This is a genomic window from Moraxella cuniculi DSM 21768 (genome assembly GCF_900156515.1).
Lineage (GTDB): Bacteria > Pseudomonadota > Gammaproteobacteria > Pseudomonadales > Moraxellaceae > Moraxella > Moraxella cuniculi.
Window position 1 is genome coordinate 57672 of the sequence record NZ_FTNU01000003.1, and the last position, 110978, is coordinate 168649.

Sequence of the window (110978 nt, forward strand, 5' to 3'; positions counted from 1 at the left end):
TCAACGATTTCGCCACCATCAATCACAGGTGCCATACGCTGACCTGCTTGTGTATGACAATCATCTTGGGTGATGACCAAGTCTTGTGCCACATCAACCAAACGACGGGTCAGATAACCTGAGTTTGCAGTTTTTAGGGCGGTATCAGCCAAGCCTTTACGCGCACCGTGTGTTGAGATAAAGTACTGCAAAACGGTCAAACCTTCACGGAAGTTTGCCTTAATTGGCGTTTCGATAATCGAGCCATCTGGCTTTGCCATCAAGCCACGCATACCAGCCAACTGACGAATCTGCGTTGCACTACCACGAGCACCAGAATCCGCCATCATGTAGATTGAGTTAAATGATTTTTGTTGCTCGGCTTGACCATCAGCATTGACAACTTCATCTGTTGATAGGTTTTCCATCATTGCATTGGCAATCTTGTCCGATGTTCTTGCCCAGATATCAACAACCTTATTGTATCGCTCACCTGCGGTTACAAAGCCTTGCTCAAACTGATGTTCAATATCACGCACTTCGGCATCAGCAGCGTCAACGATTTGTTTTTTGGTTGGCGGAATTACCATGTCTTCCATACCAATTGAAATACCAGACAAGGTTGCTTGAGCAAAACCTAGATACATCAAATGGTCGGCAAACAATACCGATTCTTTTACGCCAAGTTTGCGATAGCAAGAGTTTAAAAGTTTTGAGATGTTCTTTTTGGTCATCTCAGTGTTGCACTCATCAAACGCCATGCCTTCAGGCATGATATTCCAAATCAACAAACGACCCGCAACAGTGTCGTAAATGGTTGAACGGCTGACCTTTTCGCCAGTTTTTTCGTCCAAGATGGTCTCGGCAACACGCACTTTGATTTTTGCATTGACGCTCAAATCTTCTGAACCGATGGCACGCAATGCCTCATTGACTGTGCTAAAAATCATGCCCTCACCGCGAGCTGCCACATGGCTACGGCTGATATAATACAAGCCCAATACCACATCTTGTGATGGTACGATAATCGGCTCGCCGTTCGCTGGAGACAAGATGTTATTGGTAGACATCATCAATGCACGAGCTTCTAGCTGTGCTTCTAGTGTCAATGGCACATGTACCGCCATTTGGTCGCCGTCAAAGTCAGCGTTAAATGCCGCACAGACCAAGGGGTGCAGCTGGATTGCTTTACCTTCAATCAGCACAGGCTCAAACGCCTGTAAGCCCAAACGGTGCAGGGTTGGTGCACGGTTTAGCAGGACTGGATGCTCACGAATGACCATCGCCAACATATCCCAAACTGCTGGCTCTTCACGCTCAACCATTTTTTTGGCAGCCTTGATGGTGCTGGCAATGCCATTTTGTAATAACTTAGCATAGGTAAATGGTTTAAATAGCTCAAGTGCCATTTTCTTTGGCAAACCACACTGATGCAGACGCAATGTCGGACCGACCACAATCACCGAACGACCCGAATAATCCACTCGTTTACCCAGCAAGTTTTGGCGGAAACGACCTTGCTTACCTTTAATCATGTCTGCCAATGATTTTAGCGGACGCTTGTTTGAGCCTGTAATAGCACGACCACGGCGACCATTGTCAAGCAAAGCATCTACCGCCTCTTGTAGCATACGCTTCTCATTTCGCACGATAATATCAGGTGCGTTCAATTCAAGCAAACGCTTCAAGCGGTTGTTACGGTTGATAACACGGCGGTATAAATCGTTCAAATCTGAAGTGGCAAAACGACCACCTTCAAGCGGTACCAATGGACGCAAATCAGGTGGCAATACAGGCAATACTGTCATCACCATCCATTCAGGCTTGTTGTTTGAATCACGGAATGACTCAAGCAATTGCAAGCGTTTTGACATTTTCTTTAGCTTGGTTTCAGAGCCTGTTTGCGGAATGGCGGCACGCAGCTCATCAATCTCACCATCAACATCAATGTCTTTTAGCAAGTCTTGAATGGCTTCTGCACCCATCTTGGCAACAAATTCATCGCCATATTGCTCAAGGGCAGTAAAATACTCTTCGTCATCAAGCAATTGATACTTATCAAGGCTAGTCATGCCCGGATCGGTTACGATATAGCTCTCAAAATATAGCACGCGTTCAATATCACGCAGAGTAATATCAAGCAACAAACCAATACGGCTTGGTAAAGATTTCAAGAACCAAATATGAGCCACAGGGCTAGCAAGCTCAATATGACCCATGCGATCACGACGCACTTTGGCAGCAGTTACCTCAACGCCACATTTTTCACAAATAATGCCTTGGAATTTGCGGCGTTTGTATTTGCCACACAAGCATTCAAAATCTTTCACAGGTCCAAAGATTTTGGCACAGAACAAACCATCACGCTCAGGCTTAAAGGTGCGGTAATTGATGGTTTCAGGCTTTTTTACCTCGCCATGCGACCAAGATTTGATGGCCTCAGGTGATGCCAAAGAAATTTGAATGCTGTCAAACTCTTTCACACCGCCATCAGCAGGGCCTTTCATGATATCTAATAAATCTTTCAAAAGGTTTCTCCGTTAATTTTCTAATCTTTAGTCCCAAACCATCGCACAGGACAGTTTGGGCAAATGCGGTCTTGGCTAATTTACTTTTTTTCTTTCAGATCAATGTTGATGCCCAGCGAGCGAATCTCTTTGGTCAATACATTGAACGACTCTGGCATACCCGGGGTCATGTATTGCTCGCCATCAACGATGTTTTTGTACATTCTGGTACGACCTTCAACATCGTCTGATTTGACTGTCAGCATCTCTTGCAAGGTATAAGTTGCACCGTATGCCTCCAATGCCCAGACTTCCATCTCACCGAAACGCTGACCACCAAACTGAGCCTTACCGCCCAATGGCTGCTGCGTTACCAGCGAATATGAACCTGTTGAACGAGCGTGCATCTTGTCATCAACCAAGTGGTTAAGTTTTAGCATATACATATAACCAACGGTTACAGGGCGATCAAACTTCTTGCCCGTGCGACCATCGTACAGCGTTTGCTGACCTGTGGTAGACAAGCCTGCCAACTCAAGCAATTGCTTGATTTGCGTTTCTTTTGCACCATCAAAGACCGCAGTACCCATCGGCACACCGCCTTTTAGGTTTTGGCAAAGTGCCAACAAATCTTCATCAGACAAGCTATCAAGATCCACTTGTTCCCCACCAACTTGGTTATAAATCTTGTCCAAGAACTCACGCAACTCGGCAATACTTGCTTGTGAACGGAGCATATCATTAATGCGATCGCCCAAACCACGAGCCGCCATGCCCAAGTGCGTCTCAAGCACCTGACCAATGTTCATACGAGAAGGTACACCAAGTGGATTTAGCACGATGTCCACAGGATTGCCGTTTTCATCATAAGGCATATCCTCAACTGGCATAATGCGTGATACAACCCCTTTGTTACCATGGCGACCTGCCATTTTATCACCGGGTTGGATGCGGCGTTTGACCGCCAGATACACTTTGACGATTTTTTGCACGCCATGTGCCAAATCATCGCCCTGTGTCAATTTGCGTTTTTTCTCGGCAAATTTATTATCAATGTCTTTTTGTTTATCGCTCAAAAACTCAGCGATTTGTTGCAGGCGTTCTGACACTTCTTCTTCGGCAGGTTGAATGTCAAGCAAGCTCTCCAGCGGTAGATTTTCAAGATCTGCCAAAGTCAGCACCGTACCTGATTTAAAGCCAGCACCGCCTGAGACTTTCTTGCCATCAAGCAAACTTAAGATACGACCTCGTGCCGCCGCCTCAAAGATAACCAGCTCTTCTTTTAAATCTTTACGATAATTATCAAGCATCGCCTTTTCAATGGCTTTGGCTCGACTGTCTTTTTCCAAGCCATCACGGGTAAACACCTGCACATCAATCACCGTACCTTTGGTCGATGATGGCACACGCAATGAAGTATCTTTAACATCGGCAGCTTTTTCACCAAAAATTGCACGCAGCAGTTTTTCTTCTGGAGTTAGCTGACTTTCGCCTTTTGGTGTAACTTTACCCACCAAAATATCACCAGCGTCCACTTCAGCACCAATATAAACAATGCCCGCCTCGTCCAAATTGGCAAGAGCAGCTTCACCGACATTTGGAATATCGCCAGTAATCTCTTCAGGGCCAAGTTTGGTATCACGAGCCACACAGGTCAGCTCTTGGATATGAATGGTGGTAAAGCGATCTTCTTGCACCACTCGCTCAGACAACAAAATTGAGTCTTCGAAGTTATAACCATTCCACGGCATGAATGCCACACGCATATTTTGACCCAATGCCAACTCGCCCAAATCGGTAGACGGACCATCTGCCAAAATATCGCCACGAGCAATCGCATCGCCTTCATTGACAATAACGCGTTGGTTGATACAGGTATTTTGGTTTGAGCGAGTGTATTTAATCAGGTTATAAATATCAATACCTGCCTCACCTGCGGTCATTTCGTCTTCATTGACACGCACAATGATACGGCTGGCATCAACCTCCTCAATAACTCCGCCACGCTTGGCAACCACGCATACGCCGCTGTCTCGTGCAACATGGCGTTCCATGCCCGTACCGACAAGCGGTTTGTCGCTACGCAAAGTTGGTACTGCTTGGCGTTGCATGTTCGAGCCCATCAAGGCACGGTTAGCATCATCATGCTCCAAAAATGGAATAAGGCTTGCAGCAACAGACACAACCTGACGAGGCGAAACATCCATATGGGTAACTTTATCAGCACTCATGCGGACAAATTCACCATCATAACGCACACTGACCATCTCTTCGGTCAGCTCACCATTTTCGTTCATTGGCGAGTCAGCCTGTGCAATCACCATGCCAACTTCTTCAATGGCAGAGACATACTCAATCTCATCGGTAACACGACCATCAACCACACGGCGATATGGCGTTTCCAAAAAGCCAAAATTATTCGTCTTGGCAAATACCGCCAACGAGTTAATCAAACCAATGTTTGGACCTTCGGGCGTTTCGATTGGACATACACGACCATAATGCGTGGTATGCACATCTCGCACCTCAAAGCCTGCACGCTCACGAGTCAGGCCGCCTGGGCCAAGTGCCGAAACACGGCGTTTGTGGGTGATTTCAGACAGCGGGTTGTTTTGATCCATAAATTGCGACAACTGGCTTGAACCAAAAAACTCCTTAATCGATGCGGCAACAGGTTTTGAGTTAATCAAATCTTGTGGCGACAAATTGTCCGAATCCGCTGTGGTCAAACGCTCTTTTACCGCACGCTCCACACGAGCCAAACCGATACGGAATTGGTTTTCGGTCATTTCACCAACCGAGCGAATACGGCGGTTGCCCAAGTGGTCAATGTCATCAACCTCGCCACGACCATTGCGAATCTCAATCAGTTCTTTTAGCACATCAACGATATCTTGATTTGACAGCACGCCTTGATCACGCTGCACATCAATATCATCGGTTTCGACAAATTCGCGACCCAAGCGGCGATTAAACTTCATACGACCAACATTGGATAGGTCATAACGCTCTTGGCTAAAGAACATTGATTCAAATAATTTTTCGGCAGTTTCTAGCGTTGGTGGCTCACCGGGACGCATGACTTTATAAATCTCAATCAATGCCTCTTCACGCGTCAATACTGTATCGGCACGCAAAGTATCAGCGATGAATGAGCCATGATCAATGTCATTGGTGAACAAAATCTTAAATGATTTTACATTTTTTTCAGCCAGTTTTACCAATACTTCATGATCGATCAAGGTGTTGGCACGCACGATAACTTCGTCCGCCACGATAACATCTTCGCCAATGATGCGTTCATAAAGGTACTCATCAGGCACTGCCAATTTGGTCAAGCCAGCATCAATGATTTGCTTGATTCGGCGAGCATTGATACGCTGACCTTGCTCAACGATAACCTTACCTTCTGCATCAACAATATCAAACTGTGCCATTTCGCCCTTTAAGCGATCAGCAATCAGCTCAATCTCAAAAGACTCTTCGCCCTTGAATACTTCCACTTTGTCAAAAAAGGTATCCAAAATTTGTGCGGTATCCATGCCGATGGCACGCAAAATAATGGTGGCAAGCAACTTGCGGCGACGGTCAATACGAGCATAGACCAAGTCTTTGACATCAAACTCAAAATCAAGCCATGAACCACGATAAGGAATGATACGAGCATTATAAAGCACCTTACCGCTTGAGTGCGATTTTCCCTTGTCATGATCAAAAAATACGCCAGGTGAACGGTGCAATTGTGAAACAATCACACGCTCTGTGCCATTGATGATAAAAGTACCATTATCCGTCATAAGCGGAATTTCGCCCATGTAGACGCTTTGTTCACGGACATCTTTAATGGCAGTTTTGTTGTCTTTGTCTTTGATAACCAAGCGAATTTTTACACGCAATGGTGCAGCAAAAGTCGAGCCACGCATGATGCATTCACGCTCATCAAACTCAGGCTCACCCAGATAATATTCCACAAACTGCAACTGAGCATTGCCAGAGTGGCTCTCTATTGGGAAAATTGACGAAAATGCTGCCTGCAAACCCACATTGGCACGGGCTTTGGGTTTTTTGTGCTCTTGTAGAAATTGCTCATAAGAATCCACTTGAATGGCGAGCAGATACGGCACATCCATGACATCTGGAAGCTTTGAAAAACTTTTGCGAATACGTTTCTTTTCGGTATAAGAATATGCCATTAAGATTCCTTAGATTAACTAAATTTATGTTGCCAACAGGCAAACACTGCCAAACATTCCCAAATCATTGGGCGATTTCAAACTTTTGCAAATCGTTGCAATTTGCTCATGATGCACCGATTTTGAACTTTTATGGGCAAACGCAAGAACAGCAGACACAACAAAACACCAAATACCTTCTGGTACCTAGTTTAGTCATGATATGCCAAAAACTGTCTGAACTTGCATCGGTGCGTTTGTCCTTTTTGGGCGTGCCAACCATTTTGTTGTCAAAATGCTTACACAAAAGGTCAAATAACAAATTATAATAAAAAAAGGCATATAAAGCAAGTCAGCTGATGAAATTTTTCTTGTGATATTGCGTGTGGTCAATCCACAAGCCAGAGTTTATTAACAAAACTATATTTTACCTTGAGTATCCACAACTAAATACACTGTAAAATAGCCAGAGTATCCAAATCCAATCAACTTAATTCAAAAATCAACAGCTTTAATACACGGTGCTGTTTTACTTTATTAATCTGATTATCAACAAAGAAATTTGCCAAATCAAATCAGCTGTCCCAAACCATCAATATTTTACAATAAAAAACGACAATGCAATCACATTGTCGTTTTTGTGCGATAATTTTTTGATTGATGACAAATCTGCCACCTTCTCAAAACAATTATTTAAGCTCGACGCTTGCACCAGCTTCTTCAAGCTTCTTCTTAAGCTCTTCAGCTTCTGCTTTAGAAGCACCTTCTTTAACAGTTTGTGGTGCACCTTCAACCAAATCTTTGGCTTCTTTTAGACCCAAACCAGTTACTTCACGAACAACTTTAATCACAGCTACTTTCTTATCGCCGCCGTTGGTTAGAACAACATTGAAGTCGTCTTTTTCTTCAGCTGCTGCACCAGCGTCGCCACCAGCTGCTGGAGCTGCTGCCAAAGCTGCTGCTGATACGCCGAATTTTTCTTCCATCGCAGAGATAAGCTCAACGATTTCCATAACTGATTTTGCCGCGATTGCGTCTAGGATTTGTTCATTAGTTAGTGACATAGCAATTATTCCTAAATAAAGGTATAAAAATAAAAAGTAAAATTAAACGGTAAATTAAGCCGCTTCTGCTTCCATCTTGTCGCGAAGTGCTGCCAATGTGCGAGCCAATTTGCCTGCTGCAGCTTCTTTCATCGTACCCATCAAGCGAGCAATAGCTTCGTCGTAGGTCGGTAGTGTTGCTAAGCGATCGATAGATTTTGCGTCAATAAATTCACCTTCAAAAGCTGCGCCTTTGATTTCGAACTTGTCATTGGTCTTGGCAAATTCTTTGAACAAGCGTGCTGCTGCACCTGGGTGTTCGTTCGAAAATGCAATCAAAGTAGGACCAACGAATACATCGTTCATGCACTCAAAAGCAGTGTCTGACAAGGCACGACGCAACAAAGTGTTACGCACGATACGCATATCAACACCTGCTTCACGAGCAGCTTTACGAAGTTCGGTCATCTGTGCTACTGCAACGCCGCGCGAGTCGGCAACTACAGCAGAGAGCGCACCTTTGGCAGCTTCATTTACTTCAGCAACAATTGCTTGTTTGTCTTGAAGATTTAGTGCCATGGGTTGTCTCCAGTTTTATTGCTCAATCTAAGCAATAAGCCAATTTCACAAGCATCACTGCTTGCACCAATACGGCTGACAATAGTCTCACCGTCTGCGTAGGTGTTGGACATTAAACTGCAATGCAGTGCCTACGGTCTTAGACAGCACAACCCGTTGTGCTGAACTAATAATAAAATCTATTATAAGTGGCATAATACTAACTTATGCCACCATTGTTATATCAAATCAATTTCAAATTATATTACAAATCTGATCACTTGTTTACACGATGCGGCACTGGATCGATAGCAATACCCGGACCCATTGTGCTAGAAAGTGTGATTTTTTTGATATAAATACCTTTTGAGGTTGCAGGCTTAGCACGCTTTAGATCGTTAAGCAGTGCTGTTGCGTTTTGCTCAATTTGCTCACCAGTAAAGCCAACTTGACCGATTGAAGCATGGATAATACCAGCTTTATCAACACGATACTGTGCCTGACCTGCTTTGGTGTTTTTTACCGCAGTTGCAACATCAGCAGTTACTGTGCCAACTTTTGGGTTTGGCATCAAGCCACGAGGACCTAGAATTGTACCCAATTGACCAACAATACGCATCGCATCTGGTGAGGCGATAACAACATCAAAGTCCATATTGCCAGCTTTGATGCTTTCTGCCAAATCTTCAAAACCAACAACATCTGCACCTGCTTCTTTTGCAGCTTCAGCAGCAGCACCTTGTGCAAATACAGCAACGCGTTTGGTTTTACCAGTTCCTGCAGGTAGGTTGGTTGCACCACGAACCACTTGGTCTGATTTACGAGGATCAACACCTAGGTTGATGGCAATATCAATCGATTCTTTGAATTTAGCCGCTGGCAAATCATTCAAAATTGCAACCGCTTCTTCGATGGTGTATAGCTTGTTGCTATCTACACGCTCTTTGATTAGTTGCTGACGCTTAGTTAGCTTAGCCATTATACACCCTCCACAGTGATGCCCATTGAGCGCGCTGTACCAGCAATGGTACGAACAGCTGCATCAAGGTCAGCAGCAGTTAGGTCTGCTTGCTTGGTTTTAACAATCTCTTCAAGTTGTGCACGATTAACCGTACCAACTTTAGCACTGTGTGGCGTGCTTGAACCTTTAGCAATACCCGCCGCCTTACGCAATAGTACAGCTGCAGGTGGTGATTTCATCACAAAAGTGAATGATTTGTCATTAAATACTGTGATAACAACAGGAATTGGCAAACCCGGCTCAATGTTTGCTGATGCAGCATTGAACTCTTTACAGAAAGCCATGATATTCACACCTTTTTGACCCAAAGCTGGACCAATTGGTGGTGATGGATTTGCTTTGCCAGCAGGCACTTGTAGCTTGATGTAGCCATCAATCTTCTTTGCCATAATACTCTCTCCGATATGGGTAAACGCTTATTCAGCTCCCCAGTGAAAATTCAGTCTCGGACGAATCCTAAGACCCAAACCATATATTATACAGCAGTTAGTTAATTTTTTCAACTTTTGTGAATTCAAGCTCCACTTCAGTTGGGCGATTAAACACACTTACTGTCAAATGCAGTTTTGATTTATCATAATCGACTTTTTTGACCAAGCCTTTAAAGTCAGTAAATGGTCCATCAATGACCAACACTTCCTCGCCCGGCTCAAACATTGTTTTTGGACGCGGTGCATCACCTGTCTTGTTGATGCGATTTAAAATACGATCCGCCTCAACTTTGGTGATTGGTGCTGGATTTTCGGGCGTGCCACCAACGAAACCTGTAATATTTGGACATGATTTTACAATATGCCAAGTATCTTCGTTCATTTCCATATTAATCAGCACATAGCCAGGGAACAGCTTTTGTTGCACGGTGCGTTTTTTGCCCTCACGCATCTCAATCACTTCTTCGGTTGGTACCAGCACCTCACCGAATTTATCCGCAAATTCGCTGCGTTTGATTCGCTCAATAAGCGAACGCTGAACTTGATTTTCGTAGCCAGAAAATGCTTGAATAATATACCAACGCATCAATCCAATCCTTAACAATAATTAATATTTTAAATAATAAAGCCAATAATATAGTTAAAAAATAAATCAAGCAACCAAATGATGACCCCGATGATAATCATCACAACGATGACCTGCCATGTATAACGCGTGGTCTCATCTTTGCTCGGCCAAGTAATGCGTCTTAATTCAATTCCTGCATCTTTTAGCAATGTTTTGAATGCACTACCCTGATTGGTGAACGCCAAGCAAACAAAGCCAAATACAACCAGCGCCACCGTGATACCGATTTGTACCCAGATATCGTTTGCCGCCGCCCAATATCTTGGCAAATACTGCGATACCAATGTTGCCAAAATCATTGCAACAATAGCAAGCAGCCACAAGATCATGTCTTTGGCTGAATGTTTTTTGGCAACCTCTACCACGCTTTCTTTTGAGACGGTGATTGGTTGTTTTTGCTCATTAATATCAGAGCGTACGGATTTTTGGATGTCCAAATTGTCTTTATTATCACTCATGCAGGAACTTGCCTTGGAATGACCAATTTTTATGAAATTAAAAGAATGGTGTGAGAAATAAGATGGCAGGCGATGAGGGACTCGAACCCCCAACCCTCGGATTTGGAGTCCGATGCTCTACCAATTGAGCCAATCGCCTAGGGTGTTAAGGCTTACTATTATAGCAGAGATTTTATTTTTTGCAAGCATTTTTATAAAAAATTTCCAAAAAAAACAAGCCCCAAAAGGAGCTTGCTTTATAAGGTGTTGTGATTAGTCTTTAACAGTAGCAACAACACCAGCACCTACGGTACGGCCACCTTCACGGATAGCGAAGCGTAGACCTTTGTCCATAGCGATTGGGTGGATTAGCTCAACGCTCATCTCAACATTATCGCCTGGCATAACCATTTCTGTGCCTTCTTGTAGAGTGATGGCACCAGTTACGTCAGTGGTACGGAAGTAGAATTGTGGGCGATAGCCATTTAGGAATGGCGTGTGGCGACCACCTTCTTCTTTTGATAGTACATACACTTCTGCATCAAACTTGGTGTGTGGTGTGATTGAACCTGGCTTAGCAAGTACTTGACCACGCTGAACTTCTTCACGCTTAGTACCACGAAGTAGGATACCACAGTTCTCACCTGCACGACCTTCGTCTAGCAATTTGCGGAACATTTCAACACCAGTACAGGTAGTTTTTGCAGTTGGTTTGATACCGATGATTTCGATTTCGTCACCAACTTTGATGATGCCTGATTCTACACGGCCAGTTACTACAGTACCACGACCTGAGATTGAGAATACATCTTCGATTGGCATTAGGAATGACTTATCGATATCACGCTCAGGCTCTGGGATATAGCTGTCTAGAGTGTCTAGCAGTTCCAAAACTGCAGGCTCACCGTATTTGCTGTCAGCACCGTTTAGGGCTTCTAGGGCAGAACCTTTGATGATTGGGGTGTCATCACCTGGGAAGTCGTAGTCTGATAGTAGCTCACGCACTTCCATTTCAACCAACTCTAGTAGCTCTTCGTCATCTACCATGTCGCACTTGTTCATGAATACCATGATGTATGGTACACCAACCTGACGAGATAGTAGGATGTGCTCACGAGTTTGTGGCATTGGGCCGTCAGTTGCTGATACAACCAAGATAGCACCGTCCATCTGAGCTGCACCAGTGATCATGTTTTTAACATAGTCAGCATGGCCTGGGCAGTCTACGTGTGCGTAGTGGCGGTTTGCAGTGTCGTACTCAATGTGAGAAGTGTTAATGGTAATACCACGCGCTTTTTCTTCAGGAGCTGAGTCAATAGCAGCGTAGTCTTTTGCTTCACCACCGTGATGCTTAGCAGCAACGGTTGCGATAGCAGCGGTTAGAGTGGTTTTACCATGGTCAACGTGACCGATGGTACCAACGTTTACGTGTGGTTTTACACGCTCAAACTTGGCCTTTGCCATGATGGTTTCCTCGTTTTGTTAATAAAACTTCTATGACAATGCTTTGGTCCAATCAGACAAAACGGTTGTCATATCAACAGTCATTATATCACACTAGATTGCCCTTGAAAACACCCAATCAAGATTTTATGACTTTTCTCTTTGCTCTGCCTGTATTAGTTTTTGACTAATCAATGAGCCAATCACTCCTGCCCTGTCGCAGTTGCAGCTTGATTGATTTTCGCTGACGGCGATGAGTGGCTCGAGGTTTTTCACTGGCAAATTTGCCACCTTTTTTCATTAGGGGTGATAAACTTGCCAAGTTTCTTCCCTTGCCTGATTTGGGCAAGATAATCGTTATTTTTTCCATAATTGTCCTTAAAAATTGTTAGCAGATTAACCTTTGATGCACAGCACTTGACGCAAAGTATGCACCACCTCAATCAAATCCTGCTGATTTGCCATGACGCTATCAATATCCTTGTAGGCAGCTGGTATCTCATCGAGCACACCTTTGTCTTTGCGACACTCGACACCTTGAGTTTGCTCAATCAAATCCTGCTGATTAAACAGCAATTTTGCTTTTGCCCTGCTCATACGGCGACCCGCTCCATGTGAGCATGAACAAAAAGAGTCTGCATTGCCTCGCCCTTTGACAATGTAGGATTTTGCCCCCATTGAACCCGGTATGATGCCGTACTCATCTTGTTGTGCCGAAATCGCCCCTTTGCGAGTAACAAAAACCATCTCGCCAAAATGCAACTCTCGTTGCACATAATTATGATGACAATTGATTGCTTCTTTGGTTGCAAAAAATTTCGGCAACAATGGACGCATTGCCTCCAAAATCACTCTCATCATTTCACGGCGATTATGAAAAGCATATTCTTGAGCCCACTCAACCGCCTGCATATAATCATCAAAACTTGACGAACCTTCGACAAAATAAGACAAATCACTATCTGGTGCCCGTCCAAAACGGTCTTGTGCTTCTTTTTTGGCGCGCTCAATAAAATAGCTGCCAATCACATTGCCTATGCCACGCGATCCTGAGTGTAACATCACCCAAACATCATCACTTTCGTCAAGGCATATCTCAATAAAATGATTGCCACCACCCAAAGTTCCCAGCTGTTTTTGCCATGTGGCATCAAATTGTCGCAACATACGACGCAGTGCTGGATGTTTATCAGTAATCAGCCGCAATCGCTTGTCAAGCGGTGCCAGCGTTGATGCTTTTGCCAAAACTTGCCTATGCTGAGCAAAGCCAACAGGAACCATGCGTTCGATGGCGTTGCGTAATGTCGATAAATTATCAGGCAGCTGATGAGCCTTTAGGCTTAGGCGTATGGCATTCATGCCACAACCAATATCAACGCCAACAGCCGCTGGAATGATGGCATTTTTGGTTGCAATAACGCTACCCACAGTCGCCCCCTTGCCCATGTGTGCATCTGGCATGACTGCAATGTGTGAATGGATAAAGCCCAGCTTTGACATTTTGTGCAATTGTGCCAAAGTCTCGCTATCAATGTCTGTGGTGTGGATTTTTACAGGCACGCCCTTGCCTGCAGTTTGTGTTTGTTGATTTAAAATAAGTTGGACAGCCATTGTTAATACTCTTATTTATGACAAATAAAAGCGTCCAAGAAATATCCCCAAAACCCTGTGGCTGATTTTAGACATTAAAAAAGCCCGACCACAGCCAGACTTTGATGGGCTTGGACGCATGATAAATGGATATTTAGCACACGCCCATAGGCATCATGCTATATAATTACCCCAAATGACTTATTAAAATACCGCATGATACCTCCTTTATGATAAGCAACACATCGTTACCAAAACCGAACCCCTTGAAACCATTGAGTTTCAAGGGGTTGTATATGGAGCTCTTGACGAGAATTGAACTCGTGACCTCTCCCTTACCAAGGGAGTGCTCTACCCCTGAGCTACAAGAGCAAATATGGAGCGGGTGGCGGGAATCGAACCCGCACCATCAGCTTGGAAGGCTGAGGTTCTACCACTAAACTACACCCGCAGGGTAGTAAACTTAGGTAGTGAATAATGGTGGTGGGGGAAGGATTCGAACCTTCGAAGCTTTCGCGACAGAGTTACAGTCTGTTGGGTTTGACCGCTCCCCAACCCCACCAAATTGAAAAGGTTTGCTTTTACTGGTCTTGGTAAAAGATAAGCCCACAAAATGTCGATGGGCTTGACCTGATAATACTTGGAAAATGGTGCCGGCTGCCGGAATCGAACTGGCGACCTACTGATTACAAGTCAGTTGCTCTACCAACTGAGCTAAGCCGGCGGTGTATTTCCTAAGTGGTGCATATAATAGCAAATTTTTCAGATTGTGCAAGCGTTTTTTTTATTTTTTCATAAAAAATCTGAGATATTTTTATAAATCATTGATTTTATTTGGATTATTTTTTTCAGAAAACGCCCCAAAATACCGCCCATCAACTGCCATGCTGACAACTTGATGCACAGCTGCCAGATTTTTTCGCCCATTAAGACTCTGGCAGCTTAGCCAATCTGTCAATGCCATGCGATCTGACTTGCTTACAATCGGTGCAAATTCTCAAATCGTCATAAGCAACAAAAGGTCAATCAGCAAAGCAATTATTAGATATTTAATCCATCACAAGCCAGCTCCACCGCCTTCACCAAAGCCAAGGCTTTTTTGTTGGTTTCTTCCCATTCGGCAACAGGATCTGAATCCGCCACCACGCCTGCACCTGCTTGCACATGAACCTTGCCATCTTTCATGACTGCTGTACGAATGGCGATGGCGGTATCCATATTGCCGTGCCAGCCCACATAGCCCACCGCCCCGCCAAACACTGTGCGGCGTACTGGTTCAACTTCATCAATAATCTGCATAGCACGAATTTTTGGTGCACCAGAGAGCGTCCCTGCTGGAAAAGTAGCACAAAACACATCAAGTGCATCAACATCATCTCGCACAACGCCCTCAACATTACTGGCAATATGCATCACTTGCGAATATCGCTCAATAAACATCTTATCAGTAACTTGCACTGAACCCACTTGGCAGACACGCCCAATATCATTACGAGCCAAGTCAATCAACATCAAATGTTCGGCGATTTCTTTTTGGTCAGCCAACAGCTCCTGCTCCAGTGCCAAATCCTCTGCTGCATCTTGACCACGCCTGCGTGTCCCAGCCAATGGTCTGACCGTAACCATGCCATCTTCGATACGGGATAAAATTTCAGGCGATGCACCAATAATATCAAAAGGCGACTTATCTGTACCAAAAGTCTCGCCATGCACGATGAACAAATACGGTGAAGGGTTCAGATAGCGAAGTGCACGATACACCGACAACGCATCGCCATCAAAATCAGCACTCAGTCTTTGGGCTGGTACAACCTGCATCACATCACCAGCTAAGATATATTCTTTGATTTTTTTGACATCTTCGCAGTACTTCTCTTTGCCCGTTTGTGAAACAAATTCTGGCTTGGCTCTGGTTGCGGTGCTCAAATCCGCTTTTTGTGCAACCGCTTGCTCAATTGCTTGCAGACGCTGTAATGCATCTTCATAGCCATTTTCTACATCACAATTGGCATACACCACAATGGACAAAGTATGCTCAAGATTATCAAAAACCACAACCTCGGTTGATAGCATAAGCCACAAATCTGGCAAATTCAAAGGGTTGGGTGCATCTGATTGCCCGACACTTGGCTCAATGGTGCGAATCAAATCATGGCCAAAATAACCCACCAAGCCACCGCTAAATACTGGCAAATCTACAATTTCAGTCGCTGACGGCATACGAAATTGCTGCATAAAGCGGCGAATTTCATCAAAGGGCTTGTCTGTTTTTTGGCTCGATACCGTACCAACAAGTTCAGAACCAACACGCATGGTGCCGTCTTGATACTCAAAATACACGCCCTTGCCCAGCCCAATCATCGAATAGCGTGCAAAGCGTTCGCCGCCCACCACAGATTCAAACAAATACGCCTTTGGATTGAGTTTGCGAATATTGGCAAAAACTGCCACTGGCGTAGCATCGTCCATCAAGCGTTTTTTGATAAGCGGTACATGACTGTACCCTTGTTGCTTGAGTTGCAAAAATTCATCTTTGGTCATCGGTTGCGACATGGTGTCAATTCCCTTAATTATCCGTCCAAGAAATTGCTAAATTGAATTATCATAGCACAAAAAACATCACATAAAAAGAGCAAATATAATAAGTTTAATTAACAAATTTTATTATTTATATTAAATTTTTATCTTTTCAGATGGATAGTGCTAATTTGTGTGATTGGCAAAAAAGCGTTTGTTTTGCCAATGCTTAATCCTGTTATGCTTGGGTGATGGCAAATCCGATTCATGAGCAACCATCTCGTAGGCAAATAAAAACCTTCAAATTTTACTTTGAAGGTTGATAATGCTGGCTTAATAATCCTCAACATCGACAGTCTGATATACTTCGTAGGCTGGTACTTCATAGGGGTGTGCTTGCTTGTAGGCGGCAACAACATCGCACAGCTTATTCTCCGCCACGATCATTTCAACTTTCCATTCGGACACTTGGGTGATTTCGCCAACTGTCCCTATGGTTGGGTTCGCTCCAGCCAAAGGTCGAAACTGTCCAACGCCCAAAGTTTGCCAGCTGCAACATTCATAATTACCAAAATGCCCTGCACCTGCCTCAAACATTGCATTTTTTACACTCTCGAGTGCATTTTCTGGAATATAGGCAACAATCTTATACATCTGAAAATACATGACGATAATCCAATATCAATATCAGTTGCAATCATCAAACACCACAAGCTGTTTGACTTGTGGTGTAGATTTTATATTTATAGCGGCACACCGATACGGCGAGCGACTTCTTCGTAGCCCTCAACCACATCGCCCAAGCCTTGACGGAAGCGGTCTTTGTCTAGCTTTTTCTTGGTTTGCTTATCCCACAAACGGCAACCATCTGGCGAAAACTCATCGCCCAGCACCACTCGCCCATGGAACAGACCAAATTCCAGCTTAAAATCAACCAACATCAAGCCTGCATCATCAAACAGTTTAGATAGTACTTCATTGACTTTCATGGTCAATGTCTGCATTTGTGCCAGCTCATCAGCAGTGGCATAACCAAGAGCGATAGCGGTTGATTCGGACAACATCGGATCACCCAGTCCGTCATCTTTATAAAACAGTTCATAAGTTGGTGGTAGCAGTGGCAAGCCCTCGGCCAATCCCAAACGCTTCATCAAGCCACCAGCAGCATAATTACGCACAACTGCCTCAACAGGAATCATTTTCAGGCGTTTTACCAACACTTCCTCATCAGACAGTTGTTTTTCAAAATGTGTCTCAATACCTGCTTCGGCAAGTTTTTGCATAATAAAGGCATTAAAGCGGTTGTTTACCATGCCTTTGCGATCAAGGCTTGCCAATTTTTCGCCATTAAACGCACTGGCATCATTGCGAAAATGCAAAACCAATAAATCAGGATCGTCAGTTTCATAAACAGATTTGGCTTTGCCAGTGTACAATAAAGCTTTTTTTTCCATGATACTCTCAATAATATAAAAGGTAATGCTTGGTAAGTAAATAATGCCAACTAATTAGCGAACCGAAGGCGGTCTGGGCAACTGGTATTGCTTGCCAGATTCATTAACAAAATTTGGCAAAGCACCGTTTGCTTTTGGCGTTTGGTATAAGGGGATAAATTCAGCTGCTGGCTGATTGACAGGTAGCTTGATGGGGTCAAGTGTCTTGGCAGTGCGATAATCCAAGCTGCCATTGTCTCTTTTTGCCAACACACTTTTGGTGGCTGCACAGCCTGTCAATGTAGCAACCGCCACCGTCAATGCAATCATGTGTAAAATTTTCATAAAATCCCCAATTATTATCAATTTTGTCATTATGCCGACAACAGCCCTGCTTTTAGCAATGCTTCATCAATTGCAGCATGATACTCTTGCGATAACCACACCATAGGCAAACGAATGCCTGTATCAATTCTGCCCATTTTGTGCAAAGCATATTTGACAGGTTGCGGACTGGTTTCAATAAATAAATCATGGTGCAGATGGGCAATTTGCTGGTGAATGGCTTCAGCTTCGGTGAATTTGCCAGCCAATGCCAGTTCAAACACTTGACTCATTGCCTTAGGAGCAATATTTGAGCTGACAGAAATATCCCCCACTGCACCATGATGCATTAAAGTTAGGGCAGTTGGATCATCGCCAGAAAATACTAAGATACGATCGCCAACTCGCTCAATCAACCGCTTGCCACGCTCAATATCGCCTGTGGCATCTTTAATGGCAATGATATTCGGCAAATCCGCCAAGCGATTAACCGTGTCTTCGGACATATCGACCACGGTACGCCCCGGTACATTATAGAGCATCTGCGGCATATCCACCACTGTTGCAACTGCCTTAAAATGCTGATACATACCCTCTTGGGTTGGCTTGTTATAATAAGGCACAACCAATAAAGCACAGTCCGCTCCTGCCTCTTTGGCATGGGCGGTCAGTTCAATCGCCTCATGCGTAGAATTTGCCCCTGTGCCTGCAATTACAGGGACGCGAGAGGCTACTTGCTCAACAAAAAAACGCAACACTTTGATATGCTCTTGCATTGGCAAAGTTGCCGCCTCGCCTGTTGTGCCAACAGCAACCAAGCCATGAATACCCTCGGCAATCTGCCAGTCAATCAGCTTGGCAAGTGCGTCATAATCCACGGAACCATCAGGTTTCATTGGAGTAACCAAAGCGGTAATTGCACCTTTTAACTTGGATTTGATATTTTGATGTACATCTGCCATAACAAGCCCTGATGAATCAGTGGTAAATATTGAAAAATCTGCGTGATAAATGATGGTCTTGGCAGCATTCGCTCAAAAACCGAATAATCTTTTGCTAGTTTACCACATTAGCGGAGATTGTTGATAGTTATTTTTGATTTTTCTGCCATCTGCGGCTTTGATATTTGTTGCGATAAAGCGGTCTTGGCAAAAAACTGTGGCAACACAATCCAAAGAACTCAAAGACCCAGTGCCGCATCAATTCTTGTGGCCACTTCATCAGCACTGCCGCTGGCATCAATACGATAAATTCGCTCTGGATATTTTTGCTGCTGATATGCCAAGCCCTGATATACTCGTTCAAAAAATGCCAAATCATTTGCCTCAAGCCTGTCTGCAGCGGCACGCTTGCCTGCACGCTGCATACCTGTTGCAATATCCAAATCCAGCCATAAAGTTACATCAGGTACCACAGGGACAAATTGCTCAATCAATGACTCAATCTTTGCCAATGCCGATCTGTCGCCCTTATAACGCCCAAAACCCTGATACGCCACTGTGCTGTCAAAAAACCTATCGCACACCACCCAATGACCCAGTTTCAAGGCAGGCAAAATGGTTTGGTGCAGATGATCGGCTCGTGCCGCAAACATCAGCAAAATCTCCGTGTTGGCATCAATGTGGTTATCGGGGTTTAAAAACAGCTCACGCACCCGCTCGGCAAGCTCGCTACCACCCGGTTCTCTGGTGCGCACCACCTGAATGCCTTGGCTTGTTAGCCTGTGGCATAAGCCCTCTATGGCAGTGGTCTTGCCCACACCTTCTGTTCCCTCAAAGCTGATAAATCGCCCCATGCCCATCGTTATCTCGCCTGTATTGATTGGTTTTATTTGTCAGTTTGGTTTTTTTGCAATGGTTGCTCGATACTGTGCCACTGCTTGTTGATGCTCTTGATAAGTGCGACTGAATTTATGCCCACCCTTGCCTGTGGCAACAAAAAACAACGCATCGCTGTCCTTAGGGTGCATGGTTGCCAAAATTGCTTCGGCTGACGGCAGAGCAATTGGTGTCGGTGGCAGCCCATCAATTTGATAAGTATTGTACTCGGTTTTTTCGGCAATATTACTGCGATAAATCTTGCCATCATATCGATCAAATAACCCATAAATGATGGTTGGGTCTGTCTGCAATCTCATGCCTTGACGCAAGCGATTGACGAACACAGCCGCAACCAGATTGCGTTCGGATTTTATTCCTGTTTCTTTTTCGATAATGCTTGCCATAATCAGTGCTTCATAAGGCGTTTTGTAAGGCAGATTATCCGCTCGCTGTGCCCATGCCTGCTCCAAGATTTTTTGCTGGCTTTGATACAGTCGCTCCAAGATTGCAATATCGGTTGTGCCTTTGGCAAATTGATAAGTATTGGGAGCAAACCACCCCTCCAAATTACCATTGGGCGTTTGGATATTTAACGCTTTGGCAACTGCTTCGTTATCACGCATGACATCTGTCCACGCATAACCATCAGCAGGCGGTGTCAGCACGGTCAATACCACACCATCGGTATTTTTGAGCAATTGATATAAATCTTTTACCGTCTTGCCCTCGATGATACGCAGGCTAAATTGGCTCACCTTTGCCCCCTCGTCAAAAATACGCACCACCTGTGCCAAACTTGCCTGACTGGGTATTTGATAGCCGCCTGCTTGCAATGGCTTGTTTGCCATCAATGCCACATAAGCTCTAGCAATCCAGCGACTCGCCAGTGGCTGATCTGACCACAAACGCGTAACCAAAAGACCGTGATAAGAATCACCTTTATCCACTGTTATCGTCTGTGCAGGTCGGCTTGATTTGGCATAAATCGTCTGATAACAAGCCGCCGCCACGACCAATAAGATAACTGTTATGATTGACACAGCCACTGCCAGCGATGATCGTCCAGATCGCTGACGCTTGTTGTTTCGTTTGGATTTTGTTGCTTGGGTTTTGTTGCGTTTTGTCATAGTCTAATAAAAATCAAATTTTGCCCATTTTAGCAAAGTTTGATGACAAAAAGCCAATCAATGTCGCAATAATGCGTTAAAAAATTGTAAACCGCCAACCGATTCATCAATACCAATAATCAAAACTTTGCATCTGATTGCGCCAAAAACCATGGTGATTTTTTAACTCATCAAATAAAAACAAGCCTTGTTTTTGGCGGATATTTTGCGTTTACAATATAGCCGAACCAGTTTGTCATTTTGATAAGCCATCACTTCAGGCAATGATTTACAAAGCATATTTTCTCACCCTCATATGAACAACAACAGCGGTCAATAAAAGCAATATGCCCAAAACAGATATTGTGATACCCAGCGGTGCATAGCCGCCAGTATAAGAAAATACCCTGCCAGAGATGTGTGTAGTAAAAGGAAGCGTCATGTAAACAAAAGCAGGGGTAAATAGATACAAACCAAGCGTTCTGATGGCAACCATTCTGCCTTGTAGGCGAAGTGGTGTGTGCTTTTGCCAAACAGTTTGGTTGGTTGCCGCCATGACACCAATGCCCACCCCCACCAAAAAAGCCAAGAAGATTAAAGAAATTTCCCCAATATGCCGACAAGCAGCATGGATATGCCTGTAGCTATAATAGAACCTTGATATAAAAAATTTTCACAAAAATTTGCCAATCTATCCAAAATCAGACCAACTGCCAGTAAACCCAAACCCTGAAAAACACTGCTTAGCACCAATGTTTTTTATCAAAAGCTTCCAGTATATACGGTGTGATTATTGACATATACGACACACAGATGACGTTGATGACACAAAAAGAAAATAAATAAACTTTTAATAACTTGCTGGATCTTAGCCAGTAAAAAGCCTCGTAATAACCCTGCTGATTTTGCTCAGTTTTGGCGGCAGTTGTGGTGTTTGATGGAATCTTTAATAAAATCAATAATGAAGTCAATTGGATAAACATGGATAAAAATAATGAACAACCAATATTGATCATCTCATAAGAAACCGCCCCTAAAATTGGACCTGCGATCACTAAAATGCCACGAAAAATTTGCTGTAGTCCATTGTATCTTATCAGCTGATCTGAACTGGCAAGCTCTGGGATAAAAGCGGTGGTTGCTGTATAGCGAAACTCATTAGCGATCGCAATGATGACAAGCATACAGACATACAAGAAAAAATTAAAATATTGCGATGCGGTGATAATAACCAGTAAGACAAGCGATAGTATGGTGATGACATCTGTCGCCAATAAAATGATTTTTTTGGGAATTTTATCAGCCAACACGCCCGATGGGATACAAAATAACAGACGATATGCCCTTGCTGATGATAAGGCTAAAAGTATTCTTGCTTGGAATTATACACACCTTGATGATAAACCACAATCAAAAATTGATTGCCGTAAGTTTAAGCCTGATTTATACAGCTAATTTTAACACTGATCAAAACAATCGCGTGTAAAAATAGGTTCTAATAACCGCTGCTTGTCATCACCAAAGTCAGCGATATTAAATTCTGCCACTGGCGTAATGCCTCGCACCGCATTGGTGATAAAAAGTCGTGTGATTTTTAACAAATCATCATCAGTCAGCACCCGTTCACGCACTACGCCACAAATACCGCTTGCCATGATTTTGGCACGCATAACCCCTGCCACGCCTGACTTATCCACAGGTGGCGTGTACCAAATATCATCTGGCAGCTGATAAAAAATATTACCCATCGTAGCACAAATCCACTCGCCATGCACATTGGCAACCAGCCCATCATCAATACTGGCATCGAACGCCTGCTTTGCCAAAAGTTCTGCGTGTGCCAGCACTTGCTCAGTGCAACCGATGAGCTTTAATCCTGCTAAGCGACTGGGACGATGGGCGAGCTGACTGCCCAGCGTGATGACGCGAATCGGTGCTTGCACTGGTATATCTTGGATAAATTCTGTGGCAAAACTTGTGTTGATGGGCGAAGTTTTTAGATAAACTTGTGCCTTATTGTTGCCATCATCAACAAAGCCATAGCCACGCAGAGTTTGTTTTTGGCGGGTGATGATGATTTTTATGATGCCCTGCTGCACTTTGGTTGCCAAATGGCGAAGCTTAGCAAACAACAACGCAACATCCAATTGCAAAGCAAAAGCCGCCAAGCCCTGATTGATACGCTGATGATGAAAATCCAAGGCGATAATCTGCCCAGCAAACACGCCCATTGTGCTAAAAAAACCATCGCCAAAGGCAAATGCTCGCTCGTCCATGCGGTCATCACACTTATCCAAAGTGGCATGATTCCATTGATAAAATTGTATTTTGTCCATAATTAATCAACAAAAATCAAATCACGCATGGGCACAGCTTTGCCCTTATCTTGCATGATTATTTATTTTGAAAATTTGACCCATCAACAACTCAGCGTTGTCTTAAGACAATCTGGCAACGATAATCTTGGCACTGGGCATTTAGTAGTTCAAACGCACCAACAGTCTGCTCTGCCATTGGCACTCCTTGCAGTATCTGATGAACGATATTCGTCCCCTTTTTGGCATCGGCGGCACTCATCATTAAATAAGCTCGCTTGGCAAAATTAAGCGAAGATGACTTAGTTGGCTCATTATCACTGGCGGCGGCATAGTACCAAACCAGCTCTAGCAAACCATCGGATTCAACCACATACAAAGGTGGCTCATGGGCGGCACTGTAGCGAAAACTTGAGGCAGGTTTGCCATAAAAATCCAGCGTTTCTTCTTGGGTTGCGGTACTGCCAATGTATGACTTTAGACTTGTGATATCTGTGGCTGTTGCTCCTGCCACTTGCCAATTCTTGGTGTCATAAACCACCGCTTTGTAGATTTTTTTCTCGCCATCGTCCTGAACCAGTTGCTCATTGCCCACAGGACGAAATGTCAAAAACAACACCAAAACCACCGCCAACAACAACGCTGCAAGCAGCCAAAACTGACGGCGATATAACCATGATTTATGAGAGGAGTTTTTGGTGAGATTTGTCATAGCGAATCAGTAAGATATTTTTTGATGATTGTAGCATAAAATAACAACAATCAGCACCCATTTGCTTGATTTTTTGCTAAAATTAGCACACTGCTTTATTTTTAAAAGCATTCGCCACGCTGGTGATGCTTGGTTATCTGGAACTCTCATGCAACATTTTATCGTCATTGGCAACCCCATCAATCACTCAAAAAGCCCAGAAATTCATCACGCCTTCGCTGCCAGTGTTGGGCTGCCCATCTGCTATCAAAGACAGCTTTGTCCTGATAATTTTGACAGTTTTGTCGCTGTTGTTTTAGCATTTTTTGCAGGGGGTGGTAAGGGGGCAAATGTTACTTTACCATTTAAACAAATGGCACATCAGCTGGTACAATCACAAGGCGAAATCAGCGATGATGCACGCCATGCTGGAGCGGTCAATACCCTGATGATAAAAAACGGCAAATTGTATGGCGATAATACTGACGGTCGTGGCTTGGTTGCCGATTTGCAAGCACATGGAATCACTTTGGCAAATAAAAAAGTCGCCATCATTGGGGCAGGTGGAGCGACTCGTGGGGCGATTTTGCCACTATTATCCACAGGTTGCTCGCTGGATATTTATAATCGCACCATTGATAAGGCTCGGCAGCTGCTTGAGCAATTCAATCACCCCGCCTTATCAGCACGCCCATTGTCAGACTTGACAACGGCACGCTATGACCTTATTATCAATGCCACATCAGCCACCACAACAGGTCAGACATTGACATTGGGCAATTGCCAAGCCAGTGCTGCCTATGATATGATGTATGGCAAGCCATCAGAATTTTTGGCACATTTTCAGCATCAAGGGGCGGCAACTTTTGATGGATTTGGTATGTTGATTCAGCAAGCCAAGCTGTCTTTTGAACTGTGGACAGGCAAGATGCTTGATTTGGATAAAATCACCTTGCCCTAAAAATCCCTTGGCTAAGATACGATATCATGGCAAAAAACCAATAGCATGAGTATACACCATGAAGCGATGCTTGCCCATTTTTTCATTGGTATCAATACAATTTTTATTTCAAAATAAAATACAGTTGTAAGCAGAAATGAACAAAGACTGATTTTAAGTTTGAAAATTAATTATGTTTTTTGCAAAATTCAATGAGTTTTTGGCAGATTTAGAGCAAAACCCCATTGTTGATGAGTGGTATATGTCTAATTTTGCTGAAAAAAATATCAAAACATTAGAGCCTTATGAAGCATTTGATAATTTAAAATTACTTGTTTCATAATTGCTCGCCTTTTAACACCGCTGTATGGGCATCATACAACCTTTTTATTTTACAAGCAAATCCCATTAGGAGACATCATGAGCGACACCACACTGGCAGCCGATGGGCTGGATTTTGACAATTTGGATGATTTATTTAATGACTTTGACGGCATGGCAGTCGAAGGTGGCGTAGATAGCAGCAATGACGATGGCTGCGAAGGCGGTGCTTGTAAATTATAACCAAGCCAAACACACAAACAGCAATACCTGCGTCTGCTTCGGCGGACGCTTTTTTATAACCAAAAATTATCACAAAACATGATTTGTATGAAAATAAGTTATTAATAATCCGCAACCCTTTCCCAAAAGCAAAAATCTCTGTATAGTAAGGACAAGTTTTGGCAAATTGGCAAACTTTTATATCAACAAACAGCAAAGGAAAAAATCATGCTAACCTACAAAGCACCGCTACGCGACATGAAGTTTTTGATGAATGAAATGTTTGATTATCAAAGTCATTATCAAACCTTAAACAACGGCTCAGCTGCCGATGCCGAAACGGTTGAAATGATTTTGCAGGGTTTTGCCGACTTTGCCGAAAATGTACTATCACCACTGTACCAACCTGCCGATGCTGAGGGTTGTTATTTTCAAGATGGCAAAGTAACCACACCAACAGGGTTTAAAGAGGCTTATCAGCAATTTGTCGAAGGCGGCTGGCAAGGCATCAGCTACCCTGAAAACTATGGCGGCATGAACCTGCCAATGTCGCTTAATCTCATCAAATCCGAAATGATGGGAACAGCAAACTGGCCATGGGCAATGTACCCTGGTCTGACCATCGGCTCGGTCAATACCATCATGCAATATGGTGATGAACAGCAAAAAAACACCTACCTACCCAAACTTGTCTCTGGCGAATGGTCTGGCACAATGTGCCTAACTGAAGCACAATGTGGCACAGATTTGAACCAAATGAAAACCCGTGCCGTACCAAATGACGATGGCAGCTACGCCATCACGGGCAGCAAAATCTTCATCTCGGCAGGCGAGCATGACCTAACTGAGAACATTGTGCATGTTGTCTTGGCACGATTGCCTGATGCACCTGCTGGCACCAAGGGCATTTCGCTATTTATTGTGCCAAAATTCTTACCAACTGCCACAGGCGAAGTCGGAGAACGCAACCAAGTTGCTTGTGGCTCTATTGAGCATAAAATGGGCATCAGCTCATCAGCCACTTGCGTGATTAACTTTGACGGTGCTACAGGATTTTTGCTTGGTGAACCAAACAAAGGGCTAAAAGCCATGTTTACTTATATGAACACGGCTCGTATTGGTACGGGTATCCAGGGCTTGGCTCATATGGAACTTGCTTTTCAAAATGCCCTGCCCTATGCCAAAGAACGCCGCTCAATGCGTGCCTTAAGTGGCACAAAAGAACCAGACCAACCTGCTGATGCCATCATTCATCATGCTGATGTTCGCCGTATGCTGCTTACCCAAAAGGCATTTGCCGAAGGTGCTCGTTCAATGATTTATCACACCGCCCGCTATGCAGATAAACTTGCCGAAGCCGTAGCACAAGGCGATGAAGCAGAAATCAAAAAATGGGACGACAAAATCGGTTTCTTTACCCCGATCTTAAAGGGCTTTTTGACCGAATTGGGCATTGAGTCCGCCAAGCACGGTCAGCAAATCTATGGTGGGCATGGATACATCAAAGAATCAGGCATGGAACTGATTGCCCGCGATGCTCGCATTGCAACCTTATACGAAGGCACCACAGGCGTACAGGCGTTGGATTTATTGGGTCGCAAAGTGCTGCTGCAAGGTGGTGGCAAAGCAATCCGTGATTATACCGCTGGCATCATGAAGTGGTGCGGTGAATACGCCCTTGACAAAGATATGCGTAAATTTGTCTGGAGCTTGACCAAACTGTGTGCCGAATGGAACATGCTCACCGCCCGCCTATTGCTAACCGCACGCAAAGATCGTGATATTGTCTCGGCTGCCTGTGATGACTTTTTGATGTACTCAGGTTATGTGATGATGGCATATCACTGGGCTCGTATGGCAGCGGTGTCTTTTGATAAGCTTAAAAATGGTGGCGAACAGCCCAAAGAATTTTATCTTGCCAAAACACAAACTGCCGAATTTTATTTTGAAAAAATCCTACCAAGAAGTTCGGCTCATGCCGAAAGCATGACTGCACCAAGCGAGGTGATGATGCAAATGCAAATTGACCACTTCGCCTTTTTGGATTAATACAGCCAAGCTGCCCAAGTCTGTGATTTGGGCAGTTTTTCATTCGTCATACAAATCCACCTTTGCCAAACCCTGCCATCGTGAATTATTCATCAAAGAACCAAGCCAACACAAAAACAACCCTCCCATCTTTGCCTTGTCAAAAGTAAGTTTAAGGGCAACGCTTCTTGTCTTTATGTTTTTGCTCCAAAGAATAAAGATGCCATAGTTGCAACCAACAAGCCAAAAACCAAACTAATAGTTATTGAAGCAATCTACCACAACAGATTGTTTGCAATAGGCTTATCAATGCAGTATCAACAGCCAGCTTTTTCGTAGGCAGGCTAAGTTTATGAATAGAATCTTTCAAACAGTGTCATTGTCATGATATTGCGACTTGACTGTATTGATGGCTTGTTATTTTTAGTGAGTTTGTGATAACTTATCGGTTTGGTTGGTGTGGCACTTGCAATTTACCAATCACACCTTATATATGCCTTATATTTTTATCCAAGGAATTGCTATGTCAGCCCATCATCAACTCATCATCTTAGGCTCAGGTCCTGCAGGCTATTCTGCCGCCGTCTATGCCGCTCGTGCCAATCTAAAACCTGTCATCATCACAGGTCTGCAAGTCGGTGGGCAGCTCACCACCACCACCGAAGTGGACAACTGGCCTGGTGATGCCCATGGTCTGACTGGCAATGGACTGATGGATCGCATGAAAGAACACGCCGAACGCTTTGGCACAACGCTCATCTACGACAACATCACTCATGCCGATTTACAGACTCGCCCTTTTGTGCTAACAGGCGATAGCGGCACCTATACCTGCGACGCTCTCATCATTGCCACAGGTGCCACTGCCCAATATCTAGGTCTGGATTCTGAACAAAAATTCATGGGTCAAGGTGTCTCAGCCTGTGCGACTTGTGATGGATTTTTTTATAAAAATCAAAAAGTTGCTGTCATCGGTGGTGGTAATACTGCTGTCGAAGAAGCCCTGTATCTCTCCAATATTGCAAGTCATGTAACTTTGGTGCATCGCCGTGATGGTCTGCGTGCCGAAAAAATCCTACAAGATCAACTGTTCGAAAAAGTAAAACAGGGCAATATCAGCATAGAGTGGAACCATGAAGTCAAAGAAGTGCTTGGCGATGAAATGGGTGTAACTGGCATAAAAATCACCTCAACAATCGACAACAGTGAAAAGACCCTTGATGTGATGGGTATGTTTGTTGCTATTGGGCACAAGCCAAATACTGCATTATTTGATGGCCAGCTCACCATGAAAGATGGCTATATCGTTGTTAATAGCGGACTTGATGGCAATGCAACCGCCACCAATATCGCAGGTGTGTTCGCCGCTGGCGATGTAGCCGACCATGTCTATCGCCAAGCCATCACCTCAGCTGGCACAGGCTGTATGGCTGCCCTAGATGCCGAAAAATACCTAGATGCCTTGAGTTAACAAACAGCAAAGCAAATGCCACTGTCTGATATCAGTGGCATTGTTATTTTGGCAGCTGATGATTTTGATAATACATTGTCCAGATTTATAATCGTGCAAATCACCCCAACAAACTTAAGAAGTTTTGATAATTAGCCCAAAAAGCAATTACAAGACTCTTGAGTCTTGAAAGTAAAATTTATCAACAGTTGCAATTAATAATATTTCATTATATTTTATAAAAAATAATTATATATAATATTAATTATTACTCCAAGCCAAAAAAACAAGCCCCAAAAGGAGCTTGCTTTATAAGGTGTTGTGATTAGTCTTTAACAGTAGCAACAACACCAGCACCTACGGTACGGCCGCCTTCACGGATAGCGAAGCGTAGACCTTTGTCCATAGCGATTGGGTGGATTAGCTCAACGCTCATCTCAACATTATCGCCTGGCATAACCATTTCTGTGCCTTCTTGTAGAGTGATGGCACCAGTTACGTCAGTGGTACGGAAGTAGAATTGTGGGCGATAGCCATTTAGGAATGGCGTGTGGCGACCACCTTCTTCTTTTGATAGTACATACACTTCTGCATCAAACTTGGTGTGTGGTGTGATTGAACCTGGCTTAGCAAGTACTTGACCACGCTGAACTTCTTCACGCTTAGTACCACGAAGTAGGATACCACAGTTCTCACCTGCACGACCTTCGTCTAGCAATTTGCGGAACATTTCAACACCAGTACAGGTAGTTTTTGCAGTTGGTTTGATACCGATGATTTCGATTTCGTCACCAACTTTGATGATGCCTGATTCTACACGGCCAGTTACTACAGTACCACGACCTGAGATTGAGAATACATCTTCGATTGGCATTAGGAATGACTTATCGATATCACGCTCAGGCTCTGGGATATAGCTGTCTAGAGTGTCTAGCAGTTCCAAAACTGCAGGCTCACCGTATTTGCTGTCAGCACCGTTTAGGGCTTCTAGGGCAGAACCTTTGATGATTGGGGTGTCATCACCTGGGAAGTCGTAGTCTGATAGTAGCTCACGCACTTCCATTTCAACCAACTCTAGTAGCTCTTCGTCATCTACCATGTCGCACTTGTTCATGAATACCATGATGTATGGTACACCAACCTGACGAGATAGTAGGATGTGCTCACGAGTTTGTGGCATTGGGCCGTCAGTTGCTGATACAACCAAGATAGCACCGTCCATCTGAGCTGCACCAGTGATCATGTTTTTAACATAGTCAGCATGGCCTGGGCAGTCTACGTGTGCGTAGTGGCGGTTTGCAGTGTCGTACTCAATGTGAGAAGTGTTAATGGTAATACCACGCGCTTTTTCTTCAGGAGCTGAGTCAATAGCAGCGTAGTCTTTTGCTTCACCACCGTGATGCTTAGCAGCAACGGTTGCGATAGCAGCGGTTAGAGTGGTTTTACCATGGTCAACGTGACCGATGGTACCAACGTTTACGTGTGGTTTTACACGCTCAAACTTGGCCTTTGCCATGATGGTTTCCTCGTTTTGTGATGCAAATGGGAATACTCCCATGCATAGGATAATAAATCTATGACAATGCTACCCATCTGTTCATCTATTACAACAACAAAAAAGTAGCATTGTTGTCAATCAACCGATTGATAATGACTTATTCGTCATCATCTTTGGCGGTGAATTTCTTAATAATCTCGTCAGCAACATTCTTAGGTGTTTCTTGATATTTCAAGAATTCCATTGAGTAAGTTGCACGACCTTGCGACATAGAACGCATTTGGGTTGCATAACCAAACATCTCTGCCAGCGGTACTTCGGCACGGATTGACTTAGTACCACCAGGTAGATCGTCCATACCTTGAACCATACCACGACGACGGTTCAAGTCGCCCATGATATCACCCATGTAGTCTTCTGGAGTTTCTACTTCAACTTTCATGATAGGCTCAAGCAGAGCTGGACTTGCTTGCAAGAAACCTTTTTTGAATGCCATAGAACCTGCCATCTTAAATGACAATTCGTCAGAGTCAACATCGTGGTATGAACCATCGTACAGGGTTGCCTTTACGCCAACAACTGGATAGCCTGCGATAACGCCATTTTTCATGCGTTCTTGGATACCTTTATCAACAGCGGCATGGTATTCTTTTGGTACAACACCACCAACGATTTCTTCGGCAAATTCGTACTCAACATCACCTGTTGGGTCAAGTGGCTCTAGGCGTAGCCATACATGACCGAACTTACCACGGCCACCAGTTTGGCGAACGAATTTACCTTCAACCTCAACTGATGAACGAATAGTTTCACGATAAGCAACTTGAGGTGCACCAATATTCGCCTCAACATTGAACTCACGCTTCATACGATCAACGATAATGTCAAGGTGCAATTCACCCATACCTGAAATGATGGTTTGTCCTGACTCTTCATCAGTGCGAACACGGAATGATGGGTCTTCTTTTGCCAAACGACCCAAAGCGATAGACATTTTTTCTTGGTCTGCTTTGGTCTTTGGCTCAACTGCCAATGAAATCACAGGCTCTGGGAATTCCATACGCTCAAGCGTGATGACATGATCGTTATCACACAGGGTATCACCTGTGGTTACATCTTTCATACCCACCAAGGCAGCAATATCACCCGCACGGATTTCTTCAACTTCTTTTTGTTCGTTGGCGTGCATCTGTACGATACGACCGATACGCTCACGCTTCATTTTTACAGGGTTATAAACGCTGTCGCCTTGTTTTACCACACCTGAATATACACGAACGAAAGTCAAGTTACCAACATATTTGTCGTTCATAATCTTGAACGCAAGTGCAGAGAATGGTGCTTCATCAGACGCTTCACGAGAATCTTCGGTCTCGTCTTTGTCGTCCAAAATACCTTTGATTGCCTCAACATCGTTTGGTGCTGGCAAGAACTCAATAACAGCATCTAGCATACGCTGTACGCCTTTGTTCTTAAAGGCAGAACCACATAGCATTGGCTGAATTTCACTTGCCAGAGTACGGATACGCAAGCCCTTGACGATGTCTTCTTTTGACAAATCGCCATCTTCTAGGTACTTGTCCATCAATTCTTCTGAGGCTTCGGCAGCAGCTTCAACCATGTTGGTACGCCATTCATTAGCTGTATCAACCAGTTCAGCAGGGATTTCACCATATTCAAACTTCATGCCTTGTGATGGCTCGTCCCAGATGATTGATTTCATTTCGATCAAATCAACCACGCCAGTGAAGGTCTCTTCGGCACCTACTGGGATTACGATAGGTACAGGGTTGCCGCCAAGTCGAGTTTTCATTTGCTCAACAACGCGGAAGAAGTTTGCACCTGTACGGTCCATTTTGTTTACAAAGGCAAGGCGTGGCACTTTATATTTGTTCGCCTGACGCCATACGGTTTCAGATTGTGGCTGTACGCCACCAACCGCACAATAAACCATGCACGCACCATCAAGTACACGCATAGAACGCTCAACCTCAACGGTAAAGTCTACGTGGCCTGGGGTGTCGATAACATTGATACGATGCTCTTGGAACTGATTGCCCATGCCAGACCAAAACGCTGTGGTCGCAGCAGAAGTAATGGTAATACCACGCTCTTGCTCTTGCTCCATCCAGTCCATGGTAGCAGCACCATCATGCACCTCACCGATTTTGTGCGATACACCTGTGTAGAACAAAATACGCTCAGAAGTAGTAGTCTTACCAGCGTCAATATGTGCCGAGATACCAATATTGCGGTAACGGCTAATAGGGGTTGAACGAGCCATAATTTTTCCTAGAAAAATTCTGTTTAATTGGGTAAATCTGCCGACCGTCATTGCTGCAGTCAGGCAGATTTTTGAGTATTGTTTGGGAATATCCCAAAAACAATCGCAATATTTGACAGTGGATTAACCAATCCTTGTTCTGCCAATTAGAAGCGATAGTGCGAGAATGCTTTGTTGGCATCAGCCATACGATGCACATCATCACGCTTCTTGATTGCCGCACCTTTGCCTTCTGAAGCATCATTTAGCTCGCCTGCTAGGCGTAGTGCCATTGATTTTTCAGAACGCTTAGAAGCAGCATCGGCCAACCAACGCATTGCCAAAGCGGTACGACGGGATGGGCGTACTTCCATTGGCACTTGGTAGGTTGCACCACCAACACGGCGAGCTTTTACTTCAACGGTTGGGCGTACATTTTCTAGCACTGCTTCAAAGAAAGCCACAGGATCTTCGATGTTTTTCTTGGTGGCTACTGCTTCTAATGCACCATAAACAATTTTTTCTGCGACTGATTTTTTGCCATCAACCATCACATGGTTAATGAATTTAGCGATTGTTTGGCTGCCGAATTTTGGATCTGGTAGGATTTCACGGGCAGCGACGACACGACGTCTTGGCATAATAAATTTCCTTGTTCTTCAGGATTGTCTGGTATAGGTAAGGTTAGTTGCCTAACCAGCCTTACTGCACGACTTGGGTTTGACACACCAAACCCTTTCATGCAAATGATGTCTTAGGCTTATGCCTTAGGACGCTTAGCACCGTATTTAGAACGGCCTTGTTTGCGGTCTTTCACGCCTGCACAGTCAAGTGCACCACGCACAGTGTGGTAACGCACACCTGGTAGGTCTTTTACACGACCGCCACGGATAAGCACAACGCTATGCTCTTGAAGGTTATGACCTTCACCGCCGATGTAGCTTGATACTTCATAACCTGAAGTTAGACGCACACGGCATACTTTACGCATGGCTGAGTTTGGTTTTTTTGGCGTGGTGGTGTAAACACGAGTACACACGCCACGACGCTGTGGGCATGCTTGCAACGCAGGAACTTTTGACTTTTCCTTAATCGTTGTGCGACCCTTGCGGATTAGCTGGTTTGTAGTTGCCATAGGGCAATTCTCTCCCGTTGTTGTTAAAAATTCGCCATTGGGTAACTATACCCAATAACGCAAATCCCCTTTTTGGGGCAATATATTATAGAGCCAAATCAACAAAACTGCAAGATATTTGCACAAAATTCATTGATTTTCCCTATCAAAACAGCATACTGTCATGCAAATCCTTCTTGGCTTTAAGCTATTATGATTGGGACAGCAACAAATAAACCGCCCCAATTCTTAAACAGCTTAATCCTGCTATTCTTGGGTTTTTTCTGTCATACTTGCTTCAAGCAAGGCAATCTCGCCACTACCATCGGTAAAAGTTGCCAGTGCCGTGCCAATTACCTCATCAATCAATTGATTGTTATAATACGCACCGACTGCCACCGAGCCGATGGGCAGTAATTTATGCAGCCAACTTGGGTTTAGCTTGTCCAAATCAACAAATTGTTTGGCATAGGGCTGGCTTTCGCGATAACGATTTGCCAAAGCAGTCAATTGCTGCTTGACACCTGTTTGTTGGGCATTGGCCAACATGGTGCTACCCAGTGCCAAAGCGGTCAAAATCACTTGCTTTTCTTGCAATTTTTCTAAATTTGCCCCCGCCAAGATACCATAGACCTGCTTAATACCCTGTTTGCCTTGCAAAGGCTTGCCATAAATTGCCGCCACTTGGTATACCGTTTTTAGTGATACCATAAGTAGCCATGCCATATCTGCCAGCACGCCCTTTAAACCTGCCAGCCCTGCAACGCCACCAAGAACTGCCAAAGCACGATTTTGATGGGCAATATCCTGCACAAAACGCTCTTTTTCGTCATCACTTAGCGTTTCAACGATGGCAAATCGTGCATCTTGTTGCAAATCTTTCATTGCCCATGCATCCGCCCACTGGGCAACTTTCTGATAAACCGCCTCGCTTAGCGTCTCAAGCCGACCTGCTGGGATAAATTTATTGGCGAAATTCTGTGCGGTCGCTGCTTTGGCACCGAACAAATAATTCGCCACTTGTGAGCTTTGTTCATGAAACGCATCTTTGGCAAAGCTGTCCTGCTGTAGATTAACCGCTTGATATTGCTTATTTTTTGCCTGATTGGCACCATAGGCAGCCGCCAAATACGCACCCAATTTACCCAGTTTTGTTGCCATGCCTGTCTGCTTGTGCGTCTTATCATACGCCTCGCCTGCTTGCTTGGCAGCTTGTAGCGACTGTTCGGCAGAAGTCTGCCACGCTTGTGCTTCTTGCTTAACCGATTCGCTGGCAAGCGTAACCGACTCACCAAGCTCGGCAAGTTTTTCGCTGGCACCATATTTTTCGTCAAGTGCCTGCACTTTTAGCTCCAAAGTTGATTTGCCCTGCTCAAGCAAGGTTTGTAATTTGTCTTTGGTTGCTGCCACTTTGTCATGCACTGCCACCGACCCTGTCAAAACGGCCGCTTCTGTCTCGGTGCGAGCCGTGTCTATCGTTTCGCTGACTTGTTGTTTTAGCTCATCGCCAGCGTGCAACAAATCCGCCTTGGTCTGCTGTAGCTGTGTTTTTAGCTGCTTGGCTTGATTTTCTGCCTGTTCTGTCAATTGCTGTACCTTATTTGCAACCGTTTCTTGTGCACGCTCGGCATTTTGTTTTAGCTCATCAATCCCCTCTTTGGCGGTCTTTAAAAGCTCATCTGCCCCATCAGCCACTGCCTGCTTATGCGACTGGGCAAGGCTGGTTGCTTGTTCGGTTAAGTCTTGTGCTTGTTGCTTGATGGCTTCAAGTGGCTCTTCAGCTGCTGGCTGCTCATCTGCATTTTGCGATGACAGCTTGGCTTGCTGTGTTGAATTATCCGTCTCATTGCCCTCACTATCACGGATAATCAGCACATCAGAGACGATTTTGTTATCAATATTCACCTCGGCGACAATTTGTACATCATCATGCTCGGCAACCTCTTGTGCCAAAGCCTGCATTTGCTCATCGTGCTGATTTTTTGTGTGTGGTGCTTGTGATTTGTTATTTTTTGACATCGCTTGCTCCTTGTTGTGTCTTTGTCTGCTGATAAAATAGCCATGCAAATCATGCCTACTCAAATACCACTAAGAGTATCACAAAAATACAGCCACGCCCAGTAAAAATATATAAGATAAATGTTAATTTATGATACAAAAAATCCCCATCTGACATATGCTGTTGGTAATTTTTTGTGCTTTTTTTGGATTTATGAGAAAAAAGTGCCATTTTCTGTCAAATAATTTGTTACAATACCACCATTACAACTGTAAACTTTTATGGATTGAATTATGAAACGAGTGGTTATCACAGGTGCAGGCATTGTCTCTTGCTTGGGTAATGAATTACAAACCGTCAAAGAAGCCCTGCAAAATGGTCAATCAGGCATTCGCTTTCAGCCTGAATATGCCGAACGAGGCTTTAAATCACAAGTTGCTGGCAGCATTGACCACGACAGCTTGGACACAACAGGCATTGATCGCAAGCTCAAACGCTTTATGAGCGATGCCAGCTTATATGCCTATGTCAGTGCCTTGTCCGCCATAAAACACGCAGGGCTTGAGATGGCACAAATCGCCGACAATCCCCGAGTGGCAGTGGTTGCAGCCTCAGGCGGTGCCTCAACGCATGATGTCGTAACCGCTGTTGATGCCATGCGTGATAAGGGCTTGCGTGGTGTCGGTGCAATGGCTGTGCCAAAAATCATGGCAAGCTCCGTATCAGCAACTCTTGCCACGGGACTAAAAATCAAAGGGGTTTCTTATTCGCTATCCTCTGCCTGTGCCACTTCCAGCCACTGCATAGGTCATGCCATGGAGCTGATTCAGCTTGGCAAGGCAGACATTGTGCTTGCTGGCGGTGGCGAAAGCGAGCATTGGACACAGTCATGTATGTTTGACGCCATGGGAGCGATGAGCACCCAGTATAACGACACGCCACAAACCGCAAGCCGCCCTTATGACACCACTCGAGATGGCTTTGTGATCGCAGGCGGTGGCGGCATGGTGGTGGTTGAGAGCCTAGAATCTGCCCAAGCTCGTGGTGCAACCATTTTGGCCGAAATTACAGGCTACGGTGCGACTTCTGATGGTGCTGAGATGGTCGCTCCCAGTGGCGAAGGTGCGGTACGCTGTATGCAGCTGGCACTTGCCCAAGCAGGGCTGGATAAGGTTGATTATGTCAATAGCCATGGCACAAGCACACCGCTTGGCGATATCACCGAACTAAACGCCATTGCGACTGCCTTTGGTGGCGTGGACAAAACCCCTGCCATCAGCTCAACCAAATCCATGACAGGTCATAGCTTGGGTGCTGTTGGCGTACAAGAGCTGATTTATTGCCTTTTGATGATGACGCATGATTTTATCGCCCCAACCATCAATGTCAATACACTTGATGATGGTGCCAAAGGCTTTGATATTGTTACCAGCACTCGCCAAACCGCCATCAATTCGGCAATGAGTAATAGCTTTGGCTTCGGTGGCACCAATGCCGCTTTGATTATTGAAAAATTCCAACCATAAGGCAAATGGCAAAACTGGGCAAAACTGGATATAATTATCGCAATATCCACAGTCTGAGGCTGAGTTTGCTCAGTTGGCTCGCTTAAGCTGGTGCAGTCTGTTATGTATAAAGCGTTTTTTTTAAGCCCATTAACCATCGCTGAACTGACAGCGTGCATCAGCCATCATTATCCAACATGGCAAGTGTGCTTTTTGAACAATCAGCACGCACCTGTGATTGGTATTTTGCCAAAAATCAGCTGGCGATTACAGGCACAAGATACAGCACAAGACTTTGTGCTAACTACCGCAAAACGCCATATCTCTGATGATATTGGCTATCAACATGAGCGTACAAATAGCGATTATGCACACTTTTTGACAGTTATTGAAAACTACAGCCAGCAAAATTATCAAGCAACGCCTGCCAGCCCAAATGATGCGATTGTTTATCATGAAGGGCTGATGGGTTTTGTTGGTTATGACATCGCAGCTCATGCACTAAGTCATGACATTGTTGTGGACAATCGCCAACCTGCTGCTTTTTTTGGGCATTATGATATTTATATATCGCCGTGCGTTGGCGGCTTTGAGCTGATTGGTAATGACGCAGATTTGGGTATTTTGCCACAAATTGCCTCGCAGCTTTGTAAGTTGACACGCCAAGACCTGCCTACTGTCACTGCATTAAAACTGACTGCACTGTGGTCCAAGCAAGACTATCTTAATGCCTTTGAGCAAGTCCAACGCTATCTGCACGCAGGTGATGGCTATCAGATAAACCTTACCCAAGTTTGGCAATCAAATACCCCTCATCAGCGTGTGCTTGCCGCACATCTTCCTTATCTGATGGGTATCAGCAATGCCCCTTTTGCTGGGTTTGTTGATTGTGGTGATTTTGAGCTTTTGTCCATCTCTCCTGAATTATTTTTTAGCTTTTATCAACAAGATGATGGCATTCATATCATCACCAAGCCCATCAAAGGTACTCGGCCGCGTGCAACCAACATTCAGCACGACAATCAGCTCAAAACCGAGCTTGCCACCAGCGACAAAGACATTGCCGAAAATTTAATGATTGTTGACTTATTGCGTAACGATCTTGGCAAATATGCCTTCACAGGCAGCGTCAAAACTCCGCACCGCTTCGCCATCGAAAGTTTTCACAATGTTCACCACATGGTCAGCACCATCACCGCCCATCTGCACCCTGACAATCACCCCTTGAGCGTCCTATTTGGCTCTTTGCCTGCTGGTTCCATCACAGGCACTCCCAAAAAACGAGCCTGCCAAATCATCGCCGAGTTAGAGACACTGCCCAGAGGGGCGTATTGTGGTACGCTTGGCTTTATCAATTTTGATGGCACGGGTCGATTTAATGTGCTTATTCGCACCCTGCAAGCCAATGCCAGCTCTGTCAGCGTCTGGGCAGGTGGCGGCATCACGGTGCGTTCTGATGCCTTGAGCGAATATCAAGAATGCTGGGATAAAATCAGCACAATTCTTGACGCCCTCCAGTCTCCCCAAAGTTCATCATAAGACTGCCTGATATAAACTTGCATTGCAAGCATTGGCTTATTTGCCCTAAAATCCATAACCCAAACCTGATGGCTGTGCAGGTGCCAAACAGGCAATAAAAAACACCTTCTTGTCCACAAGAAGGTGTCAATCCAAACCATCACACAGGTTTTGTGCGTTCAATCAGCCACTGCTTGGCATCACCGTCCACACGATCAATCAGCTCATCATGGACACGCTGGTGATACGCATTGAGCCAGTGTTTTTCTGCCTCTGTTAATAGCTCTGGCAAAATCAGACGAGTATCAAATGGGCACAAAGTCAAATCATCAAACTTCAAAAACACCCCAAACTCATTTTCGTACGCCACAGTATGCACCACGCAATTTTCTAAGCGAATGCCCCATTTGCCTTCACGATACAGCCCCGGCTCGTTGGTTGTTACCATGCCACGCTTGAGTACACGCTCGGGCGTTTGTTGGGCAAGTACCGATATCACTTGTGGGTCTTCATGCACATTCATAAAATACCCCACCCCATGCCCTGTGCCATGGCGATAATCCAGACCACGACTCCATAAATGTATGCGTGCCAATGCATCAATATGTGCCGATGGCAAATTTTCTGGGAAATACGCCTGTGCCAAGCCAATATGTGCCTTTAGCACATAGGTTACATCTTGTTTTTGTTCATGGCTGACCTGCCCCACACCTGCCACACGGGTAATGTCGGTTGTGCCGTTGTAATACTGCCCACCCGAATCAATCAGCAGCAAGCCATCACCCTCAATGACACTGTGATTATCCACTGTGGCACTATAATGGACGATGGCACCGTTGGCATTAAACCCTGCGATGGTATTAAAACTTGCTGACACATGGTCTGGCTGACGGCTGCGTGCTTGGTTTAGCATTGTATCAATATCAAGCTCAGTTATCGTCTCGCCTGCTGCAAGTTTTTTCTCAAACTCAGCAAAAAACTCGCACAACGCCGCCCCATCTTGTCGCATTGCCTCGCGAATATGAGCAATGTCCGCCTCGGATTTGATGGATTTTAATAGCGTTGAAGGATTAATACCATGGACAAGCTGTGCTGAATTTAATGTCAGTGTGCCAACCGCCACACGGCTCGGATCTATCAGCAGCACACCCGAAACCTCTGCCAAAGCTGCAGCAGCCGCATCATAATCCGCCACACCAACACCAGCTTGCGTAAGTGTATCAATGATGACATCGGACAGTTTGTCTTGATGCACAAACAAAGTCGCCTTTTGCTCATCAATCAACAAATGCGACAAAAATACAGGGTTAAACTCAACATCCGACCCTCGCAAATTCAATATCCACGCAATATCATCTAGGCTACAAACCAGATGATGGCTCACTCCCTTTTCTGCCATCACCTGACGCACTTTGGCAAGTTTGTCCGTGATACTGGTATCAACAAATTTGTCAGGGTGCTGATAAATCGGCTGCATTGGTAGGCTTGGACGGTCATGCCAAATTTGTGCCAAAATATCAATATCTGTTACCAAAGTGATATTTTTGTCAGCAAAAGCTGCCTGTAACTCTTTGGCGGCACTCACCGACAATACATTGCCATCGATGGCAACTTTTGCACCTTGGGGCAAATGCTCTGCCAAAAATACAGCATAAGTCGGATCAACTTGTATTTTTTTTAGTTCAATGCCTGTGCCAGCAAGCTGCATGGGAGCCTGCACCCAATAACGGCTATCCGTCCACAATCCTGCAAAGTCCTGCAAAACCACCAAAGTCCCCATTGAACCTGTAAAGCCAGACAGCCAGCTACGACCCTGCCAATACTCTGGCAGATATTCTGACATATGCGGATCGGCAGAAGGGATAATCAAAGCATCTACGCCATGCTGTTTCATCAGTTGGCGTGCTTGTTGCAGTCGCTCTAGGCGTACTTGGGCTGAATCAATCATGTCTCGTCCTTAAAATTTACTTGGGTTAAAGCTATCAACTCTTGCTAGTTTAGCACAGAAATCCTAAGCTGATAATAGATATTTTGGTGCCAATGGTATAATTTTCAACCATGATTTGACACCAATTTGGCAACTTTATAAAGTTTCATCATGCAAATAACAATACCATTTGTCAATTATGCCAACCAAGCAAGATATGCCACCAAATTTAACATTAATCACAAACCTTGGTTCTGCGATGACCATCATACCTTGCCACAACTGAATAAATCATAGATACAAAAAAACCAAGCATAGCGGATATGCTTGGTTTTGTAGATATTGCAGATTATTTTTTTGCTTCTGCTGGCTGTGCTGCCGCATCTTCTGCTCCAGCCGCTGCATCAGCCTTTGGCTGTTCGGTTGCTGCCTGTTCTGGCTGGGTGGCTGCTGGCTGCTCGGTCGTGGCTGGCTGTGCCGCTGGGGCTTCGGCTGCTGGCTCGGCAGTCTGTTCTGTAGCTACCTGCTCTTTGGCAGGATGCTCGCCTGCAGGTCGTAACCATGCCGATACCGCAATACCACCAATCATCACAAGCAGTAGTACGATACCAACAAGCGTCATCACCGATTCTTTTACTGGGTTGTTTTCTGAAGCATCATGTGCCATAAATTACCTGCCTAATTTTAACTGGTGTGAAGTTTGAAATAAATTTTCTCTATTATATAACAAATTACTGCTTTTTGTACAATTCCTTCAAAAAATTAAGGGTATTTAGCACAATTAACGATCTGCCACGCCTTTTGCGGTATAAAATTTTTCACGCTTGGCAGTGGTTTTGCTCATCTTGGCAGCAATCATACTAAGCACAATCAGCACAGCCGCCAATACCAAAACAGGATAATATCCCCACAGCATATATGGTGTTTTACCAACAAAACTTGGTACATCGCCACGCAATACGCCCCGCTCAAACTGTGGCAATCTGCTGACAATCCGTCCTTTTTGGTCAATCAGTGCCGTTACTCCATTGTTGGTAGCACGCACAAACCAACGCCCCATCTCAAGAGAACGCATCTGCACCATTTGCAAATGCTGAATCGGCCCTGCCGAAGTGCCAAACCATGCGTCATTGGACACAGTTAATAAAAAATCACTGCCAAGTGCATTGCGGCGAGTGGTATTTGGATAAGCAACTTCATAACAAATCGCCGTGCCAAGTTTCTGCCCATTGGCAACCAATAACGGCTGGGTGGCATCACCACGGCTTAAGCCTGTCATATCCATACCTTCCAAACCTGGCAAAATATTTAATAAGCCACCAAACGGAATATATTCACCAAATGGTACAAGCTGCTGTTTTTGATACACCAGTGGCTGTTTGCCATCAAACAACATGACGCTGTTATACAGCTTTGGCACATCGGCAACATCATCAGGCAGCAAACGGTACACGATACCTGTAATCCATGTGCTGCCAGCAGCATTAGCTTGTGCAGAGATGGTTGCAGTGTCCGCCTCGGCATCATCTTGCAACATAGGGATTGCCGTTTCTGGCCAAATCACCAAATCACGCCCCCATTCAGCCTGCGACAGCCCTGCATAAATCCCCAAGGTCTGCACACCAACGCCCTCACGCCATTTTAAGTCTTGAGGGATATTGCCCTGTACAAGCGAAACGCTGGTGGTTGTGCCTGTTGGCTTGGTCCAAGCAATATCAAGCAGCGAAATAGTCACCGTCAGCAACAACAAAGTCGCCGAAATCACAAAATATCCTGCTTTTTTGCGAATTAACTCAACGCCAGAGGCTGCCAACAGCACCGCCAAAAACGACAGACCAAAGACGCCAAAAATCGGAGCAATGCCATTTAACCAACCAACTTCGGTGAATGCATAACCAACAAACAGCCAAGGAAAACCTGTCAAAAGCCAAGTTTTTAGCCATTCTTGTACGACCCATAATCCTGCAAACGACAGTGGTTGTTTGGCAGTAAAGCGTGCAAAAATCCACGACATCACCGCATGAAACAGTCCCATGATGATTGCCATGATACCAATCAACACAACCGACAGTGTTGGTGAGACATTGCCGTATTGGTTAATGGAAGTGTACAACCAAAATCCACCAACCGCCCAAGTGCCAAAGCCATAAATTTCCCCAAGCCAAAATGCCTGTCTGCTGTTTTTGGCAACGCTCAGCAATGCATACAAAACAGCAGGGGAAAGAACTGCCAAGGGGTATAAATAATACGGTGCCAAAGCAAAGCTAAAAATCGCACCAGCAAATAATGCAATCAAGCACAAAACCACATAAGGAAACTTCGGGCTTGATTGGGTGGATTTTTGGACTGTTTGGAAAATTCGTGTCATGACAATCCGCCATTAAAATATAAGTCTACTACCAATAAATCACATCTAATGATGCACCGATACGCAAGATTATTAATCAAACCAAAACAAATCATTTTAGCATAATTTTTGGCTACTTGCGAAAAACACCGCCTATCGCTAAGCGGTGTTTGGTCAATCTTCATACAATCAAAACAACCATGCAAAGTGTATGTATTTGATGGTATCTGTTAAGGTTTAAATGCCATGCGGTTAAGATTATGGGCCTTCTTGCACTTCTGCATCTTTTGTGGCGGTATCAGCAGTTTCGTCAATTTCTATCACTTCGGCAATTTGCGTCTCTTCGCCTTCTTCTTGTGCCTCAAATGCCTCTGGTACTGCCAGCTCAACCGATTCTGTACTCTCGTCCACCTTTGCCACAATCATCGGCTCGGCAGGTTCGGCAGACATTGGCACTTCTTTTTCTTCGGCAGGTTCGGCGGTGGCTTCTTCGGTTTTTTGGGCACACGCTGTCAGCATCAGCACGCCTGTAAGCATCGCAATTTGCCAAAATGCTTTTTTCATTATTTTGCTCCTTTGTTTTGATAAATATGCAATACGATTATCTGCACATTTATTGGCAAATAAACCGCCTTTAACAAATCAGCCACAAGCCGATGATATAACCAGTATAACACAGTTATTATACACAACTTCAACAAGTTGGTTACAATAACTTACTGCAATCTATACGCTTAGCTTAATTTGCCGTGGCATTGCTTGTATTTTAAGCCAGAACCACAAGGGCATGGTGCATTGCGATTGATATGTTCGGGTATCACCAAGTCATCATCTGCAACCATCGGTTGTGCTTGCTGACTGCCAGCTCCCAAAGATACTGTCATGCGTTGCATGGCTGGTGCTTGTCTTAGCTCAGGGTCTGGTGTCAGACTGCCGTCCAGATTTAGCTCATTATGCTCAAACATCATACGCATCTGCTCAGCCTGCTCGCGGCGTTGTTCCTCAAGTACTGCCAGCTCTTCAGGCGTTGGCACATGAACTCTTGCCAAATCCTGCACCACATCAGATTTTATCGCACCCAGCATGGATTGGAACAGCTCAAACGATTCTCGCTTGTATTCTTGCTCGGGGTTTTTTTGGGCATAGCTACGCAAATGAATGCCCTTGCGTAACTGATCCATCTGGGTCAAATGCTCTTTCCAGTGGCGATCAAGGCTCTGTAGCATAAAATGACGCTCCAGCTGAGCTGCTGCCTCTTCGCCCATTTGCTCACGGCGTGCCTGATAACGGTCAATTGCGGTTTGGATAATTTTTTTACGCAAACCATCTTCGTCCAAACGGCGATCCGCATCAAGCCAATCATTGATCGGCATATAAAAACGAAACGCCTCCTCAATCTCATCTTCCAGCCCATCAATGTTCCATTGATCATCAACCGACCCCGGTGGTACGAATTGATCAATCAAGGCATTGTACACCTCATGGTGCATGGCTTTTAGACTGTCTTGCAAATCAAGATTGGCAAGCAAATCATCACGCTGACTGTAGATAACTTTACGCTGCTCATTGGCAATATCATCATATTTTAATAGGCTTTTGCGAGCGTCAAAATCACGAGCCTCAACCTTGCCCTGTGCCCCTTCAATTGAACGAGATACCATCTTATGTTCAATCGCTTCGTCTTCTTTTAGCCCCATCGCACGGAACATATTGGTAATGCGATCGCCTGCAAAAATACGCATCAAATCATCTTCTAGCGACAAGAAAAAGCGTGATTGACCTGGGTCGCCCTGACGACCTGCGCGCCCGCGTAGCTGGTTATCAATACGGCGAGACTCATGGCGTTCTGAACCAATAATATGCAGACCACCTGCCGCCAAAACCGCCTCGTGTCGCTGTTGCCATGCAGCTTGTGCTTGTGCACGCATCTCATCGCTAACCTCTGGATATTGCTCAAGCTCCGCCTGCCAATTGCCCCCTAGGATAATATCCGTACCACGACCTGCCATGTTGGTGGCAATGGTAACCGCCTTTGGTCTGCCAGCTTGTGCGATAATATCCGCCTCTCGCTCATGCTGTTTGGCATTTAAGACATTGTGCTTGATGCCTTCTTGATTGAGCAAATAAGACAACTCCTCAGAAGCCTCAATGGTTGCAGTACCCACCAGCACAGGTGCACCTTTTTCGGTGATTTGTTTGATTTCACGGATAATACCTTGATATTTACCCAATTTGGTCAAGAAAATCTGATCGTCCATATCAACACGAGCGATTGGACGATGCGTTGGGATAATTACCACATCAAGATTATAGGTGGATTTTAGCTCAGCAGCTTCGGTGTCGGCAGTACCTGTCATGCCAGAGAGCTTGTCATACAGGCGAAAATAATTCTGGAAAGTGGTGGTTGCCATTGTCTGGTTTTCGGCTTGGATTTCCACCCCTTCTTTTGCCTCAACCGCTTGGTGCAAGCCATCAGACCAACGGCGACCCGGCATGGTGCGACCAGTGTTTTCATCAACAATAATCACCTCGCCGTCTTGGACGATATAATGAATGTTTTTGACAAATAAATGATGTGCACGAATCGCCGCTTGTGCATGAGCCAGCAAAGGCAGACGAGCAGGACTGTATAGGCTTTCATTTTCGCCAAGCTCGCCAACTTCTATTAAGAATTTCTCAATCTTCTCATAGCCTTTTTCGCTGATTTCAATGGTGCGGTTTTTTTCGTCAATCCAAAAATCACCTTCGCGGTTTTCTTTGTTCGCCTCTTCGTCCTGCGAACGCACCAGTCGCTCAACAATCTTATCAATCAGTGCATACAGATGGGCAGAATCCTCAGCTTGACCTGAGATAATCAGTGGCGTGCGAGCCTCATCGATTAAAATAGAGTCAATCTCATCAATGATACAGTAGTTCAGTGGTCGTTGCTTTTTTTCAGATAAGCTAAACACCATATTATCACGAAGATAATCAAAACCATACTCATTGTTGGTGCCATAAGTAATGTCAGCACGATAAGCGGCAAATTTTTCTTGGGGCATTTGCTGGCTATAAATCACCCCCACAGTCAAGCCCAAGAACTCAAACAAGGGACGGTTTAGCTCGGCATCACGCCCTGCCAGATAATCATTGACAGTAACGACATGCACGCCCTTGCCACTGATGGCGTTAAGATAAATCGCCAGCGTCGCCATCAAGGTCTTACCCTCGCCTGTTTTCATTTCGGCGATTTTGCCCTCATGCAATGTCATGCCACCGATAAGCTGCACATCATAATGACGCATGCCATTGACACGCTTTGATGCCTCACGACAAACCGCAAAAGCCTCTGGCAAGATGCTATCTAAGTCCTCTCCGCCATTATAACGACTCTTAAACTCTTCGGTTTTTTGACGCAACTGTTCATCAGACAGTGTCTGAATGCTCGGCTCAAAGGCGTTGATTTTATCAACCACCTTACGCATTCGCTTAAGTTCTCGTTCGTTTTTTGTACCGATGATTGTGCTGACAATTTTTGTAAACATACTAAATTTTCCGTAAAATGGAAATTATCCATGATAAAACTAGCAAAATACCGCTTATTGCTGGTGCATTTTTTGTAACTTCTTGAGTTTTTGGTCAGTTTTATATTGACTTAACGCATACACCGACCAAATGGTTGCTGGCAACCAGCCAACCAATGTCATCTGTAAAATCAAACAAATCACACCCGAAATTGGACGACCAATGGTAAAAAACTGCAACCAAGGCAACAAAAATGCCAACAATAAACGCATAAATAATCTCTGTGTTCAATTTAATTTTAATAACAGACCCTTTATCAGTTATAAGGGTCTTTGTAACAAAATCAAGTCGCCGACTGTACAGGCTTATAATTTGGCAAAGGCTCGCGTGGCAGCAGCAATGGTGCGATCCAAATCCTCATAGCTGTGTGCCGATGACATAAATGCCGCCTCAAATGCCGATGGTGCCAAATATACGCCTTCATCAAGCATAGCGTGGAAAAATTTGGCGAATTTTTTGGCATCGCAATTTGCTGCCACTTCATTGAAGTTCTGTGGTAATGACTCGGCAAAGAATAGCCCAAACATACCGCCTACCGAACAAGTCTGCAATGCCACGCCTTGTTTGGCTGCAGCTTTTGTTAGTCCATCTAATAAATATTGGGTTTTTTTGCTTAATTCATCATAAAAACCATCAACAAGCAACTCATCAAACATCGCCTTGCCAGCACGCATTGCCAGCGGATTACCAGACAAAGTTCCTGCCTGATACACACCGCCCGTTGGTGCGATATGCTCCATAATCTCTCGCTTGCCGCCAAACGCCCCAACAGGCAGTCCTGCACCGATAATCTTACCAAATGTCGTCAAATCAGGCGTGATGCCAAAATACGCCTGTGCCCCACCGAGCCCAACACGAAATCCTGTCATCACCTCATCAAAAATCAGCACCACGCCATGCTTGGTGCAAAGCTCTCGCAGCGTTTCGTGGAATTGCTTGCTTGGGATAATCATGTTCATATTGCCAGCAATCGGCTCTAAAATCACACAAGCCAGCGAGTCGCCAAAACGCTCAAAACACGCCTGCAATGCCTCAATATCATTATATGGCAAGGTCAAAGTATGTTTGGCAAAATCCGCTGGCACGCCTTTGGAAGTCGGCTCGCCAATGTCCAGCATGCCTGAACCTGCCTTGACAAGCAGGCTATCGGAATGCCCGTGATAACAGCCCTCAAACTTGACAATCTTATCACGCCCTGTATAACCTCTTGCCAAGCGAATTGCCGACATGGTTGCCTCTGTGCCTGATGACACCATGCGTATCAGCTCAATGCTTGGGATAATTTGAGCAATCAAATCTGCCATCGTGGTTTCGGACGGCGTTGGTGCACCAAATGACAAACCGTCCTCTGCGGCAGCCTTCACCGCATCAATAACCGCATCATGAGCATGACCCAAAATCATCGGCCCCCATGAGCCAACATAATCAATATAGGGCTTGTCTTGGGTATCGTAGATATATGCACCTTTGGCACGAGCAACAAAGACAGGCACACCGCCCACCCCTGCAAAGGCACGCACAGGCGAATTAACACCCCCTGCGATATGGCGTTTGGCTTGTGCAAATAGCTGCTCATTGATTGTATTGGTATGCACAGATTGGCTCATGTTTTGCTCTTTTTAACTAATTGTAATCTTTGACGACCAACCACACAAGATGGATTTGTCGCCGTGTTGCATGAGAATTTAGGCTTTTTTGACAACGCTGGATTTGAGTTTCATTGCCCCAAAGCCGTCAATTTTGCAATCAATATCATGGTCATCTGGTGCATCATAAATCAAGCGAATTGATTTAACCTTTGTGCCAACCTTGATTGGCGTACTTGACCCTTTGACTTTTAAATCCTTAATAACAGTTACCGCATCGCCATCAGCAAGTACATTGCCAACAGCATCTTTAATCACAGGCAACTCATCAGAAACCTCGCCGTCTTGCCACTCATGACTGCACATGGGGCAAATAAATAATGCACCATCAACATAAGTATAATCTTCGCTGCACTTGGGGCAAATTGGCAAACTCATAACACACCTGCTACTGTTGTATTAACTTGGGGAAATTTGTCGCCTATTGTAACCGATTTTGACCAAAAATTGTTGCACGCTTTGGCTTTTCGTACAAAATTTTAACACTTTTTGATAAAATTCCCCTATAATGACCTATCAAAACACGATGGCAGACGCTCCATCTGACAAAATTAAGCAAATTCCAAGAGAAACCGATGAGTGATTTTTGTTATTTTAGCCTGACAGGCAACGATGGCGAAAAATTTTTGCAAGACCAAGTTACCGCCGATGTCCAAAAACTCAGCCCCTTGTTTACACCCACGGCAATTTGTAATTTGGCAGGGCGAGTGCAATTTGGTCTATGGCTACAAAAACTTGATGCTGGCTTTGGTATCGTAATCAGTGCCGATTTGGCAACGCAATTTGCCAATCATATCAAAAAATACGGTGCATTTTCTAGGATTGAACTATCGCAGCCTACACCCATTTATCCTTGTATTTTGCAGGATATGCCAAGTTTTGCCGCTATTGATCATCAGCAACAAAATGACTGGCGAAAGCTAAGCATTGCTCAGGGCAACTATTGGCTAAGCCAAGCCACCAGCGAGATTTTTCAGCCTCAAGAATTGCGACTGCACCAACAAGGCGGTGTGGCGTATGACAAAGGCTGCTATCTGGGGCAAGAAGTGGTTGCACGCTTGTACTTTAAATCCAAGCCAAAGGCCTACTTGCACCGTGTGGCAGGCAAGGGAGCAGTGCCACAAGCGGGTGATAAATTGGACAAAATCACCATCGTCAATGCGATAGCAACCCAGATGGGCTATGAGGCATTGGTTGTGGCACGACCAGAGGATATTTTGGCAAGCTCGCTGGCAGTTTTACCACTGCCCGAAGCACTACAGGCTGATGTTGGACGGGAATAATTAAAATAAAACAGGTTCATGCAGAACCTGTTTTTTTAAGTGTTAATCATCATGCGTTTCGCTTTGTGGCATTAAAACCAGCTCTAGCAGGTGAATAAACCTGCCCTCAACATCAACCACCGTGATTTGCCAGTCGTCAATTTGCACCACTTCGCCCTCAAGTCGCCCAACAGAGCCCAATGCTTGCATGACCAAGCCACCCATCGTATCAACATCAGCATCATCAAAATGACTGCCCAAGATTTCGTTGCAATCACTAATCAAAGTTGAGGCTTGCACCAACCAAACGCCCGCCTTGTCAGGGTGCGGTATGATATTGTTAATGTCGCTATCTTCATCAATATCGTCATGCTCATCGACAATATCGCCAACGATTTCTTCAAGCAAATCCTCCATCGTGACCACACCAGAGACCGAGCCAAATTCATCAACCACGATCGCCATATGCACTTGGGCTTTTTGCAGTGAGCGAAGCAATGTATCAGAGCGAGCCGTTTCACTAATATACAGTGGCTTGCGGACAATGTCTGCAAGTTTTAAGGGTGTATCTTCGCCATCGGCTTTTGATTTTAGCAATGGAATTAAGTCCTTGACAAGCAAAATCCCCACGACGGCATTATCGTCCAAACTGTCAAACACAGGATAACGGGAATGCTCAGTCTTCAGCACCACCGACAAAATATCAGCCAAATCATCATCGCTTGCCACAGCGTGTACTTGAGGGCGTGGTGTCATAATCTCACGCACTTGGGTGGCAGGCAAATCAAGCACCCCCTCCAACATATCCACCGTGTCAGGCTCCAAAAATTGACGCGAATCCTGCACCAATTTTAACAAATCATCTCGGGTCTCTGGTGCTGTTGATAGCCACCTTTTTAACCCACGCATTGACCAACTGCTCGAACCGTCATCAGACATAACAAGTGTAATTTAACCTCGCATTATCAATAAGGCACATTGCCGATTTTGTACAATGTAACGCATTGATGGTAATTATTCAAGAGATTTTATTCATCTGGGTCAAAATTATTGCTTTTCTTGGCATTGCCTCACGGTGATTTGTTTGGCTAAATTTTCACCCATCGCACCACCCTTTCTTCAATCGCGGCTTCATCAAATTCCAACTCGCTGACACAGCGACCAGCGACAGAGTATTTGGCAAACTGTGCTTGATGCTGCGTTGTACCATGCAGCAATCTATGCCAACTGGGCAATTTTTGTCCCAAATACAAGCGCTTATAGGCACAATGGCGGGGCAACCACAGCATCTGTGGCAACATATCTGCCGTCAAGCGGATACAGTCTGGTACGACACTTTGGCGGTTTGGATAATTACTGCACTGCCCTGTCTGACAATCAAGCAACTGGCAAGCAACATCTGTATATTCGGTAAACTGCACTTGCTCATCGTCCAAAAATTTTACCAAACAACACACGCCACAACCATCGCACAACGCTTCCCATTCGTCATCAAAAAGCTCATGCAGTGGGTATTTTTCCCAAAATTTTGGACGCATTTTCATATTGTTAAGCTCGTCTTGGGCATTTTACCAACACCATTGTTCATGATAATCCTGCACAAATCTTGGCACAAACCAACCATCAATGCCCACAATCAAAAACCCCTGATACCGCAGCATCAAGGGTTTGGGTTATTTGCGTTCGCCCAGTTTGGCACTGATTTCACGCAACAGCAGCACTTCTTCTGATGGCTCTTCGGGTGCTGCTGGCTCTTCTGATTTGCGGCGTAGATGATTCATGCCTTTTACCATCATAAAGATAATAAACGCCAAAATGATAAAATTAATCACCACAGTGATAAAACTACCATAGGCAAGCATTGGTGCACCTGCTTCTTTTAGTGCGTCATAAGTGGCTGGTACGCCTGCTGGTGCATCGCCCAACAAAATGTACATATTTTTAAAGTCAAGCTCGCCGCCCATGATAAACGATACGATTGGCATAATTACATCTTCAACCAAAGAAGTTGTGATTTTGCCAAATGCCGCACCAATAATGACACCGACTGCCAAATCCATTACATTGCCTTTTAGGGCAAACTCTTTAAACTCTTGAATCATGCTCATGATAATCACTCGATTTGTTTGATAATAAAAAGACCCAATCCTTGTCAGACTGGGTATGGCGTCCAGACCAGCACGCCATAAATTTTGCGTAATTTTAGCACAGCTTTGTCAATCAACTGTAGCATTTGATAGCAAGTGTGTAAACTATTGTTAATTAATCTTAATCAATTAACGCTACCCACTTGCCATCAGATTGTCTTAGTCTTTTTTACGACCAAAACGCTTGCGTTCATTCTCGGTCAGATAACGCTTGCGAATACGGATTGACTTTGGCGTTACCTCAACCAACTCGTCATCTTCAATAAATTCCAGTGCCTGCTCAAGCGTGTATTCCAACGCAGGTGTCAGGATAATGGCATCATCAGAGCCACTGGCACGGATATTGGTCAGCTGTTTGGCTTTGGTTGGATTGACCACCATGTCATCAGAACGAGAATTAATCCCGATAATCATGCCCTCATAAACCTCAAGCTGTGGCTTGGCAAACAAGCGGCCACGCTCCTGCAAACTAAACAAAGCATAGGCAAGGCAAGTACCTGTTACCATGGATACCAGCACGCCATTTTGTCGCTTGGCAACTGTGCCTTCTTTGGCGGCACCATAATGGCTAAAACTTGAGGTCATGATGCCTGTGCCTGAAGTCATCGTTAAAAATGCTGAACGAAAACCAATCAGCCCACGAGAAGGAACGGTTGCTTCGATGCGGATACGACCCTTGCCATCGACCTCCATATTGGTCAAATCACCCTTGCGGTTGCCCATCTCTTGCATTACCGCCCCTTGGTGCTGCTCTTCAACATCAAAGGTAACATTTTCATAAGGCTCGCACATCACGCCGTCAATCTCTTTCATGATGACCTGAGGACGAGACACGCCCAGCTCAAAGCCTTCTCGACGCATATTCTCAATCAACACTGACAAATGCAGCTCACCACGACCAGAGACTTTGAATTTCTCTGGGCTGTCGGTATCTTCGACACGCAATGCCACATTATGAATCAGCTCACGATCAAGGCGTTCGCGAATGTTGCGTGAGGTAACAAACTTACCTTCTTTGCCCGCAAATGGCGAATCATTGACCTGAAAAGTCATCGATACCGTTGGCTCATCAACCGACAAGGCTGGCAACGCCTCAACATGGGCAGGGTCGCAGATGGTATCTGAAATATTCAGTGCGTCAATTCCAGTAATGCACACGATATCGCCTGCTTGTGCCGAATCAACATCAATCCGCTCCAAGCCATGATAGCCCATGATTTTTAGAATTCTGCCATTACGCTTGTTGCCATCTTTGTCAATCACGGTAACAGGCGTGTTGGTTTTTACCGAGCCTCGCTGAATGCGTCCAACTCCAATAACACCAACAAAGCTGTTATAATCTAGGCTTGAGATTTGCATTTGGAATGGCCCATCAACATCAACCTTAGGCGGTTCAACGATATCAACAATCGTCTCAAATAACGGGGTCATATCATCTGCCAAAGCGTCAGGCTCTAGCCCTGCAATGCCGTTAATTCCTGATGCGTAAACAATCGGAAAATCCAGCTGCTCATCGGTTGCATCTAGGCTGTCAAACAAATCAAATACCTGATCAATCACCCAGTCAGCACGGGCTGCTGGCTTGTCAATTTTGTTAATCACCACAATGGGTTTTAGCCCTCGTGCGAATGCCTTTTGGGTTACAAAGCGAGTTTGTGGCATTGGGCCTTCTTGGCTATCAACCAACAACAAGACACAATCAACCATTGACATCACACGCTCAACTTCACCACCAAAGTCAGCATGGCCCGGTGTATCGACAATGTTAATGCGGTATTCGGTATTACTGCGTTTGTCCGTCCATTTAATGGCTGTGTTTTTTGCCAAAATGGTGATGCCTCGCTCACTTTCTAATGCGTTTGAATCCATCACTCGTTCGATTTCGCCCGAACGGTCGCCCAATGCACCCGATTGTTGTAATAATTTATCCACCAAAGTGGTTTTGCCGTGGTCAACGTGAGCAATGATTGCGATATTACGCAAGTGCTTGATGTCATTTGCCATAAATACTCATTAATTCATAAAGATAGAAAAATAAAAAACCGCCCATTATACCACATTGCCAGCTATTATTAAAGTCAGCTTGCTTAAGTTTATGTACAAAAAAGCCACCCCAGTGGAGTGGCTTTTGAACTAACCAAAGCTAAGTATTATTGTACTACCATGTCTTTGGTTTGGTTCACAGTGGTAGTCTTAGTACCAGTGATAACCGCTTCTACGCGACGGTTCATTGCACGACCTTCAGCAGTGTCGTTTGGAGCGATTGGGCGGTCAAAGCCATAACCAACAGCATTTAGGCGAGTTGGAGCAACGCCAAATTCGTTAGTTAGCATAGACTTCACAGCGTTCGCACGAGCTTCAGATAGACGCTGGTTGTAGCGTGCATTTGAGCGAGCAGATTCGCGAGATGCGTGGCCTTCGATTACAGCAGTTGCGTTCGGGAATTCACGCATTTGTGCAGCAACTTTTGCAACTTCTTCACGATATTGTGGCTTGATTGCTGACTTGTCATAATCAAAGAATACACGCAATTCTTGACGCAATTCTTCTACCAAGTTTACTTGTACTGGGCAGCCACGAGCATCAACAACAGTATTAGCTTCGGTGCCTGGGCAAGCGTCTAGATGATCTGGCACACCATCACGGTCAGTATCAACGATACGATCTTCAACAACAACAGCTGCTGGCTTAACAGGAGCTACTGGCTCTTGTACTGGGGCTACTGGTACTACAGGTGCCAAGCGACCACCTAGAGTTACCTCTAGACCTGCCAAAGCAAGACCTTCCCACCAGTCGTTGTCAAAGTTGTGAATACCACGAACTTCACCACGAAGTGCCAATGCATCATTTACCAAGTAACGAGCACCTAGACCGATGTTACCGATGGTGTCTTTTGACTCATCAAGCTCTTGACCGCTTGCTTTGTCTTCGATTTTGATTTTTGATTGGCCAGCACCAACCAATACATAAGGCTTGAACTTAGTTGCTGGGTTGTAGCCAGTGAACTGCTCTGTGCCGATCAAGAAGTTACCGCTGATGGTTTGTTGCTTAGCATCAGCTTCAGCACCTGAAACCTCTCTGTCATTAACAACAACTGTTGTATCAGTATTTGCTACGCCGTATTCAACTTGGAACTGAGTTGATGGGGTTAGTTCTAGACCAAGAGCTGCACCAGTCCACAGACCGCTGTCTAATGATTCACCATTTTTTTCATCAACACCAAAAAGTTTGCGTTGTGCATCTTCAGCTGAATCAGTGTAATGATAGCCTAGCAATAGTGGGCTAACGGTAACACCTGCTTGAGCAGCAACTGGTGCTGCAACAGCAGCAATCACTGCAAGAGCGATTTTATTAAATTTCATAAATTCCTCCAAGGAGTGGTTGGTTTTTAAAGATTACCATGCGTATTGTAGCATAGCCAGCCAGTTTCTGACAATAATCTGTTACAATTTTTTTATGATTATCAGCATGATTGGTGATAAACCCTACTGGCTGATTGATTTATGGGTGTAGCTTAACTGCAAAACTTAGCAATGGCAACTACTTTTTGTGAAAAACTACATAACCATTACACAAAAATCATATTTGTTTACAATTTTTTGGTTGCTGAACGCTTAAGTTGCCGAAAATGCCGCTTTCATCGCCTGCACTGCCTTCTCCAGACCCATAAAAACAGCGTCAGCAATCAAGGCATGGCCAATATTTAGCTCATGAATTCCCTCAATCTGTGCGATAGCAGCCACATTATCACGAGTCAGCCCATGCCCTGCATTAATAAGCAGGTTGCTGCTACTGCGTGCGTATGCCACCGCCTGTTTAATACGCCAAAGTTCAAAAGCTGTCTTGGCAGTATCATTTGCCAAAGTTGCGTGTGCATAGCTGCCTGTATGCAATTCGATAGCGTCCGCTCCCAGTGCCATCGCTGCATCAATCTGTGGCAGATCAGGGTCAATGAACAACGACACTTGTATGCCTGCTTGTTGCAACTTGGCAACAAAAGCTGGCAAATCGGGCAAATTGACCACATCAAGCCCGCCTTCAGTGGTTAGCTCTTGGCGTTTTTCTGGTACAAGACAAACCCAAGCAGGATGCACTTTTAAGGCTATTGCCAACATTTCATCAGTAACCGCCATCTCAAGGTTCATGCGTGTGGTGAGCTTGTCTGCCATTTGATAAACATCATCATCTCGAATATGGCGACGATCCTCACGCAAATGCAAAGTAATGCCCGCTGCCCCAGCTTGCTCGCAAATCAATGCTGCTTCCACAGGGCAAGGATAATCCACACCTCGTGCATTTCGCAAAGTGGCAACATGGTCAATATTCACGCCTAATAATGGTATGTTCATAAAATTCTCCACTTGCTTATTTTTCAGCCAAATAGCGTATGCTTTGTTGCCATAAGGTTCGGCTGTGCAGTGGTTGATAGTCCAACAAAAAGTCCACCAACTGCTTTTGAATTTGGCTGAATTGATCCAAATACGCCACCGAAGTCTCGTCAGACAAGCTGTCTGCCATTTGTATAATTTCTTTGCCAGCAAATCTTGCACGGCTGATTTTGGCATTTTGGCGAACGCCCTCAAGCACCGATACCTTGTCAGGCACAAAGCCCATCTGAGGGACGAATCGATACCACTGCTCAGCACAGATCGGCTCTGCCAAATAATCATTAATAAAATCAATCGCCACGCCAAGCTCAGCAAATAACACTCGCTCAAAACCACGCAAATATACCCGCATTGCTTGCAATTCTTCGGCAACAGGCAGACCCATGGCATCTAGGGCGTATAATTTGACAGCGGTATTATGGTATGCCTGCCATAACGCTGGACAGGGATTTTCTATCGCCAATAACTTATACAACACTTCATTAAGATAAAGCAGTGCATACTGCACGCGACCTTTGGGTATCTTGGTAAAACTTGGAGCCGTTATTGCATCAAAAGAGGCAGCAAAACCCAGCGTCAATTGCCCAAAACTTTTGAGCGTGCGTGTGCCAGTTGCCATCAGACAGATTGGCACAAACAGCGGCATGGCTCGTACGCCCACGCCATGCACCACCCCATGCTCATAAGAAAAAAACCGATAAATCGCTCGCTTTTCTTGGTAAGCCTTGGCGTGCAGAATATAACCATTAAGCAAAGATTGTTTCATTGTCTAAGGCTTGGAGTTGCTCAAATAAACTGGCATGGCACATAATGTGTACACGCTAAGCCACCACTGACATTATCTAGCTTTGTATTCTTTTGCTAAAAGTGCAGCAATTATCACAAATTATTGCAAGCAGTAAATTGACGACTGGTAATCTAAGCCGCCCTGCTTGCATTAATAACCCAAGCTGTTTAATGCTCGCTCATCATCCGACCAGCCACGCTTGACTTTTACCCACAAGGTCAGCATGATTTTGCGATCAAACAACAGCTCCATATCCTTGCGTGCATCAATGCCAATCTGCTTAATGCGACTGCCTTTATCACCGATGACAATGCTCTTTTGCCCTGCTCGTTCAACAAAAATTGTCGCATCAATAAAAGTAACCGCACGCCGCCATTTGCCTGTTTCTGGGTCTTGGTGGGCAGGCTCGTCTTTAAAGGTATCAATCTGCACGGTCAAATCATACGGCACTTCATCGCCTGATTGTCGCATGATTTTTTCACGAATAATCTCCGATGCCAAAAAACGCTCGGAACGGTCTGTGATTTGCTCGGTGTCAAAAATCGCCTCTCTTGCTGGCAAATATTCGGCAATAACCGTCTGCAATCTATCAAGGTTGTGGCGACGCAACGCTGACACAGGGACAATATCAGCAAAATCAAAACTGTCATTGAAACTATCAATCACTGGTAATAATTCGGACTTGTCTTTGATGGTGTCAGTTTTGTTAATCACCAAAATGACAGGCAGATTGGTCGCTGACAACTTCTCCAAAGTCAGCAAATCATCTTCACGCCACTGCAAGCCATTTACCACAAACAGCACCACATCAACATCGGACAGAGCAGAGATTGCCGCCTTGTTCATGCGTTCATTGATTGCACGCACTTCATTGGCGTGAATGCCGGGCGTATCAACAAAAACGATCTGCATATTTTCATCAGTCAAAATCCCGTGAATGCGATGGCGAGTGGTTTGGGGTTTGCGGCTGGTGATAGAAAGTTTTTGCCCCAATAAATGATTCATCAAGGTTGATTTGCCAACATTTGGACGACCAACAATCGCCACAAAGCCCGCCTTAAACACCGCATTGGTGGCTGGCTTTTTGTCAAAAAACGCCGAGATAACATCATCATTATCGGTTGTATCTGTGCTGTCGGCAGTCATATCAATCATACAATTCCTTGAAAAAAGCGGTTGTGTTACAGTTTTAGGGCAAGTTTATTGAGCTGATTAATCATTAATTCAGCACATTTTTGTTCGGCAATGCGGCGACTGGCACCTGTTTCAACGACAGGTGCTACATTGGTGGTGGCAACACTGCATCTGACCTCAAAAATCTGATTGGGGGCATTGCCATGCGTTTGTAATAGCTCATAAGTCGGCAATGGCAAGCGATTGCCCTGTAGCAGCTCTTGTAGGCGTGATTTGGCATCTTTTAAGACCTGCTCTTGGCCGACTTCGTCAATCAAATCAGCATACCATGCAGTTACCATCTCACCAACCAATTGACAATCATCATTATGAATATTGTCCAAATACACAGCAGCAATCAACGCCTCGACCGCATCTGCCAAAATTGATGCACGATGGCGACCACCGCCCTTTCGCTCACCCACGCCCAAAATCAAATGCCGCGAAAGCTCAAGTTTATCAGCGATACGCACCAATGTCTCTTGTCGTACCAAAGTGGCGCGCATACGAGTCAATTGACCTTCGTCATGATTTGGATAATGCAAAAATAACGCTCGTGCAATGATAAGCCCAAGCAGTGCATCACCCAAAAACTCAAGCCGCTCATAGCTGTTTTTTGGGTCATAGGAGCGGTGCGTTAATGCCTGCCGAAGCAAGGACACATCATTGAATTGATAGCCCAATTTGGCACACAAGGCAGCCACCCCTTGTTCAAATTGGGCAAAATAAGGCTGCTGACTGATTTTACTAGAATTGGTATTCACACAATGCCTTTTAGTCAATTGCACCGTTGCGAGCAAAACTTGGCAGTTTTAGCCCCGGTTCTTTATGCATCCAAATATAAGTCGCCTTGCCTGACAAGTTCTCTTCAGGCACAAAGCCCCAAAAACGACCATCATCACTGCGATCACGATTATCGCCCATCACAAAGTACTGACCCTCTGGCACAGTGATTGACCATGAGCGGCCGCCAGTTTCGGTAAGTTCTGGTGAATTGGCGAGCAAAAATGGGGCTTGGCTGGCGGTATTTTCATCGGCCACATAACGCACCAAATAACTGTGCTTGCCCAAATTCTCACGCTGATAGCGTGCTGCCAGCTCCTCTTGACGACCCAAGGTCGCACGCTGCTCATCATCAATCGGCTGATTGTTAATGGCAGCTGGCAACATCTTATCAACCAACGATTGTGGCATTTGATAATTGGCTGCCATCGTTGACACGGTCTCGCCATTGATGCTTAGCACGCCATCATTGAAACTCACCGTATCGCCCGGCAAGCCAATCACTCGCTTGATAAAATATACCTTGTCATTGAGAGGATAACGAAATACCGCAACATCGCCACGCTCGGGACTGCCCGTATCCAAGATTTTGGTATGTGTCAATGGCAATCTTAAGCCATAGGCTGACTTATTTACCGCAATAAAATCACCCGTGTACAAAGTCGGCACCATTGATGACGAAGGGATATTAAATGGCTCAATGATAAATGACCGCACAATCACAATCACCGCCAACACAGGCAAAAATTCATACGCCCAACGCACCCATGCAGCTTCGCTTGGTGGATTGCCCTTTAGCGAGGCAAGTTTAATGCGTTGTTGCTGAAAATCCTGATAAGCGGTTTGAATTTCGGTAGGGCTGTCAGCACTTGGTACATAAGCATCGGCGTGGCTGGCAATTTGATGGCGAGACAAGCTGGCATCAAGCCTATCTTTGGCTTGTTGTAATTGCACTTCGGCAAGCTTTAGCTCTTTTGAGTAAAACTTAACAGCATGGTGTTGTTTGAGTATGAATTTATCCACCAGCCAAATCAGCAAAAATACCAAAGTTACTGGCACAATAATCAAATTAATGTCAAATTCCACCCAACTTCTCCTAGTATTGTGATAGCACGGTCAAACGCAAACTCTGGCAGCGATTGTGCTATTAATCTCGCCCCAAATGCATTATACCAACTGCGTGTATCACCAATCAATCAATAGGTATAAAATATGTATAAAAACTTAACTATTATCAATCATCAGCTATCGACTTTTAGTACCGCCAAGAAAGCCTCTTGAGGGATTTCTACCGAGCCGACCTGCTTCATACGCTTTTTGCCTGCTTTTTGTTTTTCAAGCAGCTTTTTCTTACGGCTGACATCACCGCCATAGCATTTGGCAAGCACATCTTTTCGCATTGCCTTGACTGTGCTACGAGCGATAATCTGACTGCCAATCGCCGCCTGAATCGCCACATCAAACATCTGGCGAGGAATCAGCTCTTTCATTTTTTCAACAAGCTGATTGCCACGACGGCGTGCGTGTTCTTGATGGCAAATCATGGCAAGTGCATCAACTTTTTCGCCGTTAATCAACACATCAACGCGTGCCAATTTATCAGCAGAATAACGCTCAAAACCATAATCAAGTGAGGCAAATCCACGGCTGGCTGACTTTAATTTGTCAAAAAAGTCCATCACCACCTCACCCATCGGAATGTCAAACACCACCTGCACTTGACGAGCCATAAACTTCATATCCACCTGCACGCCACGCCGTTCGATGGCAAGCGTGATGACATTGCCCAGATATTCTTGCGGCACCAAAATATGACAGCGGGCAATCGGCTCACGAAACTCAGCAATCACGCCTGTATCTGGCAGCTTAGAAGGGTTGTCCACATAGACGATTTCGCCATTTTTTTTGACAATCTCATAAATCACCGATGGGGCAGTGGTAATCAAATCAAGGTCATACTCACGCTCAAGTCGCTCTTGGATAATCTCCATGTGCAACATGCCCAAAAAGCCGCAGCGAAAACCAAAGCCCAATGCTTCTGAAGTATCTGGCTCAAAAAACAATGCCGCATCGTTGATTTGTAATTTTTGTAAAGCCTCACGGAATTTCTCAAAATCGCTTGAATCAATGGGGAACATACCTGCATAAACTTGCGGCGTTACCTTTTGAAATCCTGCAATACTCTCCACATCAGGCGTTTTGGCAAGGGTGATGGTATCGCCCACAGGTGCTCCCTGAATGTCCTTAATCCCTGCAATCACAAAGCCCACCTCGCCTGCACGCAGCACATCGGTTTCTAGCGATTTTGGGGTAAATACACCAATAGAGCTAACAATGTGGCTTTCGCCTGTTGATTTGATAAAAATTTTATCGCCTTTGGCAACCTGACCTTCTCGCACACGCACCAAAGATACCACGCCCAGATAGTTATCAAACCAAGAATCAATAATCAATGCCTGTAGCGGTGCTTCACGATCACCTGTAGGTGCAGGAATGGTATCCACCAAGGTTTGCAACAGCTCCTCAATGCCCACGCCTGTTTTTGCCGAAACTCGCGGTGCGTCTGTCGCCTCAATGCCGATAATGTCCTCAATCTCCTCAATCACCCGCTCAGGCTCAACTTGCGGCAAGTCAATTTTATTCAAAACAGGCAATACCTCAAGCCCCTGCTCGACTGCAGTATAGCAGTTTGCAACCGATTGTGCCTCCACGCCTTGGGCCGCATCCACCACAAGCAACGCCCCTTCGCACGCTGCCAACGAACGAGAAACTTCGTAGCTAAAGTCCACATGACCCGGCGTGTCAATAAAATTCAGTTGATACCGCTCTCCATTTGGGTGATTGTAATACAAAGTTACCGACTGTGCCTTGATAGTGATACCACGCTCACGCTCGATATCCATGCTATCGAGTACCTGTGCCTGCATTTCTCGATCGGACAGACCGCCACAAACCTGAATAAATCTATCAGCAAGCGTACTTTTGCCGTGGTCAATATGGGCAATGATGGAGAAATTTCTAATATTGGTGATGTTCATAAATTTGATCTAGTATCGGCTGGTTGGTAAATGTACACATACCGACTGGATTTGTGCCATTAGGCTGATAACAAATCTATCGGCAATCTGTCATTATAGCGTATTTTTGATAAAGTTACCACAAATCCCCCGCCCAATAAACTGCCCATTTTTCATTGCCAAAGACAAATTTATTGACTGATAAATAGCCTAGGCTTGCCATCAAAATACAACCTGCCTGCATATTGCCAAATCAATAAGCACCAATCAGCCCTGTCCTTACAAACAACGCTTGGATACTGACACAAATGACAACAAAATAAGAAATTATGGCTTTTGCCCTTTTCTTTTGCATTGGCATTGTGTATAATTACGCCCATCAACATGATGATTGCACAACTGCCAAGTACAATACTTGAGCTGTTGATACAATCATGTTTATTATGATAAACACCATCAAATCAGGGCCTATAGCTCAGTTGGTTAGAGCAGAGGACTCATAATCCTTTGGTCGCAGGTTCAAGTCCTGCTGGGCCTACCATCTTCATTAGACTTGCTTATTGCAGGTCTTTTTTATTTAAAAAACAAGCAACAAAAAACCGCCCAATCTAGGCGGCTTTGTCAAAAATTCATCAAATCCTGCTTAGGCAGTCATTGGCAAAACTTGTGGATTGCCCTTGGCAAGTTTTTTTAATACCGCAGCAATCATCTCGGCGGTGATTGGTTGTTCTTTGCCTTTTGATACAATGTTCATTTCGGTCATTTGGTGAGTTGGCTGATTCATGGCGACACCTCTAAAAACTATGACATATTGGCGATTTGCTGAATATATGTCTATATTTATCTTGTTGTGATGTGTGTAGTATAACCCATGCGTACAAATGTAAACAATGCTTTATTGGCGATTTTGCCCACTAAAGTGTAAACACTTGTTTCATCTTTGACACATCTTGTCATACTTTGCCAAAAAACGGTCATCATCTCTGATTTGCTATCATCAATACCTTTTCGCTGCATTCATCAGCGTACAAACCGCAAAAAAAATCCCGCACTTAATCGTACGGGATTTTTTATCAGCCCAGTGCATTTTCCCATCTGGGCACAACCAGCTGCATTAATGGTTTTAACAGTTTAACATTGCACGCAAACACCGAACCTGTCTGCATGGCGTTTGACGCACCTTGATGATCGACCACCACGCCTCGTGCTTCGCTTACAATCAGCTCGCCTGCGGCAATATCCCACGGCTTGATACTCATCTCAAAATAACCATCAAAACGCCCTGCCGCCACATAGCACAAATCCAAAGCCGCCGAGCCAAAACGACGCACCTGACCGCCATTTTCACAAATCGCTTGTAGGCTGGCAAAGTGCTGTTTGGCAAAGCTAACACGCTCGTTGCCCACCATACGCTCATACGGATGACCTGTGGTAAACAGTCCACCTGCGATTGTCTTGCGATCGCTGACTTGCAGACGGCGTTGATTCATGACTGCACCTCGACCACGACTGGCAGAGAACAGCTCATCTCGCACAGGGTCATAGACCACACCATGCTCGGTAATGCCGTTTTTTTGGACAGCGATTGATACACAAAAATGCGGTACGCCATGGACGAAATTTTGTGTGCCATCCAGCGGATCAATCACCCAGCACCACTCGGCATCGGCACCCTTGCCCTCTTGTAGCCCAAACTCTTCGCCCAGATATGAATGGTTCGGATAGCTTTCTTGCAAAGTGGCAATGGTCAGCTGCTCGGCATAACGGTCAATTTGCGTAACCAAGCCATCCAAGCCCTTTGATTCAACTGCCAAATCTAGGCGGTGGCGATTTAGATGTGCCCGCAAAATTTCATGACCTACTTTTTTGGCCGCATTTGCCGCCATCACAACCATCGGTTCCATAGAGTACCTGCTTGTTAATTTGTTAAAAGATTTAAAACAGTTTATTTGCACTCATCATGCAAAAATTTTATTATACGCCAAAAGCCACAAAAAACCAATCCTTTGCCCAATCAATGCTTAATTTGCGATAAGCAAGGACAGTCTACCGACCAACGAACTGGCTTAGAGCATGATAAATACCCGCCTCGTCAAGACCGCAATACGCCAGCTGCTCGGCATGGCTTGCATGATGGATAAATTCATCAGCAATGCCCAAATTAATGATCTTGGGCTGCTGCATCAAGGCAGTTGTGATGATAAATTCATTCACCGCACTGCCTGCACCACCTGCAATCTGATGCTCTTCAATGGTAGCAATATGCGTAACGCCCTGTGCCAACAAATCGCTGATTAATGCCTTATCCAGTGGTTTTACCCATCGCATATCAACCACAACACAAGCAATGTGCTGCGTCTGGTACAGTCTTTTGGCAGCCTTTAGTGCATCAGCAAGTCGCGTACCAAATGCCAACACGGCAAGTTTTGGCTGATTATTAGCCACATTATCAGACTCATCAAATGACTGCCAGACAATATTTGCCTTGCCTATCGGATAATGCTCATCATCAAGCCCAACCGAGCAACCAACCCCCTCTCCTCGTGGATAGCGTACCGCCGCCACCCCTCGATGGCGATAGCAGCTGTTAAGCAGCTGATGGCATTCATGTTCATCGCTTGGCGTGGCAATGATGATATTCGGCACACAACGCAAATATGTCAAATCAAAAACCCCTGCGTGTGTCGCTCCGTCCTCACCGACCAACCCAGCTCTATCAATGGCAAAAGTTACATCAAGATTTTGTAATGCCACATCGTGAATCAGCTGGTCATAGCCACGCTGTAGAAATGTTGAATAAATCGCTACCACAGGCTTGATTTTCTCAGAAGTTGCCATGCCTGCCGCCAGCGTTACAGCGTGCTGCTCGGCAATCGCCACATCAAAAAACCGCTCAGGATAGCAAGCTGCATACTCAACCATGCCAGAACCTTCTGCCATCGCAGGGGTGATGGCAACCAACGCCTTGTCATGCTTGGCAGTGTGCAATAGCCATTCGCCAAAAATTTGCGAGTATTTTTTGGCGGCAGGTCTAGCTGGGGAATCGGTGGCTGGTTGCTTGTCGGTGGTTTTTGGCAATTTACCAATGGCGTGATAGCCGATCGGATCTGCCTCTGCTGGCAAAAACCCCTTGCCCTTGACTGTATGCACATGCACCAGCACCGCCCCTTGTAACTGCTTGGCTCGCTCTAGCACGCTGATAAGTTTTGGCAAATCATGCCCATCAAATGGCCCAAGATAAGTAAAACCAATCGCCTTGAACAAATTATCCGCAAACAGCTTATCACCGATTTTTTCGGCAATTTTGTCAGGCAGTGGTGATAATGGCACGCCATGCAACAGCTCGCTGATTTTTTCGCCAATTTTGCTTGGCAGACGATTCGAGACATTTTCAAACGCACCATTTGCCATCTGTAGATAATGCCGAATGCGGCGATCATCTGCCGAAATATCTCGCTTGACCATCAAGATATTGCCATTTTTATCAATATCCATCGCCAAGCCTCGCTGCCACAGCTTGGCAAGATGGCGAGAAAAACCGCCAATCGCTGCAGAAATAGACATATCATTATCATTTAGCACCACCAACAAATCGGCATTTTGTTGTACAGCATCATTCATCGCCTCAAACGCCATACCGCCTGTCATGGCACCATCACCAATGACCGCTGCCACTTTCCGCTCTTCGCCCAATAATCGTGCCGCCAAGCTCATGCCCAAGGCAGCCGAAATCGAAGTTGATGAATGCCCCACGCCAAAAGTGTCATATTCGCTCTCATGCCGCTCAGGAAATGCCGTCAAGCCATCTTTGGCACGAATGCTAGGCAGGCGTTCGCGGCGACCTGTCAAAACCTTGTGGGCATAGGCCTGATGACCCACATCCCACACCAGCAAATCTTGTGGTGTATTCAGCACAGTATGCAGTGCAATGGTCAGCTCAACCACGCCAAGATTTGCCCCAAAATGCCCACCGCTGACACCTGTTGAATACAGCAAATAAGCTCGCAGCTCATCGGCAAGTTGCACCAGCTCATCAACGCTTAGCGTCTTTAGGACAGCAGGGCTGTCAATGGTATCCAAAATCGGCGTATCGGGACGGGTTGCCAAAATCTGATCAAAAACTTTGGCTTGGCGACTAAGATGAATGGTGGCTGAATCCGACATGGTTAATTTTTTCCGAATTTATGGCTAAATGCAACAACTTCAGCATTGTTATCAATTGGCAGTTCATCATCAAATAAAAATATGGCATAATAGCACTTTTAACCGCCAGTGCGTGTAGCAGCAAGTATGTGCTGTGGCAATATGTAAGCTATTTTACAAGATAGCCTGTGTTTTTGCTAGAAAAAACCGCCATTTCGTGATTTTTTTGACAAATTGCAACAAAGCATAAAAAATCATTGCATTTGCCACACAAAATAAGGGGTAAACTTTGTATCAATTCATCACCAAAGCCAAATTACCGACCATTCATGGTGAGTTTGACATTCATGCCTTTGAGAGTGAATCAGGGCAAGAGCATATCATGCTAACAACAGGTCTACCAACCGACCAAGACATCTTACCGCTGATTCGCATTCATTCAGAATGCCTAACAGGCGATGCCTTTGGTTCGTTAAAATGCGACTGCGGCCCCCAGCTAAATCATGCCATGCAACAAATCATTGCACATGGCTGCGGTGCTATCTTATATTTACGCCAAGAAGGTCGTGGCATCGGACTGGTGAATAAAATCCGTGCCTACGCCCTACAAGACCAAGGTCATGATACGCTTGAGGCAAATCTCATGCTGGGGCTGCCTGCGGACGCTCGCAGCTATGAAATGTGCGAAATCATGCTAAAATCCGTTGGCATCAACAAAGCCAAACTGCTGACCAACAACCCAAATAAAGTGCAAGGCTTGCAAGACCTAGGCATACAAATTGTCGAACGAGTGCCGCTGATTGTTGGGGTAAATCCGCACAACGAATCTTATCTGGGCATTAAAGGCAAAAAAATGGCTCATTTTATTGACAGTGCGGATTTAAACCAAAGCAATATTAAGTAGATATTTTTAATAATTAATGAAAAATATCATATAATTAATCCACTTTTTAATCCACAACCCTTAACCGTTCATCGGTGGCAATCATGCAAAACAACATTCAAGCAGTCAAACAGTTCTTACTTGGCTTACAACAAACCATCATCGACTCACTGGAGCAACAAGAACGCTTGGGAGGTGTTGATGGCTCAAGCGATAGCAAGTTTGTCATTGATGTCTGGCAACGAGATGAAGGCGGTGGCGGTCGTTCGGCAGTTCTGTCAGGCGGTCAGGTTATCGAAAAAGCAGGGGTAATGTTTAGCCACATTCATATCTCGCAACTGCCAGCCTCTGCCACATTACGCCACCCAAAACTGGCAGGCTCGACAGCACAAGCATTGGGCGTATCGCTGGTTGTTCACCCCAAAAACCCCCATGTGCCTACCAGCCATGCCAATGTTCGTCTGTTTGTTGCCACGCCCAATGATGGCAGTGAGGCGATTTGGTGGTTTGGCGGTGGTTTTGATCTTACGCCATTTTACCCAAACCTATCGGATGTTAAACACTGGCACCAAGTCGCCCACGAGCTTTGCCAGCCGTTTGGCGATGATGTCTATCAGCAGTACAAAGCATGGTGCGATGATTATTTTTATCTGCCGCACCGTGGTGAGTGTCGTGGCGTGGGCGGTCTGTTTTATGATGATGTCAATACTGACAGCACAGGCTGGGATTTTGCCAAATGCTTTGCTTTTATGCAGGCAGTAGGTCAAGGTTATCTTGATGGCATCGTGCCGATTTTTGAGCAGAATAAACACAAAAGCTACAACGAGCAACAACGACAATTTCAGCTGTATCGGCGAGGTCGTTATGTTGAGTATAATCTGGTCTATGATCGTGGCACGCTGTTTGGACTCCAGTCAAACGGTCGCACCGAATCAATTCTGGTCTCCATGCCGCCGCTGGCAGCGTGGGAATATTGCTATACGCCAGCAACTGGCACGCCAGAATTTGAACTGACCGATTTTTATCTCAAGCCAAAAGATTGGCTGGCATTATAATCATCTTTTGCCCAGCTGGCATTTTGTTGCAAATCGTTACCAAAATTGTAAAATTTTATGAACAGTTAACAAAATATCAGTATTTTGCGATGATTTTTTGCTAAAATAAAATGGCACCACTGCAATTTGGCGGCGTAATGTTGCCACTGGCATAGCCCTCCGTCCAATTGCCGTGCCAAATTAGCCACCTAACAGGAAGCCATTATGTCAAAATACACTCTATCCGCCTTAGTACTGGCGACTTTATTCGCTGGCAGCCTTGGTTTGACAGCTTGTAGTAGCAATGCCGAAAAAACTGCCAATGCCACAAATTCACAGCTTGATGATCGTGCCAAATTAATGCGTGATTGGCGACAAGCCAACGAAAGCATGAAGGCAATGATTGAAAATCCAGCCAGCTTTGATGCCGCTGCCTTTAAAGAAAGAGCCGATTTTATCGCCAAAACCGCCGATACCATGTGGCCATATTTTGAAGGTGAAGTGAGCAAAGGCGGCGATGCCAAAGATACGGTCTGGACGGATGCTGCTGGATTTAAGGCAAAAGCTGATGAATTTACCGCTGCTGCCGCTGCCCTATCTGCCGCCGCTGCCAACGCCACATCAGCTGCCGATGTTGAGCAATTGTACAAACAAATGGCAAGCAGCTGCGGCTCATGCCACAAAGAATACAAAAACTAATCAGCAACGGTCGTCATAGCTATCGCCATGGCGACTTTTTATATTGGATAATTTTATGATTTACTGCCCAAAATAATAAACAGTTAATTTTAATTATATCTTTATTCTTGCTAATATATTAAATTATCGAAACTGTCGCTTAACAAAAGTTATGCCGTCCTGATACGCCTTGGCGATTGCCAAGCGGCGATTTTTTCCTATTAATAATTTCAGCTGCCAATATTTTTCTTGATACAGTGCTGCATGGTTGATGCAATGAGCAGCATTGACCACGCGTTTGGCAGCCAGTACCGCATCGGGCGAACGAGAGCTGATTTTGGCAATCAAATCATCAGCCATCAGCTCTGGCATATCACTCACATGTGTCATCAACCCAAGCTCACAAGCCTTGACCGATGATAACATCTCGGCGGTCATCGCCAGCTGTTTTAGCACATCGCTACGCACGCCATAAGCTGTGTGGGTAATGCCCATATCCGCCACCAAGCCCCACTTCGCCTCAAGCAGGGCAATCTTGGCTTTGTGATCAACAATGCGAATATCTGCACCCAATGCCAATTGCAAACCGCCACCAAGGCATACGCCTTGAACCACAGCAATTACAGGCATTGGCAGTTGCTGCCAGATCAAGCACACACGCTGGAATTTACTCATGCTGGGCTTTATCAGCTGATATATTGCACTTAAGGTATTTTTTGGATTGTTTAGCTCACCCAAATCCAGCCCAGCACTAAAATCCCCTTTTGCCCCCATGATCTTGACTGCAAAAATATCCCGACTTTTTTGCAGTTGTTTTGCCACATCAAGCAACTCGTCAATCATCAAAAAATTAATGGCATTTTTCTTATCAGGGCGATTTAGGCACAAAGTTGCAATGCCATCTTGCACTTGCAGGGTAATGGTTTGATAGCGTTTCATCATCAACCTCCTTGTTGCAACCATCATCAATGAATATCCACTAGCCCAAGCCATACTGGCGAATTACCGCCAGCACATCTTGGCGAATCATCTGCGTGCTGGGCATTTTTTCGGCATGAAAGCGAATGATGGGAATGCCAGCACTTGCCAATGCCTTGTCTTTTTTAGCATCTTGTTTTTGTCTTGCTTTGCTTTCGTGCGTCCAATCGTCAAGTTCAATGGCAACCAATACTCGCTGCAAATCTTGTGCAACCAGTACAAAATCAACGCTTTGACGACACACACGATTGAACCAAAACTGCCGCTCGCTTGCCACCTCATCGCTTGGCTCAATCATGCGAGACAATTGCACCTGCCCAAAAATCTCATACTCTGGCAAGGCACTGCGTAATTTTTTGAAAAACAACACCTCGCTGTCAGTCATCAATGCCATCGGCACAAAAGGCCAAACGGGCAAATCATCGCCTTTGACCTGCTTTTGTTTTGGTCGAAAAATAACAAACAGCACAACGACAACAATCGCTGCAATCAACAAATAATCATTCATGCTTGCCATGATTTTGCTTTAAATTTTACTCGCCCAATGGCGACTGATTTGTTAATCACAAACCAAGACCGCCAGCAATGCTCGGTTGCTATTGCACCTGATGGACAAATGCTCCTGATGAATTGACGCGTGAATCATTGGCAAGTTTGTTGCGTAATGCTTTGGCACCCTCTTCGGTTTTTTCGTTGCCGACCAACACACGCAGACCACGGCTGGTATTGCTCGTTGTTACACGATAGCCAGCATCACGGTATTGTTTGACAACCTCATCAATCTTTTGTTTATCAGGCGAGATGGCAACTTGCACTGTATAGCGTCCTGATAATTTTGGATTTTGTTTATTTTCGCTCTGCTTTTGTTCAGATTGTGCCTTGTTGTCTGTATTTTTTTCAGCAGTTTTCTCGGTGGGCTTTTCTGCCTTTTTCTGCTGTGTTTGAGCTGCTGGCTTGGTCTGTTCGCTACGCTTGTTATCTTGGGATTTTTGCTGATTTTTGGTAGCAGCAGGGATTTTTATGCTACTGCCTGCACGCAAAATATCGTTTGCCGTCATGCCGTTTGCCTGCACCAATGCCGACACCGACACACCATGACGGTTGGCAATGCCCTGCCAAGTCTCACCTGCTTTTACCTCATAATTACCCACCACTTTGATATTGGCAGGTTTATTGTCGGGCTTTTTTTGTGCTTGTTCGGTTTTTTCGGACTTGACTGCCTTATCCTGCTGTTTGTCTTTGGTTTTGGTGGTTTGGGCTTGTTGCTCAGATTTTTTGGCAGTTTCTGCTGCTTGCTTGGCAGCTTCGGCAGCTTTTTTTGCCTCTTCGGCTTTGCGTGCCGCCTCGATTGCCTCTGGTCTGGTTTGTATTGTCGGTGCTGCAATCAGCTCACTTTTTGCTGCCGAATCAGCAGACAGTTGCTGATTGGTGGTAGGATTACGCCCAGAAAGTTCTGCATTTGCCTTATCTAAGGCTTTTTTGCGAGCATTGTTTTGCTCTTCAAGCAGAGCTGCTGCCTGTTGCTGCATCTGGAGCGTATGAGCCTCTCTGGCACGCTGCTTTTGGCTAAGTAGCTTTTCTTCGGTTGCCACATCAGCGGTCAAAGGCTGCACTGTGGGCTTGGCGACCTTACTTTGAGCCAAAGCATCGCTGGTGGTTTGCGTATCCGTGCTGGTGCTGTCATTTTTTGTCAATGCAAACACAGCCAATCCGCCACCGACAATCAGTGCCATGCCCAACATTACCTGCCTTGATACCATAAATCTACCACCAAAAATTTGTGAAAGTTAAGATAATTTTGCCAACAAGCATGGCAAAATCCACCCAAAAAATTAATTAAAAATATCTGTTTTTTGTCCGCTTGTCAAGATTTTGAATCTGATTTTACAGATAGATTGTAAATAAAAATGTCATCATCAATCATACGGTTTGCCAAGCAAGGCAATCAAAGCCTCGCTGATGGTGTGAAATGAACCAAACACCACAATCAAATCCTCTTCGCGGCTATCAGCAATCACCGCCTGCACCGCCTTATCAAGGCTTGGGTGCTGTTCTACATTGCACTCATCAACATAATCAGTGGTAATCTGCAATAATTGCTCAAGCGACATCGCACGCGGATTATCAATAGCTGCAATATGCCATTTGTCCGCCGCAATACGCCCCTGACGGCTTGCATTCTGGACGCATTCGAGCACCGCCGCCACATCTTTATCGCCAAGCATTGAAAATACGATTTTTTGGCGAGCTTCTGGATAAATCGCCAAATGTGCCTGCCACGCCGCCGCCCACTGCTCAAGAAAAAACGCCATGCCATGTGCATTGTGTGCCACATCAAAAATCCAGTGCCTATCAGCAATGATTCTCTGGTCAAAACGCCCTGCCAACTGCACGATATCAAGACCTGTCTTAACCGCCACCAAATCAATTGCCAGTGGGCTTGCCAGTACGGCTGCCACTGCATTGACCGCATTTAATAATGACAGCTTAGGCTTGGGCAGTGCCATGGTTAATGCCGCATTGGCAAAAATCCACGACTCGCCGCAGTCTTGGTAGTGATAATGCTCGCCCAATTGGTGAATTTCCGCACCTTGCTGCTGTGCTATCTGACTGGCACTGGCTGGCATTGGGTTTGAGCCAAAAATCACAGGAATATTGGGGCGAATAATACCTGCCTTTTCGGCGGCGATTTTTTCAATATCATCACTCAGCCAATCCACATGGTCAATGCCAATATTGGTTATCACTGCCACATCAGGGTCGATAATATTCACCACATCCAATCTGCCGCCCAAGCCAATCTCAAGCACCCACACATCACAACTTGCTTGGGCAAATATCCAAAATGCCGCCAAAGTCGTCATCTCAAAAAACGACAATGACAAGCCTTCTGCCAGCCGTGCCTGCTCGACTTGTTCAAACGCCTCAATCAAGGTTTTGTCATCAACGCATACGCCATCAATACGCACACGCTCGGTAAATGACAGCAGGTGTGGCGACTGATACAGAGCGGTTTTGTATCCAGCAGCCTGACAGATGGCAGCAATTGTTGCTGTGGTTGAGCCTTTGCCGTTTGTGCCTGCAACGCTAAAAATCATTGGTTTATTTGGCAAATCCTGATTTAACACGCCAAGCCGCCTCGCCACAGGCAACACTCGCTCCAGCCCCATATCAATGGCGGACACATGAATGCTTGCCATATACTCAAGCCACCACCCAAGCGATTTTTGCATGACGATTTTTCCTATCTAAAAATTACCAATTATTTTACCGCCCTTTGGCGATTTTGCAACCAAAGCAAACCCACAATCAACAAAAACCACCCAAAACCAAGCAGTTTTGGGTGGCTTATCAAACCAAATTATGCTGCTTTTTTTGACAGTTTTGCCAAAATGCGATGCGTGGTATCAATCAGGTCATGCCGATGCACCACCATATCCACCGTGCCTTTTTCTAACAAAAACTCAGCCCGCTGGAATGGCTCATCAAGCACCTCGCGTACTGTCTGCTCAATCACTCGCTTACCTGCAAAGCCAATCATCGCACGCGGCTCGGCAATATGCACATCGCCAAGCATGGCAAGGCTTGCTGTTACCCCGCCATAGACAGGGTTTGTCAAGATGACCACATAAGGCACGCCCGCCAATCGTAGCCTTTCGATCACTGCCGAAGTGCGTGCCATCTGCATAAGCGACAACAAGCCTTCTTGCATTCTTGCACCGCCAGAGGCAGCAAAACACACCAAAGGCTTGCGTTCTGCCAGTGCTTTTTCGGCAGCTTGGACAAATCTATCACCGACCACCGAACCCATCGAACCGCCCATAAAACGAAAATCAAAAGCACAAGCAATGACATCAAGATTTTTTAGCTTGCCTGCCATCACCACCAAGCCTTCGGACTCGCCTGTCTTGCTCTGGGCTTCTGCCATGCGGTCAGGATAAGGCTTTGAATCCACGAATTTCAAAGGGTTGCCTGCACGAAATTCCTGCCCAAGCTCCTGCTCCACACTGTCAAAAAACCACTGCAATCGCTGGCGAGCAGTCATGGTCATGTGATGGTCGCATTCAGGGCAGACATAGTGATTGAGTGTCAAGACAGTATTGGTCGTCAGCGAATGGCAATTGCCACATTCTGTCGAAGGCTCTGTTTCCACAGCGGTTAAAGTCGGCACGGTTGTGCGTTTGACCTTTGGCACTTCTCGATTCAGCCAGATGGTTGGCTCTGCTGCGGTTTGTGCTTGATTTGACATAAAAAATCCCATTTAGCATCACTATAAATTTAATATAGTTTACACTTGTATTATTTATTTGGCAAACGAAATTTGTGCCTTACCGAGAATTAGTTCGGCATTTGCCCAAAATCAGCTCAATATCACAGCCCCATGCTTGCCACATCAAACCCAAATCAAACTTGGGCAAATGACAGCAAAGCACCTTGATTGCAATTTCACACGGTCAATTTCACCAAAAATCCGCACACTGCCATCGCAAGACAAACCAGCCAGCAAAGCAAGAAAATGTTGATAAATCTAGCCAGTCGATTATATAATATTGACTGGCTTAATTACATAATCAAATTATTTTAGGATTATCAAATGACAAAACTATTGCGTCTTTGTGTTGCAACAGCTTGCCTTTGTGCAACAACAGCGACTTATGCTGCCACAAAAAAGAATGACCCTTTGGCTTATGATGAAAATGGTCCATGGGCAGAATCTTCTGTTCCAGAGGACCTACCAAGACCTTTTAAAAATTTTAAAGTTGGTAAGTATACTTTGAACAGCTGCACAGTAGAACAAGGATACGCATTTGAAGAGGGTCTTTTACTGGACACTAAAAGCGACATTGAAAAGTATTCAACATTATGCGACAAGAAAAAAGCTCTGGCAATTCTTGATGCCGCAGCCAAAAAACCTGCCAATTTCAACAAAGATTATGTTGTAGACTTCATCAAAAAAGAGTGGAAAACTGGTCTTGGTCCTCTTGATGAAGAACCAGAGAACCCAACTGGAATTAGCTATTCATTTTTTGCTTTGAATAAAAAAACAAATGCAGTAACCTTGATGAATATTTATCAATTCCCAAGTGGTAAAAACTACCGCCAAATTAAACCGAAAATGCAAATGCAATTGAGCAGCAATAAATTTTGTATATTACCTCAAAAGAATTTAGAAACTGTCATGATTGGGGATTATATCAATACATTGGCTGACGATTATGACGCAAGAGAATACATTGATGTAACCGATTTGCCCAATGTTAAAAAAAATCAGCCTATGTGTTTTTGGTTGAAACAATCTAAAAAGGGCAGTTATTGGTCTATTTATAAAGAAGATATATAAACCAGCCAAAAATAAAATTTTGTTACTTAAACCTTAATAAACCCTTGATTCTAACGACTTCAAGGGTTTTTATTTTTATACACAAGGATTTTTTCTTTTAGAAAATCACCACAAAGCAATGGAAAAAGATGGGTGGCGGTGCGTTTATGTGGAGATTTTGTAAATTTCCTATTGAGACCAGTGCAAGTCCACTAAAGATCTGCAGGCTATTCTTAAAGAAAACAACCCAAAGGAAAATACGGGTTTGAAATTAGCCCAGCTTGATGATAAGTTATAGATAAAACCATCAAGATATATCCAAGAAGGACGATGGTCTTGCACCCCCTTGGGTTGTTTAGCTTATTTTTGTCCTATTTTTATATAATAAAACTTTACAATGGGCAGATAACAGCTCTGTTAATTTACCGTGGTATGCCGCCTTGCTTGCTTGGTAACAATCTTGCCAAGGACAAAACTTGGGCAAATATCAATCCACCCAAGTTAACATCATGGCAAAATGTCATCAAATGCCATCAATCGCTGTTCTTAGCTCGTCCATTTTTGCCAAAACTTTGGCGACTGCCAGTTGCAGTTTTTCTGGATCTTCACCAGTGTCGGCAAAATTTTTCACCAATTCACTGCCGACAATCACACCATCAGCCACCGCACCCAATGCTTTGGCAGAATCGCCATCACGAATGCCAAAACCTACACAAACAGGTATGCTGGTTTCTTGCTTAATGGTGGCAACTTGCTCACGCACCGCATCAACATCAAGTGCAGATGATCCTGTTACCCCTTTTAGCGATACATAATAAATAAATCCGCTGCAATTTTCGATAACTTTGGCACGGCGTTCGGCGGTAGTGGTGGGCGACAACAAGAAAATCTGATTCATCGGATTGTCCGTGCGAGCGGTTAGCTTGCGTGGGAATTCGCCTGCTTCGTGCGGTGGCAAATCCACCATCAAAATCGCATCAACGCCAGCATCAGCACACATATCAGCAAACGCATCATAGCCGATGATTTCGATGGGGTTTAAATAACCCATCACCAACACAGGGGTGTGAGTGTTGGTTTTGCGAAATTGTGCAACCATCTTGATGGCATCACGCGTACTGGTTTTTGCTGCCAACGCTCGCTCGGCAGCATGAGCGATGACAGAGCCGTCCGCCATCGGATCGCTAAATGGCAAGCCCAGCTCAATGACATCAGCTCCGTGTGCCACAAGCTGGTGCATAAGCTCAACCGTCAGCTGTGGCACAGGATCGCCTGCCATGATATAGGGAATAAGGGCTTTTTTGTTTTGTTGTTTTAATTTGGCAAAAACGCTTTCGATTCGAGTCATGATTTCTCTCTTAATTTATCATAATTTGGCAGCTGCTGTTTATTATATATCCATGCCATCAGCTTGCATCACCGTATGCAAATCCTTATCGCCACGCCCTGACATATTGATAATGATGGATTGCTCAGGCTTCATGGTGGCAGCCAGTTTTAGTCCATACGCCACAGCGTGCGAACTCTCCAAAGCAGGGATAATCCCTTCTTTTTTGGTTACTTCTTTAAATGCTGCCAATGCCTCTTGATCGGTTGCACCGACATATTGCACACGCTTCATGTCTTTTAAGAAACTATGTTCAGGGCCGACACCAGGGTAATCAAGCCCTGCAGAGATAGAATGTGTGCCCAGCACTTGCCCATCATCATCTGCCATCAGATAGGTGCGATTACCATGCAAAACGCCGACACGCCCTGCCTGTAGCGGTGCTGCATGGTGCGGCGTATCAAGACCCAAGCCATTTGCCTCCACGCCATAGATTGCCACTTCTGCATCATTTAAAAAATCATAAAACAGCCCAATGGCATTACTGCCACCGCCAACACAAGCAACCAGTGCATCGGGCAGTTTGCCTGTTTTTTCTAGGTGCTGAATGCGTGCCTCTCTGCCAATAATCGCCTGAAAATCACGCACAAGCAGCGGATAAGGGTGTGGCCCTGCCACCGTGCCGATGATATAATAGGTGCTATCAACATTTGCCACCCAATCACGCATCGCCTCGTTCATTGCGTCTTTTAGTGTGCGTGAGCCTGAACTGACAGGCACGACCTTCGCCCCCAAGAGTCGCATACGATAGACATTCATCTTTTGGCGTTCGACATCGTCCGCCCCCATATATACCACGCATTCTAACCCCAAGCGTGCTGCGATGGTTGCCGTTGCCACCCCGTGCTGTCCTGCACCTGTTTCGGCGATGATGCGTTTTTTGCCAACCATCTTAGCAAGCAATGCCTGACCGATGGTATTATTGACCTTGTGGGCACCTGTGTGGTTCAAATCCTCACGCTTAAAGAAAATCTTCGCACCGCCAATTTCTTCGGTTAAACGCTTGGCAAAATAAAGTGGCGTTGGCCGACCCACATAATCGGTCAAATCCGCCATAAATTCATTCCAAAACTCAGGGCTGGCCTTGGCAGTCTGATAAATCGCCTCAAGCTCTTCTAGGGCTTTCATTAAGGTTTCGGATACAAATCTTCCACCATGCACGCCAAAATGCCCGTCATCATTAGGAAATTTGGTATAATCAACCTGTTTGCCCAAATCTGTGTTACTCATTGTTTGTTCCTTGTTTTGTTAATACTGTCAATGCCGATGTCAAAGTCGCCAATCAGAGTCTTTTGTGGCATAAAATAAAAACGATATGTCCGCACCACGCCGCCTTGTAGTATTGCCATCACTGTCAGTGTGTTTGCAATCTCATTGATACAAAATACCTTGCCAGCACTGATACGCCTAGGTGAGTTGTCCATCTGTGCTGTTTTTAATCAAATTACCACATTTTTCATCAAATAACAAATAATCAAAAATCACCTGATTGCCCACTTGTAATATCTGCAGTGCATTCGTCAATGCAGCGATTATGAAATCTGTCATAGGCTTGCTGGCAGCATTTTTGCCAATTCATTGGCTGATTTGCCTGCGTTTTTCGGCAAAATCAGCATCGATTTGATTTGGCGATACGGTGGTTGCAATCGCTTTTGTGCCGACAGTCATCACAATCATCAGAGATGCCACAAAAGCCGCTTGTGCTGATTTTTGTAATATCTTAACCATCAAGCTAGATGCCGCGTGCCACCGTCAGCCCTGCATAAGTCTGTGCTGTTGGCATCAGCTCCATAGAGTTGATATTGACATGCCATGGCAACGAAGCCACCCACTGCACGGCATTGCTGATGTCTTGGGCGGTCAGATATGCTACCTGCTCATAAACCGCTGCTGCCTTGTCATCATCGCCCTTAAAGCGGACATTGCTAAACTCCGTACCGCCACACAGCCCTGGCTCAATGTTGGTTACTCGCACACGCACGCCCAGCAAATCAGCTCGCAAGTTATTGCTAAACTGCTTAACAAATGCCTTACTTGCACCATAGACATTTGCCCCAAAATAAGGGTGATTGCCAGCGGTTGAGCCGATATTGATAATCGTGCCTGAATTTTTTGCCACCATATGTGGCAAGAGCAAATGCGTTACCGTTACCAAGCCTTTGATATTCACATCAATCATCGTCTGCCAATCTGTACTGTCAGCACGATGGGCAGGCTCAAGCCCCAACGCAAGCCCTGCATTATTTACCAGCACATCTATCGCTGACAAATCAATCTTGGTCAATGCAGCCACAGTCGCCTCACTGTCAGCAACATCAAAACACACAGGCAAAAACCGCTCACCCAGCTCATCTTGCAAGGCAGCAAGCCTGTCTGCCCGCCTGCCTGTACCATACACCGTATGACCTGTCGCCACAAAATCGCGAGCAATCTGCTCACCAAAGCCCGAAGTTGCACCTGTAACCAAAATATTCATATCGCCCTCATCTATATCCCAGCTGCCGCTCATCGCAAGCGGTTAATACCATAGCATTTGTTAGCCCCATTATGCAAGCAGATTTATGACAAATGGGTATTTTTATCACAAATTTCTTTGCCATGCCTTACAAATTACCTCAAGCAACCAAAAACCGATATGCCAAAGTCGCCATCATCAAGCCCACCGTAATCATCAGCACTTTTTTGATAATCACTCCATCTGATTTGATGGCGTGCATACTACCCAAATGATTGCCAAGCAGATTTGCCAAAATCATCGGAATGCCAATCAACAACGCCATCTGCCCTGCCATCGCAAATGCCACAAATGCCCCGATATTTGAAGAAAAGTTAAAAATCTTAGAAGTTGCAGAGGCTTGTAACAAACTTAGGCGATTGATTAAAAATAACGCAATGATAAACAAACTGCCTGTGCCAGGGCCGAAAAATCCATCATAAAAACCAACCAACAAACAGGTTACAAATACCGTAATGGCTGATTTTTTCACCTCGCCCATTTGTGCATTGCCGACCAGTTTGCCTTTGAACAAAGTTGCAAGCAAGCCAATGGGCAAAAAGAGAAAGATAATATACTCAATCACCTCACTTGGGAACAGCAAAATCGCCCTAGCTCCGATAAATGCCCCAACCAATGCCGAGACGATACCGATTGGCAATATCTGATAAATGATTGATTTTGCTTTGATAAAATTCTTGATGGCGGCAATGGTACCGATGGTACTGACGAGCTTTTCTTGACCCAAGGCAAGCTGTGGTGGCATACCGACCAGCATACACGCAGGCACTAAAATCAGTCCAGCCCCACCTGCAATGGCATCTACATAACCTGCAATCAATGATGCAGCAATCAACAAAAACACGCCCAAATAAAAATACTGGGCAATCAAACTGCCATCAACAAACATAGCATTCTCCAAAATAGATTAGATAATTTAGAATAAATTTAAGAAATTTAAGAAATTTAAGAAATTTAAGAAATTTAAGAAATTTAAGAAATTTAAGAAATTTAAGAAATTTTTAGATGATGGCGACAACCATCAGCGAAAAAATGGCGATGGTCTGGAGCTTGGTATAATCCAAAAACACGAACCAGCCATCTGTCTGTGCTGTCAAATTTTGGTGAAAAATCACTGCGTGTATGCAGCACTCGCTGGTTATCAAAACTTAGCACCTGCCCTGCTGTCAGCGTAATTTTTCGCCAGTGTTTTTGTTGCGTACTAAGTGCCTTAAAGCTGTTTAACGCATCGATATGCTCTGGGCTTGTTGTGTGGACATTATGATAATCAAATCGTGAAACAAAATAGCCGTCATGTCTTACAATCAGTGGCAGATTGCGACAGACGGCATGGTTTTGGAATGATGCAGGTCTATGAATATCAAAACAAGGCTCTTGCAAGCGTTGCAGATGCACATTGGATAAATCATCAAGAGCATCATCAAGTCTGATAATACTGGTTGCAACCGCTTCGTGGGTTTTTGGGCAAGATGGCAAGCCTAGGCTGCTATGATAAGGACTGCATTGCAAACCAGAAGTGCTTGGCTGCTGATAAGCAAGCTTCAGCACGGCAAGCCTGCTTATGCTATCAATAAGAGGGAGGGGTTGGCGTGTGTAGTAGCGATACATACCACAAGCCGTGCTTAATGTTTGCACAAAATGCTTGGCTTATTGTCCGATTATGGTTATCGGCTGACTTGGCATTGACAATCACACTGTATCCTTTAATAAAACAAAAATCCATGTAACGCATTATAATCCAAAATATTTATTTTTGTAAATATTTTTTATAATAATTTTACAATTAATGAGCAATCTTTATCAAAGGGCTTGATCATTCCGCCATCAGCTTAGGCTTGTCCATCAAACTGCTGACAATGACGCAAATTGGCAACAAAACGCTGCATCTTATCAGCATCTTTGATGGCTTTGGCGGATTCAATGCCGCCACTGACATCAACAGCATAAATCGCCAACTGTGCCGCCAAAGATACATTCTCAGGGGTCAATCCCCCTGCCAAGATTATCGGCAAACTGGCTTGTTTGGGGATAATTGACCAATCAAACCGCTCGCCTGTACCGCCAAATTTATCTGCATGATACGCATCAAGCAGCACCGCTGATGCCCCTGCGGCAGCCAGCTCATCAATCATCGCCCCAATGCTTTGCTCATCGTGCAAGGCAGCATTAATACGCAATGCTTTTATCCACCGTCTGCCAACCAACGCTGCCTGTCTTTGGCATTGTTCTGGGCTTTCATCGCCATGAAACTGAATCAAATCCAGTGGCAGTGCCTGAAAAATGTGCTGCAATTGCTCATCATCAATATTCACCACCAGTGCCACCGTGCTAACAAATGCTGGCACGGCTTGCACCAACTCGGCAGCCTGTGCCACGCTGACTGCTCTTGGACTTTTTGGATAAAATACCAAGCCTATCGCATCCGCACCAGCTGCCACCGCCGCTTGCACATCAGCCCTGCGAGTCAGTCCACAAAATTTGATTTTTATCATCTTAATTGCCAACCGTATTCTTACTGATAATTTATAGCCACCAACGCCTTTTAGATTATTTACTGGGCAACTGGCACGACCCTGTGCCTTGGGTGATTAGCTCAACCGTTGTGGCAGTGAGCGAAAACAACTTCTGCACCTGCTCGGACGCATTGTTCATCGCCAATGTCAGCACATCGCCTTGGCAGGCTTTTTGTAGCACTTCACGCTTGGCATCGGCTTGCACTTGAGCAAAAAGCTTAGGGTCTACTTTGGTTGCACCAAACAAACCCGTCTGCCAATCATACACCACAATATCGTCCAAAAACACCTCAAAAATCTCAGCAGGCGGTAGCGTAATTTGTAATTTACTCATGCCGTCTTTTGTAGGCTCAAGTTTTACCATGGTTTCATTTAAGTTTGCCAAATCCACCCCTGCCAGCACTCGCCCCTTGACGATAAACAGTCCCTTTTGCCTATCTTGCCACAGTGCCTGCCAAGTGCCATCTTTATTTGCCGTAACAATGGTATCCACCGAAAACGCCACCGTCTGTAGCCGTGAGAGTGATTGAATCTGGCTAACAATGCCCTCTGTGGTCATCACGCTTGCTTTTTTGTTGTCATTTTTTAACATCATGGCGGCAAATGCCAGTGCCAACGCCATCATGATTAGCATGATGATATACACGCCCTTGCCCGTTTGCTGGTGCAAATTCTCTCCAGTCAAATGCTTTGTCATTTCCAAAACCCTGCAATCTGCCCAATAATGCTCTAAAATACCACAAAAGCCAACAATTTTGTGCAAAATTGCCGAAAATTTGTTGCACAACGGCAAAAGTTTGCATAATATAGACATTTTATAACAACAACTTTGTAGCAAGGTTCATTCATGAAAGCCAGTCAATTTTTATTTGCCACCTTAAAAGAAACACCGAACGATGCCGACATCATCTCAAGCCAATTGATGGTGCGTGCTGGACTGATTCGCAAACTGGCTTCGGGGCTGTATGTGTGGCTACCAATGGGGCTAAGAGTGCTAAAACGCGTTGAGCGTATCGTGCGTGAGGAGATGGAACGCATTGACAGTCAAGAGTTGCTCATGCCTGTTACGCAGCCCGGTGAGCTGTGGCATGAATCTGGTCGTTGGGAGGATTATGGAGCAGAGCTGTTGCGGTTCAAGGATCGTCATAGCCGTGATTTTGTCTTGGGTCCAACGCATGAAGAGGTCATCACAGACATCGCTCGCAACGAATTAAAAAGCTACAAACAGTTGCCTGTTAGCTTTTATCAAATCCAAACCAAATTCCGCGATGAGATTCGCCCTCGTTTCGGGGTGATGCGTGCCCGTGAATTCACCATGAAAGACGCGTATTCTTTCCATATTGACACGCACTCTTTGGCACAAACCTACCAAGATATGTACGATGCCTACAGCCGTATTTTTAGCCGACTGGGGCTGGATTTTCGTGCCGTACAGGCAGATACTGGCTCTATCGGTGGTTTTGCCTCGCATGAGTTTCATGTTTTGGCAGACAGTGGCGAAGATGATATTGCATTCTCCAGCGAATCGGATTTTGCTGCCAATGTCGAGCTGGCTGAAGCGATTTGCACCAGCACGCGTCCAGCCGCCACGCAAGCACGAAGCAATGTCGCCACCCCAAATATGCCGACCTGCGAAGCGGTTGCTGAGCATTTGGGCATTGCACTTACACAGACCGTAAAAACGCTAATTGTCAAAGGCAGTCATAGCGAAGACAACCCAGACGCTCCAAAATTTGTCGCACTGGTGCTGCGTGGCGACCACACGCTCAATGAAATCAAAGCCGAAAAAATTGCCGCCGTCCACACGCCTTTGACCATGGCAAGCGAAGATGAGCTAAAGCAATTGGGGCTAATTAAAGGCTATATCAGCGTTGATTTACCCATACCGACTTATGTCGATCGTGCCGCAGCGGCGTTGGCGAATTTTGTATCAGGGGCAAATATTGAACATCAGCACACCACAGGCATGAATTGGGAGCGTGATGCCAAGATTGCCGAAGTAGTTGATATTCGCAATGTGGTTGATGGCGACCCTTCACCTGATGGCAAAGGTGTGATTCAGATCAAACGAGGCATTGAGGTTGGGCATATTTTTCAGCTTGGTGATAAATATTCCAAAGCTTTGGGCTGCTCGGTGCTTGGCAAAGAAGGCAAGCCTGTTACCTTAATGATGGGCTGCTATGGCATTGGTGTCAGTCGCATCATTGCTGCCGCCATTGAGCAAAATCATGACGACAAAGGCATTATCTGGGCAAAAACCGACAATCCTGCGGACAGCATTGCACCGTTTTATGTCGCCATCGTGCCTTTGAAATCGAAAACTGGCGAAGCCGAACAAAAAGCCGAAGAGCTTTATCAAATGCTAAAATCTCGTGGCATCAATGTACTGCTTGATGATCGTGATGAAAGAGCAGGTGTCAAATTTGCCGACCTTGAGTTGATTGGTATTCCGCACCGCATCGTGGTATCAGAACGCAATCTTGCCGAGAATAAGTACGAATACGCCGATCGCACCGCAGAAGACAAGCAGCTGCTTAGCCTTGAAGAAGTGCTGGCAAAATTCTAAGCTCACAAATAACAAAAAGACCAGTCTTGTGATTGGTCTTTTTTTGTAAAATACTGACAACAATCCAGCCAGCAATCATTATCCATGCAACAACCCTGCAAAATTAGCTTATTTGGCAAACAAGATTTAGCAGATGGTGGTTGTTTAAGGACGCATCATCTGCCAAAATTTATTTTTAGAACAAGCAAATGGCCAATTTGCTATATTTGACAATCAAAAAGACCAACTACTGCTGGTCTTTTTAGGCTGTCAGCTACTGCCTGATTTGTCGTCCAATCTTTGGCACAGGGTGGTTTTTTACCCGCACAGGGTTGATATCAATGCCGCCACGCCGTGTATAATTGGCTTGAACCATCAGCGATGTGGGTGCAAACAGTCTCAAAAAATCAGCAAAAATCCGCTCAACGCACTGCTCATGAAAGCCATTATGCTGACGAAATGTCAAAATATACGCCAGCACTTGCTGATAATCCACCACCTTGTCCGTACTAATGGCAACCGATAAAGTCCCCCAATCGGGCTGATTGGTAACAGGGCAATTTGATCTGAGTAGATGACTGTGAAATTGATATTGCATCATCTGACCTGCCTTGGGTTGTAGCAGCGTGCTATCAATATCATCGCTGAGCTCAACTGCCACCCCTGCACGGCTTAGCACATCATCTATGCACTCACCCAGCGGTGCAACCAAATCAAACGCTGTCGTATCCAGTGGCTCTATCTGCACCTGCACCATCGCCCCAATGCACGCCGACACATCACGCTCAATCACCGCCTGCACCGCTGACACCGTGGCAAAACGGGTGAAATTTAGACTGTTTAAATACAGTTTTAAAGATTTTGATTCAACAATATTTGGCGAATCGGCAGGGATAATCAATCGTGCCACAGCCACCTGCGAGATGCCAAATTCATCAAGCCATGACAGCTCAAACGCTTGCCAAATATCAACCCCCACCGCCAAATCATCACCTGCCACCGAAGTGGCTTGATAAATCTCATCACGACCCAGCGTGCGAGTGATGGCGAACAGCACGCTTGCATCATAAGTTTTTGGATAACTTGTTGTCTCGCCCAATACCCCATGGATACTCATCATTCCCCCATCAGCAGTAAGCTACAGTCGCAATCTTGAGCCATCAACCAGCAGGCGGTAACAGATGGCATACAGCAACACACAAAACGCCAAAATCGCCATAAGCGACCACCATACATTCACATCACTATGTCCCAAAATACCATAGCGAAACGCATTTACCATATAAACAATCGGGTTTAGCAAGGATACATTTTGCCAAAATGGCGACAAATTTTCCAATGAATAAAATACACCGCCCAAATAAGTCAGCGGGGTCAGCACAAAACTTGGAATGATAGAAATATCATCAAACGAACGAGCAAATACCGCATTGATAAACCCTGCCAACGAAAATAACACGGCCGTACCAATGATGGTCATCAGCATCACTGTCAGATTTTGTATACCAAGCTGTGTAAAAAACAGTGCCACAATGCTGACAATCAGAGCAATCATCAATCCACGAAACACACCACCTGCCACATAACCAAGCAAAATAGTATGTTTGGACACAGGCGACACCAGCAATTCCTCAATACTGCCTTGAAATTTCATGCTAAAAAAGCTCGACACCACATTGGAATAACTGTTGGTAATCACCGCCATCATAATCAGCCCCGGCACGATAAATTGCATATAAGACACGCCACCCATCTGCCCAACACGACTACCAATCATCTGCCCAAAAATTACAAAATACAGCGTCATGGTAATCACAGGAGGCAATAAAGTCTGCGGCCAAATACGCAAAATACGATGAATTTCTCGGGTTAAGATGGTACAAAATGCCACCCATTGTTGATTTGTGTTCATGATTTTCTCACTCTTGGCTGGGCAGGTTGCCATTTGCCAATTTGGATAACTTGTTGTTTTATTTATCAAAATAAGGCAAATCTTGCCAAATGCCGATAAGCGTCGCTACAGCAAACTTGCAGCTACACTTGGTCATTTAATTTGGTGGTTAGTTTATTTTCAACCAAATTCATAAACAACTCTTCTAGGCGATTGGATTTGTTACGCATACTGGCAATCTGCACGCCCTGATTGGACAATTGAGCAAAAATCCCATTAAGACTGTCGCCTTTTTTGAGAGTAACCTCAAGGCTTAAATTATCAATTTTTTGATGGCGTAATGTATGTTGCAGGGTGATTGGCTCATGATGCTCCTGTGCAAAATCCAGCACAAAACTCTCCACATCAAGGCTTGCCAATAAACTTTTCATGTCAGTATTGATGCGAATCTGCCCCTTATCCAAGATGGCGATATGCTTGCACAATTGCTCCGCCTCTTCCAGATAATGCGTGGTCAAAATAATGGTGGTTTTTTCTTCTTGGTTGATATACTCCATGAATTCCCACATTGAGCGGCGTAGCTCAATATCCACACCTGCTGTCGGCTCGTCCAAGATAAGCAATCTGGGCTTGTGCATCAAGGCACGAGCAATCATCAAGCGACGCTTCATACCTCCAGAGAGCATTCTGGATTTGGTATTTCTTTTGTCCCACAACCCCAAAGCCTTGAGCAGTTTTTCGGCACGAGGTTTTGCTTGGCTTTTTGCAATGCCATAATATCCTGCTTGGTTGATCAAAATATCCTGCACATTCTCAAACTGCATGAAGTTAAATTCTTGTGGCACCACGCCCAAAAATTGCTTGGCTTTGGCAGGCTGACGAATCAAATCAACCCCAAAAATCTCAACCGAGCCAGCCGTCGGCGGAAAAAGCGAACTGATGATGCCGATTGTCGTTGATTTGCCTGCACCATTTGGGCCAAGTAGTGCAAAAAAACCACCCTGAGGCACTGTCAAATCTATGCCTTTTAAGGCATGAAAGCCATTGTCATAGACTTTGCTTAGCCCTTGAATTTTCAGGGCTGGCACATTGGTATTATCATGAGTATTGATGTTCATAGATGATTTTGCTTGCAAGTGTTGGCAGTTTTATGATGGCAATGTTGATTTTTTCAAGGGTCAAAAATTAACAACAAAAAGCCCCAAGCCATTTAATAAAATGACTTGAGACCTTGATGATAATTAGCTTGATTGTTCAATAATGTAATCAACAGCGTTTTGTACTTCTTCATCAGAAATATCAGCACCACCGCGTGCTGGCATGGCATTAAAGCCATTGATGGCACTTTGGTACAATGCCGCTTTGCCTTTGGCGATACGAGGTGCCCAATCAGCCGTGCCAAACTTTGGTGCACCCACCAAGCCTGCATCATGACAAGTTGAACAAATCGCCTTGTACAAATCCTTGCCCTCGCGTGCCTGTCCCTCAACCGCTGGTGCCAGCACAGTGATATTGATATCACACTTATCCTCTTCATCAGCAAAGCAAACTTTACCGTATGGGGCAATGCGAGCAATTAGGTTTGGGTACATTGCCACCAGCTTTTGTACCTGCGGGCTGTCTTGTGGCACTTCTTCTGCTTTTTCGGCAGGGGCAGCTGCATCGGTTGCCGCTGCATCTTCGGCTGGTGCTGCATCACCACCATCGGCTTTAGCAGCACTATCCGCTGCTGTAGTGTCTGCTTTGGCAGCGTCTTCTGTCTTGGCAGTTTCGGCAGGGGCAGTTGTGGTGGCAGTAGCAGCTTGAGCTGGCTCGGTTTGCTTGGTCTGGTTTGCCATAGTTGTTGCCGCAAGCATCGCAGCAACAGAAAACAGAACGGCTTTTTTCATTGTCATCATCTCGTTTTGGCCTTGAGCAATTGCTCTGGGGTGTCAAATCACCTCTGTTGCTGCCTTATCGACAAATTCAAGCAAAGGCGATTCAAACGATATAAAATTTACCTTACTATTATAAGGGAAAAAGCAGGCAAAATGCCATGATTTTTATCAAATCTGTTAAAAATTAGCAAAATTTTTCACAAAATCGCCATTATTTTATCATCATAGGTGGTTTTTTTTGTAAAAACTTGCTAGAATTTGCCCACAAAATATTTTTAGCTACTGCACCTATAGCTCAGTTGGATAGAGTGTCAGCCTCCGAAGCTGAAGGCCGTGGGTTCGATTCCCGCTAGGTGCGCCATTTTATCAACGATTGTTGTTGATCTCGATAATCTCAATCCAGTAACCATCTGGGTCTTTGATAAAGGCGATGTCTTTCATCGTGCCATCTTCTGGGCGTTTTTGAAATTCTACGCCGTTTTTATCAAACCACGCAACCGCCGCCGCCAAATCTGGCACACTAAAGCAAATATGTCCAAAGCCTCGCGGATCGCTGTTGCCGTTATGATAATGAAAATCAGCATCGTCTTGGGTGCCATAATTATGCGTCAGCTCAAGAATCGAACGCTGACGCGAAACAAAATCTTTTAGCTCGTCGCCTGATGGCAAATTTTCTCGCTCTTGTTCGCTTAGTTTTGCTAAAAAATATAAATCAAATTTTGCTTCAGGAAAGCTGCGATGCTTCAGCAAAGTCATGCCCAGCACCCCTGTATAAAATTCCAATGACTTGACTGCATCTTTGACGCGTAGCATGGTATGGTTAAAGACATAACCCTCTGATTGCACAGGAATATCCTGCACGCCTGTTGCTACAGGTGCAGAAACTGGTTGCTTAATTGTCATTACAAACCTCTTTTTTGTTCATCATTTGGATTTTTTGATAAAATCAATTTATTAATATTATCTAAAATATCAATCTTCAAAAAAGTTTACTTTGCCCGTTGCCACATCATACTCTGCACCGACAATCAATAAATCACCTGCATTGACCATATCTTCTAAGATGCGAGAGCCATGCTTGAGCTGACTGACCGACATGCCGACATTGGCACGAATGGAACGGTCAATCAATTCGTCCATGTCCACATCATCGCCTGATGCAGTGGCAATCTCGTGCAAATTCAGCACACTGGGGCGAATGCGATCGACAATTGATTGCAAATTTGGTGAATAATACTGCTCAGGATTCACCAACGCCTCAATGCAAGCAGTTACCGCACCACAATGCGAATGCCCAAGCACCACCACAAGACGAGTGCCGAATTTTTCGGCAGCAAATTCTACCGAGCCGATCTGGCTGGGAGCGACAACATTGCCTGCGACACGAATCACAAACAAATCGCCAAGCCCCTGATCAAACACCAGCTCCACAGGCACCCGTGCATCCGAACAGCCCAAAATGATGGCACTTGGCTTATGCTCATGCACCAAGGCAGGTGGCGGTATGCTGACATGCTCAGTACTGGCAAGACTGGCAACATAGCGTTCATTACCTGCCTTGAGTGCCGCCAAGACTTGTTTTGCGGTGAGTTTATCGGACATATACTACCCTAGTTCATTGTGCCAAGGACGCTTATTGACCTGATTCGGTCTGGTTATCGCCAGTCGTAGCTGGTGCAGGTTTTTTCTCGGCAGCTGGCGGCTGTGCGGTGTGCGGCTCTGGCTGTGCAGTTGGTGCCATTGGTAGCTCCTCATGTGCTGGCGTTGGTGCCGTCTCGCCTGCCTTAGCTGGCGACACAAGCTGCGACTGCTCTTGTGCTTGGGCTGCTTGCTGTGCTTGTTGCTTGGCTTCTTGCTCTTGGGCGCGCTGGCGGCTGATTCGTGCCAGTTCCTCATCGGCGGCAGTTGCCGCTCTGACAGGAATTTCGTTGCCTGTAGCTTGTAGGCGGATACGACGCGGCTGTGTGCTTGCCAAATCGGTAATATCTTGACCTCGCTCGTAATTATCAATCATTGGCAACAAGCTGGAGATTTTTACCGCTGTTGGCTTGATGCTGTCAGGCAAGGCGAAATTCACCGAAGTCAAAGCAGCTTTTGCCTCTTCGGCAGTGGCAAATTTGCCATAAGTCAGCACATATCGCTGTTTTTTATTGCCATCGGTATAACGAAAATAAGCAAAATCTGCACGGTCTTTGCGTCCATTGAGATAATCCACAATTACCTCATTTTCGCCAACATCCATCAGCTGCACCGCATAACGACTGCCAATATCGGTGAAATAATTTTTGTCCTTAAACTCATCAGGATAGCTACGCAAATCTCGTACCAGCACCGCATTGTCCAAAGGTTTCACCAAAGCCTTCAGCTCATTTAGCTCAGTGATGGTGGCAGGCAGTGGCAAATCTGACGACTTAATTTCATTGTCTGCTTTGTTGGCAATCACAGGGGTGGCACTAAGTAGCCACACCACCAGCCAAAGCACCGCCACCACAGCTGCCACAATCAGCCAATACATTGCCTGACGGCGGAAATATTTCTCGTTCATCGCGACAGTTTGCGACATAACCTCACCTTGCTATTTTTCAAATTAATTAATCAAACCATCAAGCCGTCTCTGCCAACACTTCTTCTAGTGCCGACAGTTCAAAATCAGCCGTAACAAAGGCCTTGCCAATGGCTTTTAATAATACCAAACGAATCTTGCCCTGCTGTACTTTTTTGTCATGCCCCATCAGTCCAAGTGCCGTCTGGGTGTCGATGGCAGGGGCAACTGTAGGCAAATTAAACAGGGTTAAAATACGCTTGATACGCACGACATCTGCATGGTCAATCAGCCCCAATTTTGCCGACATCAGTGCTGCCTGCACCATGCCAACCGCCACCGCCTCGCCATGCAACCAATTACCATAGCCTTGATGAGTTTCTATCACATGACCAAAAGTATGCCCAAAGTTTAACAACGCTCGCACGCCAGACTCTCGCTCATCAGCAGCGACAATTTGTGCTTTGTAGGCACAGCAGCGATAGACCATCTGCCCAAGCACCGCCCCGTCTTTGGCACGGATTGCTTCTGCATTGTCCTCAAGCCATGCCAAAAACTCATCATCCATAATCAAGGCATATTTGATGACCTCAGCCATGCCAGCGGCAAACTCTCTGTCAGGCAAAGTCCTAAAAGTTGCCATATCTGCCAGCACACACTGCGGCTGCCAAAAAGCCCCAATCATATTTTTGCCCCGCGGGTGATTAATCCCTGTTTTGCCACCGACACTAGAGTCCACCTGTGCCAACAATGTGGTTGGCACTTGGATAAAATTCACCCCACGCATAAAACTTGCCGCCGCAAAGCCCACCATGTCGCCAATCACACCACCGCCCAAGGCAATCAAGGTACAATCACGAGCAAAATGTCGCTCAAGCAAGGCATCATAAATCGCCGTGATGCTGTGCTGATTTTTAAACTGCTCACCATCTGGCAACACGCAGTCATGCACCATAAAGCCGTGCGATTTTAAGCCTTGTGTCAGCTCAGACAGATACAGTGGTGCAACGGTTTCATTGCTGACAATCAGCACCTGCGTCCCCTTGATAAAAGGCACAAGGCGACTGACCAAATCCACTTTATCAGCACTTGACTGGATAAAGATTGGATAATCATGACTTTGTGTGCTTACGATTAATGTTTGCTCTGACATGAGCTTTCCTTAATTGTATTTTAATAAATATAAAATAATCCCAGTCAATCACGGCATCTGCTGTGGACTGTTGTTGTCTTGTTGTCGCAGATATGCATCAAGTGCCAACAAAATCTCACCAATCATCTGCTTGGGATAAGCCCGACCTGTTGGCACGATGATATCAGCAACCTCACGGTACAATGGGTTTCTTTGCTCATAAAGCGATTCAAGCACGGCTTTGGGATTGTCCGATTGTAACAAAGGGCGATTTTTGTCTTTTTTGGTGCGTGCCAATTGCGTCTCGACACTTGCGTCCAAATAAATCACCAAGCCATTTTTTAGCAATGCACGGTTTTGACTGCGACCAACCGCCCCACCGCCTGTTGCCATGATGATATTTGGCATCGCTGTCAAATCCATCAATGCACGCGTTTCTCGGTCGCGAAATCCTGCCTCGCCTTCTTTTTCAAAAATCCACGGGATATCCGCCCCTGTTTGATTGACGATATACCAATCACAATCAACAAACTGCCTCCCCAAAGATTTGGCGAGCAATTTGCCAATGGTGGTCTTGCCTGCACCCATCGGCCCCACCAAAAAAATCGCAGGCAAGTTCTTGGCTAAATAACTGTTGGCTTTTTCGACAATTATGCTATCAATAATCGCCGAATCCTCTTCGTGCATACACTGTTCCAATGTTTAATAAATAGAGCATAAGCTCAATATAAATCATCTATGATACAATGTTTGGCAGTTTGTTGCCAGTATTTTTGTTGATTGTTTTGCCAAAATTTACAATCAGGATTGTTTTAGCAGGGTTGGCGTGATAAAAATCAGCAATTCCGACTTTTCTTGACTCTTGCTGTCATGACGAAATAACCGCCCAAGCACTGGCACATCGCCCAATTTTGGCACTTTGTTTGTGCCATTTTGTGAGTTTTGGCGATAAATGCCACCAAGCACCACCGTCTGTCCATTTTCGACAATGACATTGGTTTCGATGGCATCTTCTTGGATAGCGACCCTGCCCAATGTTGCCACAGGATTGCCGTTTTTGATGCTAAGCCTTAGGGCAACTTTGCCATCTGGGGTGATGCTTGGGGTAACTTCCAAAATCAGCGATGCTTCCTTAAAGGTGGTGGCAGTCGCTCCAGAATTGGTGGTTTCTTGATAAGGAATCTGCACGCCTGATGAGATGCGTGCGGTTTGCTTGTCGGCGGTGAGCACCTTTGGGGTAGAAATCAGCTCGCCTGCATTTTGTGCCTGCATGGCAGACAACTCCAAATCCAGCACCGCCTGTGGTAGATTTAATAAACCAAAAGCAATCCGCCCCATCGCATCACCAACGCCCAGATTGACATTGGTGCCAGTTGCTGTACTATCGGCTGACCATAGACTCGCCCTTGAGCCAGCATATCGCACATTGCCAAGCTGACCCTTTGCCCCCAGACTTATCCCCAGCTGCCGCCCAAAACTTTCGTTGGCAGAAACAATGCGAGCCTCAATCATCACCTGATCAACAGCAACATCAATGTTGGCAATCAAAGCTTTGATGTTCTCAATGCTGGCAGCAACATCTTGGATAATCAAAGTATTGGTGCGTTTGTCAATCGTTACCGTGCCTCGTTCTGACAGTAGTGTACCTCGTTCTGTGATGGTGGTGGTTTCGTCAATTTCGCTACGCTGCACTCTGCTTGGGTTGATACGCAGCACCTCGCCACGCCGAGCACTATTCAGATTGCTACGCTCAATTTTCTCACCACGAATCAACGCCGCCACTTCTTCTGCCTGTGCATAATGCAGACGAATATATTGCGTCAAAACAGGCTGATTGCTCTTGATGGATTTTGAGCTGATAATCCAGACATTGCCCGTCTTTAGTACGGATAAATTCTGCATCTGCACGATAATATCAAACGCCTGATCCCATGCGATATTTGTCAAGCGAATGCTGATATTGCCTGTTACGCTGTCGTCTGTGATGATATTAATTCCTGTAAAACTTGCCAAAATATCAAATACCGCACGCACAGGAATATCGGCAAACTCAAGGCTGATGGGTTTGCCTTGATAAATCTCCTGTGTCTGCTGGCTGGGATTTTTAGTCTGATCTGCCCATGCTGTCATTGCCAAAATACCAGCCATCAAAATACCGAAACTGCCATATCTCATAAGTCCGTCCTGTTGTTATTTACCCACAAACGCCATGGTTGTCTGGTGCGAATAATACCGCCCATCTGCTGCCATTATCGCCTCATTGATGACAATGGTGCGTGCATCTATCCTGACAACCTGTCCATGATTTTTGCCAATATACTGCCCCACCGTCAGCTGATGAATCAACCCATCGGGGCTTGATATTAATGCCACTTGCCGTGTTTCATCAAAGATATTGCCCTGATAACGCAAACTTGACAAGTCATAACGCTCCAGCGGCTGCCTAACCCTGTCGTTATCCACCATCGCTTGTGGCAAGTTGGGTGGCGGTGGCTTTGGCAGGCTCATTGGCTGTGTTTGCTTGGTTAATGCAGGCACATCAGCAAGGCTATTCTTATTAACCGATGGGTCGCTTGGCTTGTCATCAGTATTCATCGTTTGAGCATTGGCTTTGTCAGGCTTATCATTTGGCTGATGGCTGGCGGCTGTCCTGTTTACATCATAAAAAGGGTCGCCAAAATCCTGATAGCCTCGTGGCATCGCCACAATCTCAGGCAACCCTTCATTGGTGGCTACAATGGGCTGCTCTGTGATGGCGGCAAGTTTGTCATCAACTATTTGCTTGGGATCATCGGCACACGCTGCCAACATGACGCACGCCCAAATCATCACAACTCTAGCAATCATAAGCCCCCATCTGTTTTGTCTGTTGGAGGCACAACAGGCTTTTTGCTCGCCTGATAGGTGATAAATTCTGCATCAAATACCAAGCGATTATCCGCCTGTGCCTGCAAGCTGACATTTTGCACCGTCAGCAAATACTCGCTTTCTGCCAAGGCAAACAACCACCTGCCCAACGCATGATATCTCCCCACTGCACTGACCGCAATCGGTCTTTGGGTATAGTACTCCTGCTCCCTGCCTGCCTGCACCTTGGCACTGATGATTTGCACGCCTGCATCTTCAGCTTTGGCATTTATCATGGCAACAATCTGCGTCATCGGTGCCGAACGGGGCAATTTGGCAAGCTCATTTTCTAGCAACTCGTTTTGTTTTATCAGCTGTTCACGCACCGCTTCGTACTGCTTGCCTGCTTCGTATTTTTCGGCAAACTGCTGTAGCAAAACTTGCTCTTGACTGCGTACTGCCTTAAGCTTGTTTGTGCTGGGTGCAATCAGCCCAATCCATGCAAAAGTACCAACAATCAATAACAAAATCAGCAGCACCGTCCATTGTACAGAGCTGTCAGCCTCGGCAATGTTATGACGATCAACCTGCTTTAATTTTTGCCAAAACCGCCAAATAGAATCAAACTTATTCATCACCACCTTCCTGCGGTGTCGTATCGTCCGCCGCTGGCATGGCATCAAGCGTATCCACCGCCACCATCTCAGCAAATTGTGCTGAATCAAACTGCAATACTGTGGCACTCATCGTAAAGTTTGTGCGTCCATCTTGGGCTTTTTGCATGGCGACAACCAGCACATCGCTATAAAATCCCGACATCTCAACCGCTCGAGCAAAGGCAGCCACTGCTGGCGTGCTGCTTGCCATGCCTGTCCATGTCAGCTCATCACCTGTCTGCACCAAGCTATCCAATGAAACGCCTTGTGGCAACAGACTTGGCAATTTCTGCCAGCGATACAGCAATTGACTATCCATACTCGTACCAGCCATTGCCTGTCTTTGCTGGCGTGTCTGTTGCAACTGCTGTTGCCAAGTTGCCATCTGCTCAATCCGAGCTTGTAGATTGTCAATTCGCTGTGCAATCTCGGCATTGATGGCACTTTGATGGCTGATTTGCCGACCAATCAAAGCATATATCACAATCACAGCCAGCAGAGCAATCGTCAGTAGCGTGATGCACCTTTGCCGAAATGCTGCCTGTTTTTGCACCCGCCTATCATCTCGCCATGGCAACAAGTTGGTGGCAGGCTCGGTGCGTAATGCCAAAGCAATCGCTCCAGCAAATACAGGTAATTTTGCCACATCAAAGCCATTTGCCACCTGTAGCCATGCTGGCTGGAAAAATTGGCAAGGCACATTCAGCCGTTGATTTAGCAAGGTATTAAAGCCAGCATCATCCGCTTGATTAATGCCCACAATCCAAACAGCAGCAATCGGCTCATGGTGATAGCTGCGATAGCCGTCGATCAACTCAGCAATCTTATCGGACAATATCTGCCATCGGTTTTCACAATCCGTATGCACACCACCCAAAGTCGCCGAAGTTGTCTCAATAGCGGCACTGCTTGGTGGTGCCATGGTATCATCAAAGCGAATCTGATATTCTGCCGTAGGGTCATTATTATCCAATGAATCATGCTTGGCAAAAGCATTATCTGCACGCAAATTATCAAGGTGCGTCTGGGCGGTGGCAAAATTGGCAAAAGCAGGTGAATCGGCTTGGGTGGTATCGATATCAGCCACAGGCACATCACCAAGCTGCTGATAGATGATTTCATGATTGTGATAAATCATCAAACGAATCTGTGGTAGGTCTATGTGGATAATTGCTGTGCCATTATGAGCCTTGTCAATGGACAACAGCCGTGCCATGCTATCGCCATGCACATCGACAGCGTCCGCCTTGGCACCCGCCATCGCCAAAATCTCAACACAATCATCAACCGCACTTTGATACGCCACGGTCAATCTGATGGCAACATCCGCCCTGTCGGCATGGATTGCGGTGGGTGTTGGTGTGGGCAGTTGCCAAAAATCAAAACAGACTTCTGCCAAGTTTTGTCCGATATAGCGTTCGGCATCGAGTAGAATTTGAGCCTCAATTTCTTCATCGCTTAGATTCTCTGGCAGCCAAATTATCTGACTCATCACCGACTCATCGGCAATACCACCAACAATCAGCACATCTGTCGTAGCCAGCCTTTCAAAGATTGCAGCAAGCACGCCTGCCAGTTTTGCTTTATCAACAATTTGCCCAAGCGATATCGCCCCATCGTGTGGCGACTGAGCGGCTGACAATAAATGCCACCGCCCCTGATGATGCGTCAAGACAGCGACATTAATCGCCGTATTGGTAAAATGCACGCCCAATATCGGCGACTCATGACGCTTTGGTTTAATCAGCGAGCCGATTTTTGTCAGTTGTTGCCATCGCACCACCCTGTGCCTCCTTGGTATTATTTATATTACACTGCCATGCTGGCGGTCATTGCCCATCTTGCTACTCTGCTTCTTTTATTTTTTTGTTATTTGTCATCTTGTGCCATGACAAAATCAGCCCAACACCTCGACCAATTCCCCTTCGACCAGATGCATACTGATGGCATGATTGACACGCACAAGGACGAATTTGCCAAGCAGCGTATCATCTCCCTGAAAAATCACCGACCGTGTATTATCCGCCGTGCCATGCAAGTACCCCTCACGGCGATTGGCAGGCTCAATCACCAGCACTCGCACAGTCTGCCCGACCATTGCACGGGTTTTGGCAAAGGTTGATTGCTTAATCACCTCTTGAAATTCTGCCAATCGCTGTTTTTTGGTTTGCAAACTGACATCATCGGGCAAATCAGAAGCAGGCGTGCCGGGACGCTTGGAATAAATAAAGCTGTAGGAATGGTCAAAATCAAGCTCCTTGGCAAGATTCAGCGTATCGGCAAAATCCTGATCCGTCTCGCCCGGAAAGCCGATAATAAAATCGCTCGACAAATGCAAATCTGGGCGAATTTGTCGCAACTTATTGATTTGATTGATATAAACATCAACCGTATGGTTGCGTTTCATCGCTGCCAAAATGTTATTTGAGCCACTTTGAATCGGCAAATGCAAATGCGATACCAGCTTATCAATATGCTTATAAGCATCGATAATATCATCGGTAAATTCTAGCGGGTGGCTTGTGGTATAACGAATCCGCTCAATGCCATCAATATGCGATACATAATGCAAAAGCTCACTAAAGCGACAAATCGTGCCATCGTCTTTTTGTCCACGATATCCATTGACATTTTGCCCCAAAAGGTTAATCTCTCTAACGCCCTGCTCCGCTAGGCTATCAATCTCGGCAAGCACATCATCTAATGGGCGTGATAATTCCTCACCACGAGTATAAGGCACCACGCAAAATGAGCAATATTTTGAGCAGCCTTCCATGATAGAAACAAATGCCGTATAGCCCTCCACTCTTGGCTCTGGCAAAAAGTCAAATTTCTCAATACTAGGAAAGGACACATCAACCACGCCGATACGGTTTTTTGGTGCGAGCAAATCGGCATCGTGCTGTCTGGCTTGACTGGTTGTCGCTTCGTATAATTCAGGCAGGCGGTGCAAGGTCTGCGGCCCAAAAACCATATCCACATAAGGGGCTCGTTTTTGGATATTATCCCCTTCTTGTGAGGCGACACAACCGCCAACACCAATCACCAAATTGGGATTTTTTTCTTTTAATTTACGCCATCTGCCCAATTCAGAAAATACCTTTTCTTGTGCTTTTTCGCGAATCGAACAAGTATTCATAATCAGCACATCAGCTTCGCTGATGTCGGTTGTGATGGTCATGCCATGACTGCTGCCCAGCACATCGCCCATTTTTTGGCTATCGTATTCATTCATCTGACAGCCTTGGGTAACGATATAGACTTTTTTGCCTATTTTTGAGCCGTCATCTGCCACTGTGGTATTTGGCAGCATCTGGGTAGTATGCTGATTTTGGCGATCTAAGGCTGGATTAAAAGTGCCAACGGTCATGGTTTTCTCCAAGGGTTTGCAAAAAGATAAATTTCAGCTATTTTAACACATCAGCCATGGGCTGTACATACGACCTAGCCTGACAAATCCACCAAACAGATTGTATCTGCAGGCAGATTTTGTTATTATAATGATAATCATTTTTATCAAAACTTGGAGCATTTGCTTGGTGCAAATAAACAGCCAGCACGCCTCAAGTCAAATAGGATAAAAACAAACAACAGGGTTGTTTTAAGCGGTTGATTGTAATTGAGCCACAAATCGGATAAGTGATATTTGTCATTAGGCTTGTGCTTTTTATAACTTGGTTGGATTGTGCCTAAAGGAGTAGTCATGGCATTTTTTGATGCAGCATTGCTGGTTGGCATTGCCGAGCGTCTCATGTTTGTCATACCAATCTTCATCGTTGCCCACACCATCAAAACCATCTGGCATAATCACAAAGCAAAACAAATGCTCTTTTTACCAAATGCTCAGCTAAAAAATATTGGCTACACAGTACGCTGATGATGTTGATTTGTTTGATTATTTATTTTGCTTTTGGTAAAAATTAGCAATTGTTAGGGTTGGGCGAAACCAAGTTGCTTTATATCGATAATCTTTTGGCGATATTCGGCTTATAGAGCATAAAAATATAAAAACTGTTGATTTTTTATACAATTTATTGCAATATAACAATCAATTATAGTTTTGTTATTTTTTACTTATTCTTATACATAAGGAGAGTGTTATGCGTGAACTGTCATTAAAAGAAATTGAGATGGTTAATGGCGGTATGCGTCAAGATGTGGGAAAGACCACTGGTGGTAGCATGGGTGGTTCACCAATGATTACTTCAATGAAAATAGGGGCAGCCAGTAGTGGTTCAGTCTACATTGGTCAAGTTGCCTCTGGTGATACAAAATTTTCAACGACTGATTTTTTGATATCTACAGGGTCTGGAGCATTAGGCGGAGCGATCAGCTATGGCGGTAGAAGTCCGCTCGTCTCCGCTGTTAAAGGTGGGCTTGGCGGTGGAGCCACATTAGGTTTTTCCAAAATGTTCACCAATAAAACTGGTGATGACTATAACAATACGCAAAAATAAAGCAGACAATATATGGATATAATTACATCTACTTTGGGCATGCCCTTGCCAATACTTATCGGAATTATCGCCCTATCCATCAATCTTGTCTCTGTTTATCTTGGGTTGTATGCTATCTATGGTTTATTAACCAATATTTATCGTCGATGGAGAATCAAAACACTAAATTGGCAAGCAATAATCAAAAGATTTGTTTATGAATTTGGATATGCTCTCTTGCTTTTTGTTGCTACTTATATAATATATATTTTGACAACAGGCGAAACCAAGTTGCTTTATATCGATAATCTTTTGGCGATATTCGGCTTATAGAGCTTAAAAATATAAAAGCTGTTGATTTTTTATACAATTTATTGCAATATAACAATCAATTATAGTTTTGTTATTTTTTACTTATTTTTGTGCACAAGGAGAATGCTATGCGTGAACTGTCATTAAAAGAGATTGAGATGGTTAGTGGTGGTATGCGTCAAGATGTGGGAAAGACTAGCGGTGGGAACGGCAATAATGGTCTTGGAGGGGCTATGGCGGTTGGTGCAATATCCAATGCAGCAGGTTACACGGGTGGCAAACTAGCAACAGGCGAACCTGTTACAGTAGGAGGTATTGTGCTCAGCGGGGCAGTTGGAGCAAGCTACGGCTACGCTGGCGGTCCTCTTCGGAGCAGAATGCAGGCAATGGACACGATTGGTCTGAACTTTAACGGAAGTTTTATTGTTTCAGCATGTGACAACTTTATGAAGAAAAGCTCACAAAGGGCTGGGACAGACTATCAAAATTCATCTCAAGCTGGAACCAATTATCAATAAACTCAGCTCAAGGATAGGTAACTATGATTGAAATCGCACCTTTTAAGCCTAGAGAAGAGTTGGCATATCTGCTGACAAGGATTTTATTTATAATAATAAGCATGTGTATCACAATCTATTTATCAGCAAAACTAAACTTAAGACCAGACTCGATGCGCAAGCCAGTGCTATTTTTCTTTTGTTACTTTATTCTGATTGTATTGTTCAGCAATTCTCTTGATAGCTGGCTATTTTGTGTTTTGGGTTATTTTTTTTGATTGATATAAATTGATATGAATAGAAGAACTTGAAATATCTCTTGTTTAAAACAAAATGGTAAAGGATTAGCATATTATGGTAAATCTTAACAAGCAGACACAGCATGATTTTTTAACCAATTATCAAGATAAAAAGCCCTATTTATTTAAAAATATTGCTGGTATTGATTGGTTTGACTGGTTGCAAATCAATCAAATTATTGAACGAGCAGATATTATCTCGGATGATTTTAAAATCGCTCATCAAGGCATTGTAGAAAAACATCACTATGTAGAAAGCTTTATTGAAGTGGGTATGCTTCGCCATCGTCTAATAAAACCTGCGGTGTATAACCTACTCCAAAACGGTGCTACGGTAATTGCCAATAAAATCATTAACGAACCTGCTGTTGATCATTTTGCTCGTCAGATTGCACAGATGACCAACAGACAAACAGTAAGCAGTATGTATGTGGCTTTTGGCGATAAAGATTCGTATAAGGCACACTGGGATACAAGAGATGTCTTCGCTATTCAAATAAAAGGTCGTAAACGCTGGGTAATTTATCAGCCGACTTTTCCCAATCCCTTATATATGCAGCAAAGTAAGTATTATGAAGACACGCACCCCTGCCCAAAAGAGCCAATCATGGACATTGTCCTAGAAACAGGCGATATGCTATATATATCTTGTGGTTGGTGGCATAACCCATCGCCATTGGGCGAAGAAACGGTACATTTGGCAATTGGGACATTTCCTGCTTTTGGGCTTGATTACACAGAGTGGCTGTCTCAGAAATTACCTGAAATTCTAGCCATCAGAAAGCCTTTATCAAATTGGCAAAACGATCAAGAAAATATCCAATCACTGGCTGAAAATATCGCTACAATGATTGCTGACCAAGCCAACTATGAGCAGTTTATGCAAGAGTTTATCGCCAATCAAAGAGTACAGGGTAATCTAAACATAGAACTTTTGGGTAATAACAAAGTTAATACCCTCCCTCTATCTGCCAGATTAAGAATAAATTCCAATCAATCTTATGATGATAGCAGTGAACATATCATTGCCAATGGCATTAAATTAAATTTAGACTCTGACTTAAAGTCAGTGTTGATCCATATTGCCAAAAACCCAAATATCAGTGTTGATGAAATCTTGACAGTGACTAATGCAATAGATACAGATAAGATTGCAAAAACACTATATACCTTATGTGCTAACGATGTGCTAGAGGTTGTGAAATACTAGATGACAAATCCACTATTTCGTCCAGAAGCCTTATCTGCCCAAAAAGCCAACTGGACAGGCAGTGTTATTCTCACCACGCCCATCAGCTTTACATTTTTAAGCCTGTGTGCATTTGCCACTGCTTTGGTATTGGTTGGTTTTTTGGTATGGGGTGAGTATACCAAACGCAGCACGGTCAAAGGTCAACTTATTCCTGACAAAGGCTTGGACAAGCATACACAACAACCGCTGGCGTAATTACCGAAAAATACATCACAGATGGTCAAGAGGTCAAAGCTGGCGATCTCCTATACAAAATCTCCACCGCTCGCTACAGTGATGATAGCAAAATCAGCACCCAAAAAGCCTAGCCAGCGAGCTTGTGATAAAAAAGCAGCTGACCGAGCATGAAATCACACGCACCAAACAAGCCCAAGCTGCCCAAAGATAAAGTATCGCCAACACCATTGAGCAACTAAATATAGATCTAGAACGAGTGCAAAGGCAGATTAAGCTACAGCAACAGCAAATTGCCATCGCTCAAAGCACACTAGAACGCTACGATCTTGCCAAGCAAAGTGAGGCAGTATCCGCCCAAGAGCTAAGCAATCAGCAAATGGCATACAATGCTCAACTTGAGAATTTAAGTGGTCTAGAACGCGAAAAAGCAAACATTGAGAAACAAGTCCAAGAACAAAAAATCACCCTAAACCGCCTAGATGGCAAGCATCAAGCAGTGCTATTACAATATAACAAAACGCTGTCAGACAACCAAAGCGAAATCATACAAAATCTTGCCAACGATACCGTACTTATCAAAGCCCAAGTTGATGGCGTGGTGAGCGTCAGCTATGCCGAGATAGGTCAGTTTGTAGATAGCTCTCGGACACTGGCAAGTATTTTACTCAAGGACAGCCAGCTGATAGCCCAACTGTATGTCCCTAGTCGTGCCATCGGTTTTGTGAAGGCTGATGATAAAGTACTGTTACGCTATGCAGCCTACCCTTATCAAAAATTTGGACACGCCACAGGTAAGATAGACACCATCGCCAAAACCGCTTCTGCCAGTCAGTCTCTGCCAACCATCGGCACAGTGCTGGATATAGAACAAAGAACCAATGAACCTGTGTATGTCATCAAAGTAAAACTTGACAAACAAAGCATCACCGCCTATGGGGAACAGCTACCTTTGGTCGCAGGCATGACGCTAGACGGCGACATCATGCACGAGACAAGAAAACTGTATGAATGGGTGCTTGAGCCACTATACAGCATTACTGGTAAAGTTGGTTCACGCTCTTTTATCAATACGCCATAATGCTTAAATTTCTGACAATCATCGATAAGCACCGTCATTGTTTTTATGAAACCATCTTACTTGCCACACCTTAATAACCTGAACTTTAGCCTAACACCAAAACTCCCCATCGTCCTACAAACCGAATCGGCTGAATGTGGCTTGGCGTGCCTTGTGATGATTGCTCACTATCATGGATACAAGACGGATTTATTTAGCCTGCGTCAAAAGCACCCCATTTCCCAAAAAGGAGCAACGCTGCACACCATCATTAAAATTGCCAATCAACTAAAACTCAGCACTCGCCCCTTAAGGCTTGAATTAAACGAATTACACCGGCTAAAAACACCCTGCATTCTACATTGGGATATGAATCACTTTGTGGTACTAAAATCAGCCAATAAAAATAAAATCACCATCTTAGACCCCAGCATCGGCAAAAGAATACTGACCACAAAACAAGCCAGTCAGCATTTTACAGGTGTTGCTGTCGAGCTGTGGGCAGATAGTGATTTTCAGCCAAAACAAGACAAAACAAACATTCGTCTTTTTGGCTTAATCGGAAAAATCAGAGGGTTGTATAAATCACTAGGTCAGCTTTTATTGGTGGCACTAGCATTGGAAGTATTTGCTCTTGCCAGCCCATTTTTTATGCAGTGGGTGATTGACCACGCCATCGCTTCTGCCGACACCAGTTTATTGACAACACTGGTGCTTGGCTTTGGGCTGCTCATGCTGATTACACAACTGACAAGTTTGTTACAAGCATGGATTGGCATGTACATCTCCACCACGCTTAATATGCAGTGGAAAGCCAATGTCTTTGGGCATTTGACATACCTACCCAGTCAGTTTTTTCAAAAACGACATTTGGGCGACATCATTTCACGCTTTGGATCGATTGACAGCATTCAGTCGACACTGACCACAACTTTTCTAACCGTTATCCTAGATGGTCTAATGACCATCTTCACTTTAGTACTGATGTTTGTTTACAGTTCGACATTAGCATGGATTGCATTATCAGCGATGATACTCTATGGTCTGCTTCGTTTGGTGTGGTATTCCCCACTAAAACAAGCCACCCATGAGCAGATTATTCACTCTGCCAAACAAAGCACGCACTTTATGGAGACCATGCGTGGTATCAGAGCCATCAAGCGGTTTGCCAAAGAAAAACACAGGCAAAATACTTGGTTGCACTTGTTTGTCAATAGTATCAATGCAGGGCTATACACCCAAAAACTCGGCTTAATGTTTGGTTTTATTAATGGTATCATCTTTGGGTTTGAAAACTTAATTATCATTTATTTGGGTGCAAATTTGGTGATTGATAACACCTTTACCATTGGCATATTGATGGCATTTATTGCCTACAAGAATCAATTTGCCAACAGAGTGAGCAGTCTAATTGACAAATATATTGAAGTAAAAATGCTAAGTCTGCACGGTGAAAGACTTGCTGATATCATTCTAGAAAAACCACAAATCTATACTAGAACAGATAATGCAACATTTGACAACAACCCAAATACTCAATACGACATCAAAATCAGCAATTTAACTTTCAGTTATGCCGATGATGAACCGAATATTATTGATAAGCTTAATCTGTATATACGCCATGGCGAGTCGGTCGCCATCACAGGAGCAACAGGCTGTGGCAAAAGCACGCTTATAAATCTCATGCTTGGTGATCTTACACCAAGCTCTGGTGAGATTCTCATCGCCACCCAGCCTGTCAATACGATACGATCATCTCACCAGCAAATCATTGCTTGTGTCAGTCAAGATGATACGCTTTTTGCAGGGTCATTGCTGGAAAATATCAGCTTTTTTGATGATAAGCCAGACACAGACTGGGTAAAACAATGTGCCATGATGGCAAGCATTCACGATGAAATCATGGCTATGCCCATGGGTTATCAAACACTGGTTGGTGATATGGGCAGTGTACTGTCAGGCGGACAAAAACAAAGGGTGCTAATTGCCAGAGCCTTATACCAAAACCCAAAATCTTATTTTTGGATGAAGCAACTAGCCATTTGGATATTGATACAGAAAAACAAATCAACCAAACCATCAAATCACTTAACATCACCAGAGTAATGATTGCACATCGACCTGAGACGATAAACAGTGCAGATCGTATCATTCGCTTAGACAAACACAACAATTATGTCAATTAAACGGAAATAGCGTAAGTCAAATATCAATATTCCAAAAAATCTGACAAGCCATATTGAGCAGCCATACTTTGGGCTGGGTGTATTTAATTGCGGATATTTAAAACAACCAACCAAACCCAGAAATTACAACTTTTATACACGCAAACAGTAGCAGGCTTATTACTCTAAAAGTGTTAAAGTGTTATAATTTTCTATTTATGTCCAGTGTGCTAAATGGCAATTTAATCAAAGTATTAACCCAGATTGCCAAGCTCAGCTTTTTTATTTGACAGATTATGATGAAACCTACCCCAATTCGCCTTGTACTGACGGCTGCCATGTGTGGCTTAACCTTAACTCAGCTTGCCTGTGCCAATGGCAACGCCAACGATGGCAGCATTTATCAATTTATCGATGCCGAACGCCAAAAATCCAACAATGCCGCCCTTTATCAATACGAACAAAGCATGAAAGGTACATTATTTGCCATGTACCCAACCTATTGGCGGTTAAACAACGAATTATCCAGCCACACACCTGACACCATCAATGGCTTTGTGCGTCAATACCCCAGCAATGTCATGAGCGAAAAACTGGCCGCCGACTACGCCGAAACCAAAGCCCGCCAAGGAGACTATGCTGCCGTGCGTGCTGTTGCAAATAGCATCGAAAACCCAGATGCCTCGGAGAGTTGTGCCATTGCTTTGGGATTCAACCAAAGCTCAGAATCCATGCGTGCGTTATACCAAAAACCCAATGTCTGGCTAAATACCCAAATCAAGCAACCACTGTGCGACAAATTGGCAAGCGAATTAAGCCAAAATAGCCGCATTAGCAACACTGACAAGCACGAACAATTGGTGCGAATGCTGCGAATAGATAAGCGACAATTATCCAGCCGCCAGCCAGCACTTGACAAAACTGGCGATATTTTATCGCTCATGCAGCAGCTCAATCTCTCCGTCAGCTACCAAACCCTGCAAGAGATTCGCAACAACCCAAATGGCTTTTTGACACGCTTTTCCCAAGAAGGCTACAGTCAAACCAACCAATACTTATACATCTACGCCATCAGCCTGCTGGCACATCGCTCTTATCAGGACGCTGCCTTGCAACTTGAGTTTGATATCAACCAAGACAATCGCCGCAGCCCAAGGCTGCTCTCAGACATGGCACGCCGTTATGCATGGCGTAGTATTGCGGTCAAACGCATGAACATGAATACCGATGATGGCTACAGCCGTGATGCCCTAACTTGGTTTAATAATAGCTTGGGCGAGCCGTTTAATTATGAAGAAGCCGAAGATTATGCCCAAGCGGCGATTCATTTTGGGCAATGGACAGACCTTGTCAATGCCATCGGTGCCATGACTGCCGTTGAGCAGCAAGAGCGAATGTGGCAATATTGGCTGGCACGCGGTTATGAACAAACAGGCAAACAAAGCCAAGCACGGCAAATTTATCAAACGCTTGCCACAGGCATTGATTATTATGGCTTGTTGGCAAAGGATCGATTGGGTCAGCGACTTAGCCTAAATGATATCGGTGGCAATACCCTGCCAGCCGTTGATGCCACAACCGCACAGCGTGTGATGGACAATCCTTATTTTGCTCGTGCTTTGTTATTGATGCAAAATAATGCAGGGCTTGAGCATATCAACCGTGAGTGGAACTGGGCGGTCAAAAAAGCAAGAGACGCAGGTGATATGCCACTGCTGCTCGCCGCCGCCAAAAAAGCCCATGACTTGGGTTATTATCATCGCAGTATCCAAGCGATTGAGACCACCGATATGGTGCGTAATGCCGCCTTATCGCACCCAACGCCATATTTGGACAGCATCACTCGCCACAGCCGTTCGGTTGGCATTGACCCTGCTTGGGCGTACGGCATTATCAGACAAGAAAGCCGCTTTCAGCCCACAGCCCAATCAGGTGCAGGTGCAGGCGGCTTGATGCAAATCATTCCCAGCACCGCCAACCAAATTGCTCGTGGCATGGGCGAAAGCACGGGAAGCATGAGCAATCCTGATACCAATATTCGCTATGGCACTTGGTTTTTGAACAATTTGGCAAATCGCACAGCAGGACAAATTGCCGTTGCCACCGCAGGTTATAATGCAGGGCCTGCAGCAGCTGTCAAATGGCTACCAAAGCACGGCTCCATCAGTGCTGACCAATATGTCGAGGCGATACCCTACAGCGAGACACGAGCCTATGTCAAGCATGTGATGGAAAATGCCACCATCTACAGTTTGTTGCTTGGCAACTACACACCCATCAGCCAACGCATGGGGCAGGTCAGACCACAATAATCAATCTTGAGAGATATTTCCATCAACTTAAGATGCAAATGATTTGTCTTTGGGATTATAAAATGATACACTAACTGCGATTTGGCATTTTTACCAATGCCTGTTGCAAAAATGTCCAATCATGCAATTTTTGGATTTCCCTTAATACATCAAGAAGGATTTATTCATGAAACAACCTGTTCGTGTTGCCGTTACTGGTGCTGCTGGTCAAATTGGTTACAGTTTGCTATTTCGTATCGCATCAGGCGAAATGCTTGGCAAGGATCAGCCAGTCATTCTGCAATTGCTAGAAATTCCTGTCGAAAAAGCACAACAAGCCCTAAAAGGCGTTATTATGGAGCTGGACGATTGTGCCTTCCCACTGCTGGTTGATGTTATCGGCACTGACGATCCAAATGTCGCCTTTAAAGATGCCGACTATGCCCTGCTGGTTGGTGCCAGACCTCGTGGACCGGGCATGGAGCGTGCTGATTTGTTGCAAGAAAACGCCAAAATCTTCACCGTGCAAGGCAAAGCTCTAAACGATGTGGCAAGCCGTGATGTGAAAGTTCTGGTGGTGGGCAACCCTGCCAATACCAATGCCTACATCGCCATGAAGTCAGCACCTGATCTGCCAGCGAAAAATTTCACTGCCATGCTACGCCTTGACCACAACCGTGCCTTGACCCAAGTTGCCAAAAAAACTGGCAAAGCAGTCAAAGACATCAAACAACTGACCGTTTGGGGCAACCACAGCCCAACCATGTACGCTGATTATCGTTTTGCCACCATTAATGGCGAAAGCGTCAAAGACATGATCAACGACCAAGATTGGAACGCCAATGTATTCTTGCCAACCGTTGGCAAGCGTGGTGCGGCAATCATCGAAGCTCGCGGTCTGTCTTCAGCTGCTTCAGCCGCCAATGCCGCCATTGATCACATGCGCGATTGGGCATTGGGTACCAATGGCGAATGGGTAACGATGGGCATTCCATCAGATGGCTCATACGGCATTCCAGAAGGCGTGATGTTCGGTTTCCCTGTTACCACCGAAAACGGTGAATACAAAATCGTTCAAGGTCTTGAAATTGATGAATTTAGCCAAGAGCGTATCAATATCACGCTCAACGAGCTTGAAGAAGAACGCGCGGCAATTGACCATCTGTTCGCTTAATCAACAAGCCAAAAGCACCGTCAAAACTGGCGGTGTTTTTTATTGCTTATCAAGTTTAGCTACATAAAGCATACATAAAACCCTTGTTTTAACTCCATCGGACTGCTACAATCAAAATACCTCCGCCACACTTGCAAGGAGGTTATAACAATAAACCCTAAACAAGGAGAGAGCCATGCTTGGTGATATTGACTACACCATGAATGAATTATTTGCCCAGTTGGGGCTAGAAAATAGCAATGCCGACATTGAGGCATTTATCGCAGCCAACCAGCTTGATGAAGACACCACGCTGGCAACAGCTGAATTTTGGAATGACGCACAGCGTGCCTTTATTGTAGAAGAATGGAAAAAAGATGCCGTTTGGGCAATGGTACTTGACGAACTCAATACTCGATTGCATGAGGCCAACTAAGTTATCTTCCCAATGCAACCCTGCTTTTTGGCAGGGTTTTTATCAGCCAATCTTAAACGATTAATCCTGTAAAACCAATATACCAACCACAAATCACCAAACCGTCATCAGGCTGTCATCAGATGGTTATATTTGCTACTTATACTTGGTGAAGCGTCATTCACCAAAGGAGCAAACTGTGAAATTTCGTTATTTGTTACCCACTCTTGCCATCATTACGCAGCCTGTGATGGCAAAAAATATCATCTATCCGATTGATCGAGCCACCATAATGACAGGGGCAAAGTTTGATTTTAAAATTGAATTTGATGAAATTATCAATCCTGCCCAAGCCAGCATCTTAATCAATGGCAAAAAATTCAACACTGTGCTAAGTAGCGATAATCAAGTTGAGTTCATTGCCAATGAAGAAGGTAAGAACGCTTCTGCTTTATGGCTTCGTAATGTCAGCCTAAAACAAGCAGGCGATTATCAAGTACAAGTGAGCGTCAATGGTAAACAAAGCACGGTCAATTGGTCTGCATACAACACACCAAATAAAGCCCAAGCCAAAAATGTCATCTTAATCATTGGCGATGGTCTATCCATTGCCCATCGCACAGGGGCTCGCATTTTATCCAAAGGCATAACAGAAGGCAAGGCAAACGGTCGTCTGGCTATGGATGATTTACCCTACATGGGTCTTATCGGCACCTCTAGCACCGATTCTATCGCCACCGACAGTGCCAACACCATGAGTGCTTATATGACTGGGCATAAATCTGCCGTCAATGCCCTAGGCGTATATGCCAGCCGTTCTAATGATAATTTTAATCATCCAAAACAAGAGCCTTTAGGTCAGCTGATTAAACGCTTAACCAAAAAATCGGTCGGTATTGTTTCCGATGCCGAAGTCCAAGATGCCACCCCTGCCGCTGTGGTTGCCAACACACGCCGCCGTTCCGAAAAAGCCGCCATTACCGAAATGTTATTTAATGCCAAGCCCGATGTGCTATTGGGCGGTGGATCTGCGTACTTTTTACCCCAGCATATGGCAGGCTCCAAACGAAAAGACGACAAAGACTTTATCACCGCCTTTAAGAATTCAGGCTATCGTGTGATAAGCAATGCCAGTCAGCTAAAACAAATTGATGGCAAAAATACCAAAAAACTTTTGGGCTTATTTCACACAGGTAATCTAAATACCGTACTCGATCGGCGTTTTTTAAATAACGGCAGCACTGCCAAGTTTCCAGATCAGCCCGATCTAACCGAAATGACCAAAACCGCTCTTGATGTGTTATCGCAAAATAAAGATGGTTTCTTTTTGATGGTAGAATCAGCACTCATTGATAAAGCATCGCACTCGCTGGACTGGGAGCGGGCGATGGCAAGCACCATCATGATGGATCAGACACTGGCGGTCGCCAAGGATTTTGCTGCCAAAAATCCAGACACACTAATCATTGTTACAGGAGACCACACGCACGGCATTTCTATCATTGGCACGGTTGATGATAATAAGGCAGGCAATCTGCGTGAAAAAATCGGTGTATATCAAGATGCAAAATGGCCAAATTATGAAGATAAAAATAACGACGGCTACCCTGATGACTGGAATGTCAGCAAACGCTTAGCAGTATTTTTTGCCGCCTATCCAGATTATTATGAAACGCTCCGACCGAAATTAGACGGTCAATTCAACCCAACCACCAAAGATGCTCAAGGCAACTACATCGCCAATGATAAGTACAAAACCACCACTGATGCCGCACTACGATCTGGAAATCTACCACGCAGTGCTGACAGTGGCGTGCATTCTGTTGATGATATGGTGGTTCAAGCCATCGGACCTGGTGCTGAAAATATCCGTGGCTATATGGAAAACTCAGATTTGTTTAAAATCATTGTCAATGCCCTAGCAATCAAATATTGTCAATGCCCTAGCAATCAAATAAATAAAGTAAATCAAACAACAAACCCCCTCCATCACTCGATGAAGGGGGCTTAAAAGGGATGCTGACGATGACCTACTCTCACATGGGCGAACCACACTACCATCGGCG

At 44.9% G+C, this 110978-nt stretch carries 103 protein-coding genes, 7 tRNA genes and 1 pseudogene (1 of these 111 only partly in view); 27 read left to right on the forward strand and 84 right to left on the reverse strand.

Annotated elements, in window-relative coordinates:
• The 28 genes from rpoC to BW928_RS03155 all read right to left on the reverse strand — a co-directional run.
• Positions 1-2507, reverse strand: the 5' portion of a protein-coding gene (rpoC, locus tag BW928_RS03020; RefSeq protein WP_076554770.1) for a DNA-directed RNA polymerase subunit beta'. The gene continues 1717 nt to the left of window position 1, outside the view; the window shows 2507 of its 4224 coding nt (coding positions 1-2507); its start codon is at positions 2505-2507; its stop codon lies beyond the left edge, outside the window.
• 80 nt (positions 2508-2587) lie between these two features.
• Positions 2588-6679 carry a DNA-directed RNA polymerase subunit beta gene (gene rpoB, locus BW928_RS03025; protein ID WP_076554771.1) on the reverse strand — a complete coding sequence of 1364 codons (4092 nt, stop codon included), beginning with the start codon at positions 6677-6679 and terminating at the stop codon, positions 2588-2590.
• Positions 6680-7347: 668 nt separating this feature from the next.
• Positions 7348-7722, reverse strand: a complete 375-nt coding sequence (rplL, locus tag BW928_RS03035; protein WP_076554773.1) for a 50S ribosomal protein L7/L12 — start codon at positions 7720-7722, stop codon at positions 7348-7350.
• 54 nt (positions 7723-7776) lie between these two features.
• Complete coding sequence (gene rplJ, locus BW928_RS03040; RefSeq protein WP_076554774.1) at positions 7777-8280, reverse strand: 50S ribosomal protein L10; 504 nt, start codon at positions 8278-8280, stop codon at positions 7777-7779.
• A 256-nt stretch (positions 8281-8536) separates the two neighbouring features.
• The gene (gene rplA / locus BW928_RS03045) at positions 8537-9238 is read right to left on the reverse strand and encodes a 50S ribosomal protein L1 (protein ID WP_076554775.1); all 702 of its coding nucleotides are present in this window, start codon (positions 9236-9238) and stop codon (positions 8537-8539) included.
• On the reverse strand, positions 9238-9669 hold the full coding sequence (gene rplK, locus BW928_RS03050) for a 50S ribosomal protein L11 (RefSeq protein WP_076554776.1): 432 nt from the start codon (positions 9667-9669) through the stop codon (positions 9238-9240). Before rplK ends, rplA begins: the two co-directional genes overlap by 1 nt.
• A 97-nt stretch (positions 9670-9766) precedes the next feature.
• Positions 9767-10297: a transcription termination/antitermination protein NusG gene (gene nusG / locus BW928_RS03055; protein ID WP_078310296.1), complete on the reverse strand. Its 531-nt coding sequence runs from the start codon at positions 10295-10297 to the stop codon at positions 9767-9769.
• 29 nt (positions 10298-10326) lie between these two features.
• Positions 10327-10797, reverse strand: a complete 471-nt coding sequence (gene secE / locus BW928_RS03060; protein WP_076554778.1) for a preprotein translocase subunit SecE — start codon at positions 10795-10797, stop codon at positions 10327-10329.
• Between the two features lie 63 nt (positions 10798-10860).
• Positions 10861-10936: transfer RNA gene (locus BW928_RS03065), tRNA-Trp, on the reverse strand.
• A gap of 113 nt (positions 10937-11049) precedes the next feature.
• Positions 11050-12240: an elongation factor Tu gene (gene tuf / locus BW928_RS03070; RefSeq protein ID WP_076554779.1), complete on the reverse strand. Its 1191-nt coding sequence runs from the start codon at positions 12238-12240 to the stop codon at positions 11050-11052.
• A 166-nt stretch (positions 12241-12406) separates the two neighbouring features.
• A complete protein-coding gene (locus BW928_RS03075) occupies positions 12407-12589 on the reverse strand; it encodes a hypothetical protein (protein WP_076554780.1) in 183 nt (60 codons plus the stop codon).
• Between the two features lie 26 nt (positions 12590-12615).
• Positions 12616-13830 (reverse strand): RtcB family protein, encoded by a 1215-nt coding sequence (locus BW928_RS03080; protein ID WP_076554781.1) that lies wholly within the window; start codon positions 13828-13830, stop codon positions 12616-12618.
• A 276-nt stretch (positions 13831-14106) separates the two neighbouring features.
• Positions 14107-14181 (reverse strand) — tRNA-Thr (locus BW928_RS03085).
• Between the two features lie 5 nt (positions 14182-14186).
• A tRNA-Gly gene (locus BW928_RS03090) sits at positions 14187-14260 on the reverse strand.
• A 27-nt stretch (positions 14261-14287) separates the two neighbouring features.
• Positions 14288-14371: transfer RNA gene (locus BW928_RS03095), tRNA-Tyr, on the reverse strand.
• Between the two features lie 86 nt (positions 14372-14457).
• Positions 14458-14533: transfer RNA gene (locus BW928_RS03100), tRNA-Thr, on the reverse strand.
• Between the two features lie 90 nt (positions 14534-14623).
• The gene (locus BW928_RS11610; RefSeq protein WP_158078463.1) at positions 14624-14773 is read right to left on the reverse strand and encodes a hypothetical protein; all 150 of its coding nucleotides are present in this window, start codon (positions 14771-14773) and stop codon (positions 14624-14626) included.
• Between the two features lie 77 nt (positions 14774-14850).
• Positions 14851-16350: an anthranilate synthase component I gene (trpE, locus tag BW928_RS03105; RefSeq protein ID WP_375537526.1), complete on the reverse strand. Its 1500-nt coding sequence runs from the start codon at positions 16348-16350 to the stop codon at positions 14851-14853.
• 309 nt (positions 16351-16659) lie between these two features.
• A complete protein-coding gene (locus tag BW928_RS03110) occupies positions 16660-16980 on the reverse strand; it encodes a YqfO family protein (protein ID WP_076554860.1) in 321 nt (106 codons plus the stop codon).
• Positions 16981-17069: 89 nt separating this feature from the next.
• Positions 17070-17780 carry a phosphoribosylaminoimidazolesuccinocarboxamide synthase gene (gene purC / locus BW928_RS03115; protein ID WP_076554783.1) on the reverse strand — a complete coding sequence of 237 codons (711 nt, stop codon included), beginning with the start codon at positions 17778-17780 and terminating at the stop codon, positions 17070-17072.
• A gap of 54 nt (positions 17781-17834) precedes the next feature.
• Positions 17835-18104 carry a hypothetical protein gene (locus BW928_RS03120; protein ID WP_076554784.1) on the reverse strand — a complete coding sequence of 90 codons (270 nt, stop codon included), beginning with the start codon at positions 18102-18104 and terminating at the stop codon, positions 17835-17837.
• A gap of 29 nt (positions 18105-18133) precedes the next feature.
• The gene (gene dapA, locus BW928_RS03125; RefSeq protein ID WP_076554785.1) at positions 18134-19045 is read right to left on the reverse strand and encodes a 4-hydroxy-tetrahydrodipicolinate synthase; all 912 of its coding nucleotides are present in this window, start codon (positions 19043-19045) and stop codon (positions 18134-18136) included.
• A 218-nt stretch (positions 19046-19263) separates the two neighbouring features.
• Positions 19264-19884, reverse strand: coding sequence for a dTMP kinase (tmk, locus tag BW928_RS03130; protein WP_076554786.1), 621 nt, complete (start codon positions 19882-19884; stop codon positions 19264-19266).
• A gap of 33 nt (positions 19885-19917) precedes the next feature.
• The gene (gene mltG / locus BW928_RS03135) at positions 19918-21030 is read right to left on the reverse strand and encodes an endolytic transglycosylase MltG (RefSeq protein ID WP_076554787.1); all 1113 of its coding nucleotides are present in this window, start codon (positions 21028-21030) and stop codon (positions 19918-19920) included.
• Between the two features lie 268 nt (positions 21031-21298).
• The gene (locus BW928_RS03140) at positions 21299-21565 is read right to left on the reverse strand and encodes a hypothetical protein (RefSeq protein WP_143821536.1); all 267 of its coding nucleotides are present in this window, start codon (positions 21563-21565) and stop codon (positions 21299-21301) included.
• A 187-nt stretch (positions 21566-21752) separates the two neighbouring features.
• Complete coding sequence (locus BW928_RS03145) at positions 21753-22379, reverse strand: MFS transporter (protein ID WP_078310383.1); 627 nt, start codon at positions 22377-22379, stop codon at positions 21753-21755.
• Between the two features lie 87 nt (positions 22380-22466).
• Entirely contained in the window at positions 22467-23345 is an 879-nt protein-coding gene (locus BW928_RS03150; protein ID WP_076554790.1) for an aminotransferase class IV, read from the reverse strand.
• Between the two features lie 91 nt (positions 23346-23436).
• Complete coding sequence (locus BW928_RS03155) at positions 23437-24036, reverse strand: hypothetical protein (protein ID WP_076554791.1); 600 nt, start codon at positions 24034-24036, stop codon at positions 23437-23439.
• A 148-nt stretch (positions 24037-24184) separates the two neighbouring features.
• On the opposite strand from BW928_RS03155, the gene aroE reads away from it, so the two are divergent.
• From aroE to trxB, 5 genes are all read left to right on the forward strand, one after another.
• Positions 24185-24976, forward strand: coding sequence for a shikimate dehydrogenase (gene aroE, locus BW928_RS03160; RefSeq protein WP_076554792.1), 792 nt, complete (start codon positions 24185-24187; stop codon positions 24974-24976).
• Between the two features lie 172 nt (positions 24977-25148).
• Entirely contained in the window at positions 25149-25298 is a 150-nt protein-coding gene (locus tag BW928_RS11615; protein WP_158078465.1) for a hypothetical protein, read from the forward strand.
• A gap of 77 nt (positions 25299-25375) precedes the next feature.
• Positions 25376-25519, forward strand: a complete 144-nt coding sequence (locus BW928_RS11820; RefSeq protein WP_169835314.1) for a hypothetical protein — start codon at positions 25376-25378, stop codon at positions 25517-25519.
• Between the two features lie 207 nt (positions 25520-25726).
• On the forward strand, positions 25727-27547 hold the full coding sequence (locus BW928_RS03165) for an acyl-CoA dehydrogenase C-terminal domain-containing protein (RefSeq protein WP_076554793.1): 1821 nt from the start codon (positions 25727-25729) through the stop codon (positions 27545-27547).
• A 502-nt stretch (positions 27548-28049) separates the two neighbouring features.
• Positions 28050-28997 (forward strand): thioredoxin-disulfide reductase, encoded by a 948-nt coding sequence (trxB, locus tag BW928_RS03170; protein ID WP_076554794.1) that lies wholly within the window; start codon positions 28050-28052, stop codon positions 28995-28997.
• Between the two features lie 304 nt (positions 28998-29301).
• On the opposite strand, the gene tuf (BW928_RS03175) is transcribed toward trxB, so the two are convergent.
• The 5 genes from tuf (BW928_RS03175) to BW928_RS03195 form a co-directional block, all read right to left on the reverse strand.
• Positions 29302-30492, reverse strand: coding sequence for an elongation factor Tu (tuf, locus tag BW928_RS03175; protein ID WP_076554779.1), 1191 nt, complete (start codon positions 30490-30492; stop codon positions 29302-29304).
• A gap of 139 nt (positions 30493-30631) precedes the next feature.
• On the reverse strand, positions 30632-32758 hold the full coding sequence (gene fusA / locus BW928_RS03180) for an elongation factor G (RefSeq protein WP_076554795.1): 2127 nt from the start codon (positions 32756-32758) through the stop codon (positions 30632-30634).
• A gap of 146 nt (positions 32759-32904) precedes the next feature.
• On the reverse strand, positions 32905-33378 hold the full coding sequence (gene rpsG, locus BW928_RS03185) for a 30S ribosomal protein S7 (RefSeq protein WP_076554796.1): 474 nt from the start codon (positions 33376-33378) through the stop codon (positions 32905-32907).
• A gap of 119 nt (positions 33379-33497) precedes the next feature.
• Complete coding sequence (gene rpsL / locus BW928_RS03190) at positions 33498-33872, reverse strand: 30S ribosomal protein S12 (RefSeq protein ID WP_003656377.1); 375 nt, start codon at positions 33870-33872, stop codon at positions 33498-33500.
• A 246-nt stretch (positions 33873-34118) separates the two neighbouring features.
• On the reverse strand, positions 34119-35870 hold the full coding sequence (locus BW928_RS03195) for an EcsC family protein (protein ID WP_076554861.1): 1752 nt from the start codon (positions 35868-35870) through the stop codon (positions 34119-34121).
• Positions 35871-36143: 273 nt separating this feature from the next.
• On the opposite strand from BW928_RS03195, the gene BW928_RS03200 reads away from it, so the two are divergent.
• Together BW928_RS03200 and BW928_RS03205 are read left to right on the forward strand one after the other, a co-directional pair.
• Positions 36144-37376: a beta-ketoacyl synthase N-terminal-like domain-containing protein gene (locus BW928_RS03200; protein ID WP_076554797.1), complete on the forward strand. Its 1233-nt coding sequence runs from the start codon at positions 36144-36146 to the stop codon at positions 37374-37376.
• A 102-nt stretch (positions 37377-37478) separates the two neighbouring features.
• Positions 37479-38894 (forward strand): anthranilate synthase component I family protein, encoded by a 1416-nt coding sequence (locus tag BW928_RS03205; RefSeq protein ID WP_076554798.1) that lies wholly within the window; start codon positions 37479-37481, stop codon positions 38892-38894.
• A 139-nt stretch (positions 38895-39033) separates the two neighbouring features.
• Here BW928_RS03205 and BW928_RS03210 read toward each other — a convergent pair whose 3' ends face one another.
• From BW928_RS03210 to BW928_RS03245, 8 genes are all read right to left on the reverse strand, one after another.
• On the reverse strand, positions 39034-40821 hold the full coding sequence (locus BW928_RS03210) for an aminopeptidase P family protein (protein ID WP_076554799.1): 1788 nt from the start codon (positions 40819-40821) through the stop codon (positions 39034-39036).
• Positions 40822-41149: 328 nt separating this feature from the next.
• Positions 41150-41467 carry a hypothetical protein gene (locus BW928_RS11620; RefSeq protein WP_076554800.1) on the reverse strand — a complete coding sequence of 106 codons (318 nt, stop codon included), beginning with the start codon at positions 41465-41467 and terminating at the stop codon, positions 41150-41152.
• Between the two features lie 114 nt (positions 41468-41581).
• Positions 41582-43168 (reverse strand): apolipoprotein N-acyltransferase, encoded by a 1587-nt coding sequence (lnt, locus tag BW928_RS03220; RefSeq protein WP_076554801.1) that lies wholly within the window; start codon positions 43166-43168, stop codon positions 41582-41584.
• 237 nt (positions 43169-43405) lie between these two features.
• Positions 43406-43711, reverse strand: coding sequence for a hypothetical protein (locus BW928_RS03225; RefSeq protein WP_076554802.1), 306 nt, complete (start codon positions 43709-43711; stop codon positions 43406-43408).
• A gap of 170 nt (positions 43712-43881) precedes the next feature.
• Positions 43882-46671, reverse strand: coding sequence for a preprotein translocase subunit SecA (gene secA, locus BW928_RS03230; RefSeq protein ID WP_076554803.1), 2790 nt, complete (start codon positions 46669-46671; stop codon positions 43882-43884).
• 54 nt (positions 46672-46725) lie between these two features.
• Complete coding sequence (locus BW928_RS03235; protein ID WP_076554804.1) at positions 46726-46923, reverse strand: YqaE/Pmp3 family membrane protein; 198 nt, start codon at positions 46921-46923, stop codon at positions 46726-46728.
• Positions 46924-47016: 93 nt separating this feature from the next.
• Positions 47017-48318 carry a glutamate-1-semialdehyde 2,1-aminomutase gene (gene hemL, locus BW928_RS03240; RefSeq protein ID WP_076554805.1) on the reverse strand — a complete coding sequence of 434 codons (1302 nt, stop codon included), beginning with the start codon at positions 48316-48318 and terminating at the stop codon, positions 47017-47019.
• A 78-nt stretch (positions 48319-48396) separates the two neighbouring features.
• On the reverse strand, positions 48397-48735 hold the full coding sequence (locus BW928_RS03245; protein ID WP_076554806.1) for a zinc ribbon domain-containing protein YjdM: 339 nt from the start codon (positions 48733-48735) through the stop codon (positions 48397-48399).
• Positions 48736-48932: 197 nt separating this feature from the next.
• Here BW928_RS03245 and ygfZ point away from each other — a divergent pair, with 197 nt between their 5' ends.
• Positions 48933-49640, forward strand: coding sequence for a CAF17-like 4Fe-4S cluster assembly/insertion protein YgfZ (ygfZ, locus tag BW928_RS03250; RefSeq protein ID WP_076554807.1), 708 nt, complete (start codon positions 48933-48935; stop codon positions 49638-49640).
• Between the two features lie 42 nt (positions 49641-49682).
• Here ygfZ and BW928_RS03255 read toward each other — a convergent pair whose 3' ends face one another.
• The 11 genes from BW928_RS03255 to lepA form a co-directional block, all read right to left on the reverse strand.
• On the reverse strand, positions 49683-50558 hold the full coding sequence (locus tag BW928_RS03255; protein ID WP_076554808.1) for a transporter associated domain-containing protein: 876 nt from the start codon (positions 50556-50558) through the stop codon (positions 49683-49685).
• A gap of 149 nt (positions 50559-50707) precedes the next feature.
• Positions 50708-51163 carry a YcgN family cysteine cluster protein gene (locus BW928_RS03260; protein ID WP_076554809.1) on the reverse strand — a complete coding sequence of 152 codons (456 nt, stop codon included), beginning with the start codon at positions 51161-51163 and terminating at the stop codon, positions 50708-50710.
• A 129-nt stretch (positions 51164-51292) separates the two neighbouring features.
• Entirely contained in the window at positions 51293-51727 is a 435-nt protein-coding gene (mscL, locus tag BW928_RS03265) for a large conductance mechanosensitive channel protein MscL (RefSeq protein WP_076554810.1), read from the reverse strand.
• Between the two features lie 198 nt (positions 51728-51925).
• Positions 51926-53770, reverse strand: coding sequence for a translational GTPase TypA (gene typA / locus BW928_RS03270; protein WP_076554811.1), 1845 nt, complete (start codon positions 53768-53770; stop codon positions 51926-51928).
• A 146-nt stretch (positions 53771-53916) separates the two neighbouring features.
• The gene (locus BW928_RS03275; RefSeq protein WP_076554812.1) at positions 53917-55128 is read right to left on the reverse strand and encodes an OmpA family protein; all 1212 of its coding nucleotides are present in this window, start codon (positions 55126-55128) and stop codon (positions 53917-53919) included.
• Positions 55129-55380: 252 nt separating this feature from the next.
• Positions 55381-56115: a pyridoxine 5'-phosphate synthase gene (pdxJ, locus tag BW928_RS03280; RefSeq protein WP_076554813.1), complete on the reverse strand. Its 735-nt coding sequence runs from the start codon at positions 56113-56115 to the stop codon at positions 55381-55383.
• 16 nt (positions 56116-56131) lie between these two features.
• Entirely contained in the window at positions 56132-56920 is a 789-nt protein-coding gene (gene recO / locus BW928_RS03285) for a DNA repair protein RecO (protein WP_076554814.1), read from the reverse strand.
• A gap of 171 nt (positions 56921-57091) precedes the next feature.
• Positions 57092-58096 (reverse strand): GTPase Era, encoded by a 1005-nt coding sequence (gene era / locus BW928_RS03290; protein WP_227516534.1) that lies wholly within the window; start codon positions 58094-58096, stop codon positions 57092-57094.
• 26 nt (positions 58097-58122) lie between these two features.
• Entirely contained in the window at positions 58123-58878 is a 756-nt protein-coding gene (rnc, locus tag BW928_RS03295) for a ribonuclease III (RefSeq protein ID WP_227516535.1), read from the reverse strand.
• A gap of 10 nt (positions 58879-58888) precedes the next feature.
• Entirely contained in the window at positions 58889-59983 is a 1095-nt protein-coding gene (gene lepB / locus BW928_RS03300; RefSeq protein WP_076554815.1) for a signal peptidase I, read from the reverse strand.
• 155 nt (positions 59984-60138) lie between these two features.
• Entirely contained in the window at positions 60139-61935 is a 1797-nt protein-coding gene (gene lepA / locus BW928_RS03305; protein ID WP_076554816.1) for a translation elongation factor 4, read from the reverse strand.
• Between the two features lie 443 nt (positions 61936-62378).
• Here lepA and BW928_RS03310 point away from each other — a divergent pair.
• Positions 62379-62455, forward strand: a tRNA-Ile gene (locus BW928_RS03310).
• A gap of 102 nt (positions 62456-62557) precedes the next feature.
• Here BW928_RS03310 and BW928_RS11825 read toward each other — a convergent pair.
• The 3 genes from BW928_RS11825 to BW928_RS03320 form a co-directional block, all read right to left on the reverse strand.
• Entirely contained in the window at positions 62558-62698 is a 141-nt protein-coding gene (locus BW928_RS11825) for a hypothetical protein (RefSeq protein WP_169835309.1), read from the reverse strand.
• 289 nt (positions 62699-62987) lie between these two features.
• Entirely contained in the window at positions 62988-63818 is an 831-nt protein-coding gene (locus BW928_RS03315) for an inositol monophosphatase family protein (protein ID WP_076554817.1), read from the reverse strand.
• A 142-nt stretch (positions 63819-63960) separates the two neighbouring features.
• Entirely contained in the window at positions 63961-66078 is a 2118-nt protein-coding gene (locus tag BW928_RS03320; protein WP_076554818.1) for a 1-deoxy-D-xylulose-5-phosphate synthase, read from the reverse strand.
• Positions 66079-66346: 268 nt separating this feature from the next.
• On the opposite strand from BW928_RS03320, the gene ribA reads away from it, so the two are divergent.
• The 3 genes from ribA (at position 66347) to BW928_RS03335 (ending at position 68673) form a co-directional block, all read left to right on the forward strand.
• Positions 66347-66961: a GTP cyclohydrolase II gene (gene ribA, locus BW928_RS03325; RefSeq protein WP_076554819.1), complete on the forward strand. Its 615-nt coding sequence runs from the start codon at positions 66347-66349 to the stop codon at positions 66959-66961.
• An 83-nt stretch (positions 66962-67044) separates the two neighbouring features.
• Positions 67045-67995, forward strand: coding sequence for an oxygen-dependent coproporphyrinogen oxidase (hemF, locus tag BW928_RS03330; RefSeq protein ID WP_076554820.1), 951 nt, complete (start codon positions 67045-67047; stop codon positions 67993-67995).
• 204 nt (positions 67996-68199) lie between these two features.
• The gene (locus BW928_RS03335) at positions 68200-68673 is read left to right on the forward strand and encodes a c-type cytochrome (RefSeq protein ID WP_078310078.1); all 474 of its coding nucleotides are present in this window, start codon (positions 68200-68202) and stop codon (positions 68671-68673) included.
• Between the two features lie 123 nt (positions 68674-68796).
• On the opposite strand, the gene BW928_RS03340 is transcribed toward BW928_RS03335, so the two are convergent.
• The 5 genes from BW928_RS03340 to accD all read right to left on the reverse strand — a co-directional run bounded on the left by BW928_RS03340 (position 68797) and on the right by accD (position 73879).
• Positions 68797-69591 carry a crotonase/enoyl-CoA hydratase family protein gene (locus BW928_RS03340; protein WP_076554821.1) on the reverse strand — a complete coding sequence of 265 codons (795 nt, stop codon included), beginning with the start codon at positions 69589-69591 and terminating at the stop codon, positions 68797-68799.
• Positions 69592-69631: 40 nt separating this feature from the next.
• Positions 69632-70147, reverse strand: a complete 516-nt coding sequence (locus BW928_RS03345; RefSeq protein ID WP_076554822.1) for a DUF2726 domain-containing protein — start codon at positions 70145-70147, stop codon at positions 69632-69634.
• Between the two features lie 79 nt (positions 70148-70226).
• The gene (locus tag BW928_RS03350; RefSeq protein WP_076554823.1) at positions 70227-71390 is read right to left on the reverse strand and encodes a LysM peptidoglycan-binding domain-containing protein; all 1164 of its coding nucleotides are present in this window, start codon (positions 71388-71390) and stop codon (positions 70227-70229) included.
• 156 nt (positions 71391-71546) lie between these two features.
• A complete protein-coding gene (folC, locus tag BW928_RS03355; RefSeq protein WP_076554824.1) occupies positions 71547-72863 on the reverse strand; it encodes a bifunctional tetrahydrofolate synthase/dihydrofolate synthase in 1317 nt (438 codons plus the stop codon).
• 128 nt (positions 72864-72991) lie between these two features.
• The gene (gene accD / locus BW928_RS03360; protein WP_076554825.1) at positions 72992-73879 is read right to left on the reverse strand and encodes an acetyl-CoA carboxylase, carboxyltransferase subunit beta; all 888 of its coding nucleotides are present in this window, start codon (positions 73877-73879) and stop codon (positions 72992-72994) included.
• A 345-nt stretch (positions 73880-74224) separates the two neighbouring features.
• On the opposite strand from accD, the gene BW928_RS03365 reads away from it, so the two are divergent.
• The gene (locus tag BW928_RS03365) at positions 74225-74971 is read left to right on the forward strand and encodes a hypothetical protein (RefSeq protein WP_076554826.1); all 747 of its coding nucleotides are present in this window, start codon (positions 74225-74227) and stop codon (positions 74969-74971) included.
• Positions 74972-75473: 502 nt separating this feature from the next.
• On the opposite strand, the gene trpA is transcribed toward BW928_RS03365, so the two are convergent.
• From trpA to BW928_RS03405, 10 genes are all read right to left on the reverse strand, one after another.
• Entirely contained in the window at positions 75474-76298 is an 825-nt protein-coding gene (trpA, locus tag BW928_RS03370; RefSeq protein ID WP_076554827.1) for a tryptophan synthase subunit alpha, read from the reverse strand.
• A gap of 42 nt (positions 76299-76340) precedes the next feature.
• Complete coding sequence (gene trpB, locus BW928_RS03375; RefSeq protein WP_143821474.1) at positions 76341-77567, reverse strand: tryptophan synthase subunit beta; 1227 nt, start codon at positions 77565-77567, stop codon at positions 76341-76343.
• Positions 77564-77761, reverse strand: a complete 198-nt coding sequence (locus BW928_RS03380; protein ID WP_076554828.1) for a hypothetical protein — start codon at positions 77759-77761, stop codon at positions 77564-77566. Before BW928_RS03380 ends, trpB begins: the two co-directional genes overlap by 4 nt.
• The gene (locus BW928_RS11625; RefSeq protein ID WP_158078436.1) at positions 77745-77885 is read right to left on the reverse strand and encodes a hypothetical protein; all 141 of its coding nucleotides are present in this window, start codon (positions 77883-77885) and stop codon (positions 77745-77747) included. Before BW928_RS11625 ends, BW928_RS03380 begins: the two co-directional genes overlap by 17 nt.
• Before the next feature lie 27 nt (positions 77886-77912).
• Positions 77913-78068: a hypothetical protein gene (locus tag BW928_RS11630; RefSeq protein ID WP_158078435.1), complete on the reverse strand. Its 156-nt coding sequence runs from the start codon at positions 78066-78068 to the stop codon at positions 77913-77915.
• A gap of 1 nt (position 78069) precedes the next feature.
• Positions 78070-78813, reverse strand: a complete 744-nt coding sequence (locus BW928_RS03385; protein WP_076554866.1) for an SDR family NAD(P)-dependent oxidoreductase — start codon at positions 78811-78813, stop codon at positions 78070-78072.
• Positions 78814-78952: 139 nt separating this feature from the next.
• Positions 78953-79741: a sulfite exporter TauE/SafE family protein gene (locus tag BW928_RS03390; protein WP_076554829.1), complete on the reverse strand. Its 789-nt coding sequence runs from the start codon at positions 79739-79741 to the stop codon at positions 78953-78955.
• A 101-nt stretch (positions 79742-79842) separates the two neighbouring features.
• Positions 79843-80487, reverse strand: coding sequence for a TauD/TfdA family dioxygenase (locus BW928_RS03395; RefSeq protein WP_143821473.1), 645 nt, complete (start codon positions 80485-80487; stop codon positions 79843-79845).
• 194 nt (positions 80488-80681) lie between these two features.
• Positions 80682-81344, reverse strand: a complete 663-nt coding sequence (locus BW928_RS03400; RefSeq protein WP_076554830.1) for a phosphoribosylanthranilate isomerase — start codon at positions 81342-81344, stop codon at positions 80682-80684.
• A 55-nt stretch (positions 81345-81399) separates the two neighbouring features.
• A complete protein-coding gene (locus BW928_RS03405; protein ID WP_076554868.1) occupies positions 81400-82062 on the reverse strand; it encodes a DUF4230 domain-containing protein in 663 nt (220 codons plus the stop codon).
• Between the two features lie 150 nt (positions 82063-82212).
• Here BW928_RS03405 and BW928_RS03410 point away from each other — a divergent pair, with 150 nt between their 5' ends.
• The gene (locus BW928_RS03410) at positions 82213-83931 is read left to right on the forward strand and encodes a proline--tRNA ligase (protein ID WP_076554831.1); all 1719 of its coding nucleotides are present in this window, start codon (positions 82213-82215) and stop codon (positions 83929-83931) included.
• A gap of 253 nt (positions 83932-84184) precedes the next feature.
• On the opposite strand, the gene queF is transcribed toward BW928_RS03410, so the two are convergent.
• The 4 genes from queF to BW928_RS03430 all read right to left on the reverse strand — a co-directional run bounded on the left by queF (position 84185) and on the right by BW928_RS03430 (position 87699).
• Positions 84185-85027, reverse strand: coding sequence for an NADPH-dependent 7-cyano-7-deazaguanine reductase QueF (gene queF, locus BW928_RS03415; protein ID WP_076554832.1), 843 nt, complete (start codon positions 85025-85027; stop codon positions 84185-84187).
• A gap of 21 nt (positions 85028-85048) precedes the next feature.
• Positions 85049-85822 (reverse strand): ABC transporter permease, encoded by a 774-nt coding sequence (locus tag BW928_RS03420; protein WP_076554833.1) that lies wholly within the window; start codon positions 85820-85822, stop codon positions 85049-85051.
• A 122-nt stretch (positions 85823-85944) separates the two neighbouring features.
• Positions 85945-86919, reverse strand: coding sequence for an ABC transporter ATP-binding protein (locus BW928_RS03425; RefSeq protein ID WP_076554834.1), 975 nt, complete (start codon positions 86917-86919; stop codon positions 85945-85947).
• 123 nt (positions 86920-87042) lie between these two features.
• Positions 87043-87699 (reverse strand): c-type cytochrome, encoded by a 657-nt coding sequence (locus tag BW928_RS03430; protein WP_076554835.1) that lies wholly within the window; start codon positions 87697-87699, stop codon positions 87043-87045.
• Between the two features lie 263 nt (positions 87700-87962).
• On the opposite strand from BW928_RS03430, the gene BW928_RS03435 reads away from it, so the two are divergent.
• Positions 87963-88039: transfer RNA gene (locus tag BW928_RS03435), tRNA-Arg, on the forward strand.
• Positions 88040-88044: 5 nt separating this feature from the next.
• Here the strand turns inward: BW928_RS03435 and gloA are convergent.
• From gloA to miaB, 10 genes are all read right to left on the reverse strand, one after another.
• A complete protein-coding gene (gloA, locus tag BW928_RS03440) occupies positions 88045-88581 on the reverse strand; it encodes a lactoylglutathione lyase (RefSeq protein WP_076554836.1) in 537 nt (178 codons plus the stop codon).
• Between the two features lie 69 nt (positions 88582-88650).
• Positions 88651-89280: a carbonic anhydrase gene (locus tag BW928_RS03445; RefSeq protein WP_076554837.1), complete on the reverse strand. Its 630-nt coding sequence runs from the start codon at positions 89278-89280 to the stop codon at positions 88651-88653.
• A 31-nt stretch (positions 89281-89311) separates the two neighbouring features.
• Complete coding sequence (locus BW928_RS03450) at positions 89312-90241, reverse strand: hypothetical protein (RefSeq protein ID WP_076554838.1); 930 nt, start codon at positions 90239-90241, stop codon at positions 89312-89314.
• Positions 90242-90281: 40 nt separating this feature from the next.
• A complete protein-coding gene (gene aroB / locus BW928_RS03455; protein WP_076554839.1) occupies positions 90282-91373 on the reverse strand; it encodes a 3-dehydroquinate synthase in 1092 nt (363 codons plus the stop codon).
• 48 nt (positions 91374-91421) lie between these two features.
• Positions 91422-92039, reverse strand: a complete 618-nt coding sequence (locus BW928_RS03460) for a shikimate kinase (protein ID WP_076554840.1) — start codon at positions 92037-92039, stop codon at positions 91422-91424.
• A gap of 114 nt (positions 92040-92153) precedes the next feature.
• Positions 92154-93527, reverse strand: coding sequence for a type IV pilus secretin PilQ (locus BW928_RS03465; protein WP_076554841.1), 1374 nt, complete (start codon positions 93525-93527; stop codon positions 92154-92156).
• Positions 93528-93542: 15 nt separating this feature from the next.
• Positions 93543-94199: a pilus assembly protein PilP gene (locus BW928_RS03470; RefSeq protein ID WP_078310065.1), complete on the reverse strand. Its 657-nt coding sequence runs from the start codon at positions 94197-94199 to the stop codon at positions 93543-93545.
• Complete coding sequence (locus BW928_RS03475; RefSeq protein WP_076554843.1) at positions 94196-94834, reverse strand: type IV pilus inner membrane component PilO; 639 nt, start codon at positions 94832-94834, stop codon at positions 94196-94198. The genes BW928_RS03470 and BW928_RS03475 overlap by 4 nt, the downstream gene beginning before the upstream one ends.
• The gene (gene pilM / locus BW928_RS03480) at positions 94827-96635 is read right to left on the reverse strand and encodes a pilus assembly protein PilM (protein ID WP_143821470.1); all 1809 of its coding nucleotides are present in this window, start codon (positions 96633-96635) and stop codon (positions 94827-94829) included. The genes BW928_RS03475 and pilM overlap by 8 nt, the downstream gene beginning before the upstream one ends.
• Positions 96636-96752: 117 nt before the next feature.
• Positions 96753-98225, reverse strand: a complete 1473-nt coding sequence (gene miaB / locus BW928_RS03485) for a tRNA (N6-isopentenyl adenosine(37)-C2)-methylthiotransferase MiaB (RefSeq protein WP_076554845.1) — start codon at positions 98223-98225, stop codon at positions 96753-96755.
• Between the two features lie 333 nt (positions 98226-98558).
• Between miaB and BW928_RS11635 the strand changes: the two genes are divergently transcribed.
• From BW928_RS11635 to BW928_RS03545, 12 genes and pseudogenes are all read left to right on the forward strand, one after another.
• Complete coding sequence (locus tag BW928_RS11635; protein WP_158078434.1) at positions 98559-98732, forward strand: hypothetical protein; 174 nt, start codon at positions 98559-98561, stop codon at positions 98730-98732.
• A 223-nt stretch (positions 98733-98955) separates the two neighbouring features.
• Positions 98956-99312 carry a hypothetical protein gene (locus BW928_RS03495; RefSeq protein WP_076554847.1) on the forward strand — a complete coding sequence of 119 codons (357 nt, stop codon included), beginning with the start codon at positions 98956-98958 and terminating at the stop codon, positions 99310-99312.
• 12 nt (positions 99313-99324) lie between these two features.
• The gene (locus tag BW928_RS03500) at positions 99325-99624 is read left to right on the forward strand and encodes a hypothetical protein (protein ID WP_076554848.1); all 300 of its coding nucleotides are present in this window, start codon (positions 99325-99327) and stop codon (positions 99622-99624) included.
• Positions 99625-99731: 107 nt separating this feature from the next.
• Positions 99732-100121: a hypothetical protein gene (locus tag BW928_RS03505; protein WP_076554849.1), complete on the forward strand. Its 390-nt coding sequence runs from the start codon at positions 99732-99734 to the stop codon at positions 100119-100121.
• Positions 100122-100454: 333 nt separating this feature from the next.
• A complete protein-coding gene (locus tag BW928_RS03515) occupies positions 100455-101609 on the forward strand; it encodes a JmjC domain-containing protein (RefSeq protein ID WP_076554851.1) in 1155 nt (384 codons plus the stop codon).
• Positions 101610-101846: a hypothetical protein gene (locus tag BW928_RS11300; protein ID WP_078310060.1), complete on the forward strand. Its 237-nt coding sequence runs from the start codon at positions 101610-101612 to the stop codon at positions 101844-101846.
• Positions 101847-102084: 238 nt separating this feature from the next.
• Positions 102085-102906, forward strand: a complete 822-nt coding sequence (locus tag BW928_RS11310; RefSeq protein WP_078310057.1) for an HlyD family secretion protein — start codon at positions 102085-102087, stop codon at positions 102904-102906.
• Between the two features lie 60 nt (positions 102907-102966).
• Positions 102967-105074, forward strand: a pseudogene (locus BW928_RS03525) (peptidase domain-containing ABC transporter).
• 275 nt (positions 105075-105349) lie between these two features.
• Positions 105350-107365: a lytic transglycosylase domain-containing protein gene (locus BW928_RS03530; protein WP_227516536.1), complete on the forward strand. Its 2016-nt coding sequence runs from the start codon at positions 105350-105352 to the stop codon at positions 107363-107365.
• A gap of 166 nt (positions 107366-107531) precedes the next feature.
• The gene (locus BW928_RS03535; protein ID WP_076554853.1) at positions 107532-108518 is read left to right on the forward strand and encodes a malate dehydrogenase; all 987 of its coding nucleotides are present in this window, start codon (positions 107532-107534) and stop codon (positions 108516-108518) included.
• A 175-nt stretch (positions 108519-108693) separates the two neighbouring features.
• Entirely contained in the window at positions 108694-108933 is a 240-nt protein-coding gene (locus tag BW928_RS03540) for a DUF2789 family protein (RefSeq protein WP_076554854.1), read from the forward strand.
• A gap of 178 nt (positions 108934-109111) precedes the next feature.
• Positions 109112-110923, forward strand: coding sequence for an alkaline phosphatase (locus tag BW928_RS03545; protein WP_076554855.1), 1812 nt, complete (start codon positions 109112-109114; stop codon positions 110921-110923).
• Positions 110924-110978 lie beyond the last annotated feature (55 nt).

Bases quoted from the DNA above. Each gene is read 5' to 3' on its own strand.
- tuf (WP_076554779.1), bottom strand. From the start codon at position 12,240: ATGGCAAAGGCCAAGTTTGAGCGTGTAAAACCACACGTAAACGTTGGT.
- BW928_RS03195 (WP_076554861.1), bottom strand. From the start codon at position 35,870: ATGTCAAAAAATAACAAATCACAAGCACCACACACAAAAAATCAGCAC.
- lepA (WP_076554816.1), bottom strand. From the start codon at position 61,935: ATGAACATCACCAATATTAGAAATTTCTCCATCATTGCCCATATTGAC.
- BW928_RS11300 (WP_078310060.1), top strand. From the start codon at position 101,610: ATGACAAATCCACTATTTCGTCCAGAAGCCTTATCTGCCCAAAAAGCC.
- trpA (WP_076554827.1), bottom strand. From the start codon at position 76,298: ATGACTCGAATCGAAAGCGTTTTTGCCAAATTAAAACAACAAAACAAA.
- BW928_RS03235 (WP_076554804.1), bottom strand. From the start codon at position 46,923: ATGCGTTTATTGTTGGCATTTTTGTTGCCTTGGTTGCAGTTTTTTACC.
- BW928_RS11825 (WP_169835309.1), bottom strand. From the start codon at position 62,698: ATGAATCAGCCAACTCACCAAATGACCGAAATGAACATTGTATCAAAA.
- BW928_RS03385 (WP_076554866.1), bottom strand. From the start codon at position 78,813: ATGAATATTTTGGTTACAGGTGCAACTTCGGGCTTTGGTGAGCAGATT.
- BW928_RS03335 (WP_078310078.1), top strand. From the start codon at position 68,200: ATGTCAAAATACACTCTATCCGCCTTAGTACTGGCGACTTTATTCGCT.
- BW928_RS03470 (WP_078310065.1), bottom strand. From the start codon at position 94,199: ATGATTGCTAGAGTTGTGATGATTTGGGCGTGCGTCATGTTGGCAGCG.
- queF (WP_076554832.1), bottom strand. From the start codon at position 85,027: ATGAGTATCCATGGGGTATTGGGCGAGACAACAAGTTATCCAAAAACT.
- BW928_RS03120 (WP_076554784.1), bottom strand. From the start codon at position 18,104: ATGAAAATTTTACACATGATTGCATTGACGGTGGCGGTTGCTACATTG.
- BW928_RS03505 (WP_076554849.1), top strand. From the start codon at position 99,732: ATGCGTGAACTGTCATTAAAAGAGATTGAGATGGTTAGTGGTGGTATG.
- tuf (WP_076554779.1), bottom strand. From the start codon at position 30,492: ATGGCAAAGGCCAAGTTTGAGCGTGTAAAACCACACGTAAACGTTGGT.
- gloA (WP_076554836.1), bottom strand. From the start codon at position 88,581: ATGACAATTAAGCAACCAGTTTCTGCACCTGTAGCAACAGGCGTGCAG.
- BW928_RS11620 (WP_076554800.1), bottom strand. From the start codon at position 41,467: ATGGCACATGATGCTTCAGAAAACAACCCAGTAAAAGAATCGGTGATG.
- BW928_RS03225 (WP_076554802.1), bottom strand. From the start codon at position 43,711: ATGAAAAAAGCATTTTGGCAAATTGCGATGCTTACAGGCGTGCTGATG.
- miaB (WP_076554845.1), bottom strand. From the start codon at position 98,225: ATGACCGTTGGCACTTTTAATCCAGCCTTAGATCGCCAAAATCAGCAT.
- BW928_RS03205 (WP_076554798.1), top strand. From the start codon at position 37,479: ATGTATAAAGCGTTTTTTTTAAGCCCATTAACCATCGCTGAACTGACA.
- BW928_RS03200 (WP_076554797.1), top strand. From the start codon at position 36,144: ATGAAACGAGTGGTTATCACAGGTGCAGGCATTGTCTCTTGCTTGGGT.
- BW928_RS03400 (WP_076554830.1), bottom strand. From the start codon at position 81,344: ATGATAAAAATCAAATTTTGTGGACTGACTCGCAGGGCTGATGTGCAA.
- trpE (WP_375537526.1), bottom strand. From the start codon at position 16,350: ATGACCAAAGATGAATTTTTGCAACTCAAGCAACAAGGGTACAGTCAT.
- BW928_RS03540 (WP_076554854.1), top strand. From the start codon at position 108,694: ATGCTTGGTGATATTGACTACACCATGAATGAATTATTTGCCCAGTTG.
- BW928_RS03420 (WP_076554833.1), bottom strand. From the start codon at position 85,822: ATGAACACAAATCAACAATGGGTGGCATTTTGTACCATCTTAACCCGA.
- BW928_RS03425 (WP_076554834.1), bottom strand. From the start codon at position 86,919: ATGAACATCAATACTCATGATAATACCAATGTGCCAGCCCTGAAAATT.
- BW928_RS03535 (WP_076554853.1), top strand. From the start codon at position 107,532: ATGAAACAACCTGTTCGTGTTGCCGTTACTGGTGCTGCTGGTCAAATT.
- BW928_RS03465 (WP_076554841.1), bottom strand. From the start codon at position 93,527: ATGAGATATGGCAGTTTCGGTATTTTGATGGCTGGTATTTTGGCAATG.
- BW928_RS11820 (WP_169835314.1), top strand. From the start codon at position 25,376: ATGAGCGACACCACACTGGCAGCCGATGGGCTGGATTTTGACAATTTG.
- era (WP_227516534.1), bottom strand. From the start codon at position 58,096: ATGATTGATATGACTGCCGACAGCACAGATACAACCGATAATGATGAT.
- nusG (WP_078310296.1), bottom strand. From the start codon at position 10,297: ATGCGTTGGTATATTATTCAAGCATTTTCTGGCTACGAAAATCAAGTT.
- rpoB (WP_076554771.1), bottom strand. From the start codon at position 6,679: ATGGCATATTCTTATACCGAAAAGAAACGTATTCGCAAAAGTTTTTCA.
- pdxJ (WP_076554813.1), bottom strand. From the start codon at position 56,115: ATGAACATACCATTATTAGGCGTGAATATTGACCATGTTGCCACTTTG.
- BW928_RS03165 (WP_076554793.1), top strand. From the start codon at position 25,727: ATGCTAACCTACAAAGCACCGCTACGCGACATGAAGTTTTTGATGAAT.
- mscL (WP_076554810.1), bottom strand. From the start codon at position 51,727: ATGAGCATGATTCAAGAGTTTAAAGAGTTTGCCCTAAAAGGCAATGTA.
- BW928_RS03515 (WP_076554851.1), top strand. From the start codon at position 100,455: ATGGTAAATCTTAACAAGCAGACACAGCATGATTTTTTAACCAATTAT.
- BW928_RS03405 (WP_076554868.1), bottom strand. From the start codon at position 82,062: ATGACAAAGCATTTGACTGGAGAGAATTTGCACCAGCAAACGGGCAAG.
- hemL (WP_076554805.1), bottom strand. From the start codon at position 48,318: ATGAGCCAATCTGTGCATACCAATACAATCAATGAGCAGCTATTTGCA.
- aroE (WP_076554792.1), top strand. From the start codon at position 24,185: ATGCAACATTTTATCGTCATTGGCAACCCCATCAATCACTCAAAAAGC.
- BW928_RS03340 (WP_076554821.1), bottom strand. From the start codon at position 69,591: ATGAAACGCTATCAAACCATTACCCTGCAAGTGCAAGATGGCATTGCA.
- mltG (WP_076554787.1), bottom strand. From the start codon at position 21,030: ATGACAAAACGCAACAAAACCCAAGCAACAAAATCCAAACGAAACAAC.
- BW928_RS03315 (WP_076554817.1), bottom strand. From the start codon at position 63,818: ATGGAACCGATGGTTGTGATGGCGGCAAATGCGGCCAAAAAAGTAGGT.
- BW928_RS03155 (WP_076554791.1), bottom strand. From the start codon at position 24,036: ATGACAAATCTCACCAAAAACTCCTCTCATAAATCATGGTTATATCGC.
- aroB (WP_076554839.1), bottom strand. From the start codon at position 91,373: ATGTCAGAGCAAACATTAATCGTAAGCACACAAAGTCATGATTATCCA.
- fusA (WP_076554795.1), bottom strand. From the start codon at position 32,758: ATGGCTCGTTCAACCCCTATTAGCCGTTACCGCAATATTGGTATCTCG.
- trxB (WP_076554794.1), top strand. From the start codon at position 28,050: ATGTCAGCCCATCATCAACTCATCATCTTAGGCTCAGGTCCTGCAGGC.
- BW928_RS03255 (WP_076554808.1), bottom strand. From the start codon at position 50,558: ATGTCTGATGACGGTTCGAGCAGTTGGTCAATGCGTGGGTTAAAAAGG.
- BW928_RS11615 (WP_158078465.1), top strand. From the start codon at position 25,149: ATGTTTTTTGCAAAATTCAATGAGTTTTTGGCAGATTTAGAGCAAAAC.
- BW928_RS03110 (WP_076554860.1), bottom strand. From the start codon at position 16,980: ATGTATAAGATTGTTGCCTATATTCCAGAAAATGCACTCGAGAGTGTA.
- BW928_RS03460 (WP_076554840.1), bottom strand. From the start codon at position 92,039: ATGCACGAAGAGGATTCGGCGATTATTGATAGCATAATTGTCGAAAAA.
- BW928_RS03275 (WP_076554812.1), bottom strand. From the start codon at position 55,128: ATGAAATTTAATAAAATCGCTCTTGCAGTGATTGCTGCTGTTGCAGCA.
- rpsG (WP_076554796.1), bottom strand. From the start codon at position 33,378: ATGCCAAGACGTCGTGTCGTCGCTGCCCGTGAAATCCTACCAGATCCA.
- rplK (WP_076554776.1), bottom strand. From the start codon at position 9,669: ATGGCAAAGAAGATTGATGGCTACATCAAGCTACAAGTGCCTGCTGGC.
- BW928_RS03140 (WP_143821536.1), bottom strand. From the start codon at position 21,565: ATGGCGGCAACCAACCAAACTGTTTGGCAAAAGCACACACCACTTCGC.
- BW928_RS11610 (WP_158078463.1), bottom strand. From the start codon at position 14,773: ATGGCATTGACAGATTGGCTAAGCTGCCAGAGTCTTAATGGGCGAAAA.
- BW928_RS03450 (WP_076554838.1), bottom strand. From the start codon at position 90,241: ATGTCGCAAACTGTCGCGATGAACGAGAAATATTTCCGCCGTCAGGCA.
- BW928_RS03245 (WP_076554806.1), bottom strand. From the start codon at position 48,735: ATGAGTTTGCCAATTTGCCCCAAGTGCAGCGAAGATTATACTTATGTT.
- BW928_RS03260 (WP_076554809.1), bottom strand. From the start codon at position 51,163: ATGAAAATGCGTCCAAAATTTTGGGAAAAATACCCACTGCATGAGCTT.
- BW928_RS03530 (WP_227516536.1), top strand. From the start codon at position 105,350: ATGATGAAACCTACCCCAATTCGCCTTGTACTGACGGCTGCCATGTGT.
- rpsL (WP_003656377.1), bottom strand. From the start codon at position 33,872: ATGGCAACTACAAACCAGCTAATCCGCAAGGGTCGCACAACGATTAAG.
- BW928_RS03080 (WP_076554781.1), bottom strand. From the start codon at position 13,830: ATGGCTGTCCAACTTATTTTAAATCAACAAACACAAACTGCAGGCAAG.
- purC (WP_076554783.1), bottom strand. From the start codon at position 17,780: ATGGAAAAAAAAGCTTTATTGTACACTGGCAAAGCCAAATCTGTTTAT.
- trpB (WP_143821474.1), bottom strand. From the start codon at position 77,567: ATGAGTAACACAGATTTGGGCAAACAGGTTGATTATACCAAATTTCCT.
- BW928_RS03150 (WP_076554790.1), bottom strand. From the start codon at position 23,345: ATGGACAAAATACAATTTTATCAATGGAATCATGCCACTTTGGATAAG.
- BW928_RS03475 (WP_076554843.1), bottom strand. From the start codon at position 94,834: ATGAATAAGTTTGATTCTATTTGGCGGTTTTGGCAAAAATTAAAGCAG.
- accD (WP_076554825.1), bottom strand. From the start codon at position 73,879: ATGTCAAATCAAGCACAAACCGCAGCAGAGCCAACCATCTGGCTGAAT.
- ygfZ (WP_076554807.1), top strand. From the start codon at position 48,933: ATGAGTGATTTTTGTTATTTTAGCCTGACAGGCAACGATGGCGAAAAA.
- BW928_RS03345 (WP_076554822.1), bottom strand. From the start codon at position 70,147: ATGGCAAGCATGAATGATTATTTGTTGATTGCAGCGATTGTTGTCGTT.
- hemF (WP_076554820.1), top strand. From the start codon at position 67,045: ATGCAAAACAACATTCAAGCAGTCAAACAGTTCTTACTTGGCTTACAA.
- BW928_RS03495 (WP_076554847.1), top strand. From the start codon at position 98,956: ATGCGTGAACTGTCATTAAAAGAAATTGAGATGGTTAATGGCGGTATG.
- secE (WP_076554778.1), bottom strand. From the start codon at position 10,797: ATGAGTGATAATAAAGACAATTTGGACATCCAAAAATCCGTACGCTCT.
- typA (WP_076554811.1), bottom strand. From the start codon at position 53,770: ATGGCAAATGACATCAAGCACTTGCGTAATATCGCAATCATTGCTCAC.
- BW928_RS03500 (WP_076554848.1), top strand. From the start codon at position 99,325: ATGGATATAATTACATCTACTTTGGGCATGCCCTTGCCAATACTTATC.
- rplL (WP_076554773.1), bottom strand. From the start codon at position 7,722: ATGTCACTAACTAATGAACAAATCCTAGACGCAATCGCGGCAAAATCA.
- secA (WP_076554803.1), bottom strand. From the start codon at position 46,671: ATGTTTACAAAAATTGTCAGCACAATCATCGGTACAAAAAACGAACGA.
- BW928_RS03075 (WP_076554780.1), bottom strand. From the start codon at position 12,589: ATGGAAAAAATAACGATTATCTTGCCCAAATCAGGCAAGGGAAGAAAC.
- dapA (WP_076554785.1), bottom strand. From the start codon at position 19,045: ATGGCAGATGTACATCAAAATATCAAATCCAAGTTAAAAGGTGCAATT.
- BW928_RS03390 (WP_076554829.1), bottom strand. From the start codon at position 79,741: ATGTTTGTTGATGGCAGTTTGATTGCCCAGTATTTTTATTTGGGCGTG.
- BW928_RS03350 (WP_076554823.1), bottom strand. From the start codon at position 71,390: ATGGTATCAAGGCAGGTAATGTTGGGCATGGCACTGATTGTCGGTGGC.
- BW928_RS11625 (WP_158078436.1), bottom strand. From the start codon at position 77,885: ATGACAGATTTCATAATCGCTGCATTGACGAATGCACTGCAGATATTA.
- BW928_RS03380 (WP_076554828.1), bottom strand. From the start codon at position 77,761: ATGGACAACTCACCTAGGCGTATCAGTGCTGGCAAGGTATTTTGTATC.
- recO (WP_076554814.1), bottom strand. From the start codon at position 56,920: ATGAAACAATCTTTGCTTAATGGTTATATTCTGCACGCCAAGGCTTAC.
- BW928_RS11635 (WP_158078434.1), top strand. From the start codon at position 98,559: ATGGCATTTTTTGATGCAGCATTGCTGGTTGGCATTGCCGAGCGTCTC.
- BW928_RS03410 (WP_076554831.1), top strand. From the start codon at position 82,213: ATGAAAGCCAGTCAATTTTTATTTGCCACCTTAAAAGAAACACCGAAC.
- rplJ (WP_076554774.1), bottom strand. From the start codon at position 8,280: ATGGCACTAAATCTTCAAGACAAACAAGCAATTGTTGCTGAAGTAAAT.
- BW928_RS03210 (WP_076554799.1), bottom strand. From the start codon at position 40,821: ATGATTGATTCAGCCCAAGTACGCCTAGAGCGACTGCAACAAGCACGC.
- BW928_RS03430 (WP_076554835.1), bottom strand. From the start codon at position 87,699: ATGATGACAATGAAAAAAGCCGTTCTGTTTTCTGTTGCTGCGATGCTT.
- BW928_RS03365 (WP_076554826.1), top strand. From the start codon at position 74,225: ATGACAAAACTATTGCGTCTTTGTGTTGCAACAGCTTGCCTTTGTGCA.
- folC (WP_076554824.1), bottom strand. From the start codon at position 72,863: ATGCAAAAATCGCTTGGGTGGTGGCTTGAGTATATGGCAAGCATTCAT.
- tmk (WP_076554786.1), bottom strand. From the start codon at position 19,884: ATGGGCATGGGGCGATTTATCAGCTTTGAGGGAACAGAAGGTGTGGGC.
- BW928_RS03320 (WP_076554818.1), bottom strand. From the start codon at position 66,078: ATGTCGGATTCAGCCACCATTCATCTTAGTCGCCAAGCCAAAGTTTTT.
- lnt (WP_076554801.1), bottom strand. From the start codon at position 43,168: ATGACACGAATTTTCCAAACAGTCCAAAAATCCACCCAATCAAGCCCG.
- rplA (WP_076554775.1), bottom strand. From the start codon at position 9,238: ATGGCTAAGCTAACTAAGCGTCAGCAACTAATCAAAGAGCGTGTAGAT.
- BW928_RS03445 (WP_076554837.1), bottom strand. From the start codon at position 89,280: ATGTCCGATAAACTCACCGCAAAACAAGTCTTGGCGGCACTCAAGGCA.